Source organism: Pyxidicoccus xibeiensis (assembly GCF_024198175.1).
Classification (GTDB): Bacteria; Myxococcota; Myxococcia; order Myxococcales; family Myxococcaceae; genus Myxococcus; species Myxococcus xibeiensis.
This window is the reverse complement of sequence record NZ_JAJVKV010000013.1, coordinates 228,539-317,960: the sequence shown is the minus strand read 5'-3', so window position 1 is coordinate 317,960 and position 89,422 is coordinate 228,539. Positions and strand designations below refer to the sequence as shown.

At 71.2% G+C, this 89,422-nt stretch carries 80 protein-coding genes (1 of these 80 only partly in view); 55 read left to right on the top strand and 25 right to left on the bottom strand.

Annotated features, from left to right (window positions below):
- From LXT23_RS39485 to LXT23_RS39460, 6 genes are all read right to left on the bottom strand, one after another.
- Positions 1 to 184, bottom strand: a 184-nt coding sequence (locus LXT23_RS39485) for a GTP-binding protein (RefSeq protein WP_253985615.1), incomplete at its 3' end; no start/stop codon positions are given.
- 145 nt (positions 185 to 329) lie between these two features.
- Positions 330 to 2,405 (bottom strand): elongation factor G, encoded by a 2,076-nt coding sequence (fusA, locus tag LXT23_RS39480; protein ID WP_253985614.1) that lies wholly within the window; start codon positions 2,403 to 2,405, stop codon positions 330 to 332.
- Between the two features lie 147 nt (positions 2,406 to 2,552).
- A complete protein-coding gene (rpsG, locus tag LXT23_RS39475; protein ID WP_011553340.1) occupies positions 2,553 to 3,023 on the bottom strand; it encodes a 30S ribosomal protein S7 in 471 nt (156 codons plus the stop codon).
- Between the two features lie 150 nt (positions 3,024 to 3,173).
- Positions 3,174 to 3,545 carry a 30S ribosomal protein S12 gene (gene rpsL / locus LXT23_RS39470; RefSeq protein ID WP_043408969.1) on the bottom strand — a complete coding sequence of 124 codons (372 nt, stop codon included), beginning with the start codon at positions 3,543 to 3,545 and terminating at the stop codon, positions 3,174 to 3,176.
- A gap of 215 nt (positions 3,546 to 3,760) precedes the next feature.
- The gene (gene rimI, locus LXT23_RS39465) at positions 3,761 to 4,255 is read right to left on the bottom strand and encodes a ribosomal protein S18-alanine N-acetyltransferase (RefSeq protein WP_253985613.1); all 495 of its coding nucleotides are present in this window, start codon (positions 4,253 to 4,255) and stop codon (positions 3,761 to 3,763) included.
- Positions 4,252 to 4,950, bottom strand: coding sequence for a hypothetical protein (locus tag LXT23_RS39460; RefSeq protein WP_253985612.1), 699 nt, complete (start codon positions 4,948 to 4,950; stop codon positions 4,252 to 4,254). Before LXT23_RS39460 ends, rimI begins: the two co-directional genes overlap by 4 nt.
- 112 nt (positions 4,951 to 5,062) lie before the next feature.
- Here LXT23_RS39460 and LXT23_RS39455 point away from each other — a divergent pair, with 112 nt between their 5' ends.
- The 7 genes from LXT23_RS39455 to LXT23_RS39425 all read left to right on the top strand — a co-directional run bounded on the left by LXT23_RS39455 (position 5,063) and on the right by LXT23_RS39425 (position 15,103).
- Positions 5,063 to 6,223 carry a DnaJ C-terminal domain-containing protein gene (locus LXT23_RS39455; RefSeq protein WP_253985611.1) on the top strand — a complete coding sequence of 387 codons (1,161 nt, stop codon included), beginning with the start codon at positions 5,063 to 5,065 and terminating at the stop codon, positions 6,221 to 6,223.
- 88 nt (positions 6,224 to 6,311) lie between these two features.
- Positions 6,312 to 7,040, top strand: a complete 729-nt coding sequence (locus LXT23_RS39450) for a HEAT repeat domain-containing protein (RefSeq protein WP_253985610.1) — start codon at positions 6,312 to 6,314, stop codon at positions 7,038 to 7,040.
- 100 nt (positions 7,041 to 7,140) lie between these two features.
- Positions 7,141 to 8,829, top strand: coding sequence for an ATP-binding protein (locus tag LXT23_RS39445; protein WP_253985609.1), 1,689 nt, complete (start codon positions 7,141 to 7,143; stop codon positions 8,827 to 8,829).
- A gap of 75 nt (positions 8,830 to 8,904) precedes the next feature.
- Complete coding sequence (gene argS / locus LXT23_RS39440; RefSeq protein WP_253985608.1) at positions 8,905 to 10,626, top strand: arginine--tRNA ligase; 1,722 nt, start codon at positions 8,905 to 8,907, stop codon at positions 10,624 to 10,626.
- Between the two features lie 13 nt (positions 10,627 to 10,639).
- Positions 10,640 to 13,195, top strand: a complete 2,556-nt coding sequence (locus tag LXT23_RS39435; RefSeq protein WP_253985607.1) for a 1-acyl-sn-glycerol-3-phosphate acyltransferase — start codon at positions 10,640 to 10,642, stop codon at positions 13,193 to 13,195.
- Positions 13,196 to 13,248: 53 nt separating this feature from the next.
- Positions 13,249 to 13,764, top strand: coding sequence for a DUF6265 family protein (locus tag LXT23_RS39430; RefSeq protein ID WP_253985606.1), 516 nt, complete (start codon positions 13,249 to 13,251; stop codon positions 13,762 to 13,764).
- 163 nt (positions 13,765 to 13,927) lie between these two features.
- Positions 13,928 to 15,103, top strand: coding sequence for a type II CAAX endopeptidase family protein (locus LXT23_RS39425; RefSeq protein ID WP_323379131.1), 1,176 nt, complete (start codon positions 13,928 to 13,930; stop codon positions 15,101 to 15,103).
- Positions 15,104 to 15,143: 40 nt separating this feature from the next.
- Here LXT23_RS39425 and LXT23_RS39420 read toward each other — a convergent pair whose 3' ends face one another.
- The 3 genes from LXT23_RS39420 to LXT23_RS39410 form a co-directional block, all read right to left on the bottom strand.
- On the bottom strand, positions 15,144 to 15,359 hold the full coding sequence (locus LXT23_RS39420; RefSeq protein ID WP_253985604.1) for a DUF5818 domain-containing protein: 216 nt from the start codon (positions 15,357 to 15,359) through the stop codon (positions 15,144 to 15,146).
- The gene (locus LXT23_RS39415) at positions 15,356 to 17,146 is read right to left on the bottom strand and encodes a S8 family serine peptidase (RefSeq protein ID WP_253985603.1); all 1,791 of its coding nucleotides are present in this window, start codon (positions 17,144 to 17,146) and stop codon (positions 15,356 to 15,358) included. The genes LXT23_RS39420 and LXT23_RS39415 overlap by 4 nt, the downstream gene beginning before the upstream one ends.
- A gap of 163 nt (positions 17,147 to 17,309) precedes the next feature.
- Complete coding sequence (locus tag LXT23_RS39410; protein WP_253985602.1) at positions 17,310 to 17,942, bottom strand: serine aminopeptidase domain-containing protein; 633 nt, start codon at positions 17,940 to 17,942, stop codon at positions 17,310 to 17,312.
- A 223-nt stretch (positions 17,943 to 18,165) separates the two neighbouring features.
- Between LXT23_RS39410 and LXT23_RS50505 the strand changes: the two genes are divergently transcribed.
- The 24 genes from LXT23_RS50505 to LXT23_RS39290 all read left to right on the top strand — a co-directional run bounded on the left by LXT23_RS50505 (position 18,166) and on the right by LXT23_RS39290 (position 50,821).
- Positions 18,166 to 19,182: a sigma-54 interaction domain-containing protein gene (locus tag LXT23_RS50505; protein ID WP_253985601.1), complete on the top strand. Its 1,017-nt coding sequence runs from the start codon at positions 18,166 to 18,168 to the stop codon at positions 19,180 to 19,182.
- 287 nt (positions 19,183 to 19,469) lie between these two features.
- Positions 19,470 to 20,048, top strand: a complete 579-nt coding sequence (locus LXT23_RS39400) for a DUF4255 domain-containing protein (protein ID WP_253985600.1) — start codon at positions 19,470 to 19,472, stop codon at positions 20,046 to 20,048.
- The gene (locus LXT23_RS39395; protein WP_253985599.1) at positions 20,045 to 20,728 is read left to right on the top strand and encodes a carboxypeptidase-like regulatory domain-containing protein; all 684 of its coding nucleotides are present in this window, start codon (positions 20,045 to 20,047) and stop codon (positions 20,726 to 20,728) included. Before LXT23_RS39400 ends, LXT23_RS39395 begins: the two co-directional genes overlap by 4 nt.
- A gap of 16 nt (positions 20,729 to 20,744) precedes the next feature.
- Complete coding sequence (locus tag LXT23_RS39390) at positions 20,745 to 23,078, top strand: phage tail sheath family protein (RefSeq protein ID WP_253985598.1); 2,334 nt, start codon at positions 20,745 to 20,747, stop codon at positions 23,076 to 23,078.
- Between the two features lie 51 nt (positions 23,079 to 23,129).
- Positions 23,130 to 23,588: a phage tail protein gene (locus LXT23_RS39385; protein ID WP_253985597.1), complete on the top strand. Its 459-nt coding sequence runs from the start codon at positions 23,130 to 23,132 to the stop codon at positions 23,586 to 23,588.
- Positions 23,578 to 25,164 (top strand): phage tail sheath subtilisin-like domain-containing protein, encoded by a 1,587-nt coding sequence (locus LXT23_RS39380; protein ID WP_253985596.1) that lies wholly within the window; start codon positions 23,578 to 23,580, stop codon positions 25,162 to 25,164. The genes LXT23_RS39385 and LXT23_RS39380 overlap by 11 nt, the downstream gene beginning before the upstream one ends.
- Positions 25,161 to 25,661 (top strand): phage tail protein, encoded by a 501-nt coding sequence (locus tag LXT23_RS39375; protein WP_253985595.1) that lies wholly within the window; start codon positions 25,161 to 25,163, stop codon positions 25,659 to 25,661. Before LXT23_RS39380 ends, LXT23_RS39375 begins: the two co-directional genes overlap by 4 nt.
- 13 nt (positions 25,662 to 25,674) lie before the next feature.
- Positions 25,675 to 25,851 (top strand): hypothetical protein, encoded by a 177-nt coding sequence (locus LXT23_RS39370; protein WP_253985594.1) that lies wholly within the window; start codon positions 25,675 to 25,677, stop codon positions 25,849 to 25,851.
- Entirely contained in the window at positions 25,848 to 26,510 is a 663-nt protein-coding gene (locus LXT23_RS39365) for a CIS tube protein (protein WP_253985593.1), read from the top strand. The genes LXT23_RS39370 and LXT23_RS39365 overlap by 4 nt, the downstream gene beginning before the upstream one ends.
- A 4-nt stretch (positions 26,511 to 26,514) precedes the next feature.
- Positions 26,515 to 27,648: a phage late control D family protein gene (locus tag LXT23_RS39360; RefSeq protein WP_253985592.1), complete on the top strand. Its 1,134-nt coding sequence runs from the start codon at positions 26,515 to 26,517 to the stop codon at positions 27,646 to 27,648.
- Positions 27,645 to 28,487 (top strand): phage baseplate assembly protein V, encoded by an 843-nt coding sequence (locus tag LXT23_RS39355; protein WP_253985591.1) that lies wholly within the window; start codon positions 27,645 to 27,647, stop codon positions 28,485 to 28,487. The genes LXT23_RS39360 and LXT23_RS39355 overlap by 4 nt, the downstream gene beginning before the upstream one ends.
- 12 nt (positions 28,488 to 28,499) lie before the next feature.
- On the top strand, positions 28,500 to 28,901 hold the full coding sequence (locus LXT23_RS39350) for a GPW/gp25 family protein (protein ID WP_253985590.1): 402 nt from the start codon (positions 28,500 to 28,502) through the stop codon (positions 28,899 to 28,901).
- Complete coding sequence (locus tag LXT23_RS39345) at positions 28,901 to 30,829, top strand: baseplate J/gp47 family protein (protein WP_253985589.1); 1,929 nt, start codon at positions 28,901 to 28,903, stop codon at positions 30,827 to 30,829. The genes LXT23_RS39350 and LXT23_RS39345 overlap by 1 nt, the downstream gene beginning before the upstream one ends.
- Positions 30,826 to 32,832: a putative baseplate assembly protein gene (locus LXT23_RS39340; protein WP_253985588.1), complete on the top strand. Its 2,007-nt coding sequence runs from the start codon at positions 30,826 to 30,828 to the stop codon at positions 32,830 to 32,832. The genes LXT23_RS39345 and LXT23_RS39340 overlap by 4 nt, the downstream gene beginning before the upstream one ends.
- Positions 32,829 to 34,739, top strand: coding sequence for a phage tail protein (locus LXT23_RS39335; protein WP_253985587.1), 1,911 nt, complete (start codon positions 32,829 to 32,831; stop codon positions 34,737 to 34,739). Before LXT23_RS39340 ends, LXT23_RS39335 begins: the two co-directional genes overlap by 4 nt.
- Before the next feature lie 30 nt (positions 34,740 to 34,769).
- On the top strand, positions 34,770 to 36,116 hold the full coding sequence (locus tag LXT23_RS39330) for a hypothetical protein (RefSeq protein ID WP_253985586.1): 1,347 nt from the start codon (positions 34,770 to 34,772) through the stop codon (positions 36,114 to 36,116).
- Positions 36,113 to 38,224, top strand: a complete 2,112-nt coding sequence (locus LXT23_RS39325) for a hypothetical protein (RefSeq protein WP_253985585.1) — start codon at positions 36,113 to 36,115, stop codon at positions 38,222 to 38,224. Before LXT23_RS39330 ends, LXT23_RS39325 begins: the two co-directional genes overlap by 4 nt.
- Positions 38,217 to 39,353 (top strand): hypothetical protein, encoded by a 1,137-nt coding sequence (locus tag LXT23_RS39320; RefSeq protein ID WP_253985584.1) that lies wholly within the window; start codon positions 38,217 to 38,219, stop codon positions 39,351 to 39,353. Before LXT23_RS39325 ends, LXT23_RS39320 begins: the two co-directional genes overlap by 8 nt.
- Before the next feature lie 8 nt (positions 39,354 to 39,361).
- A complete protein-coding gene (locus tag LXT23_RS39315) occupies positions 39,362 to 39,979 on the top strand; it encodes a hypothetical protein (RefSeq protein WP_253985583.1) in 618 nt (205 codons plus the stop codon).
- A gap of 9 nt (positions 39,980 to 39,988) precedes the next feature.
- Entirely contained in the window at positions 39,989 to 42,046 is a 2,058-nt protein-coding gene (locus tag LXT23_RS39310; RefSeq protein WP_253985582.1) for a hypothetical protein, read from the top strand.
- A gap of 3 nt (positions 42,047 to 42,049) precedes the next feature.
- Complete coding sequence (locus LXT23_RS39305) at positions 42,050 to 44,158, top strand: ATP-binding protein (RefSeq protein WP_253985581.1); 2,109 nt, start codon at positions 42,050 to 42,052, stop codon at positions 44,156 to 44,158.
- Positions 44,159 to 44,280: 122 nt separating this feature from the next.
- Entirely contained in the window at positions 44,281 to 49,125 is a 4,845-nt protein-coding gene (locus LXT23_RS39300) for a hypothetical protein (protein ID WP_253985580.1), read from the top strand.
- A gap of 53 nt (positions 49,126 to 49,178) precedes the next feature.
- The gene (locus LXT23_RS39295) at positions 49,179 to 49,757 is read left to right on the top strand and encodes a DnaJ-like cysteine-rich domain-containing protein (RefSeq protein WP_253985579.1); all 579 of its coding nucleotides are present in this window, start codon (positions 49,179 to 49,181) and stop codon (positions 49,755 to 49,757) included.
- A gap of 113 nt (positions 49,758 to 49,870) precedes the next feature.
- Positions 49,871 to 50,821 (top strand): hypothetical protein, encoded by a 951-nt coding sequence (locus LXT23_RS39290; RefSeq protein ID WP_253985578.1) that lies wholly within the window; start codon positions 49,871 to 49,873, stop codon positions 50,819 to 50,821.
- A gap of 62 nt (positions 50,822 to 50,883) precedes the next feature.
- On the opposite strand, the gene LXT23_RS39285 is transcribed toward LXT23_RS39290, so the two are convergent.
- From LXT23_RS39285 to LXT23_RS39275, 3 genes are read right to left on the bottom strand one after another with little or no spacing between them, the layout of a single operon-like run.
- The gene (locus LXT23_RS39285) at positions 50,884 to 52,080 is read right to left on the bottom strand and encodes a class I SAM-dependent rRNA methyltransferase (RefSeq protein WP_253985577.1); all 1,197 of its coding nucleotides are present in this window, start codon (positions 52,078 to 52,080) and stop codon (positions 50,884 to 50,886) included.
- Between the two features lie 4 nt (positions 52,081 to 52,084).
- Positions 52,085 to 52,912, bottom strand: coding sequence for an HAD-IIB family hydrolase (locus LXT23_RS39280; RefSeq protein WP_253985576.1), 828 nt, complete (start codon positions 52,910 to 52,912; stop codon positions 52,085 to 52,087).
- Positions 52,912 to 54,099 (bottom strand): hypothetical protein, encoded by a 1,188-nt coding sequence (locus LXT23_RS39275; RefSeq protein ID WP_253985575.1) that lies wholly within the window; start codon positions 54,097 to 54,099, stop codon positions 52,912 to 52,914. Before LXT23_RS39275 ends, LXT23_RS39280 begins: the two co-directional genes overlap by 1 nt.
- Positions 54,100 to 54,181: 82 nt before the next feature.
- On the opposite strand from LXT23_RS39275, the gene corA reads away from it, so the two are divergent.
- From corA to LXT23_RS39255, 4 genes are all read left to right on the top strand, one after another.
- Entirely contained in the window at positions 54,182 to 55,126 is a 945-nt protein-coding gene (corA, locus tag LXT23_RS39270) for a magnesium/cobalt transporter CorA (protein WP_253985574.1), read from the top strand.
- Between the two features lie 19 nt (positions 55,127 to 55,145).
- Complete coding sequence (locus LXT23_RS39265) at positions 55,146 to 55,928, top strand: alpha/beta fold hydrolase (protein ID WP_253985573.1); 783 nt, start codon at positions 55,146 to 55,148, stop codon at positions 55,926 to 55,928.
- Positions 55,929 to 56,007: 79 nt separating this feature from the next.
- Entirely contained in the window at positions 56,008 to 56,250 is a 243-nt protein-coding gene (locus LXT23_RS39260; RefSeq protein WP_253985624.1) for a carboxymuconolactone decarboxylase family protein, read from the top strand.
- On the top strand, positions 56,251 to 56,622 hold the full coding sequence (locus tag LXT23_RS39255; protein WP_253985572.1) for a carboxymuconolactone decarboxylase family protein: 372 nt from the start codon (positions 56,251 to 56,253) through the stop codon (positions 56,620 to 56,622).
- 6 nt (positions 56,623 to 56,628) lie between these two features.
- On the opposite strand, the gene LXT23_RS39250 is transcribed toward LXT23_RS39255, so the two are convergent.
- The 6 genes from LXT23_RS39250 to LXT23_RS39225 form a co-directional block, all read right to left on the bottom strand.
- Complete coding sequence (locus tag LXT23_RS39250; protein ID WP_253985571.1) at positions 56,629 to 57,801, bottom strand: ARPP-2 domain-containing protein; 1,173 nt, start codon at positions 57,799 to 57,801, stop codon at positions 56,629 to 56,631.
- Entirely contained in the window at positions 57,798 to 59,285 is a 1,488-nt protein-coding gene (locus LXT23_RS39245; protein WP_253985570.1) for a hypothetical protein, read from the bottom strand. The genes LXT23_RS39250 and LXT23_RS39245 overlap by 4 nt, the downstream gene beginning before the upstream one ends.
- Positions 59,286 to 59,495: 210 nt before the next feature.
- Complete coding sequence (locus tag LXT23_RS39240; RefSeq protein WP_253985569.1) at positions 59,496 to 59,873, bottom strand: hypothetical protein; 378 nt, start codon at positions 59,871 to 59,873, stop codon at positions 59,496 to 59,498.
- A 36-nt stretch (positions 59,874 to 59,909) separates the two neighbouring features.
- A complete protein-coding gene (locus tag LXT23_RS39235; protein ID WP_253985568.1) occupies positions 59,910 to 60,914 on the bottom strand; it encodes a dipeptidase in 1,005 nt (334 codons plus the stop codon).
- A gap of 84 nt (positions 60,915 to 60,998) precedes the next feature.
- Positions 60,999 to 62,129, bottom strand: a complete 1,131-nt coding sequence (locus LXT23_RS39230; protein ID WP_253985567.1) for a serine/threonine-protein kinase — start codon at positions 62,127 to 62,129, stop codon at positions 60,999 to 61,001.
- Positions 62,130 to 62,329: 200 nt separating this feature from the next.
- Positions 62,330 to 62,953, bottom strand: a complete 624-nt coding sequence (locus tag LXT23_RS39225; RefSeq protein WP_253985566.1) for a hypothetical protein — start codon at positions 62,951 to 62,953, stop codon at positions 62,330 to 62,332.
- Positions 62,954 to 63,297: 344 nt separating this feature from the next.
- Between LXT23_RS39225 and thiS the strand changes: the two genes are divergently transcribed.
- From thiS to LXT23_RS39195, 6 genes are all read left to right on the top strand, one after another.
- Positions 63,298 to 63,498: a sulfur carrier protein ThiS gene (thiS, locus tag LXT23_RS50500; protein WP_253985565.1), complete on the top strand. Its 201-nt coding sequence runs from the start codon at positions 63,298 to 63,300 to the stop codon at positions 63,496 to 63,498.
- Positions 63,499 to 63,507: 9 nt separating this feature from the next.
- Positions 63,508 to 64,293 (top strand): thiazole synthase, encoded by a 786-nt coding sequence (locus tag LXT23_RS39215; protein ID WP_253985564.1) that lies wholly within the window; start codon positions 63,508 to 63,510, stop codon positions 64,291 to 64,293.
- Positions 64,274 to 64,918, top strand: a complete 645-nt coding sequence (locus LXT23_RS39210; protein ID WP_253985563.1) for a thiamine phosphate synthase — start codon at positions 64,274 to 64,276, stop codon at positions 64,916 to 64,918. Before LXT23_RS39215 ends, LXT23_RS39210 begins: the two co-directional genes overlap by 20 nt.
- The gene (locus LXT23_RS39205) at positions 64,915 to 65,955 is read left to right on the top strand and encodes a hypothetical protein (RefSeq protein WP_407692941.1); all 1,041 of its coding nucleotides are present in this window, start codon (positions 64,915 to 64,917) and stop codon (positions 65,953 to 65,955) included. The genes LXT23_RS39210 and LXT23_RS39205 overlap by 4 nt, the downstream gene beginning before the upstream one ends.
- Positions 65,956 to 65,980: 25 nt before the next feature.
- Positions 65,981 to 66,868 (top strand): DUF4129 domain-containing protein, encoded by an 888-nt coding sequence (locus tag LXT23_RS39200; protein WP_253985562.1) that lies wholly within the window; start codon positions 65,981 to 65,983, stop codon positions 66,866 to 66,868.
- 109 nt (positions 66,869 to 66,977) lie between these two features.
- Complete coding sequence (locus tag LXT23_RS39195) at positions 66,978 to 68,138, top strand: DUF4350 domain-containing protein (RefSeq protein WP_253985561.1); 1,161 nt, start codon at positions 66,978 to 66,980, stop codon at positions 68,136 to 68,138.
- A 9-nt stretch (positions 68,139 to 68,147) separates the two neighbouring features.
- Here LXT23_RS39195 and exoP read toward each other — a convergent pair whose 3' ends face one another.
- The 5 genes from exoP to exoL form a co-directional block, all read right to left on the bottom strand.
- Positions 68,148 to 69,350, bottom strand: coding sequence for a spore coat polysaccharide biosynthesis glycosyltransferase ExoP (gene exoP / locus LXT23_RS39190; protein ID WP_253985560.1), 1,203 nt, complete (start codon positions 69,348 to 69,350; stop codon positions 68,148 to 68,150).
- Positions 69,337 to 70,428, bottom strand: a complete 1,092-nt coding sequence (locus tag LXT23_RS39185) for a glycosyltransferase family 4 protein (RefSeq protein WP_253985559.1) — start codon at positions 70,426 to 70,428, stop codon at positions 69,337 to 69,339. The genes exoP and LXT23_RS39185 overlap by 14 nt, the downstream gene beginning before the upstream one ends.
- Positions 70,429 to 70,445: 17 nt before the next feature.
- On the bottom strand, positions 70,446 to 70,964 hold the full coding sequence (locus LXT23_RS39180) for a serine O-acetyltransferase (protein WP_253985558.1): 519 nt from the start codon (positions 70,962 to 70,964) through the stop codon (positions 70,446 to 70,448).
- A 96-nt stretch (positions 70,965 to 71,060) separates the two neighbouring features.
- Positions 71,061 to 72,578, bottom strand: a complete 1,518-nt coding sequence (gene exoM, locus LXT23_RS39175) for a spore coat polysaccharide flippase ExoM (protein ID WP_253985557.1) — start codon at positions 72,576 to 72,578, stop codon at positions 71,061 to 71,063.
- Positions 72,575 to 73,693 carry a spore coat polysaccharide deacetylase ExoL gene (exoL, locus tag LXT23_RS39170; protein ID WP_253985622.1) on the bottom strand — a complete coding sequence of 373 codons (1,119 nt, stop codon included), beginning with the start codon at positions 73,691 to 73,693 and terminating at the stop codon, positions 72,575 to 72,577. The genes exoM and exoL overlap by 4 nt, the downstream gene beginning before the upstream one ends.
- Before the next feature lie 401 nt (positions 73,694 to 74,094).
- On the opposite strand from exoL, the gene ccmA reads away from it, so the two are divergent.
- The 8 genes from ccmA to LXT23_RS39130 are packed head-to-tail and all read left to right on the top strand — an operon-like array spanning position 74,095 to position 80,691.
- Positions 74,095 to 74,754 (top strand): heme ABC exporter ATP-binding protein CcmA, encoded by a 660-nt coding sequence (ccmA, locus tag LXT23_RS39165; protein ID WP_253985556.1) that lies wholly within the window; start codon positions 74,095 to 74,097, stop codon positions 74,752 to 74,754.
- Positions 74,751 to 75,503 carry a heme exporter protein CcmB gene (locus tag LXT23_RS39160; RefSeq protein WP_253985555.1) on the top strand — a complete coding sequence of 251 codons (753 nt, stop codon included), beginning with the start codon at positions 74,751 to 74,753 and terminating at the stop codon, positions 75,501 to 75,503. The genes ccmA and LXT23_RS39160 overlap by 4 nt, the downstream gene beginning before the upstream one ends.
- Before the next feature lie 2 nt (positions 75,504 to 75,505).
- Positions 75,506 to 76,216 carry a cytochrome c biogenesis protein CcsA gene (gene ccsA, locus LXT23_RS39155; RefSeq protein WP_253985554.1) on the top strand — a complete coding sequence of 237 codons (711 nt, stop codon included), beginning with the start codon at positions 75,506 to 75,508 and terminating at the stop codon, positions 76,214 to 76,216.
- Between the two features lie 2 nt (positions 76,217 to 76,218).
- Positions 76,219 to 76,401, top strand: a complete 183-nt coding sequence (locus LXT23_RS39150; RefSeq protein ID WP_253985553.1) for a hypothetical protein — start codon at positions 76,219 to 76,221, stop codon at positions 76,399 to 76,401.
- Positions 76,402 to 76,406: 5 nt separating this feature from the next.
- Entirely contained in the window at positions 76,407 to 76,895 is a 489-nt protein-coding gene (locus LXT23_RS39145) for a cytochrome c maturation protein CcmE (protein WP_253985552.1), read from the top strand.
- On the top strand, positions 76,892 to 78,919 hold the full coding sequence (locus LXT23_RS39140) for a heme lyase CcmF/NrfE family subunit (RefSeq protein WP_253985551.1): 2,028 nt from the start codon (positions 76,892 to 76,894) through the stop codon (positions 78,917 to 78,919). Before LXT23_RS39145 ends, LXT23_RS39140 begins: the two co-directional genes overlap by 4 nt.
- Positions 78,919 to 79,473, top strand: coding sequence for a TlpA family protein disulfide reductase (locus LXT23_RS39135; protein WP_253985550.1), 555 nt, complete (start codon positions 78,919 to 78,921; stop codon positions 79,471 to 79,473). Before LXT23_RS39140 ends, LXT23_RS39135 begins: the two co-directional genes overlap by 1 nt.
- Positions 79,474 to 79,518: 45 nt before the next feature.
- Positions 79,519 to 80,691, top strand: a complete 1,173-nt coding sequence (locus tag LXT23_RS39130; protein WP_253985549.1) for a zinc ribbon domain-containing protein — start codon at positions 79,519 to 79,521, stop codon at positions 80,689 to 80,691.
- A 1-nt stretch (position 80,692) separates the two neighbouring features.
- On the opposite strand, the gene LXT23_RS39125 is transcribed toward LXT23_RS39130, so the two are convergent.
- On the bottom strand, positions 80,693 to 81,571 hold the full coding sequence (locus LXT23_RS39125) for an alpha/beta hydrolase family protein (RefSeq protein ID WP_253985548.1): 879 nt from the start codon (positions 81,569 to 81,571) through the stop codon (positions 80,693 to 80,695).
- Positions 81,572 to 82,227: 656 nt separating this feature from the next.
- On the opposite strand from LXT23_RS39125, the gene LXT23_RS39120 reads away from it, so the two are divergent.
- From LXT23_RS39120 to LXT23_RS39095, 6 genes are all read left to right on the top strand, one after another.
- A complete protein-coding gene (locus LXT23_RS39120; RefSeq protein WP_253985547.1) occupies positions 82,228 to 82,776 on the top strand; it encodes a peptidoglycan-binding domain-containing protein in 549 nt (182 codons plus the stop codon).
- A gap of 19 nt (positions 82,777 to 82,795) precedes the next feature.
- The gene (locus LXT23_RS39115) at positions 82,796 to 84,898 is read left to right on the top strand and encodes a hypothetical protein (protein WP_253985546.1); all 2,103 of its coding nucleotides are present in this window, start codon (positions 82,796 to 82,798) and stop codon (positions 84,896 to 84,898) included.
- Positions 84,895 to 86,478, top strand: coding sequence for a hypothetical protein (locus tag LXT23_RS39110; RefSeq protein WP_253985545.1), 1,584 nt, complete (start codon positions 84,895 to 84,897; stop codon positions 86,476 to 86,478). The genes LXT23_RS39115 and LXT23_RS39110 overlap by 4 nt, the downstream gene beginning before the upstream one ends.
- 165 nt (positions 86,479 to 86,643) lie before the next feature.
- Positions 86,644 to 87,147, top strand: a complete 504-nt coding sequence (locus LXT23_RS39105; protein ID WP_253985544.1) for a cytochrome c-type biogenesis protein — start codon at positions 86,644 to 86,646, stop codon at positions 87,145 to 87,147.
- Positions 87,148 to 87,150: 3 nt separating this feature from the next.
- Positions 87,151 to 88,122 carry a tetratricopeptide repeat protein gene (locus tag LXT23_RS39100; protein ID WP_253985543.1) on the top strand — a complete coding sequence of 324 codons (972 nt, stop codon included), beginning with the start codon at positions 87,151 to 87,153 and terminating at the stop codon, positions 88,120 to 88,122.
- A gap of 62 nt (positions 88,123 to 88,184) precedes the next feature.
- Complete coding sequence (locus LXT23_RS39095; RefSeq protein WP_253985542.1) at positions 88,185 to 88,850, top strand: hypothetical protein; 666 nt, start codon at positions 88,185 to 88,187, stop codon at positions 88,848 to 88,850.
- A gap of 2 nt (positions 88,851 to 88,852) precedes the next feature.
- Here LXT23_RS39095 and LXT23_RS50495 read toward each other — a convergent pair whose 3' ends face one another.
- Positions 88,853 to 89,422, bottom strand: the 3' portion of a protein-coding gene (locus tag LXT23_RS50495; protein ID WP_323379132.1) for a LamG domain-containing protein. The gene runs 264 nt beyond the window's last position; 570 of the gene's 834 nt are visible here — the last part of the coding sequence; its start codon lies off the right edge, out of view; it ends in the stop codon at positions 88,853 to 88,855.

Sequence of the window (89,422 nt, the reverse complement as noted above, 5' to 3'; positions counted from 1 at the left end):
TGATACCGCGCTCACGCTCCTCCGGCGCCTTGTCGATCTGGTCGTACGCCATGAACGTGGCGCCGCCCGTCTTCGCCAGCACCTTGGTGATGGCGGCCGTCAGCGACGTCTTGCCGTGGTCCACGTGCCCAATCGTACCGATGTTCACGTGGGGCTTGTTGCGCTCGAACTTCTCCTTGGCCATGACCTCTCCTCACGGGGCAGCCGGTCAGCGACCCGGCGCGTCGTCTAATCTCGGGAAACAACTGCGAAGGTGGTGCGTCCTGCTCCAAACATGCCGCAACGTCAACTGAAATCGCCCGGCAAGCACTCCACCAGGCGTCCTGCGGTCACCGATTGAGCGCCGACTTCGGCGCGGGCGCGTAGTGACTGAACTGCATGGTGTAGGTCGCCCTTCCCTGGCTGCGGCTGCGCAGGTCGGTCGAGTACCCGAACATGGCGGCCAGGGGCACCTGCGCCTGGATGGCCTGCACCCTGCCCGGCCTGGGCACCATCCCCAGCACCTTCCCCCGCCGGCCGTTCAGGTCGCCGATGACGTCGCCCATGAAGTCGTCGGGGGTGATGATCTCGGTGTTCATGATGGGCTCGAGGAGCACCGGGGCGGCGCTGCGCACCGCGTCCTTGAAGGCCAGCGAGCCGGCAATCTTGAAGGCCATCTCGCTGGAGTCCACGTCGTGCATGGAGCCGTCAAAGGCCTCCACCTTCACGTCCACCATGGGGTAGCCGGCCACCGGGCCGTTCTGCATGGCCTCGGCGACGCCGTCCTTCACCGCGTCCACGAACTCCTTGGACACCGCGCCGCCCGTCACCTTGTTCTCGAAGGAGAACCCCTTGCCGGGCTCGTTGGGCATCACCCGCAGCCAGATGTGGCCGTACTGCCCGCGGCCGCCCGTCTGGCGGATGTACTTGCCCTCCATCTCCGTCTGCGCGGTGATGGTCTCCCGGTAGGCCACCTGCGGCTTGCCGATGTTGGCGTCGACCTTGAACTCGCGCAGGAGCCGGTCGACGATGATTTCGAGGTGGAGCTCGCCCATGCCGGCGATGATGGTCTGCCCCGTCTCCTCGTTCGTCTTCACGCGGAAGGACGGGTCCTCCATCGCCAGCCGCTGCAGCGACTGGATGATCTTGTCCTGGTCCGCCGTGGACTTCGGCTCGATCGCGATGTCGATGACCGGCTCGGGGAACTCCATCCGCTCCAGGATGATGGGCTGCTTGTCGTCGCAGAGCGTGTCACCGGTGCTGGCCAGCTTCAGGCCCACCACGGCGCAGATGTCGCCGGCGAGGCACTCGGTGAGCTCCTCCTTCTTGTCCGCGCGCATCTGCACGAGGCGACTGACGCGCTCGCGCTTGCCCTTCACCGAGTTCCACACCGCCGTGCCCGCCTCCAGCCGGCCGGAGTACACGCGAAGGAACGTCAGCGTCTGCGAGGGGAACGCGGGGTCGTTCATGATCTTGAACGCCAGCGCGCTGAAGGGAGCGTCGTCCCGCGTCTCGCGGATGGCGTCCTCGCCCTTGGGCGTCTTGCCGTGGACCGGAGGGATCTCCAGCGGGCTGGGCAGGTAGTCCACCACGCCGTCCAGCAGCGGCTGCACGCCCTTGTGGCGGAACGCCGAGCCGCAGAACACCGGGAACAGCTTCAGCGCCACGCAGCCCTTGCGGATGGCGCCGCGAATCTCGTCCTCGGTCAGCTCCTGCCCCTCGAGGAACTTCTCCGTCAGCGCGTCGTCCTGCTCGGCCGCGGCCTCCAGCAGCGCCGCGCGGGCCGTGTCCGCCGCGTCGCGGAACTCCTCGGGGATCTCCACCTCGTCGTAGCGGCTGCCCTGCTCCGAGTCGTGGAACACCAGGGCCTTCATCTTCACCAGGTCGATGACGCCGCGGAGCTTGTCCTCGGTGCCCAGCGGCAGCTGCATGGGCACCGCGCGCGCGCCCAGCTTCTCGCGGATGGTGCCCACGGACATGTCGAAGTCCGCGCCCACCCGGTCCATCTTGTTGATGAAGCAGATGCGGGGGACCTTGTACTTGTCCGCCTGGCGCCACACCGTCTCGGACTGTGGCTCCACGCCATTCACCCCGTCGAACACCGCGACGGCGCCGTCCAGCACGCGCAGCGAGCGCTCCACCTCGATGGTGAAGTCCACGTGCCCCGGGGTGTCGATGATGTTGACGCGGTAGCGCTGGTCGCGCCGGTTCCAGAACGCGGTGATGGCGGCGGAGGTGATCGTGATGCCGCGCTCGCGCTCCTGGATCATCCAGTCGGTGGTGGTGTTCCCCTCGTGCACCTCGCCCATCCGGTGGATGGCGCCGGTGTAGAAGAGGATCCGCTCGGTGGTCGTCGTCTTGCCGGCATCGATATGCGCCATGATGCCGATGTTGCGGTAGCGCTCGAGGGGGTGCTCACGGGCCATGACTCAAATACCTCTCCAGGCACCAGGGGCGGGGCCTGGAGGCCTCGACACCCACCGGCTGGACGATTTCAGAGAACCTGCTCCATCTAACAAAACCGCCCGGATGCAGCATCTGCATCCGGGCGGCAACCGCGAAGCCCCGAGGGCCTACCAGCGGTAGTGGGCGAAGGCCTTGTTGGCCTCGGCCATCTTGTGCGTGTCTTCACGCTTCTTCACCGCGTTGCCGCGGTTGTTGGCGGCGTCCATGATCTCACCGGCCAGCTTCTCCTGCATGGTCTTCTCACCACGCGCCTTGGAGTAGGTGATGATCCAGCGCATGCCGAGGGCGACGCGGCGGTCCTGACGGACCTCGACGGGCACCTGGTAGGTGGCGCCACCGACGCGGCGGCTCTTCACCTCCAGCACCGGCTTGACGTTGTCGAGGGCCTTCTTGAAGGTCTTGAGGGGGTCTTCCTTCGCGCGCTCCTCGATGAGGGCGAAGGCGCCGTAGCACACGCCCTCCGCGATGGACTTCTTCCCCTTCCGCATCAGGTCGTTGACGAACTTGGTGACGAGCCGGTCCTGGAACTTCGGATCCGGAAGAATCTTGCGCTTGGCGACTACGCGACGACGAGGCATCTCTTCTCTTCCCTTACGCCCCACCCTCCTCTCGGAGAGCACTCACGGGGCTTCAAGAACTGCTGGCGGAACTGCCGAGGACGCTCCCCAGGGTGTGGGGCGAGACGTCCGGAAACACTGCGAAACGAAGGTGGTCGGCGTGACGAGCGATCAGCTCGGACGCTTCGCGCCGTACTTGGAGCGGCTCTGCTTGCGACCCGCGACGCCCACGGAGTCCAGCGTTCCACGGACGATGTGGTAGCGGACGCCCGGGAGGTCCTTCACACGGCCACCGCGGATCATCACCACCGAGTGCTCCTGGAGGTTGTGACCCACGCCGGGGATGTAGGACGTGACCTCGATTCCGTTGGTCAGACGAACGCGAGCCACCTTGCGGAGCGCGGAGTTCGGCTTCTTCGGAGTCGTGGTGTACACGCGCGTGCAGACGCCACGCTTCTGCGGGCACTCCTTGAGCGCGGGGCTCTTGCCCTTGATGTTCAGCTTCTCGCGGCCCTTGCGGACCAGCTGGCTAATGGTCGGCACTGATACCTCTTCTTCGGGTTGGCCACCGCCAGAGAGACACTGGGCGGCGCATATCTACCTACAGGACTACGGAAAGGGTCGCGAGTATAGGGAGGGACCCCTCCGTGTCAAGCACGGCCTGACCCCTGCCATTGAACCGGCGAGGGCCCCTGGGTCCATTCCCCATTCTCGGAGAACTCTATCTGTAGCAGCGCGGTGCTCTACTCCGCGTGAGACTAGAAGTCGAGGACCATCACGATGGCGTCCTCGCCCTCGTCGACGTAGTAGTTCGGCCGGATGCCGACCGGCCGGAAGCCGAGCGAGCGGTAGAGCTGGAGCGCCGCCTCGTTGCTCCGGCGCACCTCCAGCGTGGCCAGGGTGCAGCGGCGGGCCTTTCCGCGGGCGAGGACTTCATCCATCACCGCCCGGGCCACCCCGCGCCGCCGGTGCTCGGGGGCGGTGGCCACGTTCAGCACGTGCACCTCGTCGTGGACAACCCAGAAGATGGCCAGCCCCAGCAGCTTCGGAGCGCCCTCCCCCTGGGGTTCCTCCACCAGGAGGATGGTGGACCACTCGTGCTGGAGCTCCCGCTGGAGCAGCTCCGCCGACCAGGGGTTCTTGAAGGCCTGCTTCTCCAGGGCCATCACCGCCGGCATGTCCTCCACCATCATCTGCCGGATGATGAAGCCGTGCTCCGCCCGCGGCGCGGGCTCCTCGCGCATCCGCCTCATCGCCGCGCCTCCCGCGCGAAGGGGGCCACCCGGCGGACCTGCGCCGACGCCCTCACCTGGGCCAGCTCTTCTGCCGCCAGTGCTCCATATCTCTCTCGCACCAGCTTCTCCCGGATGGCCGTGCGCACCGACTCATAGTCCGCCGGCAGCTCGGCCGCGTGCTGCTCGTAGTAGCGCCGGACCTCCGTCTCGCCCACCTGGGCCCTCAGCCGGATGCGGCTGTCCAGGATGCGCTCCGCCCGCAGCCCGCGGGCCAGGACCTTCTCGAGCGCCACCAGGTCCACGTCGTGCCGGGCCAGGAAGCGCCGCAGCCCGGCCTCGCCTCCCAGGCGGGCCTGGAAGGCGTCCAGCCGCGCGCGGACCTCCGACGGCTCGGCGGGGAACGCCTGCAGCCTGTCCGCGTTCAGCACCTGGACACGCTGGTTGATGCTCAGCTCCAGGGCGCTCCGGAGCGTGTCCTCGTCGAGCGGCGCGTCCAGGGCCTGGACGCCTCCTCGCTGGACGAGCGCCACCCGGGCTTCGAACCGGAGCTCGCTGAGGGTGAGGACCTGCCCTTCGATGATGGCCACGACGCGGTCCAGCACCCGGGCCTCGACGTCCGGCGGGGGCGCGGCTCCAGCCCCCATCCCGGGCACGAGCAGGAGCCAGCCCGCCAGCCAGAAGGTACCCGCTCCACGTCGGCGCGGCGCTGCCATGGCCTCCCTCATCCTCCGGCAACTCTATACATCTCGCGCCAACCAGGCACTCCGTGCTGGCGCCCTCCCACCGGCTGGTTACGTTCAGTCAGGTACACCACGGCGGGAACAAATGGCGGAAGACTATTACCAGATTCTCGGCGTTGACCGGACGGCCTCCCCGGAGGACGTCAAGAAGGCGTACCGCAAGCTCGCGCGCCAGTACCATCCGGACGTCAACCCTGGAAACAAGGCCGCCGAGGAGAAGTTCAAGCGTCTGGGCTCCGCCTTCGAGGTGCTGTCGGACCCGAAGAAGCGCAAGCTCTACGACGAGTTCGGTCCCGACGCCGAGCGGATTGGCTTCGACGAGAAGAAGGCCGAGGCCTACCGGGCCTACAAGTCCGCCGCCTCGAGCGGCGGCGCGGGCGGCATCCCCTACGGTGCCGAGGGGTTCGACCTGGGCGACCTCTTCAGCGACCTGTTCGGCGGCCGAGCGGGCGGCGCTGGCGGCTTCGGCGGCGCGGACATGTTCGGCCGGCGCGGCGCGGCGAGCAATGGCCCGGAGCGAGGCGAGGACCTGACGGCCCGCATCCAGCTCACCCTGGCCGAGGCCGTCTCCGGCACCGAGCGGACGCTCTCCATCACCCGGCCCGGGCGCTGCTCGGCCTGCAGCGGACGCGGTGACTCCGGCCGCATGGGCACCTGCCCCACCTGCGGCGGCACCGGCCGCCCCCGGCGCGCCAGCATCTTCGGCGGCAGCGGCGTGTGTCCCAACTGCCAGGGCACGGGAAAGGCCATGGAGTCCTGCCCCCAGTGCGGCGGCGCGGGCATCAAGGACGAGTCGACCCGGCTGACAGTGAAGATTCCGGCCGGCGTGCAGACAGGCTCCAAGGTGCGCCTGCCCGGGCAGGGAGCGGCCGGCCCCCGGGGTGGGCCGCCGGGAGACCTCTACATCGAGACGGACGTGGCCGAGCACCCGCTGGTGCGCCGCGAGGCGGACGACCTGCACATCGACCTGCCGGTCACCGTGTCGGAGGCGCTGCTCGGCGCGGACGTGCGCGTCCCTACCTTCCAGGGGGAGGTGACGGTGAAGGTGCCCCCGAACTCTCAGTCCGGCCGCCGCATGCGCCTCAAGGGGCGCGGGGTGCCGTCCCTCAAGGGCGGCGCGCCGGGCGACCTCTATCTCCACCTCCAGGTCAAGGTCCCCGAGGAGGCGACCGAGGAGGCCCGGGCCGCGGCCGAGGCCCTTTCACGCGCCTACCGGGGTGACGTCCGCCGTGAGCTGACGCTCTGACCCTCTTGTCTCTTGTCCCGGGCGCCGCCCCGTCATAGACGGCGCCTCCTACAGCCACGCTTCCGCGGGAAACGGAGTAGACGCGCACATGGGCCTTCTAGACATCTTCACGGGCGGTTCGGGCCCCGACAAAGCCCTCAAGCTCAAGCCCAAGGTGACCCAGAAGTACGGAGACCCCGCCACGCGGCAGAAGGCCATCCAGCAGCTCGGGGAGATGAAGTACCCCGAGGCCGTCTCCGTCCTGCTCAGCCGGTTCACCATCACCGTGGACCCGCTCACCACGGACGCGGACGAGAAGGAGCACACCTTCGAGCTCATCAAGAGCTTCGGCAAGGACGCCGTGCCCCCCATCCTCGACTTCCTCCGCACCAGCGAGTCCGCCGCCTCCTGGGCGCTGCGCCTGCTGGGCGAGCTGCAGACGGAGGAAGAGGTCATCGGCGCCTGCGTGGAGGCGCTCCGGCACCTGGCTGCCCACTACACGCGCAACCCGGAGAAGAAGGTCGTCCTCCTCCACCACGTCACCGACAAGCAGGACCCGCGGATTCCGCCCGTCGTGGTGCCCTTCCTGGAGGACATGCAGGACGACGTGAAGATCGCCGCCCTCAAGGCGCTCGGCGCCTTCAAGTACGAGCCGGCACGCGAGGCCATGCTGAAGCTGCTCACCGCCGACGAGACGGCCCGCCGGGTGCGCACCTCCGCCCTGGCCGCCCTCGTCGAGGGCGGCTTCTCCGTGGACGGCTACCGCGAGAAGGTGGAGCCGCTGCTGGTGGAGCCCTACGTCCTCGCCCAGGACGGCCGCGTCCAGCGCCGGGTCTGAGAGCCGGGCTGTCGGGCAGACGACACGGCCACTGTCCTTTGGATGGCCCCGCCAGCCGGGGCCGTTCCCTCGCGCGCGGAACTTGAAGCAGGATTCCAACGTGCGCTCGAAGAAGAAGGGGCCGCTGGCCGAAGTCGTGCCGCTGCGTCCCATCGCGAAGAAGCCCTCCCGTCGTCCGGCCAAGCCCGCTCCTCCGGTGGACGCCGATACCGCCAACCGCGCCCTGCTGGAAATGGCGCGCCACCTGACGGACAACGCGGGGCCCACCGAGGCCCTGCGCTCCCACCTGCAGACCATCCACACGCTGCTGAAGCCGAAGGTCTGCTACGTCGCCCGGCACTTCCCGTCGCGGGAGCAGCTCCATGTCGAGCACGTGCGCGGCCGCTACGACGACCGCGTCACCGCCGCCGTCCCGGGCGAGGGCGTGGTGGGCCGCGCGTTCGCCCAGAAGGAGCTGCTGCGCGAGGGCGACACCGTCGCCGTCCCCCTGGAGAGCCCCCACGGCGTCACCGGCGTGCTGGTGGTGCTGGGCGCGCGCCGGGAGCCGTCCGACACGCTGCTCGAGTCGCTGGCCGCCCAGCTCACCGCCGCCTACGAGGTGGCGCGCCTGCGCGATGACAGCGCCCGCCGCAACAAGGACCTCCAGACGGCCATCGCCGGCCTCAAGAGCCTCGAGCAGAACCGCGAGGAGCTGCTCGGCAACGTCTCTCATGACCTGAAGAACCCGCTCACCACCATCAAGTCCTACCTGGCCATGATGGGGCGCGAGAAGCTGGGGCCCCTGACGGACTCCCAGCGCCGCGCGGTGCAGATCTGCGACCGGAACTCGGACCGCATGCTGCGCATGGTGAACGATTTGCTGCTCATGTCCCGGCTCCAGTCCGGGAAGATGCAGCTCAACCAGCGCCCCTTCGGGCTCAAGGCCGTGGCCGAGGAAGTCGTGCGCGCGCTGGGCGCCCTCGCCGAGCACTGCAAGGTGCGCGTGGTGATTCCGCCCTGCCCCGAGGTCTTCGTCCGGGGAGACCGCGAGCGCATCGCCGAGGCCATCCACAACCTCGTGGAGAACGGCATCCACCACAGCGAGGCGGACGACACCGTGGAGGTGCGCGTGTCCTCCGAGGACGGGCTCGCCGCGCTGACGGTGAAGGACAGCGGCCCCGGCATGTCCGCCGAGGCGCTGGAGCACGTCTTCGACGCCTTCTACCGCGCGACGCCGGGCATGCCACGTCCCCCGGGCGCCGGCCTGGGCCTGCCGCTGGTGGGCAAGATCGTCGCCCTGCACGGCGGGCGCATGGATGCCTCCAGCGTGCTCGGCGAGGGGAGCACCTTCCAGATGGTGCTGCCCATGTTCGCCGGGGCCGTCAGCGCGCCGGAGATGGCGCAGGCGGCGCCCAAGTCGGGCGGCATCCTCCTGGTGGAGGACGACGCCGACTGCCGCGAGGTCCTCCAGCAGGTGCTGGAGCAGGAGGGCTACCGGGTGATGGCCACCTCGGGGGCCTCCGAGGCGCGCTCCATCCTCTCCCACATCCGTCCGGCCATGGTCCTGCTGGACCTGCGGCTCAGCGAGGAGGACGGCCAGTCGGTGCTGCGCTTCATCCGGAGCACCGAGTCGCTGGCGGACATCGTCGTGTACATCATCTCGGGGGCCAGCGAGGTGGCGTCCCTCACCTCGGGCCAGGGGCTGGAGCGCATCGACGGCTTCTTCGAGAAGCCGCTCCAGCTGCCGAAGCTGCTGGACACGGTGGCGGCGGTGGTGCGGCCCAGCCGCCGGGCACCGGCCATACCCTGAGTCACGGAATGGACCGCGAGCGAACAAGAGGTGGCCGTAAGGCGCCTCGGTTTGTCTAGTATCCGCGCGGTCCCCATGAGCTCTTCCGTCTACTCCCGATACCGAGCCGCATTCGCCCAGGGCCTCGCCACCGCCCTGGGAGTGCCCGCTTCCGACATCGAAGCCCAGATCAAGCCCGCCGAGCCCGCGCACGGTGACCTGAGCTTCGCCACCTTCCCCCTCGCCAAGGCGCAGAAGAAGGCTCCGCCCGCCATCGCCGCCGGGCTCGCCCAGTCGGTCAGCGTGCCGGGGCTCGAAATCAAGGCGGTGGGCCCCTACGTCAACGCCCGCTTCGCTCCCCTCCCCTTCACCGCGGAGGTCATCGACGCCGCGCGCGCCGCCGGCCTGTCCTACGGCGGAGACCCGGAGGCGGGACGCGGCAAGACGGTGACCATCGACTACTCGTCACCCAACATCGCCAAGCCCATCGGCTTCCACCACATCCGCACCACGTTCCTCGGCCACTGCATCGCCAACATCTACCGGGCGCTGGGCTGGAAGGTGGAGGGCATCAACTACCTGGGGGACTGGGGCAAGCAGTTCGGCCTCGTGGCCGTGGGCTTCCAGGAGTACGGCGACCCGGCGCGCATCGACGACATGGGCCACCTGGTCGAGGTGTACGTCAAGGCCAACAAGCGCGCCGAGGCCGAGCCCGAGTTCGACGAGAAGGCCCGCGAGTTCTTCCGCCGCATGGAGGCCGGTGACGCCGAGGCCCTGAAGATGTGGAGCCAGTTCCGGGAGACCAGCATCAAGGGCTTCCGGAAGATCTACGAGCGGATGGGCATCGAGTTCGAGCACATCGAGGGCGAGAGCCGCTACCAGGGGAAGATGGACGCGGTCATCGAGCAGATCGCGAAGAAGCCCGGCGTGAAGGAGTCCGAGGGCGCGCTGGTGGTGGACCTGCCCTACGCGGACAACGAGCCGCCCATCCTCCTGAAGAAGAAGGACGGCAGCACCCTGTACGCCACGCGCGACCTGGCGGCGGCGCAGGACCGGTACGAGCGCTTCCACTTCGACAAGTCGCTCTACGTCGTGGCGCAGGACCAGGCGCTCCACTTCCGCCAGGTGTTCCGCACCCTGAAGGAGATGGGCCACCCCTGGGCCGACCGGGTCGTGCACGTGGCCTTCGGCCGCATTGGCGGCATGAGCACGCGCCTGGGCCGGCTGGTCCACCTCACCGACGTACTGGACGAGGCGAAGGAGCGCGCCTCGGCCATCGTGAAGAAGAACATCGAGGAGGGCCGGCTCCACACCGACGACCCCGACAAGCTCTCCGAGCAGATCGGCCTGGGCTCTGTCGTGTTCGGCGACCTCAAGCACAATCGGGCCAGCGACTACACCTTCAACTGGGACGAGGTGGTCAGCCTGGACGGCCACACGGGCGCCTATCTCCAGTACGCGCACGCCCGCACCGTCAACGTGCTGCGCAAGGGGGGCGGCGCGCCGGCCAGCTATGACGCGAGCCTGCTGACGCTGCCGGAGGAGCAGGCGCTGCTGCGTGAAATCATGCGGCTGCCAGAGGTGGTCCGCAACGCCGCCGAAGACTACGAGCCCAGTCTCATCGCCCGCCTGCTGCTGGACGTGGCCGCGGTCTTCAGCCGCTTCTACACGCTGGGCAACCAGGACCGCGAGAAGCGCATCATCGTCGAGGACAATGACGCACTGCGTGCCGCGCGACTCGCCCTGACGGACGCCACGCGGGTTACGCTCGCGGCCGGGTTGACGCTGCTGGGCATTCCGACGCCGGACAACATGTAGCCGGGGGGCTACCTTGGACACCGTGCTGACTCAGACTGGGAATCAGGGACAGGCGTCGCTGAAGGAAGAGTTCGGCCCCATCGGCCGGGCACTCGGAGCCCGCTACCTGGACGGGGTGCACTTCTCCCCCGAGACGGAAGACGAGCTCCGCTCCCTTCACGCCAAGGGCTTCGTGGTGCACGTCATGCGCTCCACGGCCTGGGTGAACTTCCTCTACCTGGCCTGGGCCATGGTGCGCCGCGCCCTCCCCCCTGTCCGAGGCGTGGTGAACCTGCGCCCCTGGTTCACCCGCCCCTGGCGCCAGACGAAGCACCGCGGCGACTACGCGCAGCGCTTCGAGTACGCCCGGCAGAGCGGCGGCAGCGGGCTCGTCTTCCTGCGCAAGACGGCGCTGCTGCACCCTTCCGGGAAGGAGACGCCCGAGGACCCCTTCCCCGCCCTGGTGGCCATGGCGCGCCAGTCCGAGCGGCCGGTGTTCCTGGTGCCGGAGCTGTTCATCTGGGAGAAGCGCACCGCGCGCCTCAAGCCCAACTGGGTGGACATCGTCTTCGGCAGCCCGGAGGCACCGGGCTTCCTGCACTCGATGCTCGCCTTCTTCCGCAACTACAAGCGCGCGCAGTTCCGCGTGGGCGAGCCCATCGACCTGCGGCGCTTCGTGGAGCTGAATCCCAGGGACTCAGACGAGGTGCTCGCGCGCAAGGTGCGCAGCACCCTCCATGTCCACCTGGCCCGCGAGACGCGCGCCGTGTTCGGCCCGCCCGTGAAGCCCGCGGCCCGAGTCATCGACGAGACGCTGCGCGACAGGCAGTTGCGCAAGGTGCTGGACGAGCATGCCGCCGCGACGGGCCGCAAGCAGGAGAGCGTCATCCGTGAGGCGCGGCGCAACCTGGAGGCCATCGCCGCGCGCCCCAGCCCCACCACGCTGGCCTTCATCTCGCCCGTGCTGGAGTGGGTGTTCAACCGCATCTACGACGGCATCGAAGTGGACGAGGCGGGCCTGCACCGCGCACTCAAGGCCGCCGGCAAGGCGCCCCTCGTCCTGTGCCCCAGCCACAAGAGCCACGTCGACTACCTGGTGATGAGCTGGATTCTGTGGAACCGCGGCTTCGCGGTGCCGCTGGTGGCCGCGGGCGCCAACCTGTCCTTCTGGCCGCTGGGGACCATCTTCCGCCGCTGCGGCGCGTTCTTCCTGCGGCGCTCGTTCAAGGACGACAAGGTCTACGCCGCGTCCTTCAAGGCGTACGTCCGCAAGCTCGTCCATGACGGCACCCACCAGGAGTTCTTCCCCGAGGGCGGGCGCTCGCGCACCGGCAAGCTGCTGACGCCCAAGCTGGGCATGTTCACCTGGCAGGTGGAGTCGGTGCTGGAGGGCGCGCGCAACGACTTGCACTTCGTGCCCGTCGCCATCGACTACGAGAAGGTCGTGGAGTCCGGCAGCTACTCGAAGGAGCTGGCTGGCGGAGAGAAGAAGCCCGAGGACCTCAAGGCGCTGCTGAGCACTCCCAAGGTCCTGGCGGCGCGCTATGGGCGCATCCACCTGGGCTTCGACGAGCCCATCTCCCTGCGGGAGTTCATGCTGGCGCGCGGGCTCAATCCCGACGAGCCCGTCACCGACGAGCAGAAGAAGGGCCTGGTGCGCGCGCTGGGCAATCGCGTGATGTACGGCATCAGCAAGGTGTCCACCATCACGCCGCACGCGCTGGTGAGCACGGCCCTGCTGTCACACCGCCGGCGCGGACTGACGCAGCGGGAGATGGCGGACCGCATCAGCATCCTGCGCCGCATCGCCCTGGAGGATGGCTCACCCGTGTCCGTGGAGCTGCGCAACGCGCCGAGCAACCCGGAGACGATGGGCCCCATCCAGGACGCGATGCGCACCTTCATCGCCGACGAGATGGTGCGCACGCAGGAGGCGCGCGGCGAGGTCATCTACCAGGTGGAGGACTCGCGCCGCGCGGAGATGTCCTTCTACAAGAACACGCTGATGAACCTGATGGCCGCGCGCAGCCTCGTGGCCAATGCGCTGCTCGCGGCGGGTGGCGCCCCCTCGCCGTACGACGCGGTGAAGGCTCGCGCGCTGTTCCTGTCCCGCCTCTTCAAGGTGGAGTTCATCTACCGGGTGGGCACCACCTTCGACACCATCTTCGCCGAGACGGTGGAGCGGCTGGTGCGCATGGGCCTGGTGCTGCAGGAGGGTGACTCACTGCGGCTGGCCCCCGAGCCCCATGCCCGCCCGGAGCTGGAGTTCCTGGCGGACCTGCTGCGCGACTACCTGGAGGCGTACCTCCTGGCGGCCCTCACGCTGCAGGACGTGGCCAACGGCGTGGCGGAGGACCGCAAGGCCTTCATCAAGCTCGCCCTGGAGACGGGCCGCGCGGAGTACCACGCGGGCCGCATCACCGCCGCCGAGTCCCTGGCCAAGGTGACGCTGGAGAACGCCGTGGCGTACCTCCAGGACCAGAAGTACCTCGCGGAGAAGGACAAGAAGCTCCAGCTCGGCCCCTCCGCCGAGAAGCCCGAGGCCCGCAAGCAGCTCGCCGACGACATCCGCGAGTACCTGAAGCGCTGAACCTGGACGGAAGCACGGTGCGGCCCGAAAGGGCCCGTGTGAGGATGGCCGGCATGCCTCGACGCATGCCGCTGCCACCGCTCGTCCTGGGAGTGCTCTGCGCCACCGCCCTGCCCTCGTGCCGGAGCGCCGTCCGCCCCCTGCCCGAGGCCCAGGCCCGTGCCTCCACGTGTGGCGCGTCCATCGATGACGTGGCATGGCTGGCAGGCGACTGGCAGGGGGCGTCCGGCCCGGGAGTCGTGGACGAGCACTGGACCCGGGCGGCGGGCAACTCGATGCTCGGCATGAGCCGCTACGTCTCGGGCGGCAGGACGGTGTTCTTCGAGTACCTGCGCATCGAGGCGCGGGCCGACGGGCTCTATTACATCGCCCACCCGAAGGCCCGCCCAGGCGTGGAGTTCAAGCTCGTGCATTGCGCGGAAGGGGAAGCCCTCTTCGAGAATCCCGCGCACGACCACCCGAAGCGCATCCGCTACCAGCGCGAGTCACAGGACCGGCTCACGGCCCGCATCGAGGGCGACGAGGGTGGCAAGCCCGTCACGGAGAGCTTCCTCTACACGCGGATATAGCCCGGCCCCCGGCCCGCTCGTCCTGCGCCCTCCCAGGCCTCCGCGAGCACCGCCACCACGTCCGCCGCGAGGTCCGAGCCAGGAAGAAGGACGACGAGGCGCCGACAGGATAGGAATCCCCAGTCCAGGGCAGTTCAGCTTTGCGCAGCAAGGAGACGAACAGGTGGAAGACTCCGCTCCCAGCGACTCACGGCCGCCCGAGCCTCCCTCCCCGGAGCCGTCGATGAGTCCCCGCACGCTGGCGGTGGGCAGCGCGGCGCTCGGGCTGGCGCTCTTCATCCTGGTGGGCGGCACCGTGCAGTTCCTCAACCCGGCGTTCGGCATCTGGTTCACGGAGCTGTTCGTCTTCCTGGCGCTGGGCTGGGTGATGCTGCGCTTCGCCAGGTGGCGGCCCGCCGTCTACACGGGCCTGACGCCCGTGCCCCGCGCGTCCACCGTCTTCGGCTTCCTGCTGGGCGTGGCCAACTTCTTCGCGCTGGTGGTGCCCATCCAGTTCCTGGCCCAGAAGGTCGCCCCCGAGTGGCTGACAAAACTCTTCGACGGCTCGCGCCTCTTCCAGGGACAGACGAGCGTGGAGCTGGCCCTCATCCTCGCGGGCGTCACCGTGGCCGCGCCCCTGTGCGAGGAGTTCTTCTTCCGGGGCATCTTCCAGAAGGGGCTCACCCCCGCGCGCCCGGCGTCACCGGTGCGCGCGCTGGTCATCTCCTCGGTGGTGTTCAGCGCGTTCCACCTGGACCCGGTGGGCTTCGTCGCCCGCGTGGAGCTGGGCCTGCTGTTCGGGTGGCTCTACCTGCGCACGGGCTCGCTGTGGCCGAGCATCGGCGCGCACGCCGCCAACAACGCGGTGTCCTCCGTGGCCTTCCTCGTCGCGAAGGCGATGGGTCCGGAGGCCAGCGAGGCGGAGACGGACCCGCGCGCCGTGCTGGCGCTCGCGGGCCTGGGCTGGGTGGCGCTGCTGGGGCTCATGTCCGCCGCGCGCCACTTCCCCGCTGTCTGGGGACGGGGCACGGAGGCCGCTCCAGAAAACGCGCGGCAGCCCGGCCCGGTGCCGTCCTTCGCAACGCTGCTGCTGCCCTGGGTGGCGGGCGCCACGGTGTCGCTGGGGCTGCTGGCAGCGGTGGATGCTCGCGGCATCTCCCTCAACTACTACGACGCCCAGCACCCGCTGCCTTCACTCGAGAAGGACGCGCCCCCCGGGCTCCAGGCGGAGCGCTCGGCGCTCGACGCACTCCGGGCCGGCGCTCGCCGGGGGGACGTGCCGATGGAGGCGTACCACGAGGAGCGCCTGCGGCAGATCCAGGCGCACCGCCAGGCCACGAGCCGCCAGAAGCAGCCCTGACCCGGCGGCGCGTCATCCCGCCCGCCCGGGCTTCAGGACTTCAGACGAAGCGATACGAGCTGACGTGGAACACGGGGCCCACCATGGCGCTGGTGAGCATGTCCCGGTCCACGCTGCCCTCGGCCTCGATGCGCTGGCCGTCCTTCTTGATCTTCCGGTCCCCGCCGGCGAGCTGGTACGTGGTGCCGTCGTCGCCCTCCAGCACCCATACGCCCGTCTCGATGTCGCGGAAGACGACGCGTCCGGTCAGCTTCACGTCTCCTCCTTCTTCAGCATCGCCCGGCCGATGACGAGGCAGATGACCGTGTTGAAGCCCAGCCAGGGCTTCGCCAGGAAGGTGAAGGGCATCCACGCCAGCGCCGGAGCCCCCGCCCACGCGGAGTAGGCCAGGAAGCCGGCGAAGCCGAGCGCCATGCCGCCGATGGCCGGACGCAGGCCCCGCCACTTGATGGCCGGCAGCGACAGCAGCAGCGGGATGAGCGCGCTGTAGAACAGCGGGCTCACCGTCTTGCCACGGCCGAAGATGATGCGCTCCCAGTCGGGGATGGGCAGCGAGGCCACCTGCACCACGTCACCCGCCGCGCCCTCCGCGCCACCGAACCAGTTGCGCAGGAAGAAGGCGCCCACCGTGGACAGCAGCAGCGGCAGCAGGAAGGCCGGCTTGAACAGCACGTTGAGGAAGCCCGGCCGCGCGCCCCCGCGCAGCGTCAACAGGATGAACGCCAGCAACGCGAGCGCCCAGTACAGCGGCGGCCACTGGGACATCCCACCGCGCACCGCCGCCAGCGAGGCCTCCGCGTTGAGCAGGCCGTTGCCGTACTGCTCGCTCCACGCCTGGCCCTCCATCTTCTTCGCGCCCGCGTAGAGCGCCTTCTCCACCTCGTCCGGCCCCTTGGCGCCCGCCGCGTACAGCATCGCCGCCACCGCGGCCACGTGCGGGGTGGCCATGCTGGTGCCCTGGTAGGACGCGTAGACGGAGCGCGACGGATCTCGCGGGTCGATGGTGTTCTGGAGGATGCCGCCCTGGTCGCCCCGGCGCTTGTCGCCACCCGGCGCCGCGATGTCCAGCTCCTTGCCATAGGACGAGTACGGCGCGAGCGTCCCCTCCGGCCCCACCGCCGACACCGCCACCGCGCCCGGGTAGGCCGCGGGGAACTCCACGCGCGCGCGCCCGCCGTTGCCGGCCGCCGCCACCACGGTGACGCCCTTCTTGCGCGCGTACTCCACCGCGCTCGCCATCACCTGCGAGTACCCGCCGCCGCCCAGGGACATGTTGATGACGTTGGCGCCCTTGTCCGCCGCGAAGCGGATGGCGTCCGCGATGTCCGACGTGGTGCCGCCGCCGAAGTGGTTCAGCACCTTGACTGGCATCAGCGTCGCCTCGAAGGCCACGCCCGCCACGCCCTCGCGGTTGTTGGTCGCCTGCGCGATGGTGCCCGCCACGTGCGTGCCGTGGCCGTGGTCGTCATTGGCGTGCTCGTCGTCGTTCACGAAGTCGAAGCCCTTCACGAACTTCACGCCCTTGAGGTCCGGGACCTGCTTGAACTCGTCGTGGTCCTCGTACGCGATGCCGGTGTCGAGCACCGCCACCACCACGCCCTTGCCGTGGTTGCGCTCCCACGCCTTGGGCATGTCGATCATCTTCAGGTTCCACTGCTCGGCGTAGCGGGGGTCGTTCGGGGTGAAGCTGGCACGGACCTCCATCAGCGGCTCGGCGGCCTCGACGCCAGGGTGCTGGCGGATGCGCGCGAGCACGCCCTCGACGTCGTCCACGCCCACCGCCACCGTGAGGGCCTCGTCGGCGCTCTCCACGGAGTTGAGCTCCAGGTCCACGCCCCAGTCGGCCTCCAGGGCGTCGAACTCCGCCTTGGTCGTCCCGTCCTTGAAGTCCACGACGATGGCGCCCGCCACCACGTCCGCGGCCTGGAGGTCCAGCGACTCGGCCGGAGGAGGCGCCGCGTCCTCGCGCTTGTCGGAGGCGCAGGCGGTCGCCAGCGTCAGGGCCAGTACCGCGCCACCCAGGGTCCATCGCTGCATCCGCATCGGGCTACTCCTTGAGGAACGAGGCACTCTTCCAAAAGACCCCTACGAACGAACGACGGAACGATTGGGTCTGCACTCGCAGTCTGTACGCCCCCTCTCCCGCCGTGCAAGTCGGAGGGGGTAAAGAAACGTGAAGAAGTCCAGAGGGTTACGGAGGCATCGGTCATCCGCCGGAGAGCTTGCGCAGCCAGCTTGCCACGGCATGTCCTACCTGGGGGAGGTTGCGCTGGAACGTCGCCCCCGCGTCGTCGATGACCTCTAAGTCGCCCCCCGCCTGGACGATAGCGGCCGACACCGCGGCCCGGGGCAGGCGAGCGTCCGTCTCCCCCTGGACCACCAGGAGCGGACACGTCACCTGCCCCAGGATGGCGGGGTCGATGTCCGCCGGCGCCACCAGGCACAGTCCCCCCACGGAGACGTGCTTCCGCTGGAGCGCCACGGCCACCTGCGCCCCGCCGTGGAGCGCGGCCACCGCCACCGCCGACGTGCCCGCGTTCTCCATCAGCATGCGCAGGGCGGCCTCGGCGTCCTCCAGGAGCGCCAGGTCCTTCCCCCGCGTGCCCTGGCTGGCCCCCACGCCCCGGTGATTGAAGCGCAGCGTGGGGAAGCCCGCGTTGGCCGCGGCCCAGACGAGCTCCGCCGCGAGGACGTGGTCCATGCCGCCCCCCTCGTCCGGCCTCGGGGGGATGACCAAGAGCGGCGGTGCCCGGGTGCCCCGGTGGGCCGTGCCCTCCATCACCTCGCGACCCACCGGGACGAGCGTGGCGCGCTCCAGGAACTGACCTTTCTGGACCATGACACTCCACATTAACCGCCTGACGGTCGCCGTGGCCTCTCTCCGGCGGGCCGCCCCTCCAGGACCCTGCCCTGGAAGACAGGATCACAAACACACACACGCACTTTTGGGATGTAAGAACTCACACCGTGTGACGTCAGAGTTCCTGCAGATCGGTTATTGCTAGGATTGCAAGGTTCCTCACGGAATCGTCTGTCTTCTGAAGTAGCGGGGGGAGACCAGGGTGACTGTCGTCATCGGCAGCAGTGCCACGCACCACCGGCTCATCGAGCTGGCGAGCGCAACCGCTTCGACCGACGCCGAGGTGCTCATCATGGGCCCGAGCGGCGTGGGCAAGGAGCTGTACGCGCGGCTCATCCATGAACAGAGTGCCCGCGCCCGCTACCCGCTGGTGCCGGTCAACTGCGGCGCCCTCCCGCTCGAGCTCTTCGAGAACGAGCTGTTCGGCCATGTCGGAGGTGCCTTCACGGGCGCCCGCGGACACTCCACCGGGCTGGTGGCCGAGGCGGAGCACGGCACGCTCTTCCTGGACGAGATCGACGCGATGCACCCGTCCAACCAGGTGAAGCTGCTCAGGCTCATCCAGCAGAAGGAGTACCGGCCGCTGGGGGATGCACGTCCACGGCGGGCGGACGTGCGCATCATCGCCGCCACCAACGCGAACCTCCTGACGGAGGTCCAGGCCGGGCGCTTCCGCGCCGACCTCTTCTTCCGCCTGCGCGTGCTCCCCCTGCGCGTCCCTTCGCTGAAGGAGCGGCGCGAGGACATCCCCACCCTCTTCGACCACTTCCTCCAGAAGTACTCGGCCGAGTACGGCAAGGCCCCCGTGCGCTTCACCGCACGGGCCCGGGAGCATCTGCTGGCGTATGACTGGCCGGGCAACGTCCGGGAGCTGGAGAACTGCGCCCGCTACGTGCTGTGCACCTATCCCGGCGCCACCGTGGACGTGGAGCAACTGCCCCTCCTCCACGAGCTGGCCGAGCCGGTCCGGGACGTCTCCATCCCCGCGCTCGCGCCACTCCCCGAGCCCGTCGAGGAGGAGCCGGCCCCCAGCTTCGCCCACGAGCCATTGAAGGCCGCGAAGAAGCGGCTCGTGAGCGCCTTCGAGCGTGCCTACATCGAGGAGAAGCTGCACGAGCACGGCGGGAACATCGCCGCCGCGGCCCGCGCCAGCGGCAAGCACCGCCGGGCCTTCTTCGCGCTGATGCGCCGCTACGGCCTCACCGCCTCTCCAGGCTGACGCCCCACCTCCACCCGCGCAATGACGCCCGCGCGCACCGCGCGCACCGCGAAGGTGTGTGAATAGCCATTGATGGACAAAAACATCCACCCCCCGGATGGGATTCCGGGGGTTTGTCTTTGTCAGGTGGATCGATTTCTCCATCCCCTTCCCAGGCATGACGCCCCCGGCGCCGAGCGCAAACCCTCGAATTCCTTTCAGCTCCCCGCCTCTTCGCTCCTGGTACGGCGGTTGCTCAAGGGAGCGTCGGCCAGCGGACAGGCGGGGCCGGCATGCCGGGGGAACGAGTGGCTGACTTCACAGCGATTGCCGACGTATCCCAGACACTCGTCGACCTGCTGACCGAGGGCCTCTCCAACCTCGGCACGAAGGTACGGCTGGATGACCTGCAGGCGGCGCCGGCGACGGCGAACCTGCTCACGATGTTCCTGTTCCAGATCCGCGAGGACGGACACACGCGCAACCGCCCGGCCGACGTGCGCACCACCGGCACGAAGGCCACCCTCCAGCGGCCTCCCCTGGCGCTGGCCGTCCACTACATGCTGACGCCCTGGGCGACGAAGCAGGAGGACAACCAGCGAATCCTCGGCCAGGCGATGCAGTCGCTCCACGACAACGCCATCGTCACCGGCCCCGCGCTGCGTGGCTCGTTGAACGCCGGCAACGAAGCCCTCCACCTGGCCATGGTGCCCGTCAACCTCGAGGACCAGTTCCGCGTCTGGAACAGCCTCACCCGTCCCTACCGCCTGTCGCTGTTCTACGAGGTCCGGGTGGTGCGCATCGCCTCGCGGGTCGAGCAGCAGCGCTCCACCGTACGCTCGCGGGGCGTGGGTTCGCTGCAGCCACGGCCGGAGGTGGATGCATGAGCCCCGCTTCCCGTCCCCGCCTCTCCCGCATCCGCTGGACGCCTGGCGCCGAGTCTCCTGACTGGAGCCCCATCTCGCTCGCCGTGCAGCCGTGGGACCACCACACCCACGGACCGCCGCTGGCCGCTCCGCGGCTGGTGCTGGAGCGCGAGGGCCCCGCCGGCACCTGGCAGCGCGTCCGCACGCCCCCGGTGTCCACTCCCTCGGGCATCCTCGCGTGGTCGGGGCTGGAGCACCGCCGCTTCGCGCAGGGCGTCGCGCCCGTGCGCTACCGCCTCACCGTGGACACCGAGCTGTACGTGCCCGCCTTCCGCGAGAGCCGCGACGACGAGCCGCTGCAAATCCAACCGTACGACGACCGCGGCCCGCCCCCGCCGCCAGCCGCGCCGCTGAGGCTGTTGCTCTACCCGTCCGTGGCCTACCCCTTCGAGCCCCGCATCCCGGTACTCCGGGGCACGGTGGAGGACGCGCAGCACCGGCCGGTGCGCGACGCCCTGCTGGGCCATGGCCCACGCGAGCGGGTGCTCACGGATGCAAAGGGCGCCTTCGCGCTACCGCTGCGCCAGGCCAGCCCCGGTACCGCTTCCATCCACGTGAGTGACCGCCAGGGCCGCGCGGACATCGCCACCATCACCCTGCCCCAGTCGCTCACCTCCGCCGTGACCTTCACCCTCCGCTGACGCACGAGGAAACCGCATGCCTGAATACCTGAGCCCGGGTGTCTACGTCGAAGAGGTCGACGCAGGTCCCAAGCCCATCGAGGGCGTCTCCACCAGCACCGCTGGCGCCGTGGGGGTGACCGCGATGGGGCCCAGCGATGGGCGTCCCGTCCTGGTCACCAGCTTCGCCGAGTTCCAGCGCACCTTCGGCGGGCTGCTCCCCGAACCCAGGGACCCGAGCGTCATCCAGCGCTGGGAGGACATGGAGGCGGGCGGCCACTTCTGGCGCTTCCCCCTGGCCGTGAAGGGCTTCTTCGACAACGGCGGGCAGCGGCTCTACGTCAAGCGCGTGGTGGCCTCGGGCCCTCCCCCCGCGGACCCCAGCGTGAAGGAAGGCGCCCAGGCGTCCTCCGCCGTGCTCAAGCAGGGCCTCTACCTGGACCTGCGCACGGCGTCCAAGAAGGGCGACCAGGACATCGAGCTCGCGCGCGTCTCGCAGCTCACCGGCATCTCCACGGGCGCCAAGGTGCTGCTGGTGCGCACGGATGGCGCCGGGGCGCCGCAAGGCCCCTTCACGGTGGAGTCCCATGACGCCGCCGCGGCCACCGTGAAGCTGGACAAGGGGCTGGACGGCGACGTGGCCCCGGGCGGCTGGGTGCTCGCCGTGCAGGAGCCACCGGGCGCGCCCAACGGGACGAACGTCTTCATCGACAAGCCCTCGCTCACCTTCCGCGCGTTCGCCGTGGGCGACTGGGGCAATGCGCTGGCCGTGCGCGTCAGGGCCTCCGTGGCCACCAGCCTCGCGCTGCTGCCCTTCCCGGGCGGCGCGGGTGCTCCGGCCGCCAACACGGAGCTGGTGGACGCCGTGGCGAAGGATGCCACCCAGCTCAAGCTCAAGGTGCCCGCGGGCTTCGCCAACAACGACAAGGTCCTCATCCAGGGCCGCGCCTACAAGCTGTCGAACGCGGCGGGCGACACCTTCACCATCACCCCCGCCGCCAGGGACGCGCTCGCCGCGGGCACGGCGGTGCGGCGCCTGCGCATGGCGGTGGACCCGGCGGCGCCCAAGGTGCTGAACGTGGCCAACGCCTCGCGCCTTTACGAGGGCGCCCTGCTGGAGGTGGACGACGGCAAGGACCGCCACGTCGTGCAGGTGGAATCCCGCGTGGGCAGCCAGGTCACGGTGGAGCCCGCGCTGCCGGCGGGCACCCTCACGGACGTGGACGTGGCCCGCCTCATCGAGGCGCGCGTCGAGGTGAGCTACCAGCCGGACCCGGACCAGCCCGCCACCACCGAGCTGTTCGACAACCTGCGGCTCAAGAACGACGGCTCCCCCAGCCATCTCGTCACCCGCATCAACCAGGACTCGCGCCTGGTGCGCGTGGCCGCGGACAAGGACTGGGAGGCCGCGCAGCCCTCGCTGGGCACCTTCCCCGCCGCGCTCAACGGGGCCTGGGCTCCGCTGGGCGAGGGTGACGACCGCCTGGACCAGCTCGTGCCCGATGACTTCGTGGGCAGGGACCTGGGGCCCGGCCAGCGCAGCGGCATCGCCGCGCTGGAGGACATCGACGAGATCAGCCTCTGCATGGCCCCCGGCATCTGGGCCCGCGACGTGCGCGGCGCCCTCATCACCCACTGCGAGAGCCTGAAGGACCGCTTCGCCATCGTCGACCCGCCGCCCGCGAAGCTGCTGGACGTCAAGGTGCGGGTGGACCCGGAGACGCTCAAGGGCCCCGTGGACACGAAGTACGGCGCGCTCTACTACCCGTGGCTCATGGGCCGGGACTTCGCCGCCCGGCGCGACGTGCTGCTGCCGCCCTCCGGACACGTCGCCGGCATCTACGCCCGCACGGACGTGGAGCGCGGCGTGCACAAGGCTCCCGCCAACGAGGTGGTGCGCGGCATCTCCGGCTTCGAAATCGACATCACGAAGCGGGAGCAGGACCTGCTCAACCCCCGCGGCGTCAATGCGCTGCGCTCCTTCCCCGGCCGCGGCCTGCGCGTGTGGGGCGCCCGCACGCTGTCCTCGGACGGAGCCTGGAAGTACGTCAACGTCCGGCGCCTCTTCATCTTCGTCGAGGAGTCCATCGACGAGGGCACCCAGTGGGTCGTCTTCGAGCCCAACGACGAGAAGCTCTGGGCCCGCGTTCGAGCCACCATCACCCAGTTCCTGGACCGGCTCTGGCGCGAGGGAATGCTCCAGGGCGAGACGCGCAACGAGGCGTACTTCGTCAAGTGCGACCGCACGACGATGACCCAGGACGACATCGACAACGGGCGCCTGCTCTGCCTGGTGGGCATCGCCCCGGTGAAGCCGGCCGAGTTCGTCATCTTCCGCATCCAGCAGAAGACGCTCGACCAGAAGTCCTGAAAGCCCACTTGAGCCCGAGCGGGTGGCCACGCGCCGCCCCAGGAGGAACACATGCCGCCCGCCGTACGCCCAGACCCCTATGCCGTCTACAACTTCGAGATCATCATCAACGGCATCTCCGACGACGGGAAGTCGTCCAAGGGAGCGTTCTCCGAGGTCACCGGCCTCGACATGGAGATTGCCCCCATCGACTACCGCACCGGCGCCGAGGACATCGTCGTCCGCAAGCTGCCGGGGCTGAAGAAGTTCCCGAACCTGGTGCTCAAGCGCGGCATCATCGGTGACCTGGCGCTGTGGAACTGGATCCTCCAGGGCGCCAACGGTCAGACGGTCCGCACCTCGGGCTCCATCATCCTCCTGGACGAGAACCACCAGGAGGCCATGCGGTGGAACTTCAACCGGGCGTGGCCCACCAAGTTCACCGGCCCGCAGCTGGGCGCCGTGAAGAACGAGGTGGCCCTGGAGACGCTCGAGATCGCGCACGAGGGCCTGTACATCGATGCGGACTGACCGACTCCAGCAGGCGCCGCGCTCGCCGGCGGTGACCTTCGCCGTCCGTCCGGCCGCACCGGCGCTGTCGCCGCTTCGCACGGACGTGGCGGGAATCATCGCCCGGACCGAGCGAGGCCCCCTGGAGTCGGGCGGCGGCGCGGCCGCGGTGCGGGTGGAGGGGCTGAGAGGCTTCGAGCGCACCTTCGGCGCGCCCACCGCGGACGCCACCGGCCATGCGGTGCGGGGCTACTTCGAGAACGGCGGAGAGCTGCTGTGGGTGGCGCGCGTGGCCGGCGGCGCGAGCGTCTCGAGCACCGTGCTGGACGTGTCGCGGGCACGCGGCGTCTTCGGCTCCATGCCGGTGGAGCCCTCGCAGTCGCGGGCCGCGGCCCGGCTTCGAGTAGAGGCCACCAGCCCGGGGCTGTGGGGCAACACGCTGACCGTGCAGCTCACGCTGCGGCGCGGGGGCACCCCCTCCGCCCAGCCCATGGCGGACCTGCTGGTGTCGCGCCGGGGCCGGGCGGTGGAGCACCTGCTGGGACTGGCCCCACAACGACTGGTGGAGCAGGTGAACGAGCGCAGCGCGTACGTCCGCCTCTCCGTGGAGACGGAGCTGCCCGGAAGCACCCTGCCCCCGCAGCGGCTGCTCGTCTTCGAGACGACGCTGGCCAGCGGCGAGGAGACGGCGCCCGGTGCGGAGGACTACCGCCGCGCCGCGCTGGCGCTGGTGGAAGCGCCCGAGCCCGCCCTGCTGCTCGCTCCGGACGCGTGGGACGACCTGGGCGAGGACGAGACCCAGCGCTTCTACGCCGGCTGGGCCGCCCAGGCCCATGCCACGCTGGACCGGCTCGTGCTGGTGGACCCGCCGCGCGCGGCCACCGCGCAGGACCTGCTCGCGCTGGCGGACCTGGTCCGCACCGGCTTCCCGGAGCTGGACGCGCGCGCCACCAGCGCCGCCGCGCTCTACTACCCCTGGGTGCGAGTCCCGGACCCGTGGGGCTCCGCACTGCGCCCCACGCGGGAAGTGCCCCCTTCCGGCCACGTGGCGGGCCTCGTCAGCCGGCTGGACCGCGAGCGCGGCGCGCAGCACACCCCGGCCAACGCGGCCCTCACCGGTGCCGTGGCGCTCCAGACGGAGTACGACGACGCGGAGCGCGCGGTGCTGCACGCCCAGGGACTCAATGCGCTGCGCTGCTCTCCCGGACGCGGCGTGGAGGTCTGGGGCGGGCGCACGCTGCACCCGACGTCGGAGCGCTGCTTCGTCGCCCACCGGCGGCTGGTGCACCGGCTGGTGCGCGCCATGCGGCGGGTGGCCGAGCCGCTCATCTTCGACTCCCACACGCCGCTGCTGCGGCTGACCTTCGTCCGCGCGCTCACCTCCGTGTTGCTGGAGGCGTACCGCTCCGGGGGGCTGGTGGGCTCGCGGCCGGAGGAGGCCTTCCGCGTGCGCTGCGACGACTCCACCCAGCCCGCGGACGCGTACGACACCGGCCACTGCGTGGCGGAGGTGGAGCTGGCCCCCGCCACCCCCATGGAGTTCATCCACCTCACCATCGCGCTGTCCCAGGACGGCAGCCTGCAGGTGCTCGAATGATTGGAGAGACGCCACTGGGCGGCTTCCGCTTCATCGTCAGCCTGGACCCTTCGGACGCGCACCTGCCACCGGCCCAGGCGCTGCTCGTCCCGCTGGTGGCGGCCGGAGGCTTCCAGGAATGCCGGGGCCTGAGCGCGGACCTGGAGGTGCTCGCGCACCCCGAGGGCGGGCTCAACGACTACGTGCACCAGCTCCCCGTGCGCCACACATGGGGCCGCATCTCCCTCAAGCGCGGGCTGGTGCGGGACCAGGCGATGTGGGGCTGGTACCAGGCCGGGCTGCGGCGCTCCCTGGGCGCTCGGAGGGACGGCGCCGTCATCGCCCTGAATGAGGCGGGGCTGCCCGCCATGGCGTGGACGTTCCGCGGCGGGCTGGCCGTCAAGTGGAGCGGCCCGGAGTTCGCGGCGCTCAACGCCGCCGTGGCCGTGGAGGGGCTGGAAATCGCCCACCAGGGCATCGAGCAGATCGTGCTGCTGCCCCCGTTGCCGGGGCTGTGAGGAGACACCACGCATGGTCACCATTGAAAACGTCGAGGTCGTCTTCGAGGTGGAGGGTGAGGACAGCGAGCGCTTCCTCCAGCACTTCCGTCCGGCGGTGGAGCGCTGGTACCGCGAGGTGAAGAGCCGCGAGCAAGCCGAGGAGCAGGGCCGCCAGGAGCGAGCCCTCGTGCCCCCGCCCCGCCGATGAAGACCCCCGTCCAGACCGCCGCCGGGCCGCTGCGCGCGGCCAGCATCCAGGTGCTCGTCCCGGCGCGCCAGCCTCCGCGCATCATCCCGCTGCGCTTCAACCCGGCCGAGTACCAGCTCCAGAAGGCCAACACCTTCCAGGAGATTGGCATCCCCGGGCTGGAGTCGCCTCCCATCCAGTACGTCCGCGGCAGCAGCGAGAAGCTGTCCGTGGAGGTGCTGGCCGACACGTCCGACACGCTGGAGGACGTGCGGGAGGAGTACGTCAACCCGGTGCGCGGGCTGCTCGACATCGAGCCGGAGCTGCACGCGCCGCCCATCGTCTCCTTCACGTGGGACCGGCAGGTGTTCCGCGGGGTGCTGGAGAGCGTGCAGGTGACGTACACGCTCTTCTCCCCGGAGGGCGTGCCGCTGCGGGCGAAGATGTCGCTGTCCTTCAAGGAATACCGCCCGGTGGAGGTGCAGGTCCGCGAGCGGCGCAAGGCGTCGCCGGACTTCGACAAGACCTACGTGGTCCGCGCGGGAGACACGCTCGCGGGGCTGGCGGCCGCGGCCTACAAGGACCCGTCGCGGTGGCGGGAGATCGCCCGGCGCAATGGCATCCAGGACCCGCGCCAGCTGGTGCCCGGCACCGTCCTCACCCTTCCCAGGCTGCGGTGAGCCCATGACCCAGCGAGCGACCCAAGCGTCCGGGCTGCCCACGGACACCTACGCCCCGGAGTTCCAGGTGGAGGTGGAGGGCTATCCGCTGGACCCGACGACGAAGGGGGACGTGATGTCCGTCAAGGTCGACATGGACCTGGACAACGCGGACCGCTTCGAGCTCACCGTCAACAACTGGGACGACCGGCGGCTGGAGTTCAAGTACAGCGACACGAGCACGTTCGACCTGGGCAACCGCGTCGTGGTGAAGCTGGGCTACGCGGGGCGGCTGGTGACGATGCTGCACGGGGAGATCAACTCCCTGGCGCCGCGCTTCCCGGAGAACGGTGGCCCCACCCTCACGGTGTCCGGCACCAGCAGCATGGGGAAGCTGAAGGACAAGCAGCCGGGTGAGGACGCGCAGCGGCTGTTCCGCGACATGGCGGACTACGAGATCGCCCAGCTGGTGGCCCAGCGCAACGGGCTGACGCCCGTGGTGACGGCGGAGGGCCCGCGCCACGAAGAGGTGTGGCAGCGCAACCAGACGGAGGCGGCGTTCCTCATGGAGCGCGCCAAGCGCATCGACTTCGAGTTCTACGTGCAGACGGACGAACAGACGGGCCAGGAGTCGCTCTACTTCGTGAAGCCCCGGGACACGCGTGGCTCGGAGGGCCGGGTGTTCACCTTCGAGTACGGCCTGGGCCTGATGTCCTTCACGCCCAGGCTGAGCAACAACCGGCAGGTCTCCAGCGTCACCGTGCGGGGATGGGACCCCGGGCGCAAGCGGCCCATCGTCGCGACGGCGGACGCAGGCAACCTGCCACGCATCGGCGGCCAGGGGCGCAGCGGGCCGGAGGCAGCCGGGAAGGACCGGACCGGCCACGTCGAGGACGCGCCGGTGCAGACCCAGGAGGAGGCCCAGAAGCTGGCCGAGTCGATGCTGCGCGAGCAGGCCTACGAGTACCTCACCGGCGACGGTCAGGTCATGGGCCTCCCGGAGCTGCGGCCGGGCCACAACGTGGAGCTGCGCGGCCTGGGGACCCGGTACTCGGGCACCTACTACGTGAAGACGGTGAGCCACTCCATCGGCGGCTCCGGCTTCACCACCTCGTTCGGCGTGCGGCGCGTCTTCGACGGAGGAGTGAAGCTCTCATGACGTCAGCCAGGGAATCCCAGGCCATGGCGCTGGACCGGCGCTACTACGGAGTCGCGGTCGCCCTCGTCACCGACAACGTGGACCCGGGCAAACAGGGCCGCGTGAAGCTGCGCTTCCCCTGGCTCGACGACCGGACGGAGAGCACCTGGTGTCGCGTGGCCTACCTCAACGCGGGCCCGGGCCACGGCTTCATCGCGGTGCCGGAGGTGGGGTCGGAGGTGCTGGTGGCCTTCGAGCACGGCGACATGCGGCGCGCGTACGTGCTCGGCGCGCTCTACAACGGCGTGGACGCGCCGCCCACGGACCGGCAGAAGAACGACTCGAAGGACGAGAAGCTCTTCCAGACGCGGGCCGGCCACCGGGTGCTGCTGCGCGACACGGACGGCGACACGCTCGTCGAGCTGAAGACGAAGGACGGGCAGACGCTCACCCTTCGGGACGACGGCGCCAGCGGCGGCGCGTCCGTCATCGCCCGGACGCAGGGCGGACACGAGCTCGCGCTGCACGACAAGGAACAGAAGGCCGTCCTCACCACCTCCGGCGGCCACACCCTGGAGCTGGATGACGGCGGCACCACGGTGACGCTGTCCACGTCCGGCGGGTTCAGCGTGAAGCTCGACGCGGGCGGCGTCATCACGCTCAAGGGCAGCAAGCTGAAAGTCGACGCATCGCAGGTGGAGCTGGGCTCGGCGCCCGCCAACCCCGTCATCCTGGGCCAGCTCTTCATGACGTACTTCAACACGCACGTGCACAACGCCACCTCCATCGGCGCGCCCACCAGCCCGCCCGTGGTGCCGATGACGGGCGGGCTGCTGTCCACGGTGACGAAGACGGGCTGAGGGGGACACACCATGACGAACGAGCTGCTGGGAAGGGGCTGGACGTTTCCGCTGCTGCCGGGGCCGGAGGGCGGGCTGGAGTACGCGGAAGGGGACGCGGCGGTGGAGCAGTCCCTGCGAGTCGTGCTGCTGACGCGGCTGGGGGAGCGCCCCATGCGGCCGGGCTTTGGCAGTGGCGTTCCGGACGCCGTCTTCGCGCCAGGCAGCACGCGCTACCTGGGCCTCATCGAGGAGGCGGTGCGCGAGGCCGTGCGGGACTGGGAGCCGCGGGTGGACCTGCTGCGGGCACGCGCCGAGGTGGACCCGGAGGAGCCGGCGCGCATCACCGTGTCCATCGACTACCTCGTGCGGCGGACGAACTCGCGACAGAACCTGGTGTTCCCCTTCTACCTGGGTGACGCGGGGGGGCGCTGATGCTACCGGAGCTGTCGCTCGACACCGTCACGTTCTCGGAGCTCGTGGAGCTGGGCCGCCGGCGCATCCCCGCCCTGTCGCGCGGGGCGTGGACGAACCACAACGCGCACGACCCTGGAATCACCCTGCTGGAGCTGTACGCGTACCTGCTCGAGCAGCGCATCTTCTGGCTGGATGGCGTGTCCCCCTCGCTGGAGCGCGCGCTGCTGCGGCTGCTGGGCACCGCGCCCGAGCCCGCGCGCGCCGCGCGCACCGTCCTCACCGCGTCGGTCCAGGGGCGGGCCCATCTGGAGCTGGAGGCGGGCACGAAGGTGGACGCCGGCACCGAGCTGTCACCGCTCACCTTCACCCTGGACGAGTCCATCGCCGTGCTGGCGTGCGAGCGCATCCGGCTGGGTGGCACCGCCTTCCGGCGCCCCCTGGGCCTGCCGGCCGGCCGCGCCGTCGCGCTCCTTCCCCACCACGGTGGCCGCGCGGAGCTGGTGGTGGAGCTGGCGCTGCGCTCGCCCTGGCGCCCGGACGAGCACCCGGTGGCCCTGCTCTTCGAGCTGATGACTCCGGCGAAGGTGCGGCCGCAGTGGCATCCCGACAGCCAGGAGGCGCCGCCCCCCGTCCGGCTGGAGGTCCACGCGTCCACGCCCGCGGGCCTGACGCGCGTCGCCTTCGAGGACGGCACCGGCGGGCTGAGGCGCGGCGGAATCCTGCGCGTCCACGTCCCGGCGGACTGGAGCGCGGTGGGAGGCCTGCACCGCCTGGTGCTGTCCACGGAGGCGGCCACCTTCAGCGTGCCGCCCCGGCTGGTGAGGCTGGGCATCAATGCCGTGCGGGCCAGCCACCGCGTCAGCCGCGTCCACACCGTGCGCGAGGACTGGCCCCGGCTGCCGGGCCGGACGCTGGAGCTGGAGGACCCGAACGGGCCACCGCTGCCGGACGGGCTGAGCCTCGTCATCGGAGAGGGCGGCTCGCGCCGGTGGCGGCGCTGGCACGAGGTGGACGACCTGACGCACCAGGGCCCGGCGGACCGGGTCTTCACCCGCGAGGGCCCCGTGCTGCGCTTCGGGGACGGAATCCATGGGCGGCTGCCCGTGCTGCCACGTGACGGCGTCCGGCTGCGGGTGCGCTACCAGGCCGGAGGTGGCGAGCGCGGCAACCTCGCCGCGGGCCACACCTTCCGCTTCCGCCGGCGCAGGAGGCTCCACCTGACCAATGCCGTGCCCGCGGTGGGAGGCCGCCCGGACGAGCCGCTCGCCGCGGCGAGGGACCGGGCCGCCGCGCGGCGGGAAGAAATCACCCGCGCGGTCCTCGCGGCGGACCACGAGGCGCTCGCGGTGACGACACCCGGCGTGGCCATCCGCCGGGCCTTCGCGGTGGCGGGCTTCCACGAACTGCACCCGATGCCGGCACCGGGCGTCGTCACCGTGTACGTGCTGCCGGACGCGCCCCGGGGCGAGGAGCTCGAGCCCGCGGAGCCGGTGGACGTACCCGCTCCCGTGGTGGACCCCGGCGCGCTGGAGGCGGTGCGCCGCCACCTCGAGGGCGCGCGCCTGGTGACGGGGGAAATCCACGTGCTGCCGGCGCGCTACCGCGCCGTGCGGCTCGCCTTCCGCGCACGGGCTCGCACGCCGGACCCGGCCGGACTGCGCGACCGCATCCACCAGGCGCTGCGCACGTACCTGGACCCGCTGGTGGGAGGAGACGACGGGAAGGGCTGGCCCTTCGGCGGCGCCATCGAGCCCTCCGCCCTGGTGCGCAGGGCGCAGGTGGCCGTGGGCGCGGACGCGGTGGTGTCCGACTGCGCGGCGGGGTTGGACGGCGAGCCGCCCCGCCCCGCGTGTGACGCCATCGTCCCGGGCTGCCACCGGCTGCCCCACCTGGTGGAGGTGGCGGTGCGCGTCGAGCCACTCGTGGACGCGGGAGGTCTCCAGTGAGCACGGACCCGTCATCCAAGCGAGGACCGGGGGAGCTGCCCCTGTCCCCGGGGCGGAGGCTGGGGCTGCGGCAGCCGGAGCCCTACGCCCCGCGCGCGGCGCAGATCTCCCAGGCGGTGGCGGCGCGGCGCGAGGCGTTCGTCCCGGAGTGGAGACCGTCCCGCGAGGACGACCCGGGGACGGTGCTGCAGCACCTCTTCGGTGAGCTGGCGAACGAGGTGGCCGAGCGGATCCGCGACCTGCCCGAGAAGGCGCGTGTCGAGCACCTGCGGGTGGCCGGAATCGGCCCGCGGCCGGCCACGCCCGCCACGGCGTTGGTGGTGTTCGACGTGGCCGCCAGCGCGCCCGGCCCCGTGGTGGTGCCGCAGGGCTTCCAGCTCGGAGCACGGCCGGCGACGGGGAGCGAGCTGGTGGTGTTCGAGACGGACCGGACCCTGCTGGCGGCCCCGGGCAAGGTGGCCGAGGTGCGCGCGGCGCGAGGCACGGGGACACGAGACCTCACCGCGCTCAACGACGCACCGGACACGGCATATGAGCCATTCGGCTCGCGGCCTCGCACGGGAGACTCGCTCTGCGTGGGGCTGGACGGCACGGGCGCCCCCGGCGCCACGGTGACGCTGGGCATTGGCATCACCCACCCGCCCGGCGCGCCTCCGCCCGTCTCGGAGGGGGGCGTGGAGCCGGTGCCCCTGGCGCCCCAGGTGGTGCTGGCCTGGGAGCTCCTCGTCGACAACCGCTGGGTGGCGGTGGAGCCCGTGCGGGACGAGACCGCGGGGCTGGGCCGCAGCGGCGTCGTGGAGCTGAAGCTGCCGGACCGCTTTGCGCAGGCCCGCCTCCCGGAGCAGGCCGAGGGGACACCGCGCCGGTGGCTCCGGCTCCGGCTGGTCTCTGGCGGCTTCGCGGAGCCGCCGGCCTTCGACTTCGTGCTCCTCAACGCGGTGTCCTCGAGCGCCGGCCGCTCGGTGCGCGACGAGGTGCTCACCCCGGTGGCGGGCTCGGAGGGACGTCGCTTCCGGTTGGCGCGCGTCCCCGTGCTGGCCGGAAGCCTGGTGCTGGAGGTGGACGAGGGCAGCGGCTTCGAGCCGTGGACGGAGAGAGAAGCCCTGGGCGCGTACGGGCCGGCGGACGCGGTCTTCACGCTGGACCGGCAGTCCGGAGAGGTGACGTTCGGCGACGGACTCCGCGGCCGGAAGCCCCCTCCCGGCGTCCGCCACGTGCGGGCGCGGGTGTACCGCTGGGGCGGCGGCGCCGCGGGTGCGGTCCGGGCGGGAGACATCAACGCCCTGCTGGCCTCCATCACCCACCTCAACGGCGTCACCAACCCACGTCCTTCGGCCGGCGGGGACGACGCGGAGTCGCAGTCCTCCACGGCGCGGCGGGGCCCGGAGCTGCTGCGGGCCCATGGCAGGGCGGTGCTGCCGGCGGACTACGAGCTGCTCGCACTGGAGTCGCCGGGCGCACGGGTGCGGCGCGTGCACGCCCTGCCGGGCCTCCACCCCGCCATGCCCGGTACGTCCATGCCGGGCCTGGTGGGGCTGTTGGTGGTGCCTCCCGGGGAGGACGGCGCCGGCGGAGGCCCGCCCCTCCCGGACGAGCAGACGCTGCGCAACGTGGCCCGGCACGTGTCCGGCGCGCTGGCACCCGCGGGCGTGGAGGTCGTCGCCGCGGCCCCCACCTACCACCCGGTGAGGATCGAAGCGCAGGTGCGCCTGGCGCGCGGCGTGGACAGCGGCTCCGTGCTCTCCCGGCTGCTGGCGGACCTGGACGCGTACCTGCATCCGCTGCACGGCGGCGACGCCGGCACGGGCTGGCCCTTTGGCGGAGCGCTCCGCTACGACGCGCTGGTGCAGCGCCTGCTGCGGCACGCGGACGTGCGGGCCGTGCCCCGGCTGGTCATGGTCGTCGACGGCCGCCGCGTGCCGCCCTGCCAGGACCGCGCGTTGAGCGCGCACGGCCTGCCCTGGCCCGAGGAACACGTCGTCATCCCCCTGGAGGAGCGATGATGTGCCAGCGCCAAGCCACGTTCCGGCTCCTCGATGCCCGCGTCGGCTGGGACCTGGACACGTCCGAGGGCGCGCAGCCGGATGGGACGGGCGACGACGCCTGCCTCGTCCTCGCGCCGACCCACCCGGACGAGGTCTCCGAAGAAGACGTGCTGCCGTGGTTCCTCCCACCCTGGCTGGCGCGTGGCCCCCGGGGCTGCGAGTGGCTCCTCGCGCCGGGCGCCGGGCAGCGCCGGTTGCTCCGCCGCGAGCCCGGTGGCTCCGCCTTCGAGCCCTGGGGACCGGAGCTGTGCCGGGTGGATGCGGTGGCCTCGGACTGCTACCGGTGGATTGCCCTCGCCGACGGCGTCACGGGCGAGGTGCAGCTGCTGGACGCGGTGGGACGGCCCGCCGCGCGCATCCCCGTGAGCGCTCCGGAAGCCCTCGCGCTCACCCGCGGCGGTGAGGTGCTGGTGGCGGCGGGCCACCGGGTCTGGCGCTTCGGCGTCGGAGGAGAGCCGCGCGGCAGGCTGGGCGCCATGTTCCACCGGGTGGTGTCCATGCGGGTGGACCGGCAGGGACGCATCTGGGTCGTCTCGCGCGATGCGGCGGGACGCCTGCGCCTGGCCCGCTTCCAGCGCACGGGCGCGCGTCTGCGCCGCGCGGACCCGGCGCTGCTGCCCCAGGTCTTCCCTCCCACGGGCGTGCGCGTCTGGAGCGCCACGGGGGTGTGCTGGTCCCCGAAGGACGCGCCGGTGGCGCCCTGCATCGGCCGCGACGGGCGCCCGCTGGACGAAGAGGCGGTGGCGCCCTTCGGACGCCGCGAGCGCGAGCGGGGGGGCACGCTCGTCACCGGAGCGCTGGACAGCGGCGAGCCCCGCACGCTGTGGCACCGCGTCCGGCTGGATGCGGACGTGCCGCCCGGCACGCAGCTCCTCGCCGCGGTCGCCACCGTGGACGCGCCGACCGAGCCCGTGCCCGAGGATGGCTGGTTCGCGGCCCCGCCGGGCGCGCTGGACTTCCTCTGCACCGCGCCCCCCGGCCGCTACCTGAAGCTGAAGCTGGAGCTGCGCGGCGAGGACGACCTCACCCCCAGGGTGCGCCAGGTGCGCCTGGACTTCCCGCGCGTCACCTCCGCGGACCTGCTGCCCGCCGTGTACCTGGAGGCGCCGAGGGCGGCGGACTTCACCCGCCGCTTCCTGGCCATGTTCGACGCGGAGCTGGAGCGGATGGACACCGCCATCCAGGGCTTCCCCGCCCTGCTGTCCGCGGACCGTGCCCCGCCGGAGGTGCTCTCGTGGCTGGGCGGCTTCCTGGGGCTCGCCTTCGACGCATCCTGGGACGCCGAGCGCCAGCGCGCCTTCCTGCGCGAGGCCCCCGCCCTGTTCCGCGCCCGCGGCACGCCCCAGGGGTTGCGACGCGCCCTCACCCTCGCCTGTGGAGCGGAGCCGGCGCTCCTCGAGCCCGGCAATCCCTTCGGTGCGGTGGGCCGTACCTGTGTGGTGGGCGCCACGCGCCTGCATGGCCGCAACCGCGGGCGCCTGAGGCTGGACCGCTCCACGCTGGGGCAGAGCACCCTGCGCAGCTTCGGCAACCCGGATGCGGACCCGCTCCGTGAGGCGGCGTACCGCTTCACCATCCTCTTCCCGCCCGGCGTGGCGCGGACCGGGCCGGAGCGCCAGCGGCTGGAGGCCCTGGTCCAGGCGCTGAAGCCCGCGCACACGGTGGCGCTGGTGCGCTTCGGCGGCGGCTTCGTCGTGGGGACGTCGAGCGCCGTGGGCATCGACACCGCGCTGCTGCCGCCTCCCGCCCCCGTGCTGGGCACCACCACCCGGCTGTCCGCCACCGTCCTGGGGCCCTCGCCCCAGGCCCGCTCCATGGGCCTGCGCGTGGACGCGCCCATCGTCGGCGTCACCACCTCTTTCTGAAACTCCGAAGGCATGAAGGAGCAGCTCCCGATGAAGCATCCAGAAGCCGAAACCGCCCTGGCGAAGAGTCCCTCCGAGGAATGGGGGGTCCCGCCGTTCGACCGGCTCACCTACCACTACGGCCAGGTCCTCTCGCCGCAGCAGCTCCAGCGCGCGCAGAAGTCCGTGTACGACCGGGCCATGCTCCACAACCGCTGCCTCCACGGGTGGGGCGTCGCCTGCGGGCTCGCCGTGCACACGGGACGGGCGCCGCAGCCCGAGTGCCCGCCTCCGGGCCATGAGCCTCCGCCGCCCGGCCCCCGCGCGCAGCCTCCCGCCGGTGAGTACGTGGTGGGAGAGGCCACGCCCCTGACGGAGCAGGCGTCCGGGCAACACCCTCCCCACCCCCACACGCCCCCGCTGTGGGTGGCGCCCGGCCTGGCGCTGGACAGCCCGGGACACGAGCTGGTCGTCCGGGCGCCCATGGCGGTGGACGTGGCCGCGGCGCTCCCGCCGGAGGACCGGAAGAAGCTCTCCGGCGCCCCGGTGACGCTCTACGTGTCGCTGCGCTACCGCTCCTACGGCATCGAGCCCGCGCGCCCCCACCTGCCGGAGTCGTGCGGCGTTCCTCCGGACCCGACGTGGACCTTCTGGCGCGATGGCGCCTGCGTGGAGGTGTCGCTGTCACCGCCGCCCCAGGACGAGCGCTGCGAGACGTGCTGCGCGCCCGCGCCGTCGGAGGTGGTGCTGCTGGCCCGGGTGGACCAGTACCAGCACGGCAAGCCGGTGGCGCCGGAGCAGATCCACAACGAAGTGCGCCGGCCCCTCTCCCTGCGCATCCCCACCGTGGTCACCGGCGTCAGCTGGCGGCATGGGGCGTCCTACCGCGCCGAGGACGTGGACGCGCTGCTGTGGAACCATGGCCTGCGCGTGCGCTTCTCGCGTCCCGTGCACGCGGAGTCGTTGCAGCCGGGCACCTTCGACGTCTTCCTCGTCGAGCTGGGCAAGGGCCGCAGCGGTGTCGTCCGCATGCTGAAGGGCGAGTTCGTCACGTCCGGCCCACCCATGGTGGACGAGTTCACGTACCGGCTGACGGACAATGAGCGCGTCGACCCGGGAGACCGCATCCTCTTCGTGCTCCGGGCGGGCTTCCTGCTGGATCAGTGCTGCGCGCCGGTGGACGGGCTGCACGTAGGGGGGCGCATCCCCGCCTTCCAGCCGAAGGGCTACCCGTCGCCCGCGAGCGTGCCGCCCGTGACGGTCTGCTCCACCCCGCCCCGCAGGTTCGGTGCCTGGACGTCCGGTGACGGAGCCGGCGGGAGCACCTTCGAGAGCTGGATCTACGTGGTGGAGGAGCGCGGGCGGCCCTCGCAGAAGAAGGAGGAGGAAGCGCGATGACGGCCTCGTACGACTCCGGCGCGAGGACGGGCGCCAGCGGCTGTGGGTGCGGTGGAGGCGGCGCGGGTGCTCCAGGCGGCGGTTGCGGCTGCGGCTGCGGGAAGGGAGCGATGAGCCTCAACGCGCCGGTGAGCTCCTCCATGTTCATGCGCCCGCGCTTCTTCCCGGGCCAGCTCCTCACCGAGGACGACCTGGAGCAGCTGGTCGCCTACACGACGGCGAAGGAGCGGCTGCACAACCGCTTTCTCTTCGGCGAGGGCGTGGTGGCCGGGCTGCGGGTGTCCACCGTGCCCGGGAGCAAGGGCTTCGTGCGGGTGGACGGCGGCTACGCGCTGGACAGCCATGGAAACGACCTCGTCGTGCCCTGCCCCGTGGACCTGGACATCAACAAGCTGGCGCGAGACCTGGTGCGCGCCCGCCTGGGCCATGAGTGCCCGGCGGTGGTGGAGCCGCCTCCCGGAAACAGTGAACCGCGGGGCAAGCCCCTGCCCCGGAGGGAGGGGGAAGAGGGCCTGGGGGGCGAGATGCCAGGGAAGCCCACCCGCGCGTACGCGCTCTACGTCCGCTACCACGAGCAGTCCGTGGAGCCGGTGGCACCGTACGCCACGGGCGATGACCCATGCGCCGCCCAGGCCTGCCAGTTCTCGCGCGTCCAGGAGGGCTACGTCTTCGAGCTGCGCTGCTACGAGCCGAACTGGCGCCGCCCGGGATTCCTGCACGCGGTGCAGCAGTGCGCGGGAGGCAAGGAGGACGACCCACTCCCCCGTGCAAACGACGTGGAGCTCATGGAGCGGCGCGCCCGCGCCCTGCGGGAGGCGGTGGACCGGGTGCCTCCGCCGGCGGTGCACGAAGAGGAAGGCACGCTCGTCGGCACGTATTCCCTCACGGCGGAGGACGCCGCCGCCGCGGAAGCGCTGAGCGAGGCAGGGCGCCCCTCCGACTTACCGGTGACGGAGAAGGTGGCCGCGCTGGAGCGCATGGCGTCGCTGGTGGCGCGCTATGACCTGCGCGAGGACACGGACACCTCGGACGAGAGCTTCGAGGTGCTTCGCTCGTGGATTCACGGAGAGGCTGGCGCCCCGGGGCTCGCGGAGGAGGTGCTCACCGAGGCCCGGGGCGCAGGACTGTCGCCGCTCGTGCGAGAGACGGCGGCGTCGGTCGCGGAAGCGGCGCGGCGGTGGACGGGGGAGCGGGGGCCCGACGACTGGGGTACGGCCTATCCGCACCGCCTGCTGGCCGGGGGCGCGGCGATGGAGGACGGAACCCAGGCGGCGCTGGGCGCGGCGGTGGGCGGGCTCGCCCGCAGGTTGGCCTCCTCGGCTCACGGCCGCGTGGCACCTCGGGGGGAGCGCGCACTCGCGGAGGCCGCCAGGGCGCTGGCCAGCGCGCCCCGGAAGCTGGACGACCTCGAGGTCCGGCGCACCGCGGACGTCCTGGAGCGCGGCGCCGAGGTGGGAGGGGAATACAACCGGGAGTGCCTGTGCGGAGCCCTGCACCCGCCCTTCTGCCTGCCGGGAGATCCCGCCGTGATGCTGGCGAGAATCCATGTGCGGGACTGCGAGGTGGTGGAGCTCTGCGACCTGGAGCGCCAGTTCGTCCTGTCGCCCGCCGCCATGCAGTACTGGGTGGGCTCCGCGCTGCATGCGGCGATGGAGGACGCCTGCTGCCCGCCCCCCGAGGAGCCGCTGCCGGACAACTGGCTCCAGCCCCATGACATGCCGCGCGCCCGGACGAAGCGGGCGCCGGGACGAGGGCTCGAACAGGGCCCGCTGCTGGACCTCCTCGTGCGCACGTTCCAGCCGCGCACGCGCTCCGGGACGGCCTACACCGTGGCCGGGGAGCGGCCCACTTCGGGGGCGGTACGCACGCCCCAGGCAGGGGGAGCACGAAGCGACAGGGCAGAGGCCCGCCCCGAGCTCCTGGCCACCCCGGCCCCCTCCGCGGAGCCGGCGCAGGCCCCGGCACCGCCGTCCATGGGAGAGGAGCGGGTCGCCGCGGCGCTCAAGGTGCGGACGCCTTCCGGCACCGGAGACACGCGGCCGGCGACTCCGGGTGGCGGGCGGCCCGTGCGCAAGGGCGGCGCACGGGGAGGTGGCCGCCGTGGCTGACTCCATCGAGAGGCCCCTCTTCTCGGAGGGGGAGGTCCTCCAGGCCCGGAGCCTCAACAACGCGGTGGACCTGGGGCGGAGCCGGATGGCCCGCCATGCCCGCCAGCAGCACCGCTGGGGAATCGTGCAGGGGCTGGAGCTGGAGCTGAAGGAGGGCGAGCTGACACTGACGGCCGGCATCGCCGTAGACGCGCGCGGGAGGGAAATCATCGTCCCGCGCGACGAGCGGGTTCCTCCCGAGACGTTCGGCGAGGTGCGCCAGACGGGCAAGTGGTTCCCGCTGTTCCTGCTCGGCGTGGACGAGCAGCTCGCCGGTGATGCGGTGCTGGGCCGCTGTGGCGGCACGTCCGGACGGCGTGTGCGCGACACCTTCGAGCTGCAGTTCCAGCTCGAGCGGGAGGCTGAAGACTGGGACGTCAACGAGGAGCAGCCGCTGCTCACCGACGGCTCGGACCTGCCCACCGGCCAGGGCCGCCGCGCGCGCGTGCTGGTCGGCTTCATCCAGTGTGGAGAGGAAGCGCTCTTCGAGGCCGTGAAGGGCGACCTGGACGCCTCGCATGCCCGGCGCTTCGCCGGTCCCCGGGGCAAGGCGTGGGAGACGCCGGACACGAAGGACCCGAAGGTCCAGGTGCTGCTGGGCGCGAATGCCCATGGCCAGGGGGAGAAGGATGCCCTGGCCATCCTCGTGGGCAAGCCGGAGGCCGCGGTCCGGGTGGCACGGTTCGACCAGGATGGGAACCTGTACATCCGGGGCGAGCTGCGCCCCGAGACCACGGATGTGGGCCAGACGCCCGGCACGGGAGTGCCAGTCGTCGGTGAGGTGAAGGTGGTCTCGGGCACTGCGAGCGATGGCGTGCGACTGCCACTGCCCCCCGGTGTCCGCGAGGAGGACGTGGCGGAGGACAAGGTCACCCTGCACACCTTCATCCGTCCGCTCGCCAGCGTCGGCGGGGTCATCGTCATTGAGTGCCGGGTGGATGAGGAGCGTCGGGTGCGGTGCCTGGCGCAGGAGCTCACCGGCAAGAGGATCGCGACGGGCGAGGTGACGACCCTGGTGCTGAATGCCCCCCGTCAGTGGTCCGTCGAATACCTCGTGCTCGCCCGGTCCAACCCGCCGAGCACGTCCTAGGAGCCGCCATGAGTCAGAAGGTGAAGCTGATCATCGACGAGGCGATGGGGCACGTCTTCGCGGCCTACGCGGAGCTCCGCGGCAACGCTCCGGACTCGGGAGGCTCGGGTGCTCCGACAAAGCAGCATGGGCCGTACCAGGACACGGCCCTGCTCGTCCGGAGCTCGCCTGGAGGAGAGCTCCGACTGCCCCCCGGACAGCTCCTGCTCTGCGACCTGCCGGCGGCGCATGTCGCCCAGCAACAGGCCCTCCTCACCTCGCCCCGCGACTACATCTTCCGGGAGAAGAAGCCGCAGACCGCCACCGGCAGCAAGGACGAGGAGAAGGAGTACGAAATCTTCGCGCCGGACAGGGTCCTCGCCTTCAAGAACCGGGAGCCCAGGCAGATCAATCTCGAGCTCGGTGGAGTCGACGCCAACTCCGGCATCACCCAGGTGCGGGCCAAGGCCTACGCGGCGCCACGAAGCCAGCCGGGGCAGACGCTCATCTTCGGCGCGAACGAAATCAACGTGGACGGAAACGTCGCGCACCTGCCGCTCACGCTCAACCGGGGACAGACCTACGACCTGCTGGTGTTGATCGAAGGCTTCGCCGCGTTCGTCCACGAGGAGATGGAAGTCACCTAGGCACGCGCCATGCCGGACGTCCTCATCCGCCACCTCCGTGTGTGCATCGTCCGCAAGGGCTCGCTCTTCTGGGGCGATGACCCGCGGCGGCTGGCCCGCCGTGCCGTGACGGCGATTCCCGGGCTGCTCGCGGACCAGCTCGCGGCGCTCGGCGTGGAGCAGGGCGAAGTGGGAGCCCATTCCCCCGTGCGCCTGACCTTCCGGGGCACGCTGGCTTCGCTGCAGGAGGCCCTGGCCGAGCCAGGTGGCGCACCGGCACTGCGTGAAGTGGTGCGGCAGGCCCTGGAGGAGTCCTTCGGCTCCCCGCTTCACACCGCGCCGCTCGGAGCGCCCGCTCCGGGGACGCGGGCGGCACGCATGCCGGGACGCGCGCCGCTGGGTGAGCTGCTCCAGCTCCACCTGCGCGGCGAGCTGGAAGAAGTGCTCGGGCGCGCCCCTCCGTCGGAGGTGGCGGCGTACCACGTCGCGCTGCTGGAGCACGCCGCGCCCGGAGGAGGTGCCACCCGGGAGCCCTCGGGGAGAGACCTGGAGGAAGCGCGCAAGGTGCTCGAGTCCGCCGCCGCCCGGCTCGGGCCCACCCGCGACGGAGTCGAGCGCCTGAGGCAGCGCATCTCCGTGGCGGTGGGCCTCGCGGCGAGCCTCGGCGTGGCGCCCTTCGCCGCGGAGGTCAGGCGCCTCATCGAGCACTTCCTGCCCCGCCTTCCGGAGGCTGCGAGCACCGCCGATGAAGACGTCGCCACGGACGGCGCCCTCCGGAGCGACCCCATGGAGGACAGCCCGCGCCAGGGCTCCGGGCCGACGCCGCAAAGCCGAAGCCGAGCCAGGGCTCGCCCCGGGTCCCGCGCCCCCGGAGGCGCCACATCGGAAGGGAGCCCTCACGACACCGCTGTGGAAGGCTCCCCCGGAGGCGTGCTTCCTGACTCATCCGACGCCTCGAAGCCCGGAACGAGCGCCATGGCGCGCGCGCCGGGCGGGACGAAGGCCTCGGGTGGCGAAGGGGCTCCCGGAACGCCGAGCACCCGGGAGGACAGGGCCGGGCGTGTCGCCACGTCAGGCCCCCCGGTCGTCCCGACGCCCGGAAGCAGACGGGCACCGGGGCTGGCCCTGGATGTCCCCCCACTCGAGCCCTCACGCCCCTCCCCTCCTCGGGATGCCTCCGCCGCGTGGGACGGGCCTTCCCATGCGGAGCCCCCCGCGGCCGCGAAGCTCCAGGTCATGGGCGAGGAGCGGCCCATGCCCCTCCTCCCGCTGCTCGCCGCCTGTGTGTTGCACCGCGAGGGTGTCATCGCCCGGGTGGAGCAGCACCTGGCGAAGGCCGGCTGCGTGGAAGAGCTTCCACTGTGGGTGGCGGCGCTCACGTTCAAGCTCGGCCCACGCCCGGTGCGTGGCTGGATGTACCCGCCTGAGGTCTGGCAACACGCCGCCCTCCTGTCGGGCAGCAACCTCTTCTCGGGCGAGGGGCTGGTGCGCCTCGCGGACGACCCCTCCGCCCTCTGGCCGGAGCTGTCCTCGGCGCTCGTTCCCCTCTTCGTTCCCCTCGGAGCACCGCTCATCGCCGCCTCGGATGGCGGAGGTGCCGTGCTGTTCTCCCGGGAGCCGCTGGGCCCCGTGTGGTCCGGTCCAGCGGAGTCCCGCGCCCTCCAGGGTGCCGCCGCGGGCCGGCCGCTCTACCGGCACGCTTCGCTTCCAGACGGAGTGCTGACCCCGGCGGAACCGTACCCCGCTCCACGCGGCGAGGAGCTGCGTGACACCCTCGCCGCGCTGGCGGACCGCCCCGCCTGTCCCCTGGCGAGGCGGCCCCACTTCAACCGGCACCTCGGCGTGGCGGCGGGCCATGCCCTGGCGAAGGTGGGCGCCGCGCTCTGGCCCGACGAGTCACCGCCCGTGGTGCTGATGCTGGAGCGCTTCGCCACCCTGGAGGTGAACGTGAGGCGTGACACCGAGGGGATGGCCGTCCGGGTGCCGCTCGGCAAGCGGCGCGCGGACCTGTACCGGACGGGGATGCTCACGGATGCGCGGCGGGTGCCGTGGCTGTTCGGCGGCTCCATCCGCTTCCGTGGAGGATGACCCTTGAGCCACGAGCATGCACTCCACCACCTGTTGCTCCGGCTCCGGCCCATCAACCGGACCCTCCGCGCCGCGGCCAGCCGCCTGTTCCGCGCGGCGGTTCCGGATGCCGCCCAGGTTGCTCCCGCGCCAGGCACGTGCCTCACGCCAGAGGAGGCCGCTGCACTGCTCGACACGGTGGACGCGCTCCCACGCTGGTGCCCAGCCCCGCTGCCCGCGCCGGACGACGCGGAGCGGGCGTCGGAGCAGGCACTTCGTTCTGCCGTGGCCCCCGGGCGGCTTCCGCTGGACGCGCTGCGCGCGCGGCTGGGGCTGACGGACTTCGAGGTGGAGGCCCTGCTGCTATGTGCCGCGCCGGAGGTGGACGTCGCCTATGAGCGGCTGTTCGCGTTCATCCTGGATGACTTCATGCGGCGGGCCCCGTGCGTGGAGCTGCTCTGCTCGCTCACGGCGGCGAGCGCGGCCGAGCGCCACCTGCGCCGCCACGCCCTGGCCCCGCACGGCCGGTTGGTGCGCACGGGCCTGCTGCGGCTGGGCCCGGAGGTGGGCTCGGAGTGGCGCCGGGAGGTGTCGCTGACGCCCGCCGCCGTGCAGTGGCTCCTTGGCGGACCGGGCCCGGTCGAGCGCTTCGGAGACCCGGCGGAGGTTCCCCTGGCGACGCCCGGCCGGCTCCCTCCGTGGGGCGTGGACGAAGACACCGTGGCGCGCGCCGTGGCCGTCCTCCTGGAGACACCGGCGGGCGCGGTGGCCATCCACGGTCCGCGCCAGTCCGCCCAGGCGGAGCTGCCGAGCGCCCTCGCCGCGCGCGCGGGACTGTCGCTGCGCATGCTGCCGTGGTCCACGGTGCTCGCGTCGCCTCGGGCGCTCTCGGAGGCGGTCGACACCGCGCGTGCGCTGGGCGCGGCCCTTTGGATTGCCATGGACGCCCAGGGGACCGAACCGGCGCAGGAGGCACGTGCGCTCGAGGCGCTGGAGGAGGCCTCGCTCCAGGCGGGGCCACTCCTGTTCTCCGGTCCTCGTCCCTTCCGGCCGCTGCGGCTGATGTCGGCCCGGCCATGGCTGGAGGTGGCGGCCGCCGCGCCCTCCTTGGCGGAGGGAGAAGCCCTGTGGGCGAGGTTGCTCCCGGAGCTGGAAGCAGATGCGCGCGCCACGTTGGCGCTCCGCTTCCGGCTGGCACCGGCGGAGCTCCGGGCGGCGGTCCGCCTCTTCCGGGCGGAGGGAGGCGGAGACGATGCGCGCGCGAGCATGGAGCGCGCCTGTCGGAGGGTGGCACGGCGGCGCACGGAGCGCTTCGTCACGGCGGTGGTGCCCGTCCGGAGCCCCGAGGAGCTGGTGCTTCCGGAGGGGGCGCACCGAGGAGTGCTGGACGTGGCGCGGTTCGCGGAGGCGTGGCCCCGGGTGGCGGAGCAGTGGGGCCTGGCCCGACTGCACCGGGGCGCCCAGGGCGTCCGCGCGCTCTTCACCGGGCCTTCCGGTACGGGGAAGACCCTGGCGGCCGAGGTCGTCGCGGGAATGCTGGGCCAGGAGCTGCACAAGGTGGACCTGGCGCAGCTGGTGTCGAAGTGGGTGGGCGAGACGGAGAAGAACCTGGACGCCACCTTCGAGGAGGCGGAGCAGGCCCAGGCGGTGCTGTTCTTCGACGAAGGCGACGCGCTGTTCGGCAAGCGCGGCGAGGTGCAGCGGGGAACGGACCGCTACGCCAACCTGGAGGTGAGCTACCTGCTCCAGCGACTGGAGGCGTACTGCGGGCTGGTCATCGTCGCCACCAACCTCAAGGACAACATCGACGAGGCCTTCTCCCGCCGCTTCCATGCGGCCGTGGACTTCCCCAGGCCCGAGGAGCCGGAGCGCCTGCGGCTGTGGCGGCTGGCCCTGCCGGCCTCGGTGCCGCGCGAAGGCGTGGACCTGGCATCGCTCGCCCGGCTGGACATGACGGGCGCCACCATCATGAACGCGGCGAGAACCGCCGCCCTGCTGGCCGCATGCGACGGGCAGGTGGTCCGCTCCGCGCATGTCATCGAAGGCATCACCCGTGAGTACCGCCGCGAGAGCCGTCTGCTGCTCGCCAGAGAGCTCGCCGCCGTCGCGGCGGGCCCCGAGAGTGCGCCATGAGCACATCCGGTGCCCGAGACCGCGCCCGGCCCACGACGGGCGCACCCGGACAGGCAGCCGCCGCCCCGCGCACCAGGACTCCGGTGCCCTCTCGAGCGCCAGCCGCGGCGGGAAGGGCCGGCGTGAGCGCGGATGCGCAGGCGGCGCTCGGCAACGCGGCGCTCGTCCGCCGTGCGCGACAGGCCCGGGCCTCGGGCCCCCCTGGAGGACCGGAGGGCGCGGCACCCGCCGCCGCCGAGAGCGGCACGCCTCGGGCCCTGGCGGGCTTCGCCGAGGCCCCACCGTCACGGAAGGCCCTGGAGTTCGCGACGCTGGGCACCGCGCTGTCTGGGGAGCTCCAGGCGGAGTCCTCCAGCTTCGACCAGTCGCTGCCAGCAGTGAGCGCCGAGCTGTCAGGTGAGCAGTCCGCCACGCCCGCCAGGTCCGGCGGGTTGCGAGCCCCCACCGGGGAAGCGGGGCGGCCCGTGGCCGGCGAGGGCCCTCGTCCGCCCTCGCCCGACCTGGAAGCGACGGCGCAGCATGCGCAAGCCCCCGCCCCGGTGTCGGAGCGGGAGACGCGCGAGCGCCTGACGGTGTCGGCCACGCCCGCGCAGCGGGAGCGCACGGTGGAGGCGATGCTGGACGCGGCTCAGTCTCAGGGCCAGGACGTGCCGGTGTCCCCCGGGCCCGCCCCCGCGGTGCCGCTCGAGGGGAGCGCGGACCCGGCACGCGCCGATGACCAGGCGGAGCACATGCTGGACGAGGCGGGAGCGGCCACCCGCGAGGCACGCCGGGCGGTGGTGGAGGGCCCGGGCCCGGAGCAGGTCCAGCCGCTCACGCTGCATGAGTCCTTCTCTCTCGCGGGCGAGCCCCCCGCGCCCGCCAGCGCGGAGACGGCGCCAGTCGAGGGAATGACCGTCTTCGTGGAACAGGGCCTGCCGCCAGAGGTGCAGGCAGCGTTCGACGAGGACCAGCACGGGGCGATGGCGGCGAGCGCGGCGCGGGCCCAGGCGGAGCTGGAGGCGGCGACGGCGGAGCGGGACGCGGCGCGTGCGGACGAGCTGGCGCGCGCGGACGCGGAGTCCCGGCGTCTGTCCGGAGAGGCGCAGTCCGAGCAGGAAGCCCACGTCGCGGAGCAGCGGGAGCGCATCGACCAGGAGCGACGGAACACGGTTGAAGCGCAGCAGGAGGCGCTGGCCGGCGTCGAGACGGAGGTGGAGACGCAGCGGGCGGAGCAGCGCCAGCGAATCGACACCCGGGTGAGCGAGGACGAGGGCCGCATCGACGCTCGCTATGCGGAGACCGGGCGCCAGGCCCGGGACGAGGTCGCCCGTGGCGAGGGCGAAGCGGAGCGGCTGCGCACCGAAGCGGAGCGGGAGGCCGAGGACCGGAGCTGGTGGGAAGAGGCGGTGGACGTGCTCGCGGACCTGGTGGAGGCGCTGACGGACGCCATCACCGCCGTCTTCGACGCCGTCCGCCAGGCGGTGAACGTGCTGCTGGACGCGGCGCGGGCGTTCGCCACGGCGATCATCGACGCGGCCGTGGCGTTCATCAGCGAGGCCATCGCCGCTTTCGGAGCCTTCCTGCAGCGGGCGGTGCGGGACCTGCTGGGCAGCGTGTTCCCGGAGCTGGCCGCGCGGCTGAGCGCCTTCATCGACGAGGCGGTGACCTTCGCGCGGGAGAAGGTGCGGCAGCTGGGCGAACGGCTGAAGGCGGGAGTCGCGGCGCTGTGCGACGCGGTCCGCCGGGGGCTGGAGTCCATCCAGGCGGCCTTCCAGGCCGCGGCGCGCTTCGCGCTCACGGTGGTACAGGCGGCGCTCACGGGAGACTGGTCCGAGGTGCTGCGGATGATGCTGGACGCGGCGCTGAAGGTGGCGGGCATCTCTCCGGAGGAGTTCAACGCCTTCATCGGCTCGGCGATGGAGACGTTGAGCCTCATCCTGGACGCGCCCGGAGACTTCCTCTCCAACCTCATCGACGCGGTGGTGGGGGGCGTGCGGCAGTTCTCACGCAACTTCCTCACGCACCTCCAGCGCGGCTTCGTGCAGTGGCTCACGGGGGCGCTGCGGGGCATCACCCTGCCGGAGACGCTGGACCTGGCGGGAGTCTTCAGCCTGGTGCTCCAGGTGCTCGGGCTGGACCGCCAGGGCATCCGGGCCCTCGCGGCGCGAGTCATCGGCGAGGAGAACGTCGAGCGCCTGGAGGCGGCGTGGAGCTACCTGGAGACGCTGCTGGAGGGTGGCTTCTCCGCCCTGTGGGAGCGCATCCAGGAGAGCCTGGGCGACCTGTGGGACACCGTGGTGGGCGGGCTCCAGCAGTGGCTGATGACGGAGGTGGTGGAGGCGGCGGTGATGAGGCTGGCCACCCTGTTCACCCCGGTGGGAGCGCTGGTCCAGGCGCTGCTGACGGCGTGGAACGTCTATACCTTCGTGAGGGACCAACTGGAGCGCATCGCGGGCGTGGCGCGGGCGGTGGTGGGCAGCATCTCGCAGATTGCCCGGAGGAGCCTGGGCCCCGCGATGGACTCGGTGGAGACGGTGCTCGCGGGGCTGGTGCCGCTGGCCATCGACCTGCTGGCGAAGCTGCTGGGGCTGAGCAACGTCGGCGACAGGGTGCAGGAGATCATCACCAGCGTGCGCCAGCGCATCGAGGCGGCCCTCCGCGGGCTCATCGAGCGGGTGCGGGGGATGTTCCGCCGGGAACGTGGGGCCGCCCCCCCGGGCGAACGGGCGGCGGGAGATGGAGAGATTGGAGAGACGCTCCAGTTCAGCGCGGGCGGCGAGCGCCACCGGCTGTGGATCAACGTCCAGGGCCGGACCGCGAACGTCATGGTGGCCAGCAGCGCGGGCCCGGTCACCGACAAGCTCCGGGACTGGCGGCGAGCGCTCCAGCAGAGCCCGAGCCTGCTGGTGACCTCCGTGGAGGGCCGGGAGGACCGCACGAACCGGACTCGTGCGGAGCAGCTGCTCGGTCAGGCCGAGACGAAGCTCGGCATCACCCAGCAGGAAGCCAACGAGGCGGTGCAGGAGACCCAGGAGGCCCTCCAGCGGCCAGCCCCCGAGGAGGCCCGCCAGGCCGCGGAGTCGGACGCGCAGACCGAGCGAGCGGAGGTGGACCTGCAGGCCGTGCTCCGCGAGCTGTTCACCCTGTTCGACGAGCCCCACCAAGGACTGGGTCAGCACGGCGTCTACGGCTTCATCGGCAGGCAGGTCGTCAATCCGAACACCCGTCGGTTCCTACCCGTCATCTCGGGGAGCGGCGTCACGGGATACCGCTGGACCCAGCTCCCGGCCCTCCCCGCGAATATCGAACGCGCGGGCGGCGCCAGCGGCCAGGCCGCTCCGACGGTCCACGTCGACGCCGAATGCGTCCTCCGCGAAGGCCCCGCGCCGTCTGCCCCCCTGGGAACGTCCGAGGACTTCGCCAGCCGCTTCGGCCTCGTCCAGCCCTCCGGGAGGGGAGGTGCCACGACGCGCCTCAGCTCCGCCCGTCGCTCTCAGCGCTTCACTCCCGCCCAGGTGCCCGCGACCGACAGGAGGCCGGGCTACGCCATCGCGGTAACGGGAGTTCCTGGAGCACCCACCGCGGAAATCGCCCGGCGTTATGCCACGGAGGCCTGGAGTGAGCCCGGACAGCACCAGGCCGGCACGCGCATGAGCGCCGTCGTTGGAATCAACCTGATGGAGAGCCTGAACCGCGACGACGTCGTTGCCCGGGTCGAGAGCGGCGTGGGTTCCGTGGCCATGCCTCCAGAAATGAACGTGGATGCCTTCGGCTTCCTCTGGCAGCCGCGCTGGCAGATGAGCACGCGCCCGGGGCAGCCTCCGAGCGCTCCCGTCGACATCCATGTCGTCCGGGAGTCCTTCGCCCGCCTTCCCGAAGAGCAGAAGCAGCAGGTCCTGCGCACGGAACGCGCGTTTCCTGGAAGCAGCACCCGCAACATCCCCTACGGCCTGCTCCGGGAAGAGGTGGTGACCAGCCCGGAGATCCAGCAACAGATCCGACTGCTGGCTCGCGCCAATGATCCTGTCTACATCCACGTCACGGATCCGGACGCCGTCGGCCTCCGCGTCCAGAGCGGCCAGGGGGTTCTGGAGAAGTACGACGAACTCCTCGCGGCCCTGGGACGACACCCCCTCCTGGTCGCGGGCGGCTACAACTTCTCCGGGCTCTCACACGACAGTCCCATCACGCGAGAGCTGACGCAGTTCGCCCATTACATCGATCAGATCCTCCGTCGGGCGGTCGCGGAACACCTGCCGCGGATGATCTACCCGACGGAGCCCAACCTGCTCATCCTCGCGCAGCACGGCGAACAGAACCTGTTCGACAGACCCGACCTGTCCCATCCAGATGCCCAGGGAGAGCAACAGCCCCTGTTCCGGACGGACGAGCGGGGAAACAGGGTGCTCAGCAGCCCCGGCGCCCTGTTCGGCATCAAGGGCGCGGAGGGCAGCCGGCTGCGGCGGAATCTGCTGGACACGCCAGCGGGCACCCAGCTCCCTCCCGAGGAGTTCAGCGCCTCGCTTCCGGAGGCGAGCATTCCCACGGCGGCGGTGGAGCGGTTCCTCGTCCCCACGCCCGCAGAGATCACGACCCAGTCGCAGACCTACGCCAGCGCCTATGCGCTCGCCTTCAACTTCGCCGAGTCGCTGCCGCCCGACCAGCGGGCGGCGCTGATCGCCGCGTCGGGGAGACAGGAGCCTCATCTCGCGCTGATGCCCCGGTTCCAGCGCGTCTCCGAGGCGGTCGATGTCGCCGCGGGGGGAGTGCTGGGCACCGGGCCCCGGGGACCGGCCGCCCCGGCTGCGGAAGAACGGCGGCCCGCCGAACCCGTGGCCCTCCCTCCGGCGCTCCAGAGCCAGCTCGACACGCTCATCACGGCGCTCGTCGAGGCCATCCAGCGGGCCCTGGCTGAACCCGAGGTCATGGCCCGCTGGCAGCATCTGAGGCAGTTGCTGGATGATGCGCGCTCACGGCAGCAATGAGTCGCCAGGCAGTCTGGCGTTGAAGCCGCGGGCCCCCGAAGAGGAGCAGGACCATGGTGAAACCGGTGACCCAGTTCATGACCCGGTACCTCGTGCAGGAGTACGACACGGAGGTGATGAAGTATGCGGCGCGCCACCATGGGGATTTCACGGACGAGCTCTCCGCGCTCTCCGAGCTGTGCGGACCCGGCGTAGCCCCTCCCCTTGAGCGGCCTGTCATTCCAGACAGGGCGTGGCGCGAGGAGAATGAGCCGAAGGCGGACCTCGTGGCCGCGCGGACCGCCTTCCGCTACGAGAACCACGCCCATCCCCGCCTCGGGGAACTGCATGCCTTCTATCTGAGCGACATCGACCCCGACCTCCCGGAGCGGAGGTTGCGCCAGCTCATCTACGTCGCGGACGAGGGTAAGGGCTTCCTCGTCATCGCCAGGTATGCCCTGTGCGAACGGTGCCGCGGCACGGGGCAGACTGGCGGGAGTACCTGCCCGGAGTGCGCCGGAAGTGGTTGGCGGAGGGAGGCTGGCGAGGACCTCTCCGCCCCGGGGAGGCTCGTCGAAGCGACGAACTTCGAAGTGCCCCCCCACCCCGACGACCTCCCCGCCTGGGAGGCCCTCCAGCGACGTGTCCCCTGACACCGCGCGTCAACCCGGAATCTTCCTCCCCCACGCAACTTTCCAGGGATTCAGGTGACAATGGGGAAACGGCGTCTCGCGCCCATCCCCGCAGTCCGCAGGAGCCCCCCAGCATGAGCATCATCGATCGCGGCCGGAGCCTCATCTCGAAGCTTGGCACCACCACGCAGAACACCGTGGAGCGTGCCCAGACGGGGGTGTCCCAGGCCACGAACACGGTGAAGAACACCGCGCAGAACGTGGGCCAGCGCGTGGTGGACGGCTTCGAGAACGCCGCCGCCAAGGCGGACACGGTCGCCGGCGTGTTCACCGCGCCCAAGGGCGCGAAGGACAAGGTGTACGACGGCAAGCTGGTGGGCGCCGGCGGCCAGACGTTCGAGCCCGGCACGCCGCTGGACCAGATTCCCGCCTTCACGCCGAAGAACAACCCGGACGCGAAGGCCACGGTCATCTACACGAACGGCATCGCCACCGACAAGGACGGGCAGGCGCGTGAGCTGCAGGCGCTCGCGGACCGCACGGGCATGCGAACCCTGGGCGTGCACAACGCGACCGAGGGCGTGGTCTCCGACCTCATCCAGTGCGTGAAGGACAAGCTGGGCAAGGGCACCAACCCGGCCGTGGACACGCTGGCGGACACCATCTACGGCGAGCTCAAGGCGGGCCGGGACGTGCACCTGGTGGGCTACAGCCACGGCGGCCTCGTCACCTCGCGGGCGCTGAAGGACGTGGCGAACCGGATGCGCATCGAAGATGGGATGTCCAAGGCCCAGGTCGAGAAGGCCATGAGCCACATCAACGTGGAGACGTTCGGCGCCGCCGCCGCCACCTACCCGGACGGCCCCAACTACGTGCACTACGTCAACGACAAGGACATCGTCCCCACCCTCTTCGGCATCGGCGGCAGCGGCAAGAGCCCGCTGGACTTCATCCGCGACGCCGGCAAGGGCGCGAAGGTGCACTACTTCTCCGAGAAGAACATGTTCAGCGGCGCCCACGGCCTGACGGACACGTACCTCAACCACCGCGTGCCGTTCTCCGAGGCGCGCGAGGGCCGCTTCTAGAGTACTGAAAGCGCCACGGGCGCGGCTCGAGAGCTTCCGAGCCCGCCCGCTTGCGTCCCGCGCTACACCGACTGCAGCACGTAGAACTTGAGGTACTTCCCCTCGGGGAACTGCAGGCGCACGGGGTGGTCCGGCGGCTGGTAGCGCTCCTCCACGAGCGCCAGGTCCACGCCGGACTTGAAGCCCGCCTCACGCACCGCGCCCATGAAGTCGTCCGGCGTCACGCGCGCCGAGCAGGACGCCGTGGCCAGCAGCCCTCCCGGACGCAGGATGCCCAGCGCCTGCCGGTTGAGCGACGCGTAGCCGTCGATGGCCGCCTGCACCGCGCGCTGGGTCTTCGCGAAGGCCGGCGGGTCCAGGATGATGAGGTCGAACGTGCGGCCCTCTTCCTTGAAGGACTGGATGATCTTGAAGACATCCGCCGCCAGGAAGTCGTGCTTCTCCGCGGGCAGCCCGTTGCGCGTGAAGTTCTCGCGGGCCAGCGCGATGGCATCCGGGTCCTGGTCCACCGAGAACACGCTGTTGGCCCCGCCCAGCGCCGCGTTGACCGAGAAGCCCCCGCTGAAGCTGAAGCAGTTGAGCACGTCCCGGCCCTTCCCCAGCCGCCGGATGAGGTAGCGGTTCTCCCGCTGGTCCAGGAAGAAGCCCGTCTTCTGGCCCTTCCACGCGTCCACGAGGAACGTCGCCCCGCGCTCGCGGATGGGGATGAGCTCCGGCGCCTCGTGCCCGTACAGCATGCGCCCCGAGCCGCGGCCCTCGTCCTCGTCCACGTCGTCGCGGCCCACTTCGTCGCGGCCTAGGATGCCCTTGAGGCCCGGCACTCCGGCCTTGAGCGCTTCGATGATGAGCGGGCGGTACGGCGTCAGGCCCGCCGAGTACAGCTTCATCACCGCCCAGCCCGCGTAGAGGTCCACCACCACGCCCGGCAGCCCGTCCCCCTCGCCGTGAATCAGGCGGTAGCTGTCCGTGTCGGTGAGGTCGATGAGGGACGTGCGCTCGGCCAGCGCCTGCCGCACCCGCCGGGTGATGAAGGCCGCGTCCACCGCCTCGCGCGGGTCTCGCGTCAGCACGCGCACGGCGATGGCGGAGTGCGGGTCGTAGTACCCGCGCGCCACGAACTTGCCGTTCTCCGTCAGGTCCACCACCGCGCCGGCCGGAATCTTCGGCACGTGCTCCAGCGCCTTGCGGAACACCCACGGGTGCCCGGCGCGCAGGTGGCGCCCCAGTCCTCGCGCCAGCTCCAGCTTCACGACATTCACGGTGTCACTCCTCACGGGCCGCACGGCCCCGGCGGGCGAGGATGGCGCGCGCCAGCTCCTCGAAGCCCCGCCCCTCGGGCGCCCGGGTGATGAAAGCGGGCGGCGACTCGATGCGGTCCAGCACGTCTCGCACGTTGGCCACGCCCACGCCCAGCGCAAATGCCTTGAACATCGGGGCGTCGTTGAAAGAGTCCCCGGCGTACACGTAGCGCCCGTCCCCGGGCTCCAGCGTCTCGCCCCACGCCACCTTCGCGAAGCGCCGCGCCGCGCTCAGCTTGTCGAACCGGCCCAGCCAGCAGTTGACGTGCACCGACGAGCGCACCGCCGTCACCCCGCGAGCGTGCAGCAATTCTTCGATGCGCGAGGCCCCGGCGTCTCCCAGCCGCGCCTCCTCGTTGTAGTCCACGGCGAGGTCCACCTCCGTGTACGCGCTGTCCAGCGACAGCCGCGCCCCCGGCACCTTGCGGAGCACTCGCCCCACCTCGGCCTGGAGCCGCTTCCGGTTGGCCACGCGCTCGGCGGGCCCCTCCGCGTACACCTTCCGCAGCCGCCCCCGCGCCCCTCGCAGGAAGAACAGCCCCCCGTTCTCCACGATGACGCCGTCTACCGGGAGCTGCCGCGCCCACGCCTCGCCCCACCCCGCCGGCCGGCCGCTCACCAGCACCACGCGCAGGCCTGCTTCGGACAGGCGCTCGAGCGCTCGCACGGTGTCCGCGCGCAGCCGGTGCCCCGTGGTGAGCGTGCCGTCCACGTCCGTGAAGACGCCCTGCACCCGGGAAAGGTCCGCCGCGCGCAGCGGGCGCGGCGCGTCCGACGTCCTGGCCGCCGGCATCACATCACGTCCAGCTGGGCCAGCAGGCCCTGGAACGTCTCGATGGTGGAGCGCAGCTCCGGCCCGGAGAGCTGGGCAATCTGCAGCTTGCGCGCCTTGCGCAGGAAGGCGTCCAGCTCCGAGTCCCGTCCGTAGAGGGACTGGGCGCTGCCGGCCGCCTCCGCCAGCGCCCGGGCGGCCCCCGCGGGGTCCGAGCCCAGCAGCGACAGCGCGCGCTCCAGCCTCACGCCGCAGGAGGCCCAGACCTCGCGGTCATGGATGATGAGCACCTGCCGGTTGTTCACCCCCGACAGGCCGCGCACGAAGGCCTCCAGCTCCTCCACCACCGTGACCAGGTCCACCCTGCCGGGGTTGGGGAGGATGGACAGCCGGCCCACCTCCGCGCGCATCTCCACGATGTGGCGCTTGTCCTGCGCGCGCAGGTTCCGGTACGCGGCCGTGCGGCCGAAGGCGTCCAGCTCCGTCTGGAGCTGCTGCGCGTTCCACTGCACGTCCTCGGGCTCCGCGTCGCGCACCTTCTTGAGCCGCGCGGCGATGATGCGGGCCAGGTCGGAGGTGATGGCACGCACCGTCACCGCCGCCTTCACCTCCGCCTCGTAGCCGGGCACCACCTGGGCGCGCGTCACCTCGCCGAAGGTGCTCACCGACTCATAGACGAGGTTGCTCATCTGCTCGCGGAAGCGGGCCCGGAAGCGCTGGATTTCCGAGAGCAGCGTCCACCGGTCGCTCACCACCGACGGGTTGCGCATGGCCTCGCCCAGCTGGGTGACGCCCTGCGCGAGCTGGTGCATCGCCTCCTGGAGCAGGCCGGAGGGGTCATCCACGCCGTCCAGGGCCGGGCCGGCCTCGTTCGCCGCCCGGCTCACCGTGTCCGCGATGCCGCCCAGCGGCTGCACCGGGAACTGCTCGCGGATGACGTTGAGCAGCGCGTTGACGTCCATCACCGTGTCGCGGATGACGGGCGCCATCTCCTCCCACAGCGACAGGTCGGGAGACGAGTCCACGATGGGCGTCTCGTACTTCACCAGGTCCAGGTCGCTCAGCCGGGCAATGGCCTGGGCCGCGGCGGCATACACCTTTCGCAGCCGGCCGGCGAACGCACGGTCGGGGAGGGTCTGGAGGATCTCTTCGAGCCTCGGAGACAGGGAGGCCAGGGTGGTATCAGCGGCTTCGGACACGGGACGCACACTCTACTAGCGCTCGACTTCCGCGCGGGGGAGTTCTAGCACTCGGTTTCAGGCAGGGCCGCCTCTTGGGGAGTGCTACGGGATGATCCAGGTCTGTCTGTTGAAAGACGGTCAGGTGGTCAGCGGGGGGGAGGAGCTCCTCTCGCAGGAGGGTCGGAAGTGGGTCGACGTGCAGCAGCCGACCGAGGAGGAGATGAGCCGGGTGGCGGAGCGGTTCGGCCTGCACAAGCTGGCCGTGGAGGACTGCCTCCACCTGGATCAGCGCCCCAAGCTGGAGGAATACCCCAACCACCAGTTCATCGTCCTCCAGGGCTTCACCACCGCCAGCAAGGACGTGTGCGACCTCACGCTGCATGAGCACCACTTCTTCCTCGCCCAGGAATGGCTGATCAGCGTCCACGAGCTGCCCTTCGTGGGCTTCGAGGCGGTCCTCAAGCGAGTGAAGGAGGACCCGAAGGCGACGCTGGAGCGGGGCACCGACTTCGTCCTCTACATGCTGTCGGACGGGTTGGTGGACGCGCAGTTCCCCATCCTGGACGCGTTCAGCGACGAGCTGGAGGACCTGGAGATTGCCATCTTCGACAAGGTGGACAAGGCGCAGCTCCAGCGCATCTTCGCGATGAAGCGCATGCTGGTGACGTTCCGCCGGGTGCTGTCGCCCCAGCGGGACGTGGTGGGGCAGCTGTCGCGGCGGGGCATCACCAACATCAGCGACAAGTCCACGCTCTACTTCCGCGACGTGTACGACCACCTGGTGCGGCTGTACGAGCAGATCGACGCGGGCCGCGACATCGTGGGCAACGTGATTGATGGCTACCTCTCCATGGTGGCCAACAAGACGAACGACATCACCAAGCAGCTCACCATCTTCTCCACCCTCTTCCTGCCGCTGTCGTTCATCGTCGGCTTCTTCGGGCAGAACTTCGAGGCCCTGTCGACCCGGGGCTTCTATTACGCGATGTGGGCGACCATCATCGGGTTCCCGGTGGCGCTCGTCCTCTGGTTCAAGCACAAGCAGTGGCTCTGACGACTCGCGGAGGAAGACCATGCTGACCGTCACCGTGGATGGAGTCCCCCTGCACTACCGGGACGAGGGCCAGGGGATTCCCGTCCTGCTGCTGCACGCGTTTCCCCTCCATGGCGGCGCGTTCGACGCGCAGGTGAAGGCGCTGTCGGGCCGCTACCGCTTCATCGTCCCGGACCTCCGCGGGTTCGGGCAGAGCGGGCTCGGTGACGGGCCCACGGAGATGTCTCGCATCGCCGGGGATGCGCTGGCGCTGCTGGATTCGCTGAAGCTCGACTCGGTGGTGGTGGGCGGCGTGTCCATGGGCGGCTACGCGGCCATGGCCCTGCTGCGCGAGGACGCGGGCCGGGTGCGCGGGCTGGTGCTCGTGGACACCCAGGCCACCGCGGACGACGAGGCGGGCAAGGCACGGCGGGAGGCCTCCGCGAAGGAGGCGCTGGAGCAGGGCGTGGAGCCCCTCGTCCAGACGCTCCTGCCGAAGCTGGTGGCCTCGGGCCCGGACTCACCGGCGGGCCGCGAGGTGGCGGCGATGATGCGCACGGCCTCGAAGGCCGGCGTCGCCGCGGCCCAGCGGGGCATGGCGCTTCGGCCGGACAGCAAGGACATGCTGGCGCGCTACGCCGGCCCGGCGCTGGTGGTGGTGGGCGAGCACGACGCGATTACGCCGCTGGAGAAGGCCAGGGCCATGGCGGACCTCGTGTCCGGCGCGCGGCTGGAGGTGATTCCCGGCGCCGGCCACCTGTCCAACCAGGAGCAGCCGGAGCGGTTCAACTCAGTGCTGGACGGCTTCCTGTCGTCGCTCTGAGCCGTGCTGGCCGCGGCCTCCACGCCGTGCGAGCATCGGGCGGAGTCCGCCAGCCCCCAGGAGAGACACCGTGGAACGCATGTACCTGAAGGACGTGGAGGACCACGAGTCCGACGGCCACTACGGCCGGATGATTCGCATGGCCCGTGAGGCGGGCGCTCCGGTTCCGCAGATCTGGCACCTGTTCGCATACAAGCCGAAGATGACGGAGGCCCTGTCCCGCTTCACCCACGAGGTGATGCGAGGCCCCTCTCCGCTGTCCGCCGGCCTGCGGGAGCTCATCGCCGCGTACACGTCACGCGGCAACGAATGTCGATTTTGAATGGGCTCTCACGCCGCGGTCGCGGCGGAACTGCTGGGCAGCGCGGAAGTGGTGAACGCGGTGCTGGACGACGTGGGCTCGGCCCCCATCTCCGACGCCGAGAAGGCGCTGTTCGCCTTCGTGGACACGCTCAACCACCGCTCGTCGGAGGTGGGCCGGGAGGACATCGGCCGCTTGAAGGCGGCAGGCTGGACGGACGAGGCCATCTACGACGCCGTCAGCGTCTGCGCCCTCTTCAACTTCTACAACCGCTGGATTGACGGCACCGGCGTCCAGGGCATGTCCGCGGAGGCGTACCAGCGGATGGGCAAGCGCATGGCCCCGGGTGGCTACGCGCCGCCAGAGCCTCCGAAGGAACCGCCGAAGGAATAGCGGCCCTCAGCGCCGCTGCCGCCGCCGGGCCTCCTCGAGGACGTGCTCCTTGAGGAGGTAGCCGAAGCCGGCGTTGTCCAGGCGGACGACCAGGTCGTCCTGGGTGGCGCCGAGGCGCTCGGCCGCGTCCGCCAGCTTCCAGCCCGCGCTCGCGAGCTGCTGGAGCAGGTAGGCCCGCCGCGTCTGCGCCGCGGAGAGCCGGTACGTCTTGAGGTACATCAGCGCGCCGTCCTCCGCGACGATGGCCTCGCCCAGGTGGTTCTCCTCCGAGGGACGCAGGCTCGTGTGGAAGCGCTGGAGGAGGAACGGGCCGGCGTCGTAGATGCGCTCGGACGACACCTCGGCACCGAAGAGCGCTCCGGCCATGAAGCCATGGAAGTCCGCCCAGTCCGTCCGCATGCGCGACACCTCTGCGCGCAGGTCCTCCACGCTGGCGACGCGCGAGTCGTCCAGGCGCACCTCCAGCTCCGGCGCCCCACCGAGGAAGCCGTACTGGAGGAGCAGGTCCCCGTAGAAATCCTCCAGCAGCGGGCGGTGCAGCGCGCGGTAGTCCTCCGGGTGGGCCACCACGAAGGCGGACAGCAGCACGTCCGCGTTGAACAGCAGCAGCCCCACCTGATTCTCGTGAATCTCGAAGGTGCGCAGCGCGCCGTCGAGCGCGGAGCTGGCCCACCCCGGCACCGAGCTCTCGAAGCGGGGACTCAGCCCGTGGGACAACGCCTGGCGCGAGTACTCCGACCACGCGACGTCCGGCCCTCCGAAGTGCAGCGCCAGGAAGCCCTCCATGGCCAGGTGCAGCGGCAGCATGCGCAGCTGGTGGCGGTCCTCGCGGTGCACCATGCGGTGCAGCAGGCGGACGGAGAAGGGGCCCACCTTCACGCGCTTCCCATCCGGGGCGTGGAGCTGCGTGCCGAAGACGGCATCGGCCTGCTTGTTGGCCCAGCTCACCACCATGCCATGGGGAATGTACGAGCAGTACTCGAGGCCGGGTGCCTGCAGCTCGCCGTCCAATGACACCACCGTGAAGGCGTCATCGTACGTCCGCCGCGCGAAGCGCAGGTCGCTGCGCACGGTGTCGCGCAGCACCGGCACCAGGCGGATGCCAGCCCAGACCTGGGACGGCGCCAGCCGCAGCCCGGCGGGCTCCAGCCGCTGGAGGAGTCGTGCATCCGCCTTCATCCGCCCTCCTCCACCGGAGCCAGCTCGGCCCCGTCCACGCGCTGCCTCCGGCGGGCGTCGCGCTCCAGCACCTGCCGCACGCGCGCGGAGAGGTAGCTCTCGAGCTCCGCCAGCGACGCCGCGCCCTCCGCGAACCGCGCGAAGCCCAGCACGGTGGGCAGGTCCTCCGCCTCGCGCACACCCACCGTGGGGACGGCCGTCCCGAAGGAGCGCGGCGCGTACTCCTCCGCGTCGAACACCGGATTCACATGCACCAGCGCCGTGCGGCGCGCCGGGTCCAGCTTCTGGCGGAAGACGCGCGTGAGCTCGGCCACGGCCTTCGGCGGGTCGTTGTCGTAGCCGTCGGACACGATGACCACCAGCTCCGCGCCCCAGGCCAGCGCGTCCAGCAGCGGCGTGGCGAGGTCCGACTGCCCGCGCGCGGCGACGAGGACGGGGTCCTCCACCGGGCACGTCCAGAAGGCGCGGTACTCGCGGGACGCGGCGGACAGCAGGTAGTGCGCGGCCAGCGCCACGCCCAGCGGCCGGCGGCGCTTCTCCAGGGAGCCGGAGGCGGAGTAGCTGTCGTCCAGCACCGCGGCCACCCGGCCCAGGGACACGGGCGCCCGGCCCAGCACCCGCGCGGCGGACCGCGACAGGGCCTGGTGCAGCTCCTCGCGCCGCTCGCGCCGGGCCTCCGGCTTCAGCGCCAGCACGTAGAGCGCCAGCTTCGTCAGCGAGGCGCGCTCCAGGTCCACCGCGGGCGCCGTGCCGCCGGAGCGCGCCGCGGACTCCTGGAGGCGCAGCCGCTCCCCGGCCGTGAGGCGCGGCTCGATTCGCCGCAGGAACACGTCCCGGGGGATGCCGTGCTTCACCGCCAGGCCCTCGGCCACGGTGTAGGGCAGCGCGTAGATGGCCTCCTGCGTGTAGTGCGCCTTGCGGAAGGCCTCCAGCAGGGGCTGGGTGTACTCGCGCTTCTTCCAGCCGTGGACGAGAAATGGGCCCAGCTCTCCCTCCAGCTTCACGTGCGCATGTGCCACCGTCGCGCGCAGCTTGGAGCGGTACTTCACCGCGTCGAAGGCCAGGTCCGCGCGGCCCGCCACGTACTCACGGGCGATGGCGCGGGCACGGCGGTTGTTGATGCGCCGTGCGCGCAGGGACTCCAGCACGCGCCAGGCGCGCGGGGGCGGCAGGGCCCGCAGCGTCGCGGCGATGAGGGCGCCCTCCTCCCGGCGGTCCTCCACCGTGGCGGGGCTGCCGGCGGCCAGCAGGTTGAGGACGATCTGCGCCTGGTTGAAGTGGTTGATGCCGGCCGCGAGCGTGCGCGCGTAGAGGCGGCGGTAGTTGCCCAGGATGTACTGGTGCAGGAACTCGATGGAGACGGACTGGCCGCGCGCGTCACCGTAGAACTCCCGCTGGCCGGTGCAGGAGAAGCACGCGTTGACGAACATCACCAGGTCTTCGCGGGCGACCTGCTCGAGGCGGAGCTCCATCACCGCGGCCATCGTTGGCACTTCCTCTCCGGGCAGCCGGAATGGGACGGAAGCGCCGCTCGGGGAAGAGGGATACGACCAGCGGGTCAGGCTCCAAAGGCTTGAATCGGAAGTCGCATCGGAGTCCCGCGAGCGGCACTCCCAGGCTAGCACACGGCCCCGCCGGGGAATCCTGACACCCCGGCGGGCCCGTCCCGAGCAGGCCCGCCCAGGCTCAGGACTTCAGGGCTGGCAGGTCACCTGGCCGCCCGACTCCGTGCACGAGGAGCAGGTGGCCGTCTCCACCAGCACGCCCTGGCGGCACTCCAGGATGGCCCTGCCCGCCTCGTCGCAGCTGCCCGTGCCCTCGGCGCTGGAGGCGCAGGCGTCCCCGGCGGCGTTGCGCGACGTGTCGCAGCGCACGGAGTCGTCCGACTCACGGCAGCCGAGCGGCCCCTTGCAGGGAATCTCCCGCCAGACTCCGCCCCGGCACTCCAGCGCGCGGGTGTCTTCCTCACAGATGAAGCCGCTGCCCTCGCAGCTGTCTCCGGCGCTCTGGCCGCAACCAGCGAGGAGGAAGGAGCCAACCAGGGACACGGCGACGTAGAAGGAGCGGTTCATGACTTCCGGCCAATATTTCGGGCGTCCCGCCGCCGGTCAACCACCCAGTGTCCTTTGGAAGAAACGCCGGAAGTTTCCACCCAGGACGCGTTCCACCCAGGACTCCGGATGGCGGCGCAGCAGGGCCTCGGTGAGCAGGTGCAGGTCCGTGACGTCCTTCATGCCCTTGGGCAGCGGCACCATGCCGTCATAGTCCGAGCCCAACCCCACGCCCTCCTCGCCCATGACGTCCACGGCGTGCTCGATGTGGCGGACCACGTCATCCACCGAGTCCCCACCCAGGTACACGGGGGCGAAGATGATGCCCACCACCCCACCCCGGTCCGCGATGCGCCGCAGGGCCGCGTCCGAGAGGTTGCGCCACCCGCCGCCCGCGGCCCGCACGCCGGTGTGGGAGCAGAAGTACCGGACGGTGGGGTGGGCGAAGAGGTCCTCCAGCGTGCTCTCGGAGGCGTGGGCCACGTCCACGCTCAGCCCCAGCCGGGCCATCTCCTCCATCACCTCCTGGCCCAGCGTCGTCAGCCCCCGGTTGCCCATCATCGGGAACGAGGAGCCGCCCAGGTCGTTGTTGGACAGGTGGGTGAGGCCCATGAAGCGCACCCCGCGCCGGTGCAGCTCCGCCAGCCGCTCCACCTTCCCTTCGATGGCATGGCCCCCCTCCACGCCCAGCACCGCGGACAGCCGCCCGTGGGCGAGGTTGTCCTCCAGCGCGGCCGCGGTGGTGGTGATGCGCGCCGCGTCCCCGGAGCGGCGGCAGAACTCCTCCATGCGCTCAATCTGCCAGAGGGCCCGCGTCCACTCGCTGGCGCGGGCCTCGCGGGGCCAGCCCCGCCACGCGGCGAACACCGGGAAGCCTCCGATGAAGGGAAAGCCCCGCGTGACGATGGTGAAGCACTGCAGCTTCACGCCCGCCTCCCGCAGGCGGGGGAAGTCCACATGGCCTTCTTCGGAGCGGGCACACAGGTCGCGGTTCCACATGAGGGAGTCCGCGTGTCCGTCCGCGATGCACCAGCGCTGGTGGAGCTCTTTCACGTCACCCATGCACGGCAGTCTGCCCGGCCGGGAGCGCGAGACAAGCACCACCCGCATCCACCCTCCCGGTGCCCGACACGAGGCCGCTCCCGCTCACGTGTCCCGGGGCGGCGCCGCGCGTGACAGGGCCTCCGGCCGGGCGGAGTCCTCCCAGCGCAGCACGTCCGCGGCCCTGCGCCGGGCCCGCACGTCCCGGCGCACCTGGGCGGCCTCCAGCGCGGCCTCCCGGGGGCCGTAGGCGTAGCCCAGCCCGCCCAGCACCGCGCGCAGCGCGTCCCGCAGCTCCAGGCCCGACTGGAAGCGCTCGGAGGGCTCACGCCGGAGCAGCCGCCGGAGGATGGCTCGCATGGGGCCGGACGCGCCCTGGGTGGCGCGCTCCACGTGCTCCGGGGAGACGCACGCCATGCGCGTGGCCATCAGGGGCGCGGGCAGCCAGCTGGGCACCTCCGCGCGCAGGGCCTCCGCCTCCGGGAGGGGCCCCAGCGCCAGCGCGGCGCGCTCCACGTCCTCCAGGTCCAGCAGGTGCAGCCCGGTGAGCAGCTCCAGCAGCACCACGCCCAGGGAGAACAGGTCCGAGCGCCCATCCAGGGGCTGGCGCGCGAGGGCTTCCGGAGACGCATAGGCCACGTCCCCCCGGACGACATGGGCCTCCGTGCCCACGCGGCCCGGCAGCTTCGCCCACGCCATGGCGAAGTCCGACAGCTTCACGCGGCCATGGACGTCCAGGCGCAGCGTGCGCGGGGACACGTCCCGGTGGACGATGCCGAGCGGCTGGCCGCGCCCGTCCTCCAGGGTGTGCGCATGGTGGAGCGCGTCCGCGACCTCCGCGCCCACGTAGGCGGCGAACGCTTCCGACAGGGGCCGCCGCCGCAGCGCCGCGAAGCTGGTCAGCGTCTCCAGGCTCTGGCCCTCCACGTACTCCATCACCAGGTGGGGCGAGCCTTCGTGCACGCGCACGAGGAACACCTGGGCGATGGAGGGGTGGCTGAGCCGCATCAGCAGCTTCACCTCTTCGCGCAGGCGCGCGCGGCCGAGCGCATCCCCGGCGTCCTGCAGCCGCTTGATGACCACGAGGTCCCCGGGCGTGTCCGCGTAGTGCCTGCGGGCGAGCAGCATCTCCCCGGGTCCCCGGGGGACGAGGAAGCGGACCAGCTCATAAGAGGTGGCCCCGGCGGTGAAGAGGATGAAGGGCTTGGAAGAGGGCTGCTCGGGGTGGGTGGCCATATGCCTCCTGGGCAGGAAGTCCTCCCCTGGGTTGGGAAGGCGTGAGAAAACCTCACGGGTCCCTCCTACCACCCACGTCCGACACACCCTCCCGACCTCCCAGCACGGATTCGGGGATAAAAAGGAAACGGCCCCCGCCGAAGCAGGAGCCGTCCCGGAGCGACCCGTGAGGAAACGCGCCGCCCCCTGCGCCGTGAGGCCTACTCCTTCTTCTGGGCCGGCTTGTTCACGGTCAGCTCACGGAGCACCATGTCCTTGCCCTCCATGACGTAGGAAGCGCGGACCTGGCTGCCCTCGGTGATGTCGTCCAGCTTGACCGGCGCGTTGTTCTGCATGATGCGCGTCTGGTCGTTCGTCTTCAGCTTCAGCTGCTTGTTGTTGCTGGTGTCGACGACGGTCAGCGAGTCACCACCGGTGGAGAGCACCCGGCCGTTGACGCTGGTGGGCACAGCGGCAGCCGCGCCGGCCGTGCCGGAGCCGCCCGTGGCCAGGTCGTCGTTCAGCTCACGCTGGTCCTCGGCCAGGTCCTCGTTGCGGTTCTGCTGGGCCTGGGCCAGGTCCTCGCGCTCCTCCTGGACGTCCTTCTGCGCGCCCGCGATGTCCTCACGCGCTTCCTGCTGGGCACCAGCGACTTCCTCCTGCGCCTCCCGCTGGGCCTCCGCCGACTCGCGGCTCGCCTCCTGCTGGGCCTCCGCCGCCGTCTGGCTCGCCTCCTGCTGAGCCTCGGCGACGTCCTGGCGCTCGGACTCGACGTTGTCGCGCTTGCAACCAGGAACCATCGCCAGACCCGCCACTGCGGTGACCGCAATCATGAGCTTGCGCATTTTCGTGTCCCTTTCACTTGGTGGCCGGAGAACCTGCTCCCCGGCGTTGGACAGAAAGTGAGGGTGGCTCCGCCCTTTGGACAGGGGTTGTCATCGGCGTGCCATGCCTTAGGGGGACCGGCCCGGAGGCACGGCGCCCGGCTGCCTGGCTGCTGATGGCGGAAACAATGTCCGGAGTCGCACGACGTGTGGGAACGCGCGTTCACATGGAGGGCAGCCCAGGTCCCTCCCGCCCGGCGCCGGGAACCACCGTGGGCGGCCGCACTCCCGTGGAGAGCGCGTTGACAGCGCGGGAGGCCCCCTGTAGTCCGTGCCCAGGTCCCGTCGGAAGGAGCCGTGACGCCGTGCAGGTCTGGGTCAACGGAGAGACGCGCGAGGTGCCAGAGGGCGTCACCCTCTCGGCGCTGCTGGAGTCGCTTCAGGTGGGCGGTCCCGGCGTGGCCGTGGAAGTGAATGCGGAGGTGGTGCGCCGCGCGCGCCACCCCGAGCACCACCTCCAGCCCGGGGACCGCGTGGAGATCGTCACCTTCGTCGGTGGCGGCTAGGAGACCGACATGAGCATCCAGGACAAGCCCTTCACCCTCGCGGGGGTGACCTTCAGCTCGCGCCTCATCCTCGGCACGGGAAAGTACCCCAGCCACGAAGTCATGAAGCGCTGCCACGAGGCGTCCGGCACGGAGATGATCACCGTGGCCGTGCGGCGCCTGGACCTGAAGGCCACGGGCGAGGCGTCGCTGATGAGCTGGATTGACCGCAACCGCCTGCGCCTGCTGCCCAACACCGCGCTCTGCTACACGGCGGACGACGCGGTGCGCACCTGCCGGCTCGCCGAGGAGCTGGGCATGAGCAAGTGGGTGAAGCTCGAGGTGCTCGGCGACGAGAAGACGCTCTATCCGGACGTCGAGGAGACGGTGAAGGCGGCGCGCATCCTGGTGAAGGAGGGCTTCACCGTGCTGCCGTACACCAGTGATGACCCCATCACCGCGCGCAAGCTGGAGGACGCGGGCTGCGCGGCGGTGATGCCGCTGGCGGCGCCCATCGGCAGCGGCCTGGGCATCCGCAACCCGCACAACATCCGCCTCATCCTGGAGACGGTGAAGGTGCCCGTCATCGTGGACGCGGGCGTGGGCACGGCGTCGGACGCGGCCATCGCCATGGAGCTGGGCGTGGACGCCATCCTGATGAACACGGCCATCGCCGGCGCCCGGGACCCGGTGCGCATGGCGGTGGCCATGAAGAAGGCCGTGGAGGCGGGCCGCGACGCGTACCTCGCCGGCCGCATCCCCCGGAAGGCGTACGGCTCCGCGTCCAGCCCCATCGATGGGCTCGTCCACCACTAGCCTTCCCCGCCTGGTCGTCATCACCGACTGGCGCCTGCCCCCCGGGCGCCTGCTGGGGGCGCTCGCCCGGGCCCTGCAGGCGGGCCCCGAGGTGGCCGTGCAGCACCGTCACCCCGAAGCCACCGGGCGTCGCTTCCTGGAGGAAGCCCGCCAGCTCGCGGCGCTCTGCGCGGAGCACGGCAATCCACTGTTCGTCAACGGCCGCCTGGACGTGGCCCTGCTGGTGGGTGCGCACCTGCACCTGCCCGCCCACGGCCCCACGCCCCGGGACGTGCGCCCCCACCTGCCCCCGGAGCGGCTCGTCAGCGTGGCCGTGCACGACGTCGGCGAGGCGCGGGCGGCCAGCGGAGCGGACCTGGCGCTGGTGAGCCCGGTCTTCGCGCCCGGCTCCAAGCCCGGGGACACGCGCGCGACGCTGGGCCCCGAAGGCTTCCAGGCCCTGGCGGCGGTGCTGCCCTGCCCCGCGCTGGCGCTCGGCGGCATCACCCCCGAGCGGGCAGGTGCGGTGCGTGGCGCGGCCGGCTTCGCCGTCATCTCCGCGGTGCTGGAGGCGGAGGATCCGGCGGAGGCGGCGCGGACCCTGCTGGCCGCATGCCCGGCGCGGGCTATGCTGCGCGTCCCGTGAGCACTCCTTCCGCCGTCCCCGAGCTGCGCCCCCTCGCCATGGGCGAGATGATCGACCGAGCCGCCACCTTCTGGCGCGGCCATCTCAAGCCCCTCTTCGTGCTGAGCTTCGGCTTCTCGCTGGTGAACTACATCGCCACGAAGTCCACCATGCTGGGCGTCCAGCGGCTGGCCCCGGCTCTCTACGGGCCGGATGCGCAGGCTCGCGCGCAGGAGAACCCCGCGGCCGTCCTGGGCGACGCGAGCGTCTCCATGGGGCTGTGGGTCATCCTCATCGTCTTCCTCTTCTGGAGCTACTGGCTGGCCACCACCGCGGCCGCCCGGTACGTGGTGGGCGTGCACTTCGGTGAGTCCGCGCGCCCGGCGGACTGCCTGCGCCGCGCCTTCTCCCGCCTGGGCACGCTGTCCGCCGCGTACCTCATCGCGATGGCGTGGGGGGCCCTGATGACGGTGCTGATGCTGGCGCCCGGAGCCCTCATCGGTGGACTGGCGGCCGGGGCGGCGGTGACGGGCTCCAATACGCTGGCCGTCATCCTCGCCGTGGTGGCGGCTCCGCTCGCCCTCCTCGGGCTCGTGGGCGCGATGCTCTGGTTCTTCCTGCGCTTCCTGCTGCTGCCCCCGGTGCTGGCCATGGAGGACCTGGGCGCGTGGGACACGTTCAAGCGCTCGGGAGAGCTGCTGTCCGGGCGCGTGGGGCCGGGCTTCCTGGGCCGCGTGCTGGTGCGCGCGATGATTCTCTACACCGTGGTGAGCTTCATCCTCATCTCGGTGCAGCTCGTCTCCGGCATCCCCTCGTGGGCGGTGATGGCGCCGTATGGCAGCCCGTTCGACGCGGGCACCATGGCGCGCACGCCGCAGTTCCTGCTGGTGCCCGCGGAGCTGGTGCAGGTGGTGGCGCAGTCGTGCTTCACGCCCCTCTACTTCGTCTTCTGCTCCCTCTTCTATCTGGACATGCGCGTGCGCCGGGAGGCGCTGGACCTGGAGCGCCGGCTGGAAGGCACGCCGGTTTCGCCGCCGGCCACCACGCTGGCTGTCTGACGCCCTCTTCCCACGCGAGCCCTTCGTGCCGAGCCTGTCCCTGCTGATGCTGCTGGCCGCCGTGCCCTGCGCCGAGCGCGAGGCCACCACGCGGCTGTTGGAGGAGACGGCGAGGAGCCAGCCCTCGGAGCTCCCGACGCTGGTGAGCGGCGTGGCCATGCGCATGGGCGGCATGCCGCTCCCTCCCGAGGAGGAGGGCGCTTCGGCTCCCGAGCGCGCGCGGCAGGTGACAGGCTTCCTGGAGCGGGCCTGTGCGCTGGAGGAGGCGGACCGGGCCTCGGCGGTGGCGGCGCCCGCCAGTGAGCCGGAGCGCCTGAAGGCCATCCTCGACCGGCCGGAGTTCGCCCGGGCCCGCCAGCGGCACGGAGATCTGCTGAAGCGGCTGATGCGCGAGGTGGAGGCGTGGCTGGAGGGCCTCTTCGAGTCCCGGGAGGCCCAGGAGTTCGCGGTCGCCACCCGCGCGGTGATGCTGGGACTGGGGCTGGCGGTCATCCTGTGGGCCGTGCTGAAGCTCGTTGCGATGCGCGGACGGAAGGTCACCGCACCCGAAGCGCTGCCGGCCGCCGCTGCGCCCCTGGTGCTGGACTCGCCCGGGGAGCACCTGCGACGGGCGCGGGCCGCGCTGACGGGCGACGCGCGCGAGGCGATTCGCGAGGGACTGCTGGGCCTGCTGTCCGCGCTGGAGCAGCGGCGGCTGGCGCGGCCCGACCGCGTGAAGACCAACCGCGAGCTGGCGGCGGAGCTGCCGGCCCGGGGCGCTCCCGCGCCGGTGGTGAGCGAGGTGGAGCGGCTGGTGGGTTGGTACGACCGGGCCTTCTATTCGCTGGCGCCCGTGCCGACGGAAGAGGCGGCGCGCTTCGTGACGGCGGTGGAGCACCTGAACGGGACACTGTCGGCGGAGGGCGCACGATGACGGCGGCCTCTCAGGCGTGCGCACCGGCGGGCGCGATGTCCGGCGCAGGGAGCCATGCTGGCAGGCACCGCGCAAGGGCCTGGCCCCTGGCGAGCAGGGAGGCGTCACGGTGAAGAACCACCGGCTCACCGCGGCCTTCGGAGTGCTCATCGCCCTGGCGCTGGCAGTGGGCCTGTCCACGCGCGAGGAGGGACCGGAGTCCCTGGTGCCCACCATCGCGAACACCGGCGCCCAGGGCGCCCGCGCGCTCTACCTGTACCTGCGCGAGGGTGGGCGCACGGTGGAGTCCCATGCCGAGTCCCTGGAGTCGCTCCCCACCACCGCCCGCACCGTGGTCCTCGCCGCGCCGCAGGGCCGGGCTGTAACCCAGGAGGAAGTGCTGGCGCTGGACCGCTTCGTCCAGCAGGGCGGCACCCTGGTCTACCTGTCCTCGCGCGAGCTCGGAAAGCACCAGGCCGCGCTGGAGGACTGGCTGCGGCTGGAGACGGGGCCGCTGATGCCCGGGAGCAGTCGCGGCCTGGGCTCGAACCTGGCGGACGCTGGCGGCACCACGGCGGACGTGTGGCTGGCCGTGGGGCCGCTGCGGCACCTGTCCGCCCTGCGCGTGTCCCAGGACCGGGGGCTGCGCATGGGCCACGAAGACGCCATGCCCCTGGCCGGCCTCGGCGGCGCGGCGGCGGTGTGGCGCTGGCCGCTCGGCAAGGGCGAGGTCTACGTGCTCGCGGGCGCGGACCTGGTGGAGAACCGCCGCCTCGAGCTGCTCGACAACCTGCGCTTCTGGGACGCCCTGGCCGCGCGCGGCCCGCTCCTCTTCGACGAGTACCACCACCAGCTCGCGCCGCCCCCGCCCCTCTCCCGGGGCATCTGGGTGTTCGTGGCGCAGGTGCTGGCCGTCGGGCTGCTCTACGTCGTGGCCCGGGGCACGCGCTTCGGCGCGCCCCGGCCGCTGAGCATCGAGCGGCACCGCTCCGCGCTGGAGTACGTGCGCAGCATGGGCTGGCTGATGCGCCGCGCGAAGGTGGAGCGCGAGCTGCTGCCCGAGCTGGACCGCGCCCTGCGCCAGCAGATGCAGGAGCGGCTGGGCATCCCCATCGGCCTTTCCGACGCGGATGCCGCCCGCCTCATGGAGCGCGGCGGCAACGACTACCTGGAAGCCAAGGCGGACCTCACGCGGACGCACGCGCAGGCGGCCATTCCTCCGGCCGACTACGCGCGCGTGGCCCGCCGCTACGCGCACCTGGAGCGCATGGTGACGGGCCGTGAGGCCTGAGCTCGCGTCCTAGAGCGGCTTGCCGTCCGCGACGAGCGCGGCCCCCACGTGGTGGCGGATCTCCTCGACCCGCGCATCCCAGCTCTCGGTGAAGATCTTGTCCGCGCGCTCGCGGCTGGGGCCGGGCCCTTCCGCCAGGCACTCATCCACCTTGCGCACGAAGTCCTCGGTGGACGAGGCAATCTTGCACAGGCCCACCTTGCGGACCTCCGGCAGGTCCGACGACACCACCGGAAGACCGGACGCCAGGTACTCGCGCACCTTGAGCGGGTTGGCGTTCAGCGTCAGCTCGTTGACCTTGAAGGGCATCAGCGCCACGTCGAAGGCCTTGCTGTAGCCGGGCAGGTCCGCGTACGGCTTGCGGCCCAGCATGTGGATGTTGGGCTCCTTGCGCAGCGCCGAGTCGTCGCAGTCCGGCGTCGTCTTGCCGATGATGACCACCGAGCCCTCCGGATGGGCGCGGGCCGTGGCGATGATGGCCTCCTGGTCCACCCACTCGGCCACCAGGCCGAAGAAGCCGATGATGGGCTTGGGCAGCTTCGCGATGTCCGCGGGGATGGGCGTGGCCGGGTCACACGCCTTCACGAAGTGCGTGAAGTCCGTGCCGTGCCGCACCAGCACCGTGCGCGGGTTCACCTTCGACTTGTTCTCCCGCAGCCGCTCCGCGGAGGTGATGACCAGGTCCGCGCGGCGCAAGAGCCGCTCCTCCAGCTCCGCGATGTGCTTGCCGTTGGTGTCGCTGAAGGCGGAGAACTCGTCCACGCAGTGGTAGACGACGAACTCCTCGCCCAGCGTGCCGGACACCGGCGCGGACGCCGGCAGGAAGCTCCAGGAGATGGGCTTCTTGAACTTCAGCTGCCGCATGGCCCGCAGGACCTGGAGCCGCAGCAGGTGCCGGTTCGCCGTGCGCACCACCTCCGAGCCGTAGAACGGAATCGCCAGCGGCGACAGCACGAAGAGGTTGGGCTCCACCTCCTTGATGCCCTCGGTGAACTTCTCCAGCTTGGCGAAGATGCGCTTCGCGTCGTGCGCATTCACGCGCGGCGCGCGGTTGCCGATGCTGTTGACCCAGAGGATGCGGTTCTCCCGAGCGAGGATCCGCATGATGTGGACCTTGGACAGCGGGTCGCCGTCCCAGTCGTTGGAGAACACCACCAGGTCGCGCCCGCGCAGCGACCGGCGCGCCAGGTCCATGTCATCACTGCGCCGCATGTCTCGTCTCTCCCATGTCGAAGACTTCGTCTTCGGATTGCTTGAAAGGAATCTCTCCGGACGCTTCCGCGTACAGCTCGAGCAGCTCCGGCCCCACGTCCACCGACGGGACGTAGGCGGGCCCCGCGGCCACCGCCTCACGCACGCCGCGCGCCAGGTCCTCGGCGTTGCCAGCCTCGAACACCCGCGTCCCCTCGGGGCGCTTGCACACGTCGCTGGCCACGCAGGGCACGCCCAGCGCCAGCGCCTCGCGCACGGAGATGGAGTCCCCGTCATGCGTGGTGGGCCGGATGAACGCGTCACTGCGGGCGATGAGCCCCAGCGCCGCCGGGTGCTCCAGCTCGCCCAGCACTTCCAGCTGCCCCGCCACGCCCAGCTCGCGGACGTCGCGGAGGAACTCCTCCGAGTCCGTCCCCGGGCCGAAGAGGGCGAGCCCCACGTCCGGCTGCTCCTGCGCCAGCAGCTTCAGCGCGCGGAACATCAGCTTGCGCCCGTACACGGGCGAAGGGTGGTGCGCCATGGACAGCAGCGGCTTGCGCCGCGTACGCGCCGCCTCCACCACCGCGGGCACCGTCCCCGGCCGCACCTGCGAGGCGCAGAAGGCCGGGAGGACGACCACCTTGTCCTCGGGCACGCCGCACCCGACCACCGCGTCCTTCACCGCCCCGGACACGGCGACCACGCACGCGTAGCCCGCCAGCGCCACGCGAGCGAAGTTGCGCCGGGCCGCGGAGGCCGCCAGGTAGTCCGGCAACAGCCCCGAGTGCAGGGTGATGACGCGGGCGGAGCGTGAGCCGGGCAGCCCGCCCACCATTCCCGCCAGCACCCAGGACTTCGGGTTGTTGCCGCTGGTGTGGACGTGCACCGTCCACCCCGAGGAAACGAACCCCGCCAGCTGGAGGGCGAAGCGCGCGGGACTTCGCATCGGAAGGACGTCCGGAGCCGGCCGGCCGCCCTTTCCAATGTCCAGCACCGTGGATTCGACCCCGCAACCGCGCAGGTAACCGTGTAGCTGTTGTACGTGGATGGCCACGCCACCGTACGGTGGCGGGTAGTCCCCGACGAGGAGCACTCGCATGGAGGTAGCGCCCTTCCCTACTGCCGCATGGAAGCCGCGGGAGGCACGGCCGACAGCGGCGCGCGCTGGGGCAGCAGCCCCATCTCCCGCTGGTACGTGGTGAGCGGGTCCGGGTCCTGCCGGATGACCTTGGCCGGGACGCCGGCCACCACCGTGCCCGGGGCCACGTCCTTCAGGACCACCGCGTTGGCACCGATGACGGCGAAGTCGCCAATCTTGATGTTGCCGAGGACCTTCGCCCCCGCGCCGATGCGCACGTAGTCACCGATGACGGGCGCGCCCTCGAGGCCCGAGCGGCCGCCGATGGTCACCTGCTGCGAGATGAGGCAGTTGCGCCCCACCTTCGCGGCCTTGTGGATGACCACGCCGATGCCGCCATAGCCGAGCTGCGTCCCCTCCCCGATGTCCGCATCCTCGGGGATGTACGAGCTGTGCAGATAGTAGATGGCCTTGCGCAGAATGGCCGGCAGCAGGGGAACTCCCCGCTTCTTCAGCCCGCGCGCGAGCCGGTAGAACGTCATCGCGTCGACACCCATCACGCCTCCCTCACCCCTGTTTCCCGACGGGCAGGAAACTAGGTACCCACCCTTGAGGACGGAAGTGCCCTCCCCGCATCGACTTCCCGACGCTCCCTAACCCCGGCGAGGCTTCAGCCCCGCGAGCACGCTGAGCGGCCGCACCCCCGTGGCATACAGCGCCACCAGGTAGCCCGTGGCGAACAGCACGCCGGCCACCGCCAGCGGCAGCACGCGCCAGAGGAAGCCCTCCGGCAGGTGGCCCCAGGCCCCGTGCGCGCCCGCCCTCAGCAGGAAGACGCCCGCCGCCGCCGCCACCGCCGCCAGCGACGCCTTGCCCAGCTCCCTCCATGGAATGACGTCCATGATGCCCAGCGACAGTCGGGGCGTGGACAGTGCCGCGGGAACGCGCGTGAGCAGCATCGCCTTGCCCACCAGCTCCGCCACCGCCCACGAGCCGATACCGCCCATCAGCCCCAGGTGCTTCACGCCCAGCCACACCAGCGGCACCGTCACCGCCGCCTTCACCGCGTACGAGGCGAAGATGGCGCGCGTCTGCCCCCGGGCCCGCAGCGTCCCATCCATGGGGAGGATGGACAGCACCACGCCCAGCACGCTGATGCGGAAGACGGGCACGGCGGCCAGGAACTTCTCGCCGAACATCGCCGAGATGAACTCCGGCGCCGCCGCGAAGAGGAACGCGGCGAAGGGCAGGAAGACGAAGGCCAGCTTCCCCGCCGCCTCCTTGAAGGCGTTCACGCCCTCCTCCAGGCGCCCCTCCCGCTCCAGCTCGCCCAGCCGCACCATCAGCACCTCGCTGGTGGGCGTGTAGAGCAGGTCCACCACGGGAAGCTGGAAGCAGCCCACCCGGTAGAGCGCGTACAGCGCGGGCGCCACCGCGCCGGCCACCGCGTACAGGTGCGCGTTCTGTTGAGGAATGGCCAGCAGCATGGCCGCGCCGAAGGGCGCCGCGTACGCCAGCTGCTCCTTGAAGAGGGCCCGGCTCGCCAATGGCCCGGTGAGCCCGCGCAGCGACACCGCCCAGGTGGCCGCGTAGCGCAGCGCCGCGAAGGCCGCCACCGCCACCATCATCCCGTACAGGGACGCGCCCAGCAGCGGCGGCACCACCATCACCGCCGCGCGCACGGCGTCCGAAACCAGATACACGCCCGCGGACGCGCGCGTGCGCCCCTGCGCGGTGAGCGACACCTCCAGCGGGAAGCTGCCCAGCAGGAACGCGGTGTAGGCCGCCAGCGGCAGCCGGTACTCCATCAGCGCCGGGTTGGAGAACCACCCCGCCACGTACCCCAAAAGCCCCCACACCCCCGCCGCGCCCACCAGGCCCGCGGCGGACATGAAGAGCAGCGTCTGCCCCAGGAAGGGCCGCTTCGCCTCCGCGCGGGGCAGGAAGTAGTAGAGGCTCTGCACCACGCCGAACGGCAGCACGTAGTAGAGCGTCGTGGCGATGAGGAACAGCTGGTAGTACGTGCCGTACTCGTCCAGGTGCAGCACCCGGGCGAGCACGAGCGGAATGGACAGCGTCAGCCCGGCGGTGAACAGCCGGGCCAACACCAGGGGGCCAGCGCGCCCGAGGAACGAACCCTCGGGCTTCGCTGGCGTGGGACTGCCGCTCACGGAACCTCCTTGGCCGGCGACGCCGCCGCCTCCGGACTCACGATGTTGGCCGCCACCATGGTGCCGAGGCTCGCGGAGCTGAAGTGGTGCGGGCGCTTGCCCGGCACCGGATGACTCATGCCGAGCACTCCGAAGCAGTCGTCGAACTGGCACGCGGTGAGGGACGACGAGTAGTCCCCCGTCATGCCCAGGCTGAAGTTCTCCCACAGCACCTTGCGCTTGAGGGTGAACGGGTCGCCCCCGATGCGGTTGGGGAAGTCCTCCGTGGTGACGCCCGAGCGGAAGCCGTTGGACGACAGCACGCGGATGACCTCGTCCGAGTACCAGCCGTTGCAGTACGCGAAGTCGCGCACGGTGATGCCCACCTCGGCCTCAATCGTCCGCTTGGACTCGAGAATCTCCCGCTCCACCACCTCCTGCGGCTCCAGCGTCAGCACGGTGTGGCCCAGGGTGTGGGCGCCGAACTCGAAGCCGTCGCGCGCCATGCGGCGCACCTCGTCCCAGTTCATGACGTCGCCCTGCTCCGGCACCAGGTCCGGCCCGCCGCCCAGCTGCTGCTCCAGCGCGTCGATGATGTCCGTCAGCACGCGCGTGGGGTGCTCGCCGATGAAGTCGTCCAGCGCGGCCGACACCGTCTTCTGCCCGGAGAGGATGGGGCCCAACAGCTCCAGCGACGGCGCGGGCAGCGCGTCGTACAGGGGCCGGAAGTGGCGCTCCTGGACGCGGCGCAGCAGGTGGAACAGCCGGTCGTGGTTGAAGCGCTTGTTGGTACCGATGAAGGCCGTGGGCAGGTAGGTGATGGCCGGCACCCCCATCTGCTTCAGGACGGGGTACGCGTACCGGTACACGTCGCGGTAGCCGTCGTCGAACGTCACCACGCACAGGTCCTTCTTCGCCACCCGGCGGCCGTTCATCACGTCCACCGCGTCGCCGATGGAGGCCAGCTCGTAGCCCGCCGCGTTCGCCTCCTCCAGGTGCCGCCGGAACGTCTCCTGCGAGATGAGCAGCCCCGGGATGGAGCGCTGCAGCTCCCCCGTGAAGTCGCTCACCACGCGGTGGTAGCTCACAATGAGGATGCGCCGCCCACCCGACTGGGCCCGCCGATATGCCGCCATCGCCCGACGCAGCCCGCTGTAGTGCATCATCCCAGCGGCCGCCGCCTTGACTGCCCTTCGTACGACCTTGCCCGTCGCCATCACGCCCTCCGCGCGAGGAGATGACCTCTCGCCCGCCTCCTCCCTCAGGAGGAGAACCCACGCCGCGCCAGTGCAGGGGGAATGCCAGCGCCAAGGTAGGCATCGGAACGGCATTCGCAGAGGGGTGTCACGGGAGGCTCGGAGGGCAAGCGTGCGGCGGACGCTCCCTGCGGTGGAAAGCCTACGGAGCCCACGGGCACCTGCGACCACATGCGTGGGAAAACCTTTCCTGATCCGGTGGCCCGCCTCGTCCCTGACCTGCCGGCCCTCCGGGTTTCACTGGAGGACATTTCCATTTCCGGCTACGAACGGAGGCCCCGATGCCTCCCGCCTCCTCCGCCGCCGCGCTCGCGCTGCATGACGTCAGCAAGCGTTATGGGCGCCGCTGGGCCCTGGCGCGCCTCACCTACGCGCTGCCCCCCGGACGTTCCCTGTTGCTCACCGGACACAACGGCTCCGGCAAGACGACGCTGCTGCGCCTCGTGGCCACCGCCCTCAGCCCCACCGCGGGAAAGGTGGAGGTGCTGGGGCGCGACGCGGTGACGGACCGCGACAACGTGCGCCGCGACGTGGCCCTGCTGTCCCACGCCAGCTTCCTCTATGAAGACCTCACCGCGCACCAGAACCTCACGGTGCTGGCGAGGCTCTTGGGCATCGACTCGCCGCAGGACGCCGCGGGCGCGCTGCTCACCAAGGTCGGCCTCACCCGCCGCTCGGACAGCCCGGTGCGCAGCTTCAGCGCCGGCATGCGCAAGCGGCTGGCCATTGCCCGGCTGCTCCTGAAGGCGCCCGCCATCGCCCTGCTGGACGAGCCCTTCGGCGAGCTGGACCCGGCCGGCATGCGTGACATGGAGGGCATCATCGGAGAGCTCAAGGCCAGCGGTGTCACCGTCGTCCTCGCCACCCACCTCATCGAGCAGGGCCTGAGCTTGTGCGAAGAGCGCCTGCACCTGCAGGACGGCCGGGCGGTGCCCGCATGAGCCTCGCCGCCCCCACCACCCCCGCCACTCCCGCCACCCCCGCCACCCCCGAGCGCACGCGGCCCCGCGCCATCGGCGTGCTGTCCGCCACGCTGGCCCTGCTGCGCAAGGACCTGCTCATCGAGTGGCGCACGCGCGCGCGCCTCAACGCCATCATCTTCTTCGCGCTGGCCACGCTGCTGATGTTCTCCTTCGCGCTGGGGCCGGACACCAAGCTGCTGGAGAAGAACGCCGGCGGCTACTACTGGCTGGCCATCCTCTTCGCCAGCGTGCTCGCCCTGGGCGAGTCGTTCCGCGTGGAGTCGGAGAACGCGTGCCTGGATGGCGTGCGGCTCGCCCCCGCGGACGCGCGCGCCATCTTCCTGTCCAAGGCCCTGGGCAATGCGCTGCTGCTGACGGCCCTGGGCGTCATCCTCTTCCCCGTCATGGTGGGCCTGTACGGCGTGCGAATCGCCACCAGCCCGGTGGATTTGGGAATCATCCTGGTGCTCGGCTGTCTGGCCCTCAGCGCACCGGGCACCGTCTACGCGGCCATCTCCAGCAACGCCCGGGCGCGGGACGTGCTGCTGCCTCTGCTATTGTTCCCGCTCGTCATTCCAGCCCTCCTCTCCGCCACCAAGGCGACCACCCTCGTCCTGCAGGGAGACCCCATGAATCAGCTGAACTCATGGCTCGGGCTTTTGTCGGGGTTCAATCTGATTTACTGGGGCGTAGGCTTCCTGCTGTTCCCGCGGATCATCGAGGACTGAAGATGGGCAAGTTCATCAAGTGGGGGATGCTGGCCTCGGGGCTGGTCCTGCTGGCGGTGGGCTGGTACCTGGGCCTGGCCTGGGCACCGCCGGACCGGGAGATGGGTGACGTACAGCGCATCATGTATGTGCACGTCCCCCTCCAGTGGATGGCCATGGTGGCCATGACGGTCAACTTCGTGGCGGCCGTCGCCTACCTCTTCAAGGCGAGCTGGAAGTGGGACTCGGCGGCGGAGGCGTCCGCCGAGGTGGGCCTGGTGCTGGGCACCGCGGGGATGATTACCGGCGCCATCTGGGGCCGGCCGACCTGGGGCGTGTACTGGTCCTGGGACCCGCGCCTGACGACGGAGGCGATTCTGCTGGTGACCTACACCGGCTACCTCGTGCTGCGGCGCTTCGTGGAGGACCCGGACAAGCGCGCGACGTGGAGCTCGGTGGTGGCCATCATCGGCGCCATCAACCTGCCCATCGTGTGGTTCTCGGTGCGCTGGTGGCGCAGCCTCCACCAGGTGCAGTCCACGCCCAAGACGGTGGACCCGGAGATGGTGCTGACGCTGCGCATCTCCGCCTTCGGCATGCTGGCGCTGGCCATCTACTTCATGATGGTCCGCTACCAGCAGGCCCTGGCCGAGCGCCGGGCCGAGGTCGCCCTGCCGGAAGCCCTCGGTGACGCGGGCCTTCCCCCCGCCCACAACTCCTCGAAGGTGGCCTGAACATGACGACCCTCTCGACGCTTCTGATGCTGGCGGCGGCCCCGGGCCAGGTGGGCAGCGGCCGCCTCGTGGGTGGCTGGGGCTATGTCTGGGCCTGCTACGCCGTTACGATTGCCTCGCTCGCTCTCTACGCCCTGTCCCTCTGGGTTCGCCGTCCCGGGGCCTCGCCCGACGCCAAGGAGTAACCGCCATGACGCCCGTCGCCCGAAACCGCATCATCGCCCTCGGGGCCCTGCTCGTGGCAGGTACCGGCCTGGGGTTCGTGGCCTTTGGCAACATCGGTGAGAACCTCGTCTATTACTGGAGCCCCTCGGAGATGCTGTCCCAGGGGAGCCGCGCCTATGACGCCACCATCCGCCTGGGCGGCGTGGTGGAGCCGGGCAGCATCCAGTGGAACGCGGAGCACACCACGCTGCACTTCCGCGTGGCGGACGACAACAAGGAGGGCGCCAAGAGCGTGCTGGTGCGCTCCACCGAGACGCCCCCGCAGATGTTCCGCGACAAGATTGGCGTCGTCGTGGAGGGCACCTACGACAAGTCCGGCGTCTTCAGCTCCAACCGGCTGATGGTGAACCACTCCAACGAGTACCGCGCTCCGAAGGAAGGCGAGGAGCCGCGCAAGTGGCAGGAGACGCTCTCCGACGCCACCACCGCCTCGGCGGGCACGGGGGCGAAGTGAACGGGACTGTTGGATATGGCCTGGTGCTCGGAGGGCTCGCGTTCGCGGCCTTCGGCGCCATCGTCGGGCTGGTGAGCGGGCTGCGCCGCAGCGAGGCGGGCTTCCCGTGGGTGATGCGCGCGGTGTGGGGCTTCGCGGCCTGCATGGTCGGCGCGAACCTGGTCATGGTGAACGCGCTCGTCACGCACGACTTCAGCGTGAAGTACGTGGCGCAGGTGGGCAGCCGGGACACCCCGCTCTTGTACACCGTGGTGTCGCTGTGGAGCGCCCTGGAGGGGTCCATCCTCTTCTGGGGCTTCATCATGGCCGGCTACATCGCCGCCTTCGCCTTCATCCACCGGCGCGAGCACGCGCGGTACATGCAGCTGGCGCTGGGCACCATGCTGGCGGTGGGCGTCTTCTTCGCCTTCCTCATCGCCGGCCCGGCCAACCCGTGGGGCGCGGTGTCCCCGGTGCCGGCGGACGGCCCCGGCCCCAACCCGCTGCTGCAGAACCACATCCTGATGGTCATCCACCCGCCCATGCTCTACCTGGGCTACGTGGGCATGACGGTGCCCTTCGGCGTCGCGGTGGCGGGCCTGCTGCGCGGCGAGATTGGCGAGGCGTGGATGGCGCCCCTGCGTCGCTGGACGCTGGTGGCGTGGCTCTTCCTGTCCATCGGCATCATCCTCGGCGCATGGTGGGCCTATGCCGTGCTGGGCTGGGGCGGCTACTGGGCGTGGGACCCGGTGGAGAACGCGTCCTTCCTGCCGTGGCTGACGGCGACGGCGTTCATGCACTCCACCATGGTGCAGGAGCGCAAGCGGATGCTGAAGCTGTGGACGCTGAGCCTCGCGCTCGCGTCCTTCGTGCTGACGATTCTCGGCACGTTCATGACGCGCTCGGGCATCTTCAACTCGGTCCACTCCTTCACGCAGTCGGACATCGGCCCCACGTTCCTGGTGTTCCTGGGCGTGCTGCTGGTGGTGTGCATCGGCCTGCTGGCCTCGCGCGGCCACCTGCTGGTGCCGGAGGGGAAGCTGGCCTCGCCGCTGTCGCGTGAGACGAGCATCCTGGTGAACAACCTGGTGTTCGTGGCCATCACCTTCACGGTGCTGCTGGGCACGCTGTACCCGCTGGTGTCCGAGGCGGTGCGCGGCATCCGGGTGAGCGTGGGCGAGCCGTACTTCAACAAGATGGCGGTGCCGGGCGGCATCGCGGTGCTCTTCCTCATGGGCGTGGGCCCGGTGCTGCCCTGGGGCACGCCGGACAAGGCCACGCTGCGGCGGCAGTTCATCATCCCCGCGGTGGTGGGGCTCATCGTCACGGCGGCCTGCTACGCGGCGGGGCTGCGGGGTGTCTATCCGCTGCTGACGTTCGGCCTGGCGGGCTTCGTCACCGTCGTCACCCTGCGCGAGCTGGCGACGCCGGTGCGCGTGCGCATGTCCGAGCGCCGCGAGGGCCTGTTCACCGCCCTGATGACGAGCGCGTCCAAGGCGCAGCGCCGCTTCGGCGGCTACGTGGTGCACCTGGGCATCGTCCTCATCATCGTCGCGGTGGCGGCCTCGTCCGCCTACGTGGAGCACACCTCCGGCACCCTGAAGAAGGGCCAGACGATGGAGCTGGACGGCTACCAGATGAAGTACCTGGGGCTGACCAGCGGCGAGGAGCCGCACCGCACCTTCGTCGCCGCGCGCCTGGAGGTGACGCCGCCGGGCGGCGAGGTGATGGAGATGAAGCCGCGCCTGAACTACTACGAGCGCAGCTCGGACCCCATCGGCACCCCGGCGGTCCGCGAGACGGCGGGCGAGGACCTGTACATCTCCCTGATGGCCTTCTCCGAGCAGGCCGGCACGGCGAGCTTCAACGTCTGGGTCTTCCCGCTGGTGGGGTGGATCTGGTGGAGCATCCCCCTGCTGGTGCTGGGCACGCTCATCGCCATCTGGCCGCGCCGCAAGGCCGCCATGGCCATGGCGGGCGCCACCGTCGAGGTGGGCGCCGCGCCGCCGCTGGCCAGTGGTGACGCTGAGCGGGGGGCGGCCTGATGAAGCGCTGGCACATCCCCGTGGGCTTCGCGCTCGTCTGCATGGCCCTGCTCTTCGTGCTCTACAAGGGCTTCGGCCGCAACCCGCACGAGGTGCCCTTCATGATGACGGGCAAGCCGGCGCCGGCCTTCACGCTGCGCGCGCTGGACAGCGGCGAGAAGGTGAGCCTGGAGGACCTGAAGGGCCGCCCGGTGGTCATCAACTTCTGGGCGTCCTGGTGCGGGCCCTGCATGATGGAGCACCCGGTGCTGGAGTGGGGCTCGCGGCAGTTCGGCTCGCAGGCGGTGTTCCTGGGCGTCGTCTTCGAGGACACCGAGGACAACGCGCGCCAGTTCCTCCAGCGCAACGGGGCCAGCTTCCCGCAGCTGGTGGACCCGCGCTCGCGCATGGCGGTGGACTACGGCGTGGCGGGCGTGCCGGAGACGTACTTCATCGACCCCCAGGGCGTCATCCGGGGCAAGCACGTGGGCCCCATCGACCCGCAGACGCTGACCACCCGCATCCGCGAGCTGACGGGAGAGGCCCCCGCCGCCAACGCGGAGGCCGCGCGGTAGTCCCCCTCGAGTCAGCGAGCCTTCCGTCAGTGAGGTAGAGAAGCCATGCGGTGCCCGGAGTGTGGCGAACGAGCCGCGGATGCACGGCTGAAGTACTGCGAGAACTGCGGCGCGAAGATGCCGGCGAGCCCCCAGCAGGGCACCGGCGCCCGCCCCGCGCTGCGCTCCTCCCGCCCGAGCCGCACATCCGAGGAGCCGGCGTACGCCGCGGAGATCCTCGACGAGGTGGAGGAGCACTCGCGGCCCCGTGTCGTGGGCGACGCGCCCGAGCTGGACGCCGAGGACAAGACGGACCCCGGCCAGGCGGCACGGCCCGCCTATGAAGGTCCGAAGTGGCTGGCCCACGTCCCGGCGCACTCGCCGAGCGTGCTGGGCGTGGGGCTCCTCGCCCTGGCGGTGGTGCTGTCCGCCCTCCCCTTCTTCGCCGGCGCCGGGGTGCCCGGCACGCTGCTGGCGCTGGTGGCCGGCGCGCTGCTGGTGACGCGCGAGCTGCACGAGGCGGGCGAGGCCCCCGGCTTCACGCAGGCGGTGCCCCCCGTGCTGCTGCGTCCCGAGGTGGCCGCGGTGTCCACCGTCGTCCTCGCGGCCATCGCCGTGAGGATGCTGGGCCTGGGCCTCTCCCCGCTGCTGTGGGTGGCCGGCGCGGGGCTCGTCGCGTACGACCAGTGGCGCAAGGTGCTGGCGGGGCCGGACGGCGCCCTGGCGTGGTTCGAGCCGCGCCAGCTGCTGCGCATGCCGGACGTGGTGGCCCTGGCCGGCGTGACGCTGTGCCTGCTGACGCTCTTCGGACCCTGGGCCGTGCTGACCACGGGCCTGGACGCGATGCCGGACAACGCGCCCGTGCCGCAGGGGCCTCCGGAGCTGCGGGTCATCAACTCCCGGCGCCCCTCGGACGACGTGCTCTACACGCGCGGGGGCGACGTCGCGATGCTGTCCGGCTGGGACTTGCCGGCGTCCGTGCTGGTGGAGCTGGCGCTGCTGGCGGTGCTCGCGCTGCTGGCGCTGCGGCCGGACGTGGCGCGGCCGTCCTGGGCGCGCTTCGTGCCCGCGGGCGCCGTGGGCCTGAGCCTCGTCTGGGCGGCGCTGAACATGCGCCTCGGCGTGGGCCCCATCGCCTTCGTCATGGGGCTGGGCGCGGTGGGCTTCGTCGCCTTCCGCCAGCTCCGAGGGGAACAGCCGCTCCCCCCGGAGCCAGAGCCGGCGCCGTACGAGGACTGAACTACGGCGTGGTGAACTGCGTCAGCCAGTTCAGGTTGGTGCGCAGCGACCACGGCGCGGTCCCGCTGCGCCACGTGGAGTCCAGCGTGAGGCCGATGCAGCCGCTGTTGCGCATGTAGCAGTGGTCGGCGGTGCCATCCGCGACTTGCGAGTCGTCGATGATGTACCAGCCGCTGTTGTTGCTCCGGAAGCAGGACATGGCCAGCGGGCACGACAGGCCCGTCATCTCCGTGCTCTGGCTGCGCACGCCGGACGCGGTGGGACCGACGAAGGCGTCCTGCTCGCCGTTGACGATGCGGAGGCGGTCGCTGGGCAGCGCGCGGTTGCCGTCCGCGACGCAGGAGCTGAGGTTGTAGATGGAGTACTGGACGCCCGCGCCCAGGCCGTAGGCGGCGCGGACGCGCGAGTCGTGGTTCTTCGCCAGGATGGCCATGATGGAGCCCTGGCTGAAGCCCGACACCACCACGCCCTTGGAGCAGTCCGCCTTGGCGCGCGAGCACAGCCGGCTGATGGCGCTGGAGGAGCGGCCGGCGTCGTAGATGCAGCGGGAGCGGCTGTTGAGCGTGGAGCACGAGCCGAAGCTGCCGTTGTCATATTCCACCGTGGCCGCGACATAGCCGCGGGCCGCCATCTCCTCCACCGCCGCCAGCGCCGAGGAGTGGTCGTATTGCTCGGTGGTGCCCACGGTGTACACGAACACCGGGTAGCGGCCCGAGGCCGCCGGCTCGCGGCCCCGGATGCTGTACGTCGTCCCACAGATGGTGCCGCTGCCGCCCGAGTACGTCGCGGTGAAGCTGCTCAGGGTCTGCGCCTCCGCGGAGGGCATCCACACCAGCGCCAGGAACACGCCAAGGAGAAAGCTCGGACCTGCCGTCTTCATGACTTCACCTCGTGTTGTGGGTAGGGATTGACTCGGGACATCGACAGACACAAACCGGCCTCACGGCGCCAGGCTCGTTGATACACATTAAGAACTCCGACACGACGTCTGTCCATACCTATTTTTGCCGGCTAGCTCGTTTTCCTGGTTTGGTTCCGCACTGCGAAACAGGCTCATTGGCCTGTGTATCTGTTTCGGCCTGCGGAACGGATTCCCGAGTGAAGCCGCCCCGGGTTTCGCTGGGTGGAACACCTCGTTTCGCCACGCGGAAGAATTGAATGCATTGCATCTGCAATTGATTACCGACTGCCTCCCAGCACCTGCTTCACCGGGGACAGGGGGGCTGGCGCGCTCCATCTGTCTTGCATTGGACAGAGCGAGGGAGAGGCGCCTGGGGCGTCACGCAGCGATCACTCGGTCCACCTGTCCGGCCATTCCTCCGTCGCCTCCCCGACCCGGCAGGTTCAGCTGAGTTAACCCAACCAACAGAACGCGCGATTCGTCCTTTTCGGTTGCGCTGCGTTCCGTGGGTTCGCGTACCTTGGCGCCGCCTTCATCACGGTGACAGCACCAGCGCGAGTCCAGGCACGGGGGAACGCGGCATGGTCAGCCCGAGGGTGGCACCCATCCGGACAGGAAGTACGAATAGCTTCACCTTGAAGCAGCGACGCCTGCACGTCGTCCTGCTGGACCCTCGAGAGGCGCCCTACGCGGGCCGTGACTACGTACTGACTGTCGGCCGGACGGAGCTGCGCGGGACGACCGCCGCGGACGGCTCGCTCGTGCACGAGGTCCCAGGGCTCTCCAGTGGGGAGCTGCTCCTGGTGGTGCCCTCCCCCGCGCATGCCGCGACGCCAGCCCCGGTAGAGGCCTCGGTTCCTGCAGGCGCGCCACCGCCCTACCCGCCGCCCATCTCCGACGGGGACTTCCCGGACGCGCTGCCCGCCACCGTGGCGTCAACCCCCGAGCCGGTGACGCTCCACTGGACGCTCCAGCTCCAGTCCCCGGCGACCTTCGAGGCAGATGCGCTTCGCGCCTTGCAGGAGCGGCTGCACAACCTGGGCTACCCCGTCGAAGGTGAGCGCGGCGCGCCCGGGCCCCGGACCCGGGCGGCAGTCCGGGCCTTCCAGCGGCACCAGGGCCTGCCCGAGACGGGACAGCTCGCGGACGTCCATCGCGAGCTCGTCCGCCTCCACGACGCCTGACGCGCCCCACCCCGCCCCCATGCCTCGCATCTCGCTCACGGCCAGCGTCGCCCTCACTCCACCGGGAGGGCGCAATCGGAACCGGCTGCGGCCCGCCACCTTCGGCGTGACGGACCTCCGCGTCTCGACCCCGGAAGGCTCCTCTTCCCGGTGCCATCTTCCCGCCCCCTTCCAGGCGCCCGGCGGCGGGGAGGACGGCTTCCACTTCGCCCCCGAGGTGGAGCCGGCGGGGGTTGCCTACCGGCTGACGAACACCGCCGGCCTGGCGCGCGCGGGGAAGCTGGAGCTCTTCACCCGCTACCAGAAGGCCCCGCTGTGGACGCGGGAGCTGTCCACCGAGGAGCTCACCGCCGGTGACCACCGGCTCCCGTGGGACGGCCGCGTGCCCGTGTGCGAGGCGTTCCCGGATGGCGTCGTCACCGTGGAGCACTCGCCGTACAAGCTGAAGCTGACGCTGCAGGGCAGCGGCTGGGCGGAGTGCCCCGTGGCGTGGACGTACTTCCACGTGCTGGTGGACGGCCTCGATCTGGAGCTCGGCGACCCACGCGTGCTGGCGCGCCCGCAGCACCGGGAGCTGACCACCTCGCTGGGACGGCTTCCCGCCCCGGGCCAGAGGGCGGAGCTCCGGCTGGTCAGCAACCTGTTCAAGACGGACCCGCTCGAGATGAAGGGCGACGTCGACTTCCGTCAATACCGGGCCACCTGGGGCAACGGGCCCGAGCTTCCGTTGTTGGCCCGCGCGTGGGTGAAGGACTCCCGGGGCCGGCGGGTGGATGCGCCGAAGGCCCTGGGCCGGGTGCGCTTCCTCTGGGACTGGGAGGACGAGGCCGAGGACGTCACCCGCCACGCCCCGCGCGCCCGGGCCTTCCTGGAGCATGCCCTGCAACGCCAGTGCACGGCGTCCCGGCCCAAGGGCGACAACGCCCACAAGGACGTGGGCGGCAAGCGGGGCACGCCGTCCTCGGCCGTGTTTCCCAGACAGCAGGGCTATGCGCCTCAAGCGACACCGCGCGAGGGCGCGTTCCCGTTCCGCGTCGTCCCGTGCAAGAAGCGCGGCTGGGCCGCCTACAGCGAGGCGTGGACGTCCGGGGCCTTCGCGGGAAGGACGGGCGTGCTCTTCCAGCCCTCGCGCATCGCCGGGGATGCGTGGCGCGTGACGGTGCAGCTCGCGTATGACCGGCGGCGCGACGGCGGCGTGGTGCTGGACGTGGAGGACGATGCGCCCCTGCCCGCGGCGGTCCGCGCCTCCACCGGCGTCCTCGAGACGTGGCGCGAGGTGCACATCTCACGCATCGTCCGCAAGCATCCCAGCGTCTCCGGCTTCTCGCTGACCACCGTGCAGGAGCAGTTCGCGCGGGCCTTCCTTCGGCTCGTGGACCGCAGCGGCGGCGTCAGTGAGCTGGAGGCCGCGGACTACAACGCGCGCATCTCGAAGGCCCTGAAGTCGAAGAAGCTCCCGTGGCAGGCCCGGGCCGCCATCGACCCTGCGGTGGACCAGTACGCCACGGGAAGTCACGCGCTCACGTTCCGCACGCACGCGGAGTTCCTGGCCGCGGTGAAGCGAGAGAAGCGCTGTGACGACGCCGCGCTTCCCCGGCTGCTCGCGGCCCCGCGCGTCAGTCAGCCGTTGACCGAGGACTGGGCCTACAACCGGCAGTGCAAGGACTGGGCAAAGGACATCCTCGCCACCGCCTTCGACGATGGCCCGGGCGGCGAGCCAGGCATCCTGCTCCTCCAGTTCTCCGGCCTCTACAACCTGGAGCGAGAGTCGGGCGGCATCCCCGTCAACGGCTTCTCCAAGGACTTCCCCTCACGCTCGCGGACCCGCTGCGTCGTCGTCCAGTGCGGCTCGGCCACCAGCTACTCCGGCAACTCCAACACCCTCGAACAGACCATTGCTCATGAGATTGGCCATCAGCTCTTCCTCCCCCATGCCCCCTTCCCCCTGCATCGAATCCCGGGAGGAGCCACCCCCGCCGGCCATGACCGGGACGGGAGCGACTGCCTGATGGGCTACGACTTCTCGGTGGAGCGGCGACTGTGTGGGCTCTGTCTCCTTCGGCTCCGGGGCTGGAACTCGCGGTCGTTGAATAGCGATGGGAGCCGGAACCGCTACCCATGAGCGCACTCGCCATGTCCTGTCCGGCGCTGCTCATGGTCTTCACGCTCGCGGGCAGCGCCCCCACGAGCCCTGCCTCGACGCGTCCCTCGCCTTCCCCCGGAGGTCCCTCCGTGCGACTCCAGTTCAAGCTGCCCAAGGCGCACTTCACCGCGGCGGAAGAACGCGTGGTGCGCATCACCTTGCGGAACGAGGGCAACACCCCCGTGGAGATGAGAGACCCCTTCCGGGATGCGGACCAGTCGCTGACCTACACGCTGACGGGGCCGGAGTATCCCGAAGGCCGGAGCGTCAGCTGGCGCTCGTTCGCCCTGCTCGACCCGGCCTACATCCTCACGATGGACGAGGCACCGCGAATCCGGCTGGACCCGGGAAAGGCAATCGAGTTCGTCGCCTATCTGCACGAGTGGTTTCCTGCCACGCGCCCCGGGCGCTATCGCTTGAGCGCCCAGCTCCGCCAGGAGCCCCTCATCGCGACGGCCCCTCCGGTCGAGTTCGACATCATGCCCTCCTCGGCAGGTCCCGCTTCGCTGGGCATCTACGTGGGCGAGGCCTACGAGCAGGGCATCATGGCGGCATGGCTCCAGGACGTGGGAGGCCAACCCGTGCTCATGGGGTGCCACTACGACGACAGGGACGCCGTCGAGGTGGGCGGCATGAGCATGCAGGCGGCGACGGTCATGGGCCCGGTCGAGCCCGGCTCCACGGAGGTGCTCTTCCCCTGGTCGAACGCCGCACCGGATGGCGAGACGGCGGAGTGGTTCGTCTGGCGCAAGGGCGCTTCTCTGCGGGCCTGGGCGCACCCGGCGACGACCCTCGAGCCGTTCCGCTTCGACCTGGGCGAGCCTCCCGAGCGCGTCGTGCGCCCGCCCCTGCGGACCGCGACGGGCGAGCTCTTCGTCCTCGTGGTGGGCGCCGGCGGAAGGAATCTGCGGCTCATCCGATTCCACTCGACCGAAGAGGCGACGGAAGTCACCCCGGGCCGGGAGGTGGGCCGCGTCCACCTGCCGGGCCCCCCCGTGGCCGCGCGGGCCACCCTCCAGCCCGACTCCATCGGCAATGGCATCAGCGTGCTGCTCGTGGAGGAGGTCCAGGGCGGACTGGACTTCCACCACGTGCGCACCACCCGCAGCGGCCGCCTCACCCGCGTGGCCAGCACCCTGGTCCGTGGCCTGCGCGCGCTGCCCCAGTCGGAGCCCGGACTCTGGATTGACTCGGCGGGCCGGCTGCACGCCGTGCTCGTGGCGGCGACGCTGAAGGACCCTCAGCAGGCCATGCTCGCCGAGCTGCGCTACCGGCCGGATGGGCGCCTGGAAGCCCCGGCCCGGCTGAAGCCGCTCGGCAGGCTGCCCTCGGCCGCGCGCGCCGCCGTGGCCCGCTACAACCCGGGGACCTCACGCGGCGGAGCGCTGGCCTGGGCCGTCCTCCTGGAGGACGGGAGGGTGCAGCACCACGACATGTGGCAGGGCCCCATGAAGACACGCTACCCCGCCGCCGTGCCCATGGAGCTCTACCAGGGCGGCTACAACTACCTCCTCACGGTGAACCCCGACCTGGGCCCTACCTTCGAATCCCTCGAGTAGGCCCGGCCCGCACGTCCACGCGCGAGACTGCCAGGTGGGACGGTGATGGTGGCGGGGGTAGGACCCTCACCCCCAGGACGGGCGGCGGGACGGGCGCCCGACGCTCAGGTTTCGCTGTCCAAGATGGGCCCGGTAGCGCTACGTAGGGACGTTCCCGGGAGTCCGATGACCGCAGCCCTCCTGTCCCTGTCCCTCGCCCTCACCCTCCTCACCGGCCAGTACGCGCCCCAGCAGGGCGCGAGCGAGCCACTCAAGCCGGAGCTGGAGGCCCGTGTCCAGGCGCTCGGCAAGCAGCTGCGCTGCGCCGTGTGCCAGGGCGTCTCCATCGCCGACAGCCCGGCCTCCATGGCCCGCGCGCAGCTCGACACGGTCCGCTCGCTCGTCGCCGAGGGCAAGACGGACCGGGAGGTCATGGACTACTTCGTCGCCCGCTACGGCGAGTGGGCGCTGCTGGAGCCCAAGGCGGAGGGCTTCAACTGGTTCGTCTGGCTGGCGCCCGTGGCGCTCGTCGCCCTCGGCGGCTTCGTCATCTGGCGGCAGCTCCAGCAGGGGCCGGCCCCGGTGCAGCCCGCGCAGCAGACCTCGGCTCCGGCCGCGCCGGCGGGGACTCCCGCGGCGGATGAGGAAGACCCGTACCTCCAGGCCGTGCGCCGGGAGCTGGAGCGTTAAGCCATGCAGCCACAGCCCACCAACTGGTTGCCCGGAATCATCGTGCTGGCGGTCGCCTTCGTGGCCGCCGCCGCCTGGCTCCTCTTCATGCGCCGCAAGGGCGCGCTCACCACGCCCGAGCCCCGTGACGGCGTGCTGGACGACCTGAGCCAGCGCACCCAGTCGCTCATCGACCAGCTCCGCACGCTGGAGGCGGACAAGCACCACCTGGGCGCCGAGCAGTACACGGCGGAGAAGTCCCGCCTGGAGCGCGAGGCCGCCTCGGCGCTGCGCACGCGGGACGAGCACCTGAAGCGCAAGGCGGCCGGCGATGGCGCGCGGGCGCCGGCTCCTGTGGCCACCGGCTGGGCGGCGCGCAACCCGCAGCTCATGGGTGCGGTGTGGGGCGCGGGCATCGTCCTGTTCTTCGGCGGGCTGGGCTACCTGCTCGTGTCCGAGCAGCAGCCGCGCACCGAGGGCCGTGAGGCCACCGGCCGCATGCCGCCGGGCGGGCCGCAGCAGGGCCAGGGCAACCCCTCGGGAGGGATGGAGGAGAGCCCGGAGATGGCCGAGGCCCGCAGACGGCTGGAGACGAACGCCGGTGACATCGAGTCCGCCGCGCTGCTGAGCCACGAGCTCATCCGCCGCCAGGAGTTCGAGGAGGCCGTGAAGGTGACGGCGAAGGGCCTGGCCGCGGACCCGTTCCACGTCGAGATGCGCGTACACAAGGGCGTGCTGCGCGCGGCGCAAGGCGACCTGGAGGGCGCGGAGGCGGAGCTGACCGAGCTGGTGGACACGTGGCCGGATGCGCAGGAGGCGCTCATCTTCCTGGGCAGCCTGGCGCTGCGGCGCGGTGACAAGGCGAAGGCGCTGGAGCACTTCGAGCGCTTCTCCGTCGAGGTGCCGCGCAACATGCAGCCGCCGCAGCTCGCGCCCGCGATTGCGCAGCTGCGCGCCGAGGTCAATGGCGGCGGTGGCGGCGGCATGGTGCCCTGACGTGACGAGGCCGCGTCTCCACCGGAGCGCGGCCCGGTAGCCCGTGGTGACGCGGAGGGGCCGTGGGAAAGCGGACGAAGCGCGGTGGGTCCCCGGCTCCTGAGTTCGACGCCTCTTTCATCAAGGTCCTCCCCTACGGGGAAGCCGTGCGCCGTCGGCCCTCGATGTATCTCGGGCCCGAGAGGCGTCAGGCGGTCCTCGTCGCGCCGGCCGCACTCGAGCCGTTCTTCGCGAAAGGCGCGCAGTGCACCCGCATGGAGGTCTCCTGGACCTCCGCGGGAGTCGTCCAGCTCCTCGACGACGACTGGAGCGTGGGCACCGAGCCGGACGCACGGGGGAAGACGGACATCGAGAGCATCCTCGTGAGCCTGCACGCCCCCGGCACGAACCGGCGCGGCGCCGACCTGAGCCTCGTGAACCTCATGAGTGAGTGGCTCCGCCTCGAGGCCCATCAGCCCGCGCGACGGTACCGACAGCACTTCGAGCTGGGGCAGCCTCGGCCGCCCGAGACGGGCGTGGCGACTCCGCCATGGCGCACCGTCATCACCTTCAAGCCGGATGCACGCTGCGTCGATGCCTCGACGCCGCTCACGGCGGAGGCGCTCATCCAGGAGTGCCTCCGCCGCCTCGACATGTGGCGTCCCCAGCTCAAGGGCGAGGAGTGGCCGGACCTCTCCTTCGAGTCCGCTGGCTCGAAGGTCGTCATCAAGCGCGCCAGCAGTCGCTGACATCAGAGCTGCTGGATTTCCGCGGCGGTGAGCGGACGGTTGTAGATGCGCACCTCGTCGATTCTCCCGTCGAACAGGTTGGAGCCGTCCGGCCGGCTGCCGATGGTGACGTTGAGCGCGGAGTCGTACTGCGACGCGGGCACTCCGCTGGTGAGCGAGGCGTTGAGGGCTCCGTTGACGTAGAGCCTCATCGCCACCCCCGGCTCGTAGGTGCCGGCCAGGTGCACCCACTGGTTGGTGGGCAGTGACGTCCCGTTGACGAGCACCATGCTGGTGGCGCTCGTGGCCACCTGGAGCGAGGCGTAGCCTCCGCTCTCGACGTTCAACGACCAGCCCCGGCTGCCGCTGGCGCCCTGCTTGTTGATGATGCGGCCGTTGGTGAAGGCGTCAATCCACACCCAGGCGGACAGCGTCATCGCACCGGTGAGGCGCAAGTGCGTCGGGTTGCCGAGGTTGACCCGGTCATCCGTGCTGTCGAACTGGAGCGCATTGCCGGCCTTCCCCGCCGTCCACACGGGCCCATTGACCAGCGTTCCGGTGACGGCCTGGCCGGACGCATCCGCCGTCGTCCC

Excerpts from the sequence above, each read along its gene's own strand:
- fusA (WP_253985614.1), bottom strand. The coding sequence starts at position 2,405 with ATGGCCCGTGAGCACCCCCTCGAGCGCTACCGCAACATCGGCATCATG.
- LXT23_RS39430 (WP_253985606.1), top strand. The coding sequence starts at position 13,249 with ATGCCTCGACGCATGCCGCTGCCACCGCTCGTCCTGGGAGTGCTCTGC.
- rimI (WP_253985613.1), bottom strand. The coding sequence starts at position 4,255 with ATGAGGCGGATGCGCGAGGAGCCCGCGCCGCGGGCGGAGCACGGCTTC.
- exoP (WP_253985560.1), bottom strand. The coding sequence starts at position 69,350 with ATGCGGCGCAGTGATGACATGGACCTGGCGCGCCGGTCGCTGCGCGGG.
- LXT23_RS39125 (WP_253985548.1), bottom strand. The coding sequence starts at position 81,571 with ATGAAGACGGCAGGTCCGAGCTTTCTCCTTGGCGTGTTCCTGGCGCTG.
- LXT23_RS39145 (WP_253985552.1), top strand. The coding sequence starts at position 76,407 with ATGACGCCCGTCGCCCGAAACCGCATCATCGCCCTCGGGGCCCTGCTC.
- LXT23_RS39315 (WP_253985583.1), top strand. The coding sequence starts at position 39,362 with ATGAGTCAGAAGGTGAAGCTGATCATCGACGAGGCGATGGGGCACGTC.
- LXT23_RS39110 (WP_253985545.1), top strand. The coding sequence starts at position 84,895 with ATGAGCGCACTCGCCATGTCCTGTCCGGCGCTGCTCATGGTCTTCACG.
- LXT23_RS39235 (WP_253985568.1), bottom strand. The coding sequence starts at position 60,914 with ATGGGTGACGTGAAAGAGCTCCACCAGCGCTGGTGCATCGCGGACGGA.
- LXT23_RS39310 (WP_253985582.1), top strand. The coding sequence starts at position 39,989 with ATGCCGGACGTCCTCATCCGCCACCTCCGTGTGTGCATCGTCCGCAAG.
- rpsG (WP_011553340.1), bottom strand. The coding sequence starts at position 3,023 with ATGCCTCGTCGTCGCGTAGTCGCCAAGCGCAAGATTCTTCCGGATCCG.
- argS (WP_253985608.1), top strand. The coding sequence starts at position 8,905 with ATGAGCTCTTCCGTCTACTCCCGATACCGAGCCGCATTCGCCCAGGGC.
- LXT23_RS39450 (WP_253985610.1), top strand. The coding sequence starts at position 6,312 with ATGGGCCTTCTAGACATCTTCACGGGCGGTTCGGGCCCCGACAAAGCC.
- LXT23_RS39260 (WP_253985624.1), top strand. The coding sequence starts at position 56,008 with ATGTACCTGAAGGACGTGGAGGACCACGAGTCCGACGGCCACTACGGC.
- LXT23_RS39150 (WP_253985553.1), top strand. The coding sequence starts at position 76,219 with ATGACGACCCTCTCGACGCTTCTGATGCTGGCGGCGGCCCCGGGCCAG.
- LXT23_RS39330 (WP_253985586.1), top strand. The coding sequence starts at position 34,770 with ATGAAGCATCCAGAAGCCGAAACCGCCCTGGCGAAGAGTCCCTCCGAG.
- LXT23_RS39325 (WP_253985585.1), top strand. The coding sequence starts at position 36,113 with ATGACGGCCTCGTACGACTCCGGCGCGAGGACGGGCGCCAGCGGCTGT.
- LXT23_RS39355 (WP_253985591.1), top strand. The coding sequence starts at position 27,645 with ATGACGTCAGCCAGGGAATCCCAGGCCATGGCGCTGGACCGGCGCTAC.
- LXT23_RS39410 (WP_253985602.1), bottom strand. The coding sequence starts at position 17,942 with ATGGTCCAGAAAGGTCAGTTCCTGGAGCGCGCCACGCTCGTCCCGGTG.
- ccsA (WP_253985554.1), top strand. The coding sequence starts at position 75,506 with ATGGGCAAGTTCATCAAGTGGGGGATGCTGGCCTCGGGGCTGGTCCTG.
- LXT23_RS39250 (WP_253985571.1), bottom strand. The coding sequence starts at position 57,801 with ATGAAGGCGGATGCACGACTCCTCCAGCGGCTGGAGCCCGCCGGGCTG.
- LXT23_RS39100 (WP_253985543.1), top strand. The coding sequence starts at position 87,151 with ATGCAGCCACAGCCCACCAACTGGTTGCCCGGAATCATCGTGCTGGCG.
- LXT23_RS39115 (WP_253985546.1), top strand. The coding sequence starts at position 82,796 with ATGCCTCGCATCTCGCTCACGGCCAGCGTCGCCCTCACTCCACCGGGA.
- LXT23_RS39335 (WP_253985587.1), top strand. The coding sequence starts at position 32,829 with ATGATGTGCCAGCGCCAAGCCACGTTCCGGCTCCTCGATGCCCGCGTC.
- LXT23_RS39230 (WP_253985567.1), bottom strand. The coding sequence starts at position 62,129 with ATGGCCACCCACCCCGAGCAGCCCTCTTCCAAGCCCTTCATCCTCTTC.
- LXT23_RS39255 (WP_253985572.1), top strand. The coding sequence starts at position 56,251 with ATGGGCTCTCACGCCGCGGTCGCGGCGGAACTGCTGGGCAGCGCGGAA.
- ccmA (WP_253985556.1), top strand. The coding sequence starts at position 74,095 with ATGCCTCCCGCCTCCTCCGCCGCCGCGCTCGCGCTGCATGACGTCAGC.
- LXT23_RS39240 (WP_253985569.1), bottom strand. The coding sequence starts at position 59,873 with ATGAACCGCTCCTTCTACGTCGCCGTGTCCCTGGTTGGCTCCTTCCTC.
- LXT23_RS39385 (WP_253985597.1), top strand. The coding sequence starts at position 23,130 with ATGCCGCCCGCCGTACGCCCAGACCCCTATGCCGTCTACAACTTCGAG.
- LXT23_RS39370 (WP_253985594.1), top strand. The coding sequence starts at position 25,675 with ATGGTCACCATTGAAAACGTCGAGGTCGTCTTCGAGGTGGAGGGTGAG.
- LXT23_RS39280 (WP_253985576.1), bottom strand. The coding sequence starts at position 52,912 with ATGCCGGCGGCCAGGACGTCGGACGCGCCGCGCCCGCTGCGCGCGGCG.
- LXT23_RS39210 (WP_253985563.1), top strand. The coding sequence starts at position 64,274 with ATGGGCTCGTCCACCACTAGCCTTCCCCGCCTGGTCGTCATCACCGAC.
- LXT23_RS39180 (WP_253985558.1), bottom strand. The coding sequence starts at position 70,964 with ATGGGTGTCGACGCGATGACGTTCTACCGGCTCGCGCGCGGGCTGAAG.
- LXT23_RS39345 (WP_253985589.1), top strand. The coding sequence starts at position 28,901 with ATGCTACCGGAGCTGTCGCTCGACACCGTCACGTTCTCGGAGCTCGTG.
- LXT23_RS39360 (WP_253985592.1), top strand. The coding sequence starts at position 26,515 with ATGACCCAGCGAGCGACCCAAGCGTCCGGGCTGCCCACGGACACCTAC.
- LXT23_RS39350 (WP_253985590.1), top strand. The coding sequence starts at position 28,500 with ATGACGAACGAGCTGCTGGGAAGGGGCTGGACGTTTCCGCTGCTGCCG.
- LXT23_RS39135 (WP_253985550.1), top strand. The coding sequence starts at position 78,919 with ATGAAGCGCTGGCACATCCCCGTGGGCTTCGCGCTCGTCTGCATGGCC.
- LXT23_RS39290 (WP_253985578.1), top strand. The coding sequence starts at position 49,871 with ATGAGCATCATCGATCGCGGCCGGAGCCTCATCTCGAAGCTTGGCACC.
- LXT23_RS39245 (WP_253985570.1), bottom strand. The coding sequence starts at position 59,285 with ATGGCCGCGGTGATGGAGCTCCGCCTCGAGCAGGTCGCCCGCGAAGAC.
- LXT23_RS39130 (WP_253985549.1), top strand. The coding sequence starts at position 79,519 with ATGCGGTGCCCGGAGTGTGGCGAACGAGCCGCGGATGCACGGCTGAAG.
- LXT23_RS39395 (WP_253985599.1), top strand. The coding sequence starts at position 20,045 with ATGAGCCCCGCTTCCCGTCCCCGCCTCTCCCGCATCCGCTGGACGCCT.
- LXT23_RS39390 (WP_253985598.1), top strand. The coding sequence starts at position 20,745 with ATGCCTGAATACCTGAGCCCGGGTGTCTACGTCGAAGAGGTCGACGCA.
- LXT23_RS39415 (WP_253985603.1), bottom strand. The coding sequence starts at position 17,146 with ATGCGGATGCAGCGATGGACCCTGGGTGGCGCGGTACTGGCCCTGACG.
- LXT23_RS39105 (WP_253985544.1), top strand. The coding sequence starts at position 86,644 with ATGACCGCAGCCCTCCTGTCCCTGTCCCTCGCCCTCACCCTCCTCACC.
- corA (WP_253985574.1), top strand. The coding sequence starts at position 54,182 with ATGATCCAGGTCTGTCTGTTGAAAGACGGTCAGGTGGTCAGCGGGGGG.
- LXT23_RS39185 (WP_253985559.1), bottom strand. The coding sequence starts at position 70,428 with ATGCGAGTGCTCCTCGTCGGGGACTACCCGCCACCGTACGGTGGCGTG.
- LXT23_RS39455 (WP_253985611.1), top strand. The coding sequence starts at position 5,063 with ATGGCGGAAGACTATTACCAGATTCTCGGCGTTGACCGGACGGCCTCC.
- LXT23_RS39225 (WP_253985566.1), bottom strand. The coding sequence starts at position 62,953 with ATGCGCAAGCTCATGATTGCGGTCACCGCAGTGGCGGGTCTGGCGATG.
- LXT23_RS39215 (WP_253985564.1), top strand. The coding sequence starts at position 63,508 with ATGAGCATCCAGGACAAGCCCTTCACCCTCGCGGGGGTGACCTTCAGC.
- LXT23_RS39295 (WP_253985579.1), top strand. The coding sequence starts at position 49,179 with ATGGTGAAACCGGTGACCCAGTTCATGACCCGGTACCTCGTGCAGGAG.
- LXT23_RS39460 (WP_253985612.1), bottom strand. The coding sequence starts at position 4,950 with ATGGCAGCGCCGCGCCGACGTGGAGCGGGTACCTTCTGGCTGGCGGGC.
- LXT23_RS39160 (WP_253985555.1), top strand. The coding sequence starts at position 74,751 with ATGAGCCTCGCCGCCCCCACCACCCCCGCCACTCCCGCCACCCCCGCC.
- LXT23_RS39265 (WP_253985573.1), top strand. The coding sequence starts at position 55,146 with ATGCTGACCGTCACCGTGGATGGAGTCCCCCTGCACTACCGGGACGAG.
- LXT23_RS39375 (WP_253985595.1), top strand. The coding sequence starts at position 25,161 with ATGATTGGAGAGACGCCACTGGGCGGCTTCCGCTTCATCGTCAGCCTG.
- LXT23_RS39380 (WP_253985596.1), top strand. The coding sequence starts at position 23,578 with ATGCGGACTGACCGACTCCAGCAGGCGCCGCGCTCGCCGGCGGTGACC.
- exoL (WP_253985622.1), bottom strand. The coding sequence starts at position 73,693 with ATGGCGGCATATCGGCGGGCCCAGTCGGGTGGGCGGCGCATCCTCATT.
- LXT23_RS39365 (WP_253985593.1), top strand. The coding sequence starts at position 25,848 with ATGAAGACCCCCGTCCAGACCGCCGCCGGGCCGCTGCGCGCGGCCAGC.